Source organism: Nocardia sp. NPDC056100, from assembly GCF_042266325.1.
Taxonomy (GTDB): Bacteria; Actinomycetota; Actinomycetes; order Mycobacteriales; family Mycobacteriaceae; genus Nocardia.
This window is the reverse complement of sequence record NZ_JBHJVY010000002.1, coordinates 286,492-401,834: the sequence shown is the minus strand read 5'-3', so window position 1 is coordinate 401,834 and position 115,343 is coordinate 286,492. Positions and strand designations below refer to the sequence as shown.

94 protein-coding genes (2 of these 94 only partly in view) are annotated in these 115,343 nt (G+C 65.9%); 48 read left to right on the top strand and 46 right to left on the bottom strand.

Features of this window, described 5'->3' with window-relative positions:
• On the top strand, positions 1-342 hold the 3' portion of the coding sequence (locus ACFC0O_RS13440) for a hypothetical protein (protein ID WP_375957160.1). 48 nt of this gene lie to the left of the window's left edge; only the last 342 of its 390 coding nucleotides appear in the window; its start codon lies off the left edge, out of view; the stop codon is at positions 340-342.
• A gap of 6 nt (positions 343-348) precedes the next feature.
• Here the strand turns inward: ACFC0O_RS13440 and ACFC0O_RS13435 are convergent, their stop codons facing one another.
• Entirely contained in the window at positions 349-1,377 is a 1,029-nt protein-coding gene (locus ACFC0O_RS13435; protein WP_375957157.1) for an aldo/keto reductase, read from the bottom strand.
• Between the two features lie 116 nt (positions 1,378-1,493).
• Between ACFC0O_RS13435 and ACFC0O_RS13430 the strand changes: the two genes are divergently transcribed.
• The 3 genes from ACFC0O_RS13430 to ACFC0O_RS13420 all read left to right on the top strand — a co-directional run bounded on the left by ACFC0O_RS13430 (position 1,494) and on the right by ACFC0O_RS13420 (position 3,192).
• Positions 1,494-2,060, top strand: coding sequence for a TetR/AcrR family transcriptional regulator (locus ACFC0O_RS13430; RefSeq protein ID WP_375957155.1), 567 nt, complete (start codon positions 1,494-1,496; stop codon positions 2,058-2,060).
• 48 nt (positions 2,061-2,108) lie between these two features.
• Entirely contained in the window at positions 2,109-2,450 is a 342-nt protein-coding gene (locus ACFC0O_RS13425; protein WP_375957152.1) for a DUF5713 family protein, read from the top strand.
• 85 nt (positions 2,451-2,535) lie between these two features.
• Positions 2,536-3,192 carry a TetR/AcrR family transcriptional regulator gene (locus ACFC0O_RS13420; RefSeq protein ID WP_375960710.1) on the top strand — a complete coding sequence of 219 codons (657 nt, stop codon included), beginning with the start codon at positions 2,536-2,538 and terminating at the stop codon, positions 3,190-3,192.
• Here the strand turns inward: ACFC0O_RS13420 and ACFC0O_RS13415 are convergent.
• Positions 3,185-4,120, bottom strand: coding sequence for an alpha/beta fold hydrolase (locus ACFC0O_RS13415; RefSeq protein WP_375957149.1), 936 nt, complete (start codon positions 4,118-4,120; stop codon positions 3,185-3,187). The two genes, ACFC0O_RS13420 and ACFC0O_RS13415, sit on opposite strands and share 8 nt — an antisense overlap.
• A gap of 239 nt (positions 4,121-4,359) precedes the next feature.
• Between ACFC0O_RS13415 and ACFC0O_RS13410 the strand changes: the two genes are divergently transcribed.
• From ACFC0O_RS13410 to ACFC0O_RS13350, 13 genes are all read left to right on the top strand, one after another.
• The gene (locus ACFC0O_RS13410; protein WP_375957146.1) at positions 4,360-5,184 is read left to right on the top strand and encodes an SDR family oxidoreductase; all 825 of its coding nucleotides are present in this window, start codon (positions 4,360-4,362) and stop codon (positions 5,182-5,184) included.
• Between the two features lie 245 nt (positions 5,185-5,429).
• A complete protein-coding gene (locus ACFC0O_RS13405) occupies positions 5,430-6,182 on the top strand; it encodes an SDR family oxidoreductase (protein WP_364647814.1) in 753 nt (250 codons plus the stop codon).
• 52 nt (positions 6,183-6,234) lie between these two features.
• Complete coding sequence (gene fabG / locus ACFC0O_RS13400) at positions 6,235-6,996, top strand: 3-oxoacyl-ACP reductase FabG (protein WP_375957143.1); 762 nt, start codon at positions 6,235-6,237, stop codon at positions 6,994-6,996.
• A gap of 20 nt (positions 6,997-7,016) precedes the next feature.
• A complete protein-coding gene (locus ACFC0O_RS13395; protein WP_375957140.1) occupies positions 7,017-7,469 on the top strand; it encodes a MaoC family dehydratase in 453 nt (150 codons plus the stop codon).
• The gene (locus ACFC0O_RS13390; protein ID WP_375957137.1) at positions 7,469-8,500 is read left to right on the top strand and encodes a phosphotransferase family protein; all 1,032 of its coding nucleotides are present in this window, start codon (positions 7,469-7,471) and stop codon (positions 8,498-8,500) included. The genes ACFC0O_RS13395 and ACFC0O_RS13390 overlap by 1 nt, the downstream gene beginning before the upstream one ends.
• Entirely contained in the window at positions 8,497-9,690 is a 1,194-nt protein-coding gene (locus tag ACFC0O_RS13385; protein WP_375957134.1) for an acyl-CoA dehydrogenase family protein, read from the top strand. Before ACFC0O_RS13390 ends, ACFC0O_RS13385 begins: the two co-directional genes overlap by 4 nt.
• On the top strand, positions 9,687-10,796 hold the full coding sequence (locus ACFC0O_RS13380) for an acyl-CoA dehydrogenase family protein (protein ID WP_375957131.1): 1,110 nt from the start codon (positions 9,687-9,689) through the stop codon (positions 10,794-10,796). Before ACFC0O_RS13385 ends, ACFC0O_RS13380 begins: the two co-directional genes overlap by 4 nt.
• Before the next feature lie 41 nt (positions 10,797-10,837).
• Positions 10,838-12,061, top strand: coding sequence for an acyl-CoA dehydrogenase family protein (locus tag ACFC0O_RS13375; protein ID WP_375957128.1), 1,224 nt, complete (start codon positions 10,838-10,840; stop codon positions 12,059-12,061).
• 41 nt (positions 12,062-12,102) lie between these two features.
• Positions 12,103-13,104 (top strand): NADP-dependent oxidoreductase, encoded by a 1,002-nt coding sequence (locus ACFC0O_RS13370; RefSeq protein ID WP_375957125.1) that lies wholly within the window; start codon positions 12,103-12,105, stop codon positions 13,102-13,104.
• Positions 13,105-13,196: 92 nt separating this feature from the next.
• The gene (locus ACFC0O_RS13365) at positions 13,197-13,808 is read left to right on the top strand and encodes a TetR/AcrR family transcriptional regulator (protein ID WP_375957122.1); all 612 of its coding nucleotides are present in this window, start codon (positions 13,197-13,199) and stop codon (positions 13,806-13,808) included.
• Positions 13,809-14,073: 265 nt separating this feature from the next.
• Positions 14,074-19,473 (top strand): DUF6531 domain-containing protein, encoded by a 5,400-nt coding sequence (locus ACFC0O_RS13360; protein ID WP_375957119.1) that lies wholly within the window; start codon positions 14,074-14,076, stop codon positions 19,471-19,473.
• A gap of 15 nt (positions 19,474-19,488) precedes the next feature.
• A complete protein-coding gene (locus ACFC0O_RS13355; RefSeq protein WP_375957116.1) occupies positions 19,489-20,136 on the top strand; it encodes a hypothetical protein in 648 nt (215 codons plus the stop codon).
• A 212-nt stretch (positions 20,137-20,348) separates the two neighbouring features.
• On the top strand, positions 20,349-22,169 hold the full coding sequence (locus ACFC0O_RS13350; RefSeq protein ID WP_375960708.1) for an ABC transporter ATP-binding protein/permease: 1,821 nt from the start codon (positions 20,349-20,351) through the stop codon (positions 22,167-22,169).
• Positions 22,170-22,271: 102 nt separating this feature from the next.
• On the opposite strand, the gene ACFC0O_RS13345 is transcribed toward ACFC0O_RS13350, so the two are convergent.
• Positions 22,272-23,423 carry an epoxide hydrolase family protein gene (locus ACFC0O_RS13345; RefSeq protein ID WP_375957113.1) on the bottom strand — a complete coding sequence of 384 codons (1,152 nt, stop codon included), beginning with the start codon at positions 23,421-23,423 and terminating at the stop codon, positions 22,272-22,274.
• 115 nt (positions 23,424-23,538) lie between these two features.
• Positions 23,539-26,046 carry an arylsulfatase gene (locus tag ACFC0O_RS13340; protein ID WP_375960706.1) on the bottom strand — a complete coding sequence of 836 codons (2,508 nt, stop codon included), beginning with the start codon at positions 26,044-26,046 and terminating at the stop codon, positions 23,539-23,541.
• A 290-nt stretch (positions 26,047-26,336) separates the two neighbouring features.
• Here ACFC0O_RS13340 and ACFC0O_RS13335 point away from each other — a divergent pair, with 290 nt between their 5' ends.
• The 4 genes from ACFC0O_RS13335 (at position 26,337) to ACFC0O_RS13320 (ending at position 29,465) form a co-directional block, all read left to right on the top strand.
• Positions 26,337-26,804, top strand: a complete 468-nt coding sequence (locus tag ACFC0O_RS13335) for a hypothetical protein (RefSeq protein ID WP_375957110.1) — start codon at positions 26,337-26,339, stop codon at positions 26,802-26,804.
• A 90-nt stretch (positions 26,805-26,894) separates the two neighbouring features.
• On the top strand, positions 26,895-27,134 hold the full coding sequence (locus ACFC0O_RS13330) for a hypothetical protein (RefSeq protein WP_375957107.1): 240 nt from the start codon (positions 26,895-26,897) through the stop codon (positions 27,132-27,134).
• A 126-nt stretch (positions 27,135-27,260) separates the two neighbouring features.
• Positions 27,261-28,655, top strand: coding sequence for a DUF1254 domain-containing protein (locus ACFC0O_RS13325; protein WP_375957104.1), 1,395 nt, complete (start codon positions 27,261-27,263; stop codon positions 28,653-28,655).
• 126 nt (positions 28,656-28,781) lie between these two features.
• Positions 28,782-29,465: an MBL fold metallo-hydrolase gene (locus tag ACFC0O_RS13320; protein ID WP_375957101.1), complete on the top strand. Its 684-nt coding sequence runs from the start codon at positions 28,782-28,784 to the stop codon at positions 29,463-29,465.
• 31 nt (positions 29,466-29,496) lie between these two features.
• On the opposite strand, the gene ACFC0O_RS13315 is transcribed toward ACFC0O_RS13320, so the two are convergent.
• The 3 genes from ACFC0O_RS13315 to ACFC0O_RS13305 are packed head-to-tail and all read right to left on the bottom strand — an operon-like array spanning position 29,497 to position 31,185.
• Positions 29,497-30,345, bottom strand: a complete 849-nt coding sequence (locus tag ACFC0O_RS13315) for a helix-turn-helix domain-containing protein (RefSeq protein ID WP_375957098.1) — start codon at positions 30,343-30,345, stop codon at positions 29,497-29,499.
• Complete coding sequence (locus ACFC0O_RS13310; protein ID WP_375957095.1) at positions 30,342-30,872, bottom strand: DUF6879 family protein; 531 nt, start codon at positions 30,870-30,872, stop codon at positions 30,342-30,344. Before ACFC0O_RS13310 ends, ACFC0O_RS13315 begins: the two co-directional genes overlap by 4 nt.
• A complete protein-coding gene (locus tag ACFC0O_RS13305) occupies positions 30,859-31,185 on the bottom strand; it encodes a hypothetical protein (protein WP_375957093.1) in 327 nt (108 codons plus the stop codon). Before ACFC0O_RS13305 ends, ACFC0O_RS13310 begins: the two co-directional genes overlap by 14 nt.
• Before the next feature lie 218 nt (positions 31,186-31,403).
• On the opposite strand from ACFC0O_RS13305, the gene ACFC0O_RS13300 reads away from it, so the two are divergent.
• The 4 genes from ACFC0O_RS13300 to ACFC0O_RS13285 all read left to right on the top strand — a co-directional run bounded on the left by ACFC0O_RS13300 (position 31,404) and on the right by ACFC0O_RS13285 (position 34,334).
• Complete coding sequence (locus ACFC0O_RS13300) at positions 31,404-31,928, top strand: hypothetical protein (protein WP_375957090.1); 525 nt, start codon at positions 31,404-31,406, stop codon at positions 31,926-31,928.
• A 652-nt stretch (positions 31,929-32,580) separates the two neighbouring features.
• A complete protein-coding gene (locus tag ACFC0O_RS13295) occupies positions 32,581-32,895 on the top strand; it encodes an RNHCP domain-containing protein (protein ID WP_375957088.1) in 315 nt (104 codons plus the stop codon).
• Positions 32,896-32,904: 9 nt separating this feature from the next.
• Entirely contained in the window at positions 32,905-33,315 is a 411-nt protein-coding gene (locus ACFC0O_RS13290; protein WP_375957085.1) for an RNHCP domain-containing protein, read from the top strand.
• 425 nt (positions 33,316-33,740) lie between these two features.
• Positions 33,741-34,334, top strand: coding sequence for an SMI1/KNR4 family protein (locus ACFC0O_RS13285; RefSeq protein WP_375957082.1), 594 nt, complete (start codon positions 33,741-33,743; stop codon positions 34,332-34,334).
• Between the two features lie 144 nt (positions 34,335-34,478).
• Here ACFC0O_RS13285 and ACFC0O_RS13280 read toward each other — a convergent pair whose 3' ends face one another.
• From ACFC0O_RS13280 to ACFC0O_RS13260, 5 genes are all read right to left on the bottom strand, one after another.
• Positions 34,479-34,904 carry an NUDIX domain-containing protein gene (locus ACFC0O_RS13280; RefSeq protein ID WP_375957079.1) on the bottom strand — a complete coding sequence of 142 codons (426 nt, stop codon included), beginning with the start codon at positions 34,902-34,904 and terminating at the stop codon, positions 34,479-34,481.
• A gap of 458 nt (positions 34,905-35,362) precedes the next feature.
• Complete coding sequence (locus ACFC0O_RS13275) at positions 35,363-35,806, bottom strand: hypothetical protein (protein WP_375957076.1); 444 nt, start codon at positions 35,804-35,806, stop codon at positions 35,363-35,365.
• A gap of 240 nt (positions 35,807-36,046) precedes the next feature.
• Positions 36,047-37,081: a Gfo/Idh/MocA family oxidoreductase gene (locus ACFC0O_RS13270; protein WP_375957074.1), complete on the bottom strand. Its 1,035-nt coding sequence runs from the start codon at positions 37,079-37,081 to the stop codon at positions 36,047-36,049.
• A gap of 69 nt (positions 37,082-37,150) precedes the next feature.
• Positions 37,151-38,080 carry an inositol monophosphatase family protein gene (locus tag ACFC0O_RS13265; RefSeq protein WP_375957071.1) on the bottom strand — a complete coding sequence of 310 codons (930 nt, stop codon included), beginning with the start codon at positions 38,078-38,080 and terminating at the stop codon, positions 37,151-37,153.
• Positions 38,081-38,102: 22 nt separating this feature from the next.
• A complete protein-coding gene (locus ACFC0O_RS13260) occupies positions 38,103-39,266 on the bottom strand; it encodes a helix-turn-helix domain-containing protein (protein WP_375957069.1) in 1,164 nt (387 codons plus the stop codon).
• 290 nt (positions 39,267-39,556) lie between these two features.
• Between ACFC0O_RS13260 and ACFC0O_RS13255 the strand changes: the two genes are divergently transcribed.
• From ACFC0O_RS13255 to ACFC0O_RS13245, 3 genes are read left to right on the top strand one after another with little or no spacing between them, the layout of a single operon-like run.
• A complete protein-coding gene (locus ACFC0O_RS13255; RefSeq protein WP_375957067.1) occupies positions 39,557-39,796 on the top strand; it encodes a hypothetical protein in 240 nt (79 codons plus the stop codon).
• A gap of 49 nt (positions 39,797-39,845) precedes the next feature.
• Positions 39,846-40,106 (top strand): hypothetical protein, encoded by a 261-nt coding sequence (locus ACFC0O_RS13250; RefSeq protein ID WP_375957064.1) that lies wholly within the window; start codon positions 39,846-39,848, stop codon positions 40,104-40,106.
• A 59-nt stretch (positions 40,107-40,165) separates the two neighbouring features.
• Positions 40,166-40,600 carry an NUDIX domain-containing protein gene (locus ACFC0O_RS13245; RefSeq protein ID WP_375957061.1) on the top strand — a complete coding sequence of 145 codons (435 nt, stop codon included), beginning with the start codon at positions 40,166-40,168 and terminating at the stop codon, positions 40,598-40,600.
• Positions 40,601-40,653: 53 nt separating this feature from the next.
• Here the strand turns inward: ACFC0O_RS13245 and ACFC0O_RS13240 are convergent, their stop codons facing one another.
• From ACFC0O_RS13240 to ACFC0O_RS13205, 8 genes are all read right to left on the bottom strand, one after another.
• Positions 40,654-41,787: an MSMEG_0565 family glycosyltransferase gene (locus ACFC0O_RS13240; protein WP_375957059.1), complete on the bottom strand. Its 1,134-nt coding sequence runs from the start codon at positions 41,785-41,787 to the stop codon at positions 40,654-40,656.
• Positions 41,787-42,638, bottom strand: a complete 852-nt coding sequence (locus ACFC0O_RS13235; RefSeq protein WP_375957056.1) for a carbon-nitrogen hydrolase family protein — start codon at positions 42,636-42,638, stop codon at positions 41,787-41,789. The genes ACFC0O_RS13240 and ACFC0O_RS13235 overlap by 1 nt, the downstream gene beginning before the upstream one ends.
• Positions 42,639-42,641: 3 nt before the next feature.
• Positions 42,642-43,898 carry an MSMEG_0569 family flavin-dependent oxidoreductase gene (locus ACFC0O_RS13230; RefSeq protein WP_375957053.1) on the bottom strand — a complete coding sequence of 419 codons (1,257 nt, stop codon included), beginning with the start codon at positions 43,896-43,898 and terminating at the stop codon, positions 42,642-42,644.
• Positions 43,895-44,221, bottom strand: coding sequence for an MSMEG_0570 family nitrogen starvation response protein (locus ACFC0O_RS13225; RefSeq protein ID WP_375957050.1), 327 nt, complete (start codon positions 44,219-44,221; stop codon positions 43,895-43,897). The genes ACFC0O_RS13230 and ACFC0O_RS13225 overlap by 4 nt, the downstream gene beginning before the upstream one ends.
• Positions 44,214-45,137 (bottom strand): carbon-nitrogen hydrolase family protein, encoded by a 924-nt coding sequence (locus tag ACFC0O_RS13220; protein WP_375957047.1) that lies wholly within the window; start codon positions 45,135-45,137, stop codon positions 44,214-44,216. Before ACFC0O_RS13220 ends, ACFC0O_RS13225 begins: the two co-directional genes overlap by 8 nt.
• Positions 45,134-46,474, bottom strand: a complete 1,341-nt coding sequence (locus tag ACFC0O_RS13215) for an MSMEG_0567/sll0787 family protein (protein WP_375957044.1) — start codon at positions 46,472-46,474, stop codon at positions 45,134-45,136. Before ACFC0O_RS13215 ends, ACFC0O_RS13220 begins: the two co-directional genes overlap by 4 nt.
• Positions 46,475-46,751: 277 nt before the next feature.
• Positions 46,752-47,810: an MSMEG_0568 family radical SAM protein gene (locus ACFC0O_RS13210; protein WP_375957041.1), complete on the bottom strand. Its 1,059-nt coding sequence runs from the start codon at positions 47,808-47,810 to the stop codon at positions 46,752-46,754.
• Positions 47,811-47,817: 7 nt separating this feature from the next.
• Positions 47,818-48,363: an MSMEG_0572/Sll0783 family nitrogen starvation response protein gene (locus ACFC0O_RS13205; RefSeq protein ID WP_375957038.1), complete on the bottom strand. Its 546-nt coding sequence runs from the start codon at positions 48,361-48,363 to the stop codon at positions 47,818-47,820.
• A gap of 377 nt (positions 48,364-48,740) precedes the next feature.
• On the opposite strand from ACFC0O_RS13205, the gene ACFC0O_RS13200 reads away from it, so the two are divergent.
• Complete coding sequence (locus ACFC0O_RS13200; RefSeq protein WP_375957035.1) at positions 48,741-49,226, top strand: GNAT family N-acetyltransferase; 486 nt, start codon at positions 48,741-48,743, stop codon at positions 49,224-49,226.
• Between the two features lie 28 nt (positions 49,227-49,254).
• Here the strand turns inward: ACFC0O_RS13200 and ACFC0O_RS13195 are convergent, their stop codons facing one another.
• Entirely contained in the window at positions 49,255-50,142 is an 888-nt protein-coding gene (locus tag ACFC0O_RS13195; RefSeq protein ID WP_375957033.1) for a LysR family transcriptional regulator, read from the bottom strand.
• A 117-nt stretch (positions 50,143-50,259) separates the two neighbouring features.
• Between ACFC0O_RS13195 and ACFC0O_RS13190 the strand changes: the two genes are divergently transcribed.
• The 4 genes from ACFC0O_RS13190 (at position 50,260) to ACFC0O_RS13175 (ending at position 53,702) form a co-directional block, all read left to right on the top strand.
• Positions 50,260-50,469, top strand: coding sequence for a hypothetical protein (locus ACFC0O_RS13190; protein ID WP_375957030.1), 210 nt, complete (start codon positions 50,260-50,262; stop codon positions 50,467-50,469).
• A gap of 45 nt (positions 50,470-50,514) precedes the next feature.
• Positions 50,515-51,156 carry a DUF3558 family protein gene (locus ACFC0O_RS13185; RefSeq protein ID WP_375957027.1) on the top strand — a complete coding sequence of 214 codons (642 nt, stop codon included), beginning with the start codon at positions 50,515-50,517 and terminating at the stop codon, positions 51,154-51,156.
• A gap of 294 nt (positions 51,157-51,450) precedes the next feature.
• Positions 51,451-52,770, top strand: a complete 1,320-nt coding sequence (locus ACFC0O_RS13180; RefSeq protein WP_375957025.1) for a hypothetical protein — start codon at positions 51,451-51,453, stop codon at positions 52,768-52,770.
• Between the two features lie 182 nt (positions 52,771-52,952).
• Positions 52,953-53,702, top strand: coding sequence for a histidine phosphatase family protein (locus ACFC0O_RS13175; RefSeq protein ID WP_375957022.1), 750 nt, complete (start codon positions 52,953-52,955; stop codon positions 53,700-53,702).
• A 61-nt stretch (positions 53,703-53,763) separates the two neighbouring features.
• Here the strand turns inward: ACFC0O_RS13175 and ACFC0O_RS13170 are convergent, their stop codons facing one another.
• Positions 53,764-54,456: a sigma-70 family RNA polymerase sigma factor gene (locus ACFC0O_RS13170; protein WP_375957019.1), complete on the bottom strand. Its 693-nt coding sequence runs from the start codon at positions 54,454-54,456 to the stop codon at positions 53,764-53,766.
• Positions 54,457-54,622: 166 nt separating this feature from the next.
• Positions 54,623-55,186, bottom strand: coding sequence for a PadR family transcriptional regulator (locus ACFC0O_RS13165; RefSeq protein ID WP_375957017.1), 564 nt, complete (start codon positions 55,184-55,186; stop codon positions 54,623-54,625).
• Positions 55,187-55,238: 52 nt separating this feature from the next.
• Between ACFC0O_RS13165 and ACFC0O_RS13160 the strand changes: the two genes are divergently transcribed.
• Positions 55,239-55,826, top strand: a complete 588-nt coding sequence (locus ACFC0O_RS13160; RefSeq protein WP_375957014.1) for a glyoxalase — start codon at positions 55,239-55,241, stop codon at positions 55,824-55,826.
• Positions 55,827-55,964: 138 nt separating this feature from the next.
• Here the strand turns inward: ACFC0O_RS13160 and ACFC0O_RS13155 are convergent, their stop codons facing one another.
• The 10 genes from ACFC0O_RS13155 to ACFC0O_RS13110 all read right to left on the bottom strand — a co-directional run bounded on the left by ACFC0O_RS13155 (position 55,965) and on the right by ACFC0O_RS13110 (position 67,858).
• Positions 55,965-56,990: a ketopantoate reductase family protein gene (locus ACFC0O_RS13155; RefSeq protein ID WP_375957012.1), complete on the bottom strand. Its 1,026-nt coding sequence runs from the start codon at positions 56,988-56,990 to the stop codon at positions 55,965-55,967.
• On the bottom strand, positions 56,987-57,724 hold the full coding sequence (locus tag ACFC0O_RS13150; RefSeq protein WP_375957009.1) for a DUF1684 domain-containing protein: 738 nt from the start codon (positions 57,722-57,724) through the stop codon (positions 56,987-56,989). The genes ACFC0O_RS13155 and ACFC0O_RS13150 overlap by 4 nt, the downstream gene beginning before the upstream one ends.
• Positions 57,721-59,403 carry a dipeptide ABC transporter ATP-binding protein gene (locus ACFC0O_RS13145; protein ID WP_375957007.1) on the bottom strand — a complete coding sequence of 561 codons (1,683 nt, stop codon included), beginning with the start codon at positions 59,401-59,403 and terminating at the stop codon, positions 57,721-57,723. The genes ACFC0O_RS13150 and ACFC0O_RS13145 overlap by 4 nt, the downstream gene beginning before the upstream one ends.
• Positions 59,400-60,299, bottom strand: coding sequence for an ABC transporter permease (locus ACFC0O_RS13140; protein ID WP_375957004.1), 900 nt, complete (start codon positions 60,297-60,299; stop codon positions 59,400-59,402). Before ACFC0O_RS13140 ends, ACFC0O_RS13145 begins: the two co-directional genes overlap by 4 nt.
• A 1-nt stretch (position 60,300) precedes the next feature.
• Entirely contained in the window at positions 60,301-61,257 is a 957-nt protein-coding gene (locus ACFC0O_RS13135; protein WP_375957001.1) for an ABC transporter permease, read from the bottom strand.
• On the bottom strand, positions 61,254-62,945 hold the full coding sequence (locus ACFC0O_RS13130; protein ID WP_375956998.1) for an ABC transporter substrate-binding protein: 1,692 nt from the start codon (positions 62,943-62,945) through the stop codon (positions 61,254-61,256). Before ACFC0O_RS13130 ends, ACFC0O_RS13135 begins: the two co-directional genes overlap by 4 nt.
• A 74-nt stretch (positions 62,946-63,019) precedes the next feature.
• Entirely contained in the window at positions 63,020-64,192 is a 1,173-nt protein-coding gene (locus ACFC0O_RS13125; protein ID WP_375956995.1) for an acyl-CoA dehydrogenase family protein, read from the bottom strand.
• Entirely contained in the window at positions 64,189-65,376 is a 1,188-nt protein-coding gene (locus ACFC0O_RS13120) for an LLM class flavin-dependent oxidoreductase (RefSeq protein ID WP_375956992.1), read from the bottom strand. The genes ACFC0O_RS13125 and ACFC0O_RS13120 overlap by 4 nt, the downstream gene beginning before the upstream one ends.
• Positions 65,377-65,600: 224 nt before the next feature.
• Positions 65,601-66,968 (bottom strand): FAD-binding oxidoreductase, encoded by a 1,368-nt coding sequence (locus tag ACFC0O_RS13115; RefSeq protein WP_375956989.1) that lies wholly within the window; start codon positions 66,966-66,968, stop codon positions 65,601-65,603.
• Positions 66,965-67,858, bottom strand: a complete 894-nt coding sequence (locus ACFC0O_RS13110) for a sulfurtransferase (protein WP_375956987.1) — start codon at positions 67,856-67,858, stop codon at positions 66,965-66,967. The genes ACFC0O_RS13115 and ACFC0O_RS13110 overlap by 4 nt, the downstream gene beginning before the upstream one ends.
• 145 nt (positions 67,859-68,003) lie before the next feature.
• On the opposite strand from ACFC0O_RS13110, the gene ACFC0O_RS13105 reads away from it, so the two are divergent.
• The 7 genes from ACFC0O_RS13105 to ACFC0O_RS13075 all read left to right on the top strand — a co-directional run bounded on the left by ACFC0O_RS13105 (position 68,004) and on the right by ACFC0O_RS13075 (position 75,437).
• On the top strand, positions 68,004-68,498 hold the full coding sequence (locus ACFC0O_RS13105) for a cupin domain-containing protein (protein WP_375956984.1): 495 nt from the start codon (positions 68,004-68,006) through the stop codon (positions 68,496-68,498).
• A gap of 181 nt (positions 68,499-68,679) precedes the next feature.
• Complete coding sequence (locus ACFC0O_RS13100) at positions 68,680-70,362, top strand: ABC transporter substrate-binding protein (RefSeq protein WP_375956981.1); 1,683 nt, start codon at positions 68,680-68,682, stop codon at positions 70,360-70,362.
• 185 nt (positions 70,363-70,547) lie between these two features.
• The gene (locus ACFC0O_RS13095) at positions 70,548-71,474 is read left to right on the top strand and encodes an ABC transporter permease (RefSeq protein ID WP_375956978.1); all 927 of its coding nucleotides are present in this window, start codon (positions 70,548-70,550) and stop codon (positions 71,472-71,474) included.
• Positions 71,475-71,605: 131 nt separating this feature from the next.
• On the top strand, positions 71,606-72,373 hold the full coding sequence (locus ACFC0O_RS13090) for an ABC transporter permease (protein WP_375956975.1): 768 nt from the start codon (positions 71,606-71,608) through the stop codon (positions 72,371-72,373).
• Positions 72,370-74,196 carry a dipeptide ABC transporter ATP-binding protein gene (locus tag ACFC0O_RS13085; RefSeq protein WP_375956973.1) on the top strand — a complete coding sequence of 609 codons (1,827 nt, stop codon included), beginning with the start codon at positions 72,370-72,372 and terminating at the stop codon, positions 74,194-74,196. Before ACFC0O_RS13090 ends, ACFC0O_RS13085 begins: the two co-directional genes overlap by 4 nt.
• Positions 74,193-74,960 carry an SDR family oxidoreductase gene (locus ACFC0O_RS13080; protein WP_364645693.1) on the top strand — a complete coding sequence of 256 codons (768 nt, stop codon included), beginning with the start codon at positions 74,193-74,195 and terminating at the stop codon, positions 74,958-74,960. The genes ACFC0O_RS13085 and ACFC0O_RS13080 overlap by 4 nt, the downstream gene beginning before the upstream one ends.
• Positions 74,961-75,011: 51 nt before the next feature.
• On the top strand, positions 75,012-75,437 hold the full coding sequence (locus ACFC0O_RS13075) for an ester cyclase (protein WP_364645690.1): 426 nt from the start codon (positions 75,012-75,014) through the stop codon (positions 75,435-75,437).
• 69 nt (positions 75,438-75,506) lie between these two features.
• Here the strand turns inward: ACFC0O_RS13075 and ACFC0O_RS13070 are convergent, their stop codons facing one another.
• The 3 genes from ACFC0O_RS13070 to ACFC0O_RS13060 are packed head-to-tail and all read right to left on the bottom strand — an operon-like array spanning position 75,507 to position 98,758.
• Positions 75,507-81,881 carry a type I polyketide synthase gene (locus ACFC0O_RS13070; RefSeq protein ID WP_375956969.1) on the bottom strand — a complete coding sequence of 2,125 codons (6,375 nt, stop codon included), beginning with the start codon at positions 81,879-81,881 and terminating at the stop codon, positions 75,507-75,509.
• 6 nt (positions 81,882-81,887) lie between these two features.
• Complete coding sequence (locus tag ACFC0O_RS13065) at positions 81,888-90,542, bottom strand: SDR family NAD(P)-dependent oxidoreductase (RefSeq protein WP_375956966.1); 8,655 nt, start codon at positions 90,540-90,542, stop codon at positions 81,888-81,890.
• Positions 90,543-90,571: 29 nt separating this feature from the next.
• Positions 90,572-98,758, bottom strand: a complete 8,187-nt coding sequence (locus ACFC0O_RS13060) for an SDR family NAD(P)-dependent oxidoreductase (protein ID WP_375956963.1) — start codon at positions 98,756-98,758, stop codon at positions 90,572-90,574.
• 346 nt (positions 98,759-99,104) lie between these two features.
• On the opposite strand from ACFC0O_RS13060, the gene ACFC0O_RS13055 reads away from it, so the two are divergent.
• Genes ACFC0O_RS13055 through ACFC0O_RS13045 form a run of 3 tightly spaced genes read left to right on the top strand, consistent with a single transcriptional unit; the run spans position 99,105 to position 102,201 of the window.
• The gene (locus ACFC0O_RS13055) at positions 99,105-99,986 is read left to right on the top strand and encodes a LysR family transcriptional regulator (RefSeq protein ID WP_375956960.1); all 882 of its coding nucleotides are present in this window, start codon (positions 99,105-99,107) and stop codon (positions 99,984-99,986) included.
• Between the two features lie 54 nt (positions 99,987-100,040).
• Entirely contained in the window at positions 100,041-101,219 is a 1,179-nt protein-coding gene (locus ACFC0O_RS13050; protein ID WP_375956957.1) for an acyl-CoA dehydrogenase family protein, read from the top strand.
• 16 nt (positions 101,220-101,235) lie between these two features.
• Complete coding sequence (locus ACFC0O_RS13045; protein ID WP_375956955.1) at positions 101,236-102,201, top strand: TauD/TfdA dioxygenase family protein; 966 nt, start codon at positions 101,236-101,238, stop codon at positions 102,199-102,201.
• 72 nt (positions 102,202-102,273) lie between these two features.
• On the opposite strand, the gene ACFC0O_RS13040 is transcribed toward ACFC0O_RS13045, so the two are convergent.
• The 6 genes from ACFC0O_RS13040 to ACFC0O_RS13015 form a co-directional block, all read right to left on the bottom strand.
• On the bottom strand, positions 102,274-102,903 hold the full coding sequence (locus tag ACFC0O_RS13040) for an exonuclease domain-containing protein (protein ID WP_375956952.1): 630 nt from the start codon (positions 102,901-102,903) through the stop codon (positions 102,274-102,276).
• 54 nt (positions 102,904-102,957) lie between these two features.
• Positions 102,958-103,749 (bottom strand): murein transglycosylase, encoded by a 792-nt coding sequence (locus tag ACFC0O_RS13035; RefSeq protein ID WP_375956951.1) that lies wholly within the window; start codon positions 103,747-103,749, stop codon positions 102,958-102,960.
• A 46-nt stretch (positions 103,750-103,795) separates the two neighbouring features.
• Positions 103,796-104,992, bottom strand: a complete 1,197-nt coding sequence (locus ACFC0O_RS13030; RefSeq protein ID WP_375956949.1) for a hypothetical protein — start codon at positions 104,990-104,992, stop codon at positions 103,796-103,798.
• 146 nt (positions 104,993-105,138) lie between these two features.
• A complete protein-coding gene (tatA, locus tag ACFC0O_RS13025; RefSeq protein WP_375956946.1) occupies positions 105,139-105,402 on the bottom strand; it encodes a Sec-independent protein translocase subunit TatA in 264 nt (87 codons plus the stop codon).
• An 87-nt stretch (positions 105,403-105,489) separates the two neighbouring features.
• Positions 105,490-107,331: an FAD-dependent oxidoreductase gene (locus ACFC0O_RS13020; RefSeq protein ID WP_375956943.1), complete on the bottom strand. Its 1,842-nt coding sequence runs from the start codon at positions 107,329-107,331 to the stop codon at positions 105,490-105,492.
• Between the two features lie 103 nt (positions 107,332-107,434).
• On the bottom strand, positions 107,435-108,058 hold the full coding sequence (locus tag ACFC0O_RS13015) for a TetR/AcrR family transcriptional regulator (RefSeq protein ID WP_375956940.1): 624 nt from the start codon (positions 108,056-108,058) through the stop codon (positions 107,435-107,437).
• Positions 108,059-108,222: 164 nt separating this feature from the next.
• On the opposite strand from ACFC0O_RS13015, the gene ACFC0O_RS13010 reads away from it, so the two are divergent.
• On the top strand, positions 108,223-108,801 hold the full coding sequence (locus tag ACFC0O_RS13010; protein ID WP_375956937.1) for an SSI family serine proteinase inhibitor: 579 nt from the start codon (positions 108,223-108,225) through the stop codon (positions 108,799-108,801).
• A gap of 231 nt (positions 108,802-109,032) precedes the next feature.
• Here ACFC0O_RS13010 and ACFC0O_RS13005 read toward each other — a convergent pair whose 3' ends face one another.
• Entirely contained in the window at positions 109,033-110,391 is a 1,359-nt protein-coding gene (locus ACFC0O_RS13005; RefSeq protein WP_375956935.1) for an NAD(P)/FAD-dependent oxidoreductase, read from the bottom strand.
• A 194-nt stretch (positions 110,392-110,585) separates the two neighbouring features.
• On the opposite strand from ACFC0O_RS13005, the gene ACFC0O_RS13000 reads away from it, so the two are divergent.
• Positions 110,586-111,737, top strand: a complete 1,152-nt coding sequence (locus ACFC0O_RS13000) for an oxygenase MpaB family protein (protein WP_375956933.1) — start codon at positions 110,586-110,588, stop codon at positions 111,735-111,737.
• Positions 111,738-111,756: 19 nt separating this feature from the next.
• Here the strand turns inward: ACFC0O_RS13000 and ACFC0O_RS12995 are convergent, their stop codons facing one another.
• Entirely contained in the window at positions 111,757-112,518 is a 762-nt protein-coding gene (locus ACFC0O_RS12995) for a TetR/AcrR family transcriptional regulator (protein ID WP_375956930.1), read from the bottom strand.
• Positions 112,519-112,660: 142 nt separating this feature from the next.
• Positions 112,661-112,900: a hypothetical protein gene (locus ACFC0O_RS12990; protein WP_375956928.1), complete on the bottom strand. Its 240-nt coding sequence runs from the start codon at positions 112,898-112,900 to the stop codon at positions 112,661-112,663.
• A gap of 226 nt (positions 112,901-113,126) precedes the next feature.
• Here ACFC0O_RS12990 and tatB point away from each other — a divergent pair, with 226 nt between their 5' ends.
• Positions 113,127-113,552, top strand: a complete 426-nt coding sequence (gene tatB / locus ACFC0O_RS12985; RefSeq protein ID WP_375956925.1) for a Sec-independent protein translocase protein TatB — start codon at positions 113,127-113,129, stop codon at positions 113,550-113,552.
• Between the two features lie 458 nt (positions 113,553-114,010).
• A complete protein-coding gene (locus tag ACFC0O_RS12980) occupies positions 114,011-115,237 on the top strand; it encodes a PucR family transcriptional regulator (protein ID WP_375956922.1) in 1,227 nt (408 codons plus the stop codon).
• A 49-nt stretch (positions 115,238-115,286) separates the two neighbouring features.
• On the opposite strand, the gene ACFC0O_RS12975 is transcribed toward ACFC0O_RS12980, so the two are convergent.
• A protein-coding gene (locus ACFC0O_RS12975) for a TetR/AcrR family transcriptional regulator (RefSeq protein ID WP_375956919.1) crosses the window boundary here: on the bottom strand, positions 115,287-115,343 show its 3' portion. 570 nt of this gene lie beyond the right edge of the window; 57 of the gene's 627 nt are visible here — the last part of the coding sequence; its start codon lies off the right edge, out of view; the stop codon is at positions 115,287-115,289.

Sequence of the window (115,343 nt, the reverse complement as noted above, 5' to 3'; positions counted from 1 at the left end):
ACCGTCGTTTGCGTCGGTCTGTTCGTCGCCGGAACGGCCAGATTGTTGAGCACCGGCGATGTAGCCGACATGGCCGCGAAGGTGATGTGCGGCTTGGCGCTGTTCGGTGCTGTAGCAATGCTTTTCGTTTCGTTCGTGCGGGACGCGGGCGCACCGGCCGCCGTGCGCAAACCTGTGACGATGCGCAGCAGAGTCGGCGCGATCGCGACGCTGTGTCTCCTGGTCGTCCTCTTCATCGTCGCGTGGAGCGCACCCCTGGCCGATGCGCCCCGCCAGGTTCTGATGGAAACGGTGCTACTCGTGTCCACGCTCTCCAGTGGATGGAGTTCGACTCGGCAGTAAGCCCTGTCAGGCGGCCGCGCGGTCATCCGGGGAGCGGCGACGCAGGCCCGATGTGGTGAGAACGGACGGGACGTAACCCATTTGGAGTTTCCCGACCCCGGTTCCGGGCGCGACGACGGCGTCGATCCGGTCGAGGGTCTCATCGGTGAGTGTGACTTCCGCACCCGCGAGCAGGTCGTCGAGTTGTTCGAGGGTGCGTGGGCCCAGCAAGGCGGAGGTGACGCCGGGATGGGCGACCACGAATGCCATTGCCATGTGTGTCAATGAGATTCCGGCCTGGTCCGCGATCGGGATGAGCTGTTCGACGGCGTCGATGCGGCGCTCGTCGGCGAGGTGTTCGAAGTAGTGGCCGCTGCGGTTGAGGGTCGAGGGCTGTCCCTTGCGTACCCGGCCGGTGAGCAGGCCCTGAGCCAGCGGGCTCCACGCGATGGTGCCCATGCCGTAACGCTGGGTGGTGGGTAGCAGGTCGCGTTCGATCTCGCGGTTGAGGATCGAGTAGTGCGGTTGTTCACATCGAAAGCGCTCCAAGCCTTTTCGCTCCGAAGCCCACTGCGCTTCGACGATTCCGTGCGCGGGCTGTTTGGAGGTGCCGATCGTGCGGACCTTGCCACTGCGCACCAGATCGGTGAGCGCGGACAGGGTTTCCTCGATGTCGGTGGAGTCGTCGGGGTAGTGGTACTGGTACAGGTCGATGTAGTCGGTGTCCAAGCGGCGCAACGAGTTCTCCACCGCGGTGATGATCCAGCGTCGTGAACCGCCCCGCTGATTGGGGGCGTAGCTCATCGGGTTGGAGAACTTCGTGGCCAGCACGACCTCATCGCGCCGGCCCTTGATCGCTTTTCCGACAATCTCTTCCGATTCGCCAACCGAATAGACGTCCGCGGTGTCGATCAGATTGATTCCGGCATCGAGGGCCCGGTGGATGATCGCGGTCACCGCGTCGTGATCGGTGTTGCCCATGGCCCCGAAATTCATCGCGCCGAGCGCGTAAGGGCTCACGTGGATGCCGGAGCGGCCGAGCGGGCGGTAGTGCATGGCGATCTCCTTGTCGATCTCCCGGATAAGTGGGGAGAGTCCCCGTTTCTCCCTTGCTAATATATGGGGAGAGTCCCCGTTTAGCAACGACGGGGCCGCCAGCCGGGAGGAAACACGTGGTCGAGACGGCGAAGGGCCGACCGGTCCGCGCGGACGCACGGCGCAATTACGACCGGATCCTCGACGCCGCGCGGGACGCTTTCACCGAAGTCGGTCCGGATGTGCCGTTGGATGTCATCGCCCGCCGCGCCGGAATCGGCAACGCGACGCTGTATCGGCACTTCCCCACGCGGGAGCTGCTGATGGAAGCCACCTATCGCTCCGATGTCGCCGAACTGGCGATGAGCGCGCAGCGCCTGCTCGGGCAATTGCCGCCGCGCCAGGCCCTCGAATGCTGGGTGCGCGAACATTTCATCCCCGCCCAGCAGCACCACGGATTCGCGGTAATGCTCCGGGACGCGCTGATCAACGCCCCCGAGGTGTTCACCGACAGCAAGCAGCAACTCGACGATGCCGTGAACCAGCTCGTCGCCGCGGCACACGACAGCGGTGACATCCGGCGCGAGATCACACCGCGCGACATCCTGCGTATGGCATACGGCATCGCCATCGCTTTCGAATCGGCACCCGAAGCCTGTGACCGCATCCTCGCGGTCATGTTCGACGGACTGCGCCCCGCCTAAGCGCTACTGCATGATCAACGCACAGTCAGTTCTCGTGGATGGAGCGCCATGGCGATCACGAACCAACAGGTGATGGCTCGTACGTTTTTGCAGCCGCTGTATGCGGACCCGTACTTTCCCGATCATGTGCTCGATAAGGGCACGGCGATCCTGGTGCGGCTGTGCGAGCGGATCGAGGCCGACAAGCCCGCGGATCTGGCGGCTCTGTACGCCCTCACCTGGGCCGCGACCGAGGAGTTCAATCTCTTGGAGGCGGAGTTCGACGCGGCGGGCAGTGAGATCGAGACCGTCGCGCGGGAGGAGATCGCCGAGGATTTCTGCTTCGTCGCCGCCGCTTACGGGTTCGCCGATGCGGACGCGGAGGAATTGATCGCCCCTCGCGAGTGGTGAACGGCAGCCCGGGCGGGTCCGAATCACGGTGATACGGTTGCCACCTCGATGAATGTCCGTTGATTGACAGGTTGTGAGCTGATTGGTGGCCGAATCCGTTGCTGTCGAAAGCGAATCCGGGCGGGTGGGGCCGCGGACTCGGCGGGGAGTGCGGACTCGGGGGGCGTTGATCGCGGCGGCGCGGGAGGTGTTCGAGCGGGACGGGTATCTCGATGCCCGGATCTCGGATATTTCCAAGGCGGCGGGGATGGCGTCGGGGTCGTTCTATACCTACTTCGACAGTAAGGAAGAGATTTTCGCGGCGCTGGTGGAGCAGGTGCAGGATGAGATGCTGCATCCGCATTTGCGCGAGCGCAGCGGGGTCACCGATGCTCGGACGCTGATCGAGATGGCCAATCGCGATTATCTGTTGTCCTACAAGCGCAATGCCCGGTTGATGGCGTTGTTCGAACAGGTCGCGCATGTCGATGAGAATTTTCGGCGGATGCGGGTGGAGCGGGGCAAAGCCTTCGTGCAGCGCAACGCGCGGATGATTCGGGCGCTACAGGAGTCGGGGCAGGCCAGCGCCGAGCTCGATCCCACGATTACCGCGCATGCGCTCTCGGCGATGGTGAGCCGGATGGCGTACACGGTTTTCGTTCAGAATCAACGCATTTCGTTCGAGAAGCTGGTGGCGACGCTGACCCAGCTGTGGATCAACGGGCTGCAACTGACTGCGCCTTCGGACGACGCGGTCAGTTAGAGACTTCGCGGGCGAAATCGATCAGCGCCGCGTTCACTTCGGTCGGGCGCTGCTGCTGAATCCAGTGGCCCGCGCCCTCGAGAATGATCGAGCCACGCAGATCCGTCAGTACCGCAGACATTTTCGCCAACGGCGTGAATTGGATGACCGGATCGGCAGAGCCCGCGATGAACAGCGACGGCTGGGTGACTTTGGTATCGGCGAGATGCTCGGTGCGTTCCCAGCTGCGGTCGAGATTGCGATAGTAGTTGAGCCCGCCGGTGAACCCCGTCTTCGTGAAAGTCTCGACGTAGTAATCGAATTCGGCGGGAGTGAGCCACGGCGGCAGCGGCGGCTCGGCGGAGTCGGTATCGAGGAACGTGCGTGCGCTGAGCACCTCGTCTTGCAACAGGGCGCGCCGCACGTCCGACGCGAGGACCTTATCCGCGACACCGGGCTCTTGGAACCAGACCATGTAGAACTCGTCACCGAGCCGCGATCTCAGAATAGGCACCGGCGGCCCGGACGAGCGGGGTGTGGCCGGAACGCTCAAACCGGCGACCGCACGCACGCGATCGGGATACGCCCGCGCCAGCTGCCACACCACCGACGCGCCCCAATCGTGGCCGACGAAGATCGCGTCCTCGATACCGCGGGCATCGAGCAGCCCGACCAGATCCGCGCACACGGTCAGAAGGTCGTACTCCTCGATCCGCTCGGGCCGCGAACTCCCGCCGTAGCCGCGCATATCCGGGGTCAGCGTGCGAAATCCCGCGTCGGCGAGCGCGAAAACCTGGTGCCGCCAAGAGAATCCAAGTTCGGGGAACCCGTGGCAGAACACCACCGGCACACCGCCACCGTGCTCGACGACCCGCAGTTCGATGCCATTGGTCGCCACCTGGGCGCTGCCGAGCCCTTGCCAGTCCTGGAGTAGATCTCGTGCGGTCACGGTTGTCCTTCATCTCGCGTCTGAGCCAGGGGTCCGGAGTGGGACTCACGCTATGCAAAATTGACGCCGAGTTCAACTACGGGATGAATCCCTCTGTGTCACAAAGCTTTCGATCCCGATCCTTGCCACTCCCCCATCCCGGGACTCTTGAACGCGGACGCGCGGGCGAGTAGACAGACGAGATCATCGACTCGAATCCAGTACCGGATTCGAGCATCCGACTCGACAGAGGAGTACTCGTGCAGGTCGCGGGAAAGATCGCGGTGGTTACCGGTGGCGGCGGGGGAATCGGCGGTGCGCTGGCCGCACGGCTGGTACGCGAGGGGGCACGGGTCGTGATCGCCGATCTCGATGCCGACGCCGCGGCGAGCGTGGCCGCCGCCATCAACGAGAGCCATCCGAAATCGGCCATCGCCATGGGCTCCGACGTCTCCGATATCGCGCAGATCGAAGCACTGATCGCCCGCGCCGAAGCCGAATTCGGCCCGGTCGACTTCTACTTCGCCAACGCCGGTGTCGCCGGACCCGTCGGCATCGGTGACGACGACGCGGCCTGGGCGACCACGATCGATGTCAACCTCCAAGCCCATGTGCGCGCCGCGCGCCTGCTGCTGCCCGGCTGGCTCGACCGCGGCGAAGGCTACTTCGTCAGCACCGCCTCGGCGGCCGGTCTGCTCACCCAAATCGGTTCCGCCGCATACTCGGTCACCAAACACGCGGCCGTCGGCTTCGCCGAATGGCTGTCGGTGACCTACGGCGATCGCGGCATCCGGGTCAGCTGTCTGTGCCCGATGGGCGTGGAGACCGCGCTGCTGCGCGCGGGCGAGAATTCCGGCGACGCGCTCGGTGCGGCCGCGACCCGCGCGGTGACTTCGGCCGGTGCGGTGCTCACCCCGGACGAGGTCGCCGAGATCGTCCTCGCGGCGATCGATGACGAGCGATTCCTGATCCTGCCGCACCCCGAGGTGCTGGACATGTACCGCCGCAAGGGCGGCGACTACGACCGCTGGCTGTCCGGTATGCGCCAGTACCAGCAGCGCCTACTGGATAGCGCCACCTCCTGAAAACCTGAATCCGGATTCGATATACCGGATATCACCGCTGGTGGGCGCGCTACGCTGGCATCCATGTGTCGCGAGTCACAGCACGGACCGCACCGCACACCCTTGACCCGTGAGGCCTGCGTCACGCATGGTTTTCATGACTTACCAAGCGCTTAGTAATCGACTCCGAGTCGGTGGCGCTGACGACGCGCGGCGGGTGCACCACCACCCGGTCCGGATCGCCCGACCTCCGAAGGGACCACTCTGTGAACAGATTCGACGGCAAAACGGCGATCGTGACCGGCGCGAGCCGGGGCATCGGTCTGGGCATCGCTCAGCGCCTGGTGGACGAGGGTGCGAAGGTCGTGATCACCGCGCGCAAGCAGGAGGCGCTCGACGAGGCGGTCGCGAGCCTCGGCGGCCCGGCCCATGCGCTGGCCGTCGCGGGCAAGTCCGATGACATCGCCCATCAGGCCGATACCGTCGCGCGCGCCATCGAGACCTTCGGCAGCGCCGATCTGCTGGTCAACAACACCGGCATCAATCCGGTCTTCGGCCCGATGGTCGAACTCGATCTGGCCGCGGCCCGCAAGATCGTCGAGGTGAATTGCCTGGCCGCGCTGTCGTGGGTGCAGCAGATCTACAAGGGCTGGATGCATGAGCACGGCGGTGCGGTCGTGAACATCTCCTCGGTCGCGGGCACCAAGCCCGCCCCGGGCATCGGCTTCTACGGTGCCAGCAAGGCGATGCTCACCCACATCACCCAGGAGCTCGCGGTCGAGCTCGGTCCCGATATCCGGGTCAACGCCGTCGCCCCGGCCGTGGTCAAAACCAAATTCGCCAGCGCGCTCTACGAAGGCCACGAAGCCGAAGTGGCCGCGAACTATCCGCTCAAGCGACTCGGCGTCCCCGAGGATATCGGCGGCGTGGTGGCGTTCCTGCTGTCGCAGGACGCGAGCTGGCTCACCGGACAGCTGGTGGTCGTCGACGGCGGCGTCACGCTGACCGGCGGCGTCTGAATCCCCTGAACACTCCCTTTCCCCCTGCACACTCACTCGAGGAGAGAAAAGCATGAGCACACCGACCCAGCGGATCGCGATCGTCACCGGAGCCGCGCGCGGTATCGGCGCGGCCGTGGCCCGTCGCCTGGCCGATGACGGCCTGGCCGTGGCCGTCCTGGATCTGGACGAAAACGCTTGCAAGACAGTCGTGGACGAGATCGTCGCCGCCGGTGGCCGTGCGCTCGCCGTCGGCGCGGACGTCTCCGACGAGACCGCGGTCGCCCAGGCCGTCGAGCGCGTGGCCACCGAGCTGGGAGCGCCGACCGTTCTGGTCAACAACGCGGGCGTGCTGCGCGACAATCTGCTGTTCAAGATGTCCGTCGACGACTGGGACACCGTCATGAACGTGCACCTGCGGGGGTCGTTCCTGATGTCGCGCGCGGTGCAGTCCCACATGATCGATCAGAAGTGGGGACGCATCGTCAACCTGTCGAGCACCTCGGCGCTCGGTAACCGCGGTCAGGCGAATTACGCTGCGGCCAAAGCGGGTTTGCAGGGCTTCACCAAGACCCTCGCGTTCGAGCTGGGCAAGTTCGGTGTCACCGCGAACGCCATCGCCCCGGGTTTCATCGAAACCGATATGACCGCGGCCACCGCCGCACGCGTGGGCGTGCCGTTCGAGGACTTCAAAAAGGCTGTGGTGGCGACGATTCCGGTCGCACGCGCCGGACAGCCCGAGGATATCGCGCATACCGCCTCCTTCTTCGTGAGCGAGGGAGCGGGCTTCGTCTCCGGCCAGGTGATCTACGTGGCCGGCGGACCCAAGAACTGAATCGGGAAGGACCGCAAGCGATGAAGACTTTCGATGGCCTGGGCGAATTGGAGAAGGCGGTCGGCACCCATCTCGGGTACAGCGACTGGCACACCATCACCCAGGAGCGGATCAACCTCTTCGCCGATGCGACCGGGGATCACCAGTGGATCCACGTCGACCCCGAGCGAGCGGCCGCAGGGCCGTTCGGCACCACGGTGGCGCACGGATTCCTGACGCTATCGCTGCTGCCGATGCTGGCCGGGGAGGTCTACACCGTCGAGGGTCTGTCGATGGGAGTCAACTACGGCGCCAACAAGGTTCGCTTTCCCGCACCGGTCCCGGTGGGTTCGCGGGTGCGCGCGGGCGTCGAGCTGATCTCGCTCACCCCGGCGAGCCTGGGCTTCCAGGCGGTCAGCAAGGTGACCGTGGAGATCGAGGGCGTGAGCAAACCGGCCTGCGTGGTCGAGAGCGTCGCGGTCCTGGTGCCGTGATGAGTTCAGCCGAAACCTCGCTCCCCGGTTTGGATCTCGACCGGCTCACCGACTGGCTGGCCACCCATCGGCCGGATCTGGCCAAGGGGCCGTTGCAGGGTCATCTGATCGCGGGTGGTAAATCCAATCTCACCTATGCGATCACCGATGGCACAACATCATTCGTGCTGCGCCGCCCGCCACTGGGCCATGTGCTGGCGACCGCGCACGATATGACCCGCGAACACCGGGTGATCAGCGCGCTGGCCGAGACCGATGTGCCGGTGCCCGATACCTACGCACTGTGCGAGGACACCGAGATCATCGGTGCGCCTTTCTATTTGATGGAATTGGTGGCCGGGACGCCGTATCGCAGGGCACGCGAGCTGGAAGCGCTGGGCCCCGAGCGCACAGCCGTGATCTCGGCCGGTTTGATCGATACGCTCGCCGCATTGCATTCGGTCGATCCGGCCACGGTCGGCCTGACCGATTTCGGGCGACCCGAGGGCTTTCTGGAACGGCAGGTGCGGCGCTGGAAGAAGCAGCTCGACGCTTCGTACTCGCGGGAGCTGCCCTCAGCCGTCGAGCTCCATGAGCTGCTCGCCGCATCGCAACCGCCGCAATCACCCGCGCGGATCGTGCACGGGGACTACCGCCTGGACAATGTGCTGGTCGATGCGAGCGATCATGTTGCGGCAGTGCTCGATTGGGAGATGGCGACCCTGGGTGACCCGCTCACCGATATCGGGCTGCTGCTGGTCTATCAGCGGATGGGCACGCATCGCATTCCCGGCGTCACCGATGTCGCTGCGGCACCGGGGTTCCTGAGCGAATCGGACATGCTGGATCGCTACGCCCAGCGCGCGGGCCTGGACCTATCGCATATCGGGTTCTATGTCGCGCTGGCCTCGTTCAAGCTCGCGGTGATCGCCGAGGGCATTCACTACCGCTATATCCACGGTCAGACCGTGGGCGCGGGTTTCGACAATATGGGAGACATGGTGGACCCGCTGCTGCGTGCCGGGATCACCGCGCTCGGAGAGAACAGATGACCAATCCCGAAGCGGTACGCGAGGATCTGCGCCGGCGCGTAGCCGCCTTGCTCGCCGACAATGATCCGGCCACCACCGATCCGGTGACCTTCCACCGCGCCCGCTTCGATGCGGGGCTGGCGTGGGTGTACTACCCCGAAGGCGTGGGCGGGCTCGGCCTGGATCGCGAATTGCAGCCTTTCGTCGATGCCCTGTTCGAGCAGGCCGGTTCACCGGGCAACAATCCCGAACTCAATGGCATCGGCCTCGGTATGGCCGCACCGACCATCCTGGCCTACGGCACTCCCGAACAGCGGCAACGCTATCTGCGCCCGCTCTGGGCCGGGGAGGAGATCTGGTGCCAGCTGTTCAGCGAACCCGGTGCCGGATCTGATCTGGCGGCCGTGAGCACCCGCGCGGTGCGCGACGGCGATGACTGGATTGTCAACGGACAGAAGGTCTGGACCTCGGTCGCGCATAAGGCGCAGCGCGCGATCCTGGTGGCGCGCACCGATCCGAATCGCTCGAAACACGCTGGGCTGTCGTATTTCATCTGCGATATGACCGATCCGGGCGTGGACGTGCGGCCGCTGCGGCAACTCACCGGTGAGGCCGAATTCAATGAAGTCTTCCTCACCGATGTGCGCATTCCGGACGCGAACCGGCTCGGCCAGGAGGGTGAGGGCTGGCGGGTGGCCAACACCACCCTCAACAATGAGCGCGTGTCCATCGGCGGCCGCCCGGTGCCGCGCGAGAGCGGCATCCTCGGCGCGGTGACCCGCACCTGGCGCGCGCACGCGGAGAAGCACACCCCCGACCTGCATGATCGACTGCTGCGCCTGTGGGTGGAGTCCGAGGCCGCCCGTCTGGCCGCCACCCGGCTGCGCCAGCGCGTTGCGGGCGGGCAGCCGGGTCCGGAGACCTCGGCCCTGAAACTCTCGTTCGCTCGAATCAACCAGCAGCTCAGCGGATTAGAACTCGAACTGCTCGGCGAGGACGGCCTGCGCTACGAGGACTGGACCATGGTGCGCCCCGACCGCGTCGATTTCGCGGGCCGGGACGCGGGCTACCGCTATCTGCGGGCCAAAGGCAATTCGATCGAGGGCGGAACGTCGGAGATCATGCGCAATATCGTCTCCGAACGGGTGCTCGGGCTGCCCGGTGAAGCGCGCGCGGACAAGGACATCGCCTGGAAGGACCTGATCCGATGAGCGAGGACATCCTGCTGCTCGACACCGATGTCGAGACGGCGCTGCGCGGTGCGGTGCGGAGTCTGCTGAATGACCGGTGTGATTCGACGGCGGTGCTGGCGGCCTATGCCGGAGATCGATCGCTGTCGCGTTCGCTGTGGAAGACGATCACCGCGGAATTGGGGTTGGCCGGGTTGCTGATTCCCGAGAACCGTGGCGGCGCAGGCGGTTCGGCGCGCGATGCCGCAGTGGTGCTGGAGGAGTTGGGGCGTTATGTGGCTCCGGTGCCTTTCCTGACCAGCAGCGTGATCGCGGCGACCGTGCTGCTCGCGGGCGATTCCGAACTCGTGGGTCAACTCGCCTCGGGTGAACGCACCGCAGCGCTGCTGGCACCGTTCTCGGCGGCGACCGTCGAGCAGATTCCTGCCCTCGTCAAGGATGCCGAGGGCAGGCTGTCGGGGCGGGTGACAAGTGTGGCCGGAGCGCTCGATTCCGATGTGCTGCTGGCGGCGGTGCAGACACCGCAGGGCACCGAGGTGCATGCCATCGAAACCTCGCTGGCATCAGTCGAACCGGTGATCTCCCTCGACATGACTCGCCCCCTGGCCGATATCACCGTCGATTCCGCACCCGGGCAGGTCGTCGTTGCGGCCGGAGCCGGATTGCCCGCGCTGCGTGTGGGTTTGGCGACCGGTGCGGCACTGCTGGCGTCCGAGCAGGTCGGTCTCGCGGCCTGGTGCCTGGACACCACCGTGCAGTACCTGAAGGTGCGGCGGCAGTTCGGGCGCGTGGTCGGCGGCTTCCAGGCGCTCAAGCACCGGCTCGCCGATCTGTATGTCGAACTCGAATCCGCCAGTGCGGCAGCCCGATATGCCGCCGGGGCGCTGGCCGAGAATGATCCCGACGCCGCGATCGCCGGTGCTGTGGCGGCGGCGTACTGCGGTGAGATCGCGGTACATGCCGCCGAGGAAGCGGTGCAGCTGCACGGCGGGATCGGCATGACCTGGGAATATCCGGCTCATCTGTATCTCAAGCGCGCCAAGGCCGATCAGATCGGGCTGGGCAACCCCGCCTACCACCGATCGGTGCTGGCCGAGCTGATCGACCTGCCACTCGGACGGGACTGACACCGCATGTGCCGCAACGTAAACGACGATCAGGAGTAGCGATGTTCGAACTCTCGGGCAAGGCCCTGCGGTACCGGGACGATCTGCTCGCCTTCATGGATGAGCACGTCTATCCGGCCGAGCCGATCTTCGAAGCTCAGATGACCGAATCCGGTGACCCGCACTATCAACCGCCGATCCTCGAAGAGCTCAAGACCGAGGCGCGCAAGCGCGGGCTGTGGAATCTGTTCCATCCGCATCCCGAACTCGGTGCGGGGCTGACCAATTCCGAATACGCACCGCTGGCCGAGATCATGGGCCGCAGTGCGCATCTCGCGCCCGAGGCCACCAATTGCAGTGCGCCGGACACCGGCAATATGGAGGTGCTGACGCTGTTCGGCACCGAGGAGCACAAGCGCGAATGGCTCGCTCCCCTGCTCGCCGGGGATATCCGCTCGGCGTTCGCCATGACCGAACCCGCGGTCGCGAGCTCCGATGCCACCAACATCCAGTTGCGGATGGATCGTGACGGCGACGAGTACGTGCTCAATGGCCGTAAGTGGTGGACCTCCAACGCATTACACCGCAACTGCAAGGTGCTCATCGTGATGGGCAAGACCGATGTCGAGGCGGCAACCCATCGCCAGCAGTCCATGATGGTGGTCCCGATCGATACCCCCGGGGTGACTGTGGTGCGCGGGCTGACCGTATTCGGCTACCAGGACCGCGAAGGGCATGCCGAAGTCATCTTCGACAACGTCCGGGTGCCCACCACCGCGCTGCTGGCCGGGGAAGGCGACGGATTCATGATCAGCCAGGCCCGCCTGGGCCCGGGCCGCATCCACCACTGCATGCGGGCCATCGGCATGGCCGAGCGGGCGCTGGATCTGATGATCGATCGGGCGCAGTCCCGCACGACTTTCGGTGCGCCGGTGGCGGATCGGGCCAATATCCAAGACTGGATCGCCGAATCCCGTATCGAGATCGAGATGGTCCGGCTGCTCACACTCAAGGCCGCGTATCTGATGGACACCGTCGGAAACAAGAACGCGCGCACCGAGATCGCCGCCATCAAGGTCGCCGCGCCGGAGATGGCGCTCAAGGTGATCGACCGCGCCATTCAGGTGCACGGCGGCGGTGGCGTGTCCGGGGACTTCCCGCTGGCCGCCATGTACGCCCACGTGCGCACGCTGCGGCTGGCCGACGGGCCGGACGAGGTACACAAGCGCACCATCGCCCAGCGTGAACTGCGACGCCGCGATCCCTCCTGGGGCCGGAAAGGCTGACGCGCCCAAGTGAATTCGACCTATTCGAGAAGGAGTCCCGCATGACGAAAACCCAGCAGGTGCTGCTGGCCGAACGGCCGACCGGGCTGACCACCGCGGACACCTGGAACGTGGTGACGACCGAACTCCCCGCCCTGGAAGCGGGCCAGATTCTGGTGAAGATCAACTTCATCTCCCTGGATCCGGCCATGCGCGGCTGGCTCAACGATGTGCGCTCATACCTGCCGCCCGTCGGGATCGGTGAGGTGATGCGCGCGCTCGATATCGCCACCGTCATCGAGTCCACGCATCCGGACTATGCGGTCGGCGATACGGTCAGCGGCACCTTCGGTGTCACCGAGTACGCGGTCAGCGACGGCCGAGGCGTGCAGAAGGTCGACTTGAACGTGGCGTCGGGCCCCACCTGGCTGGGCACGCTCGGAATGCCCGGTATGACAGCGTATTTCGGCCTGCTCGAGGTCGGGAAGCTGAAAGAGGGCGACGTCGTACTGGTGTCGGCGGCCGCGGGTGCGGTCGGCAGCATCGCCGGGCAGATCGCGAAAGCCAAGGGCGCCACCGTGATCGGTATCGCGGGCGGTGCCGAGAAATGCCGAATGCTCACCGAGGAACTGGGTTTCGACGCCGCCATCGACTACCGCGCGGGAAATGTGCTGCGGCAGATACGCGAAGCCGCCCCCAAGGGCATCGACATCTACTTCGACAATGTCGGCGGTGAGATCCTCGATGCCGCACTGGCCAACCTGCGCCGCGGCGCACGCGTGGTGCTGTGCGGGGCGATCTCGGCCTACAACGAGGAGAAGCCGCCGCCGGGACCCTCGCGCTATATGTCTCTGCTGGTCTTCCGCGCGTCGATGATCGGATTCGTGGTCTTCGACTACGCCGACCGGTATGCCGAAGCCGGTGCGCAACTGGCGCAGTGGATCGCCGAGGGTCGCATCAAGAGCCGCGAACACGTCGTCGAGGGCGGTATCGCCCAGTTCGGTGACACCCTGAACATGCTGTTCAGCGGCGCGAACACCGGCAAGCTCGTCTTGGCGCTCTGAACGCGGAGCGTCCCCCGCCTACCATGCCGGGGGACGCTCCCCAGCACATGCCTGCTGACATGTCACGGTCCGACCGATGGGAGACTGGCCAGGTGACCGAACCAGCCGACCGCTCACGCGCGGACGACACTCGCGCCCGGCTGATCGATGCCGCCGTCATCGCCTTCGCCGAACGCGGCTTCCACGGCTCCACCACCCGAGACGTCACCTCCATCGCGGGCCTGAGCACCGCCGCCATCTACGTGCACCATCGCTCCAAAGAGGAACTCCTCTACCAGATTTCGCGCGTCGGCCACCAGGACACCCTCGAACGCGTCCAATCCGCCATCGCCTCCTCCCCCGACCCCACCGAACAACTCATCACCCTGATGCGCGACTTCGCCATCCACCACGCCCGCGCCCACACCGTCGCCCGCGTCATCAACTACGAACTCGCCGCCCTGTCCCCCGAGCATCAGCGCGAGATCAAAGACATCCGCCACACCATCGACACCGAAGTCCGCACCCTCATCGAACGCGGCGTCACCGACGGCTCCTTCGACAACCCCAACCCCCACATGGCCGCCGTAGCCATCCTGTCCCTCGGCATCGACATCGCCCGCTGGTACCACGACAACGGCCCCTGGACCCCCGAAGACCTCGGCGACTACTACGTCGACCTGGCCCTGCGCATCGTCGGCGCGCGCCATCCGGACAAGCGGTAGTACACCGTAGTCGCTGCCCGATCCCGGTTTGCGGGGCATGTTTAGGCACGCTAGGTTTTCAGAAGTTCCAAGTGCTGTGCCATGATCAGCCAGGCTCTTCGGGGGGTATGGGCCAGCAAGATGACGGCGTGCCTGAAAGCCCTTACGCGCCAATGCATTTGGCTAATCGCGGGCAGTGGTGAATGTGGGGGTTTGACAGATGTCAGCGATTACATCGACATGGGAGTGGATTCCGTCGTGGATTCTAACCTTGCTGAATTTCGGGATGTCCTATCCCGACGGTGATGAGGACGATCTATGGGCCCTAGGTGATGCGTGGAAGGCGGCGGCCAAGGAGCTCGAGGGTCTGATACCGGATGTGAAGGCGGCCACCGATTCGACCCAGCAGTTCTACTCTGGCGAAGGTTCGGAAAAGGCACTCGCGGAGTTCGCCAAACTCTTTGACAGCGGCGATCACTCGCTATACACCCTGGTCAAAGGTCTCGAGGACCTCGGCGAGCGGACCCGGGAGGCGGGTACCGAAGTCGAGTACACCAAGATCATGGAGGCTGGATTCGCTGCGCTCACCGCCTATAGCGTGTACGCGTTGATCGCAGCATGGCCGTGGGGATCGGCGGCGGTGCCGGCGGCAATCGCGGCCGGGCGTGAAGCTATCTCACTGGCGGCTGAGCAGGGTGCCCGCCAACTTGCGATGCAGATGGCCAAAGCCGGATTGCGCAACGCCGCAAAGGTATACCTGAAAGACATCGCCATCACCGGCCTCAAGGTCGGTGCGCAGGGCTTGGCCCTGGACCTGGGTATCCAGGGCTATCAGGTGCTGGCCGACCACCGCAACAGCATCGACCCCGCCCAAGCTGCCCGCACTGCGTTGGAGTGGGGCGTCGGCGGTGCGGTTGCCAGGGGTGTCGCTCCAGGCTTCACCAAGATTCTGGGCCATACTCCCCTTTCCCCTGCCAGCCGCGGTTTCCTCGGCGGCGGATTGTCTGGTCTGGCAGGTGGTTTCGGCATGTACGGCACCGATATCGCCTGGCAAGTAGGCGACCAATTGGTGCATGGCAACCTCGACTGGAGCAAAGTCAACACGACCCTGAATCCGGCGATGCTCGCCGCGGGTTTCGGGCTCGGCGCGGCGCATGGTGTGCGCGCGGCCGCCAAGCCCGGTGGTACGACGCATCTGCCCGAGGGCACTTCCCCACACCCCTCGGGGGGCAAGCCTGATGTGGTGACCCTCGATACCAGCCACAGTCCGGACACAGCTAAATCGACCGCGTCCGTCCATGGCGAGGGTGCCCCTGCCGAGGCTAGGGATACACCCGGTGGTTCCCACAGCAACGAGCCGACCAATATTCGCGAGGAGTCGCGGCCGTCGCATGTAGTCGACGGGCCGAAACAATCTGCAGCGACACCCGCATCCACCGAGACACGCTCAGGAGTACCTGATCCTCGAGCCGACGCTGCGGAGACCCACACTGGAGCTGCGAATTCACCAACGCGGGTCGACACCGCTACCGCCGACCACGGCAAGGCAGCGGTGTCGGGTGACCGAACCCAAAGCACGGCTCCGGCGGACAGCGCTGCACGGAGCGCACCGACAGGCGAGCGCAGCCCGTCCGTTACGCCCTCCGACCGGACGATGGCACCTCGCGATTCGGCTCCGACAGGCCAGCCTGCCCCTGGCGACCGAGCGCCTTCTCGCGCTGGCGCCCCCGCAACGCCAGGTGATCGTCCGTCGAATATCACAGCCGGACAACATGACCGACCTGCACCGAGCGAACGCCCCATGGCTGATACGCAAGCCTCGGCGCCGCCTGTGGAGCGTGTGTCCCCCAGTGCCGACAAGCCATCCACGACCGGTGAACCAGAGCCCGGACGCCAAGATGAGAAGGCCCCCAACGAGTCCGAGCATGATGTACGAGAGGCCGCTGACAACTCGCCGGGCGGGCACGACTCAGGGTCCATCGAAGGAGCGATCGATCCTTCGGCCAAAACCCACGACGGAGCCGCCTTCGATGCAGCGCACGAGAAGTCGGCAGAAAACGGTCGCACCCCCGAACACACCCAAGAATGCGGCGATCCCGTCGATGTGGCGACCGGCGAATTCTTGCTGCCGGAAACCGATCTCTCGCTGCCCGGTGTACTCGCGCTGGTACTGAAGCGCCGCCACCGCTCGAACTACCGCTTCGGCCGCTGGTTCGGCCCGTCGTGGTCGGCGACCCTGGATATGCGTCTGGTCGTGAGCGCCCAGGGAGTCAGCTTCATCGGGGAAGATGGTGTGCTGCTGGCCTACCCGCACCCGGTTACCAATGCGCCGGTAATTCCCCTCACCGGTCTACTGCGTTGGACTTTGACTCGGACCGACGCGGGGGTTTACAACGTGTGGGATCCCGAACAAGAACGGACCTGGTACTTCGCGCCTGCTACGGGGCATGCCGGGGTCGATAGCCAACTCGGTACATACGCAATTGCAGCAATCAGCGACCGACACGGCAACCACGTGCACTTCGACTATGACATCGATGGCAACCCTACGGAGATCACGCACAGCGGCGGATACCGAGTGCGTGTCGCCACTGCGGACGGTCGCGTCACCGGCTTGGCGGTCGCCGATGGTGAGTCTTTCGTCTTGGTCAAAGAGTTCGGTTATGCCGCAGGACAACTGGTGAGGGTCACCAATGCGGCGGGCGCAACCACCAGCTACGCCTACGACGACCATCGTATGGTGTCGTGGACCGACTCCAATGGCAATCATCTGGCCAACGGCTATGACGAGTCAGGTCAGGTAGTCCGCCAGCTCGGGCCATCGGGTGTGCTCAACGCCGAATTCGACTATCTGCCTGCCGAAGACGGGTCCGGAAGCGTCACCATCCATACCGATTCCCTCGGCGCTCGCACCACCTTTCGCTTCGACAGCACATTACGACTATGCGAGCTGGTGGATCCGCTTGGCTATCGCACCACCGTCGCCTACGGCGTAGATCGCCGGCCGGTTCGAGTCGTGGCGCCCGACGGTGCTACCACGCTTTATAGCTACACCGAGCACGGTGATATTGCCCGGATAACGCGTCCCGACGGACGGCACGTCGAAATGGAATACCACGCTGGCCACCGTCCCAGCCGGATCACCGACGCCGATGGCACAGTCCGAATTCGCGAATGGGACACCAACGGGAACCTCATCGCCGTTGTTGATCCGTCGGGAGCACGTACTGCCTACTCCTACCATCGGTGTGGAGCGATCGCGACGATCACCGAGCCGAATGGCGCGACCACCCAGATCACGGTCAACTCCGCTGGTCTGCCGATTCGGGCCATCGATCCTCTCGGGGCCGAAACCACAGTCGAACACGACGATTTCGGTCGCACCATCCGTGTAACCGATGCCATTGGCGAGCAAATCCACTACCGCTGGTCGTCCAATAGTCAACTCCTACAGCGCATCACCGCAGATGGCAAAGGTGACCGCTGGACCTATGACGGCGAAGGCAACGTCCTCACCCATACCAACCCGGCAGGCAGCACCACCCGATCCACCTATGGTGCGTTCGACCTCCTGGCCAGCCGCATCGACCCCAATGGTGCTGTCACGACTTACACCTGGGACACCGAGCGTCGCCTGTCCGCCGTCACCAACCCGAACGGCGAAACCTGGCACTACACATACGACTCCGCTGGCCGCCTTGCCTTGGAGACCGACTTCGCCGGCGCCACAACCTGCTACGAACGCGACTCGGCCGGGCGCACCATCTCGATAACCCCAGCCACGGGCGTTACCCGCTATCACGGCCATGACGTTCTCGGTCGCCTGACGACCATCACGACAGATGCGGGTGACTGGATCGAGTACACCCACGACACATCCGGCCGACTACTCAGGGCCACCAATGGCCACAGCGAAAATCTCTCCCATACACTCGAATTCACCTACACACTCACTGGGCAACTAGCGTCCCAGCAGCTCGACGACCAGCCCGCTATGAGGTTCGACCATGACGTCCTAGGCCGTCGTGTCCGCCGCACAACCCCATCTGGTGCCGAAACCCGTTGGTATTACGACTATTCAGGCCGGACCAGCGGTCTATCCGCAGATGGCCACGACATCAACTTCACCTACGACCCTACTGGTCGCCTCGCCCGATGGCAGTTGGGCGAAGTAGCCGTGGACAGCATTTACGACCACGTTGGTCGCGTAGTTCGTAAAGATGTTCTCGCCAACCCGGTGCGACTACTCAATCTGGGCTTCGACTCCGCCCCCCGCATTGCCCCGGAGCAGCTTCGTTCAGACGAATACACTTGGCGTTCAGACGGATATGTCACCCGTCATGCAACCCGGTACAGCAACACGGCGGCGATCCAGCGCGACTACGAGCTGGACTCGCTGGGCCGGGTGACTTCGCTCACCGGTACCGGTACCGACGCTGAACGATATACCTACGATGCGCTGGGCAACATCGTCGGCGACCAGAGTTCTGCCCTCGATTCGTCGGCCACTGCCGCAACTGTTGTTGCCGAGTTCGACGCGGCAAGAACGCCAGAAGCGCCCCGCCGCAACGAGTTCCGCGGAAACCTCCTGATCCGCGATGGGCGCACCCAGTACACCTACGATGCCTCGGGCCGCCTCATCCGCAAGGTCACGACTCGCATCTCCCGAAAGGCGGACGTCTGGCACTACCGGTACAACAGCCTCGACCAGCTCACAGATGTTTGGACACCTGGCCGTCAATGGTGGCACTACACCTACGATGCCTTCGGCCGTCGCATCAGCAGACAGCATCTCGCGACCGATGGAACCGTCCTCGAACAGGTCGACTACACCTGGGATGGCACCCATCTCACCGAACAGGTCACCAGCCAAACCACGACACGTTGGCACTATCAGCCGGGCACGTACACACCGCTGACCCAATCTGATCAAAGTGCGATCGACCGACAGTTCTATGCCATCGTCACCGACCTCGTCGGAAGTCCAGTCGAGCTGATCGACCCCACCACAGCCCAGTCGGTAGCACGGGCATCCACTCTCTTGTGGGGGCTGACCGTGTGGCGGGGCGAAGCCGCCACGCCCCTACGATTTCCTGGTCAGATCGAAGACCCTGAAACAGGTCTGCACTACAACTTCTTCCGCACCTACGACCCTGTCACCGGCCGATTTCTGACCCAGGATCCGCTGGGCCTTGCACCTGCTCCCAATCCGAACACCTACCCGCACAACCCTCTGACTTGGCTCGATCCACTTGGATTGACACCATGCAGTCCGGGTACGCAAGACGATGCGTTACTCGCGTTGAACCGTGCAGAAGAACTGCAGTCCACACGAAACGATTATTTTATGGCCGACCAAAAGGGCACCACAGCGGTTATAGGCGTGTTCGATACCGTAACCAGGCAATTTGTCGTACGCATCGGAATAAATGGCTCGGGATCCATGCCAGCGAATTGGGTTCTGAAGCCGGGAGAACAGTTTGTTCAAGCGCCCGGCCATGCCGAAGAGGGAATTATCAATTCCCTGGGGCCTAACGAGGTTGCCGTTTATGGTGCTGCCTCCAGAAATTTCTGTCTCGATATTTGCTTGCCGATGATCGATGGAAACGGCATAGAAATCGGCGGTGTCGGTATCCGCGGTCACTCGGCACAGAACTCGGCCTATACAATCTTCTGGACCAAGTAGGAGAGGAACAAGCGAATGGCTCGCAACGTCGAGGTTTATCGATCGCTGCAGTCTGCAGACGCGCAGGCGCTCAGCATCTTTGCGTTGGCGTGCGCGGAACGCGGAAGTGGGATCTTTCGCACAGTAGCTTCCAGCGCCGACCGCGAATGGTACTCACGTATCCTCGAACTGGCATGGAGAGCTGCTGTGGGCGAAGCGGCCGAGGACGAATTGGTCGAGGTAATCGACGAATTCGAAACGCGAGCAGGATCGTCCGAGGACGACGAAGGCGATGATCCTGACAGTCGGGAATTTTCGGCTTTGCAGTCCGCGATGCTGGCGGTGAACGCGATTGCGGTGTATCTCTCTCCGAGTCCAGCGCGCGCCGAATTGTCAGGACAAACTCTGGAAACGTTGCTGAGTAGCTTTGATTTCAAACTGGGCGGAAGCCGTGCAGTGATTGTCAGCGCTGGCGAATCGGGGCCACCTCCGGGGCCCCTTCAGCAAATGGAGCAGGATGCGCAGACCGCGATTATGCGGGAGATTGCCAACGGAGCTGAATTGTCGAGTGAGTTTCTCGACAGCCTTCGCACAACATGCCAGATTGCTCGCGATGATATCGCGGCCGCAACCTTAGCGGTGGCGGAGGTTTCCGGCTGGGACACGGTCGACACCGAAGACTGACCGTAGCAACGGGTCTCATCCCAAATCTCCTCACAAACACCCCCGACTTGAAGTCACATAGGTGACCACGTTCCGGGTTCGGCGGGATTTGCGCAGGTAGCGGCTATTGTTGGCTGTCGCTCACCTCAGCGAGCGGATTTTCGACTGCCTTGGGATATGCCCGGATGTGATCGGAGGCCGCTGTGAACGCGTCGCGCGACTGGAGCGACGAGATGGTCACGTCGGCGCAGTGGCTGTTGGTGACAGTCGCGATCACGGCGGTCGTATTCCTGGTGGTCGCGGTGTTGCTGCTGCGGATGACGCAGTGGGGCAGGCATTTTCGCGCGGTGACGGGTGCGTACTTCACCGGTCCCGAAGCGCTGCGCACTCTTCCGTTCATCGGGGTGCTGCTGTTGAGTGCGGTGTTGTCGGTGCGGGTGAAGGTGCTGTTGTCCTATCAGGGCAACGATATGTTCTCCTCGCTGCAGGACGCGGCGGCGGCGATCGGCGGCGGAGACGGCGGTGCGCTGGACGCCGCCGAACACGCGTTCTGGCATTCGCTGATGGTGTTCGCTGTCCTCGCGGTGATCGAGGTGATTCGTACTCAGCTGGATTTCTATCTCGGCCAGATCTTCGAGATCGGTTGGCGTGACTGGTTGACCGAGCGCATGAGTGGGGCGTGGATCGACCATCAGGCGTACTACCGGGGACGGTTTATCGACGCGCCCATCGATAACCCTGATCAGCGTATTCAGCAGGATGTCGGGGACATGATCTCCGGGGCGCGCTCACTCTCACTGGGAGCGGTCACCGCGGTGGTGTCAGTGGTGTCGTTCACCCGAATACTGTGGGACCTGTCCCAGCCGCTGAGCATCGCCGGACTCGAAATCCCCAGGGCCATGGTTTTTCTCGTCTTCGCGTACGTGATCGTCGCGACGACGATCGCCTTCCGCATCGGCCGCCCGTTGATCCAACTCGGGTTCGACTATCAAGCCGCGACAGCGAACTTCCGCTACGCGCTGGTCCGGCTGCGCGACAATGCCGAACGCGTCGCGTTCTATCGGGGAGAGGAGTCCGAAAGGCACTCCCTGCGCGCACTTTTCGCCGAGGTGCTGCGCGTCTATCGCCGTCTGGTGTACTTCACCACCCGCTTCATCGGCTGGAACCAGGCCGCCACCGAAACAGCCTCGGTACTGCCGTGGCTCCTACAGGCCTCCCAATTCTTCTCCGGCAAGCTGACTCTCGGCGATGTCCAGCAGACAGGTACGGCATTCGGGCAGATCCAGAGCTCACTATCGTTCTTCCGCAACAGCTACAGCAGCTTCGCGTCGTTCCGCGCGACACTGCTCCGGCTCGAGGGACTACTCGACGCGGATGCGCGATCGCGCGAGTTGCCCCGGATCGAAGCGCGAGCGCTGGAGCACTCGGTGGAACTGAGCGCGGTGCACGTCTACCGACCCGACGGCGAGATTCTGGTCCAGGATCTGAACCTGCTGCTGACCGCGGGCGACGCGGTGGTGGTGCGCGGACTCTCCGGCACCGGCAAGACCACCCTGTTGCGCGCACTGGCCGAAATGTGGCCTTACACAACCGGTATCGTCGGCAAACCGGAAACCCCCGGCACGCTGTTCATCTCCCAACTGCCCTATCTGCCGCTCGGTGATCTGCGCACGGCCATCACCTATCCCGCCCCACCGGACGGTGCCACGGACGCCGAGTTGCGCTCCGCACTGACCAAAGTGCAACTCGGCCATCTCACCGATCGCCTGGACGAAAGCGCCGACTGGGCAAACATTCTCTCGACCGGTGAACAACAGCGCCTGGCCTTCGCCCGCATCCTCCTGATCCGCCCGAGCGCGGCATTCCTGGACGAGGCGACCTCGGCGGTGGACGAGGGCCTGGAATTCGCCCTCTACGCGCTGATCCGCACCGAACTCCCCGACCTCATCCTGATCAGCACCGCCCACCGCCGCACCGTCGACCAACACCACACCGCCACCCTCGAACTCACCCGCGGCGGCGAATGGTCGTATCGGGCAACGTCCACGACATGATCCGCACCGGCCCCCGAGCCACACACCCGCTCGGAGGCCGCCGCAAATCACCGGTCCGGCACCAGCTTTCACCCCACCCACCCGTTCGGTTCAGCGGTGATGTCAGCTGCGGAGTTGCCGGAAGAACGCGCGAATGTCGTCGACGAACAGGTCGGTGACTTCGAAAGCCGGGAAGTGGCCGCCTTCGGCGTGGTCGCGGAAGAAGGCGACGCTGTCACCGGCACCCAGGACCTTGCGAACGAAAGCGTCGCTGTAGAACAGGGATTGGCCTTGCGGCACCGCCGAGGTATCGCCCCAACCCGGGTTGGCCGCGTGGGCGAGTTCCCAATAGAAGTCGGCTGCCGCGGGGCCGGTGCGGGTGAACCAGTAGAGACTGGCGGTGATCAGGACGTTGTCGCGGCTGATCGGGGTTGCGGGGTTGGCCCACTCGACGAATTTCTCCGCGATCCACGCCAATTGCAGGATCGGGGAGTCGGCCAGACCCGCCGACAGGGCGTTGGGTTCGGTCTGATGCAGGACCTTGTAGCCCTTCATCTGCGACCACGTGTATTGCGCGTGTTCGAGTTGTTTCTGTTCGTCGGGATCCAGACCGGATGGCACCGGCAAGTCCTCCCCGACCATGCCGACCTGCAACCGGTCACCGTGGGTGTGCGCACCGATCACCCGGTCCGGTAGCAGCGTTGCCACCCGGCCGGTCACCCCGGCACCGAGGTCGCCGCCCTCGACGCCGAATCGGTCGTAACCGAGCCGGGTCATCAGCTCGCCGAACGCGAGCGCGGTCCGTTCCATGTTCCAGCCGCGCGCTGAGAGCGGACTGGAGAAGGCGAACCCGGGCAGTGACGGTATGACGAGGTGGAACGCGTCGGCCGGGTCGCCGCCGTGAGCGCGCGGATCGGTCAACGGCCCGCTGGCGGCGAGGAATTCGACGAACGAGGTCGGATAGCTGTGGTTGAGCAGTAGCGGCGTCGCGTTCGGCTCGGGCGAGCGCAGATGCAGGAAGTGGATCCGCTGCCCGTCGATCTCGGTGAGAAAGTGCGGGTAGCGATTCAACTCGGATTCGTGCGCGCGCCAATCGAATCCGTCGGCCCAGTAGGCGGCCAACTCGCCCAGATAGTCCGGGGCGATGCCGTGGTCCCAGTCCGCGCCGGTGCCGGGCACGGGGTGTGGGGAGCGGGTGCGGGCCAGTCGGTCACGCAGATCATCGAGCTCAACCTGCGGAATATCGATCCGGAAGGGAATGATGTCAGCGTTCATGTGGATCAATCTAGAATTCGCGCAGGTCCGAATCTGTCCTAGTTCGCCGCACCGCGATCGTGTCGCCCACCACACCACCCGAGCCGAGGAACTCACCGATGGTGACGCAGGATGGTCACTCGGTGCTCAGTGCCGCGGCCGCTTCCTTCTGTAGATCGGCGTAGGACTCCTTACCGGTGTAGATGGTCACCTCGGCGATGGTGCCGCCGGTGAAGGTGCCCGGGTGCTGATACTGCTGGGAGACGTTGTCGCCGCTATCGCGTCCGACGCACAGGCCGTCACCGGCGAGGGTGAACTTGCCGACCTGCGCGCGCATCGGCCCGTTGCCGACGGGCTGGCCGTCGATGTATAGCGTGGTGCTACCGGTGGATTCGCCGTTGGCGCCTTTGCCTTGCAGGTTGAATTCCATGCCGACGACGTGTTTGCCCGGTGTCAGCGGTTGCGAGGAGACGAAATCCTGCTCCGGGGCGATGCCGAGGAAGTTGTAGACGTAGTGCAGCGCACCATCTTTGACGAACAGGGTGTGGCCGCCGAATCGTGAACCGTGGGCGAAGATCACCCCTTGCGCGTCGGGGCCGAGGTCGACGTCGGCGAGGATCTTGTAGGACTTGCCGCGGATGTTGACCGCGACACCTTCGGGCACGGCGGCGGTATCGGGGTAGTAGACGTATTTATCGCGCGGCGGCTCGGATTGCGGTCGCTCGATGCCGAGTAGTTCGACCGCGGTGCGGTCGTCCAGCGGCAGCACATAGTTATCGGCCGCCTCCGAGTTCCACAGCGCGATAAGCTCTTTGAGCTTGTCGGGATTGTCCTTGGCGAGATTCTTGGACTCGGAGCGGTCCTCGTCGACGTGGTAGAGCTCCCAGTTGTCATCGTTGAAATGACCCTTGTCCGAGAGCGCGGCGTGCACCGAGGAGGCTTTCCAGCCGTCCTGCCAGATGCCGCGGGTGCCGAGCATGGCGTAGTACTGGCGTTCCTTCTTGGTCGTCGCGTTCGGGTCGTCGAAGGTGTAGCGCATCGAAACACCGTTGAGCGGATACTGTTTGACGCCGCGGTACTCCTCGGGCATCGGCACGCCGGTGACGTCGTAGATGGTGGCCACGATATCGGTGCAGTGGTGATACTGGTGGCGCAGTTCGCCCTTGGCTTTGATGCCCTTGGGCCAGGAGATGATCAGCGGATCGCAAGTGCCGCCGGAGAATTGGGCGTAGCGCTTGAACATCTGGAACGGTGTGGAGAAGGCGGCGGCCCAGCCGGTCGGATAGTGATTGTAGGTCGCCGGTGTGCCCAGCACATCGATGTACTGCAGGTTCTCGTCGAGCGAATCGGGATAGCCGTTGAAGAATTTGTTCTCGTTGACCGATCCGTTCGGGGAGCCCTCACCGGAGGCGCCGTTGTCGGCGGCGTAGATGACGACGGTGTTGTCACGTTGCCCGGTTTGCTCGAGGAAGTCGATGATCCGCCCGACCTGGGCGTCGGTGTATTCGGAGAATCCGGCGAAAACCTCGGCCATGCGCGAGAACAATCGCTTCTGGTCGGGGCTGAGCGTATTCCAGGGCAGGACCTGATCGTCTTCTACCGCAACGTCTTTGGGTAGCGGGTTGAGCGGGGTGAGCTCGGTGCCCTTGGGCATGACGCCCTTGTCGATCATTCGCTGCAGAACCCAGGTGCGGTACGCCTCGTAGCCGTCGTCGAACTGACCCTTGTACTTCTCGGCGTACTCGGCGGGACTGTGATGCGGTGCGTGGTTGGCACCGGGGCAGAACCACATGTACCAGGGCTTGGACGGATTCGACGACCGTTGATCGCGGATCATCTTGATGGCGTTGTCCGCCAAGTCCTTCGACAGGTGGTAGCCCTGTTCGGGGGTCTGCGGCGGTTCGATGAACCGGTTGTCCTCCACCAGATCCGGATACCAGTTGTTGGTTTCGCCGCCGAGGAACCCGTAGAAGCGGTCGAAGCCTTTCGCCAGCGGCCATTCCGATTTCGCGCCGCCGGAGGAGACATCCTCCTCGGGCACATTGTGATTCTTGCCCACCCAGAACGTGGAGTAGCCGTTGTCCTGCAGGACCTGCCCTACCGTTGCGCACTGGGCGGGCAGGCGGCCGGCCGAACCGGGAAAACCGTTGGTGGCCTCGGTGATCGCGGCGAACCGGTTCACGTGATGGTTGCGCCCGGTGAGCATGGTGGAGCGGGTGGGCGAACACAGCGCGGTGGTGTGCCACTGGGTGTAGGTCAGGCCGTTGTCGGCCAGTTTCTGCAGGGTGGGCATATTGATTCGGCCGCCGTAGGGCGACCAGGAGGCCAATCCGGTGTCGTCGAAGAGTACGACCAGTACATTGGGCGCGCCCTCGGGTGCCTTCTTGACCTCGAACGGAGTCCAGTCCGGCTTCGAGTCTCGGACGTCCAGTTCGATATCGCCGTTGAAGCCGTCGTTGATGCCGGTGCCGTATCCGGGCGGACCGTCCTTCTTGTCACTGCCGCATGCCGCGGCCAGGGGGAGCGCGGCCATTCCGGCGCCCGCCGCGGCCAGACCGCTCAGAATCGAGCGCCGCGACAACCTCCCCTTCGATGTCGGCTGACTGGAATCGGATCCCGCGGGCGAAGTCTGCTCGTCATCCATCGGCTCCATAGGGTGCAGACTAAGCAGTTCGTTTTGGATTCGATCTTGAAATGGAGTGCACCGCGACTCAACCGTTTCCGAACCGTAGCAAATGATCAGAGAGCAAATTCTCTGCCTTTCGAGCTAGGCAAAGTAACAAAACAGCCACATGAAGCAACTTTATGGCTAATGCACTTTGGTGCCGATAGGGTGCCAGAGGTACCCGTTTCCGCGAAACAGCCCACGATTCGCTCGTCAGCGAATCGAGGACCTGCGATGTCGGTATCCCATCGCTCGACGCGAGGAGCACCATGAAGGCTTTCGTACGCATCGCCGTCGTCTCCGCTTCCGCACTGATTCCCCTGACGGCCGGGATGGCTACCGTGCACTCCGAGCCCGGTGACGCGCCACGAACGTGCGCGGTCCCGGCCGATATGAGTGGCAAGTTCATGATCATGTACGGCAGTACCCCGGCCATGCCCGGCACCCCGCCGGGCCATTCGATGACCATGGTGCGCTTCACTTCCGCAGATCAGTTGCAGTACCGGATCGCCAGCAGCACCACCTGGCAGGACACCAGTTACACCATGCGCAGTCCCGAGCCCGGCGTGGCGATCATCGACGGGACGCAGCCCGCCGAGGCCGGACCCATCAGCTACTCGGTCACCCTGCGTTGCCGCAGCGACGACGCCGGCGACTACAGCCTGTCGGCTCCGGGCGCACCCACGCCCGACTCGGACAGCGTCGCGTTCTATCGCTTCACCAATGGCCCGCAGTAGCCCTGCGTCAGGCACTCACCGATCACGAAACCTCCAGTGCCGCACCGTGATGGGCGCTGGCCACGGTGTTCGATTCGAAGGAGTTTCGAAATGTTCGCAGTCATCGCCCGCTCGGCAATTGTCGCCGCGATAGCCGTCCCGCTCGTCGCGCTCACCGCACCGACCGCGTTCGCCGACGAACCGGCCACGCCGACTCCGGACCAGACCTCCACCTCGACTGTGATCGACCCGCTGCGCAGGAATGCGGACGCGCCATACATCTGGATTTCCTTCTGCGTCCACATCCCGACACCGGGATCAGCCACCCTGGACTGGTGCTGGACGATCTGAGCCGCGCCGGCCGGTCGAGGCCCAGCCGATGAGCCTCACCCGTTACGGGTGAAGTGGGTGGAATGCGCTGGTCATAGGTTTGCGCTCGTTGCTGTCGACGATCACTGCGCGAGAGGCGGTCAGTAGATGAGCTACCCGAACCCGGCCCCGACGGACGCGACCGATGTTCCGGGGGTTCCTGCCGGAACGGTATTCACCCCCGAATTCGCGCGCCTGATCGCCGCCGATATCTACGTGTGGGGATGGCCGATCGTCAATGCCTTCCATCGGCGTGCGTCCTTCGCCGCGGCACCCGAGCCCGGGCTCATCGGCGGGGTGCTGCCGGCGGCGCCGACCGGATACGTATCGATGCTGAGCAGATACATCGACCCGTCTCAACGCTGGGTCGCGCACCCGAACCAGGATGTGGTGTACGGCTTCGGGTACGGCGCGGTCGATCAGGACCCGGTGGTGCTGCAGGTGCCGGATTTCGGTGAGCGGTTCTGGGTGTACTCGCTCTACGACGCCCGCAGCGACGAATTCTCCACGCTGGGACAGCAATACGGGACCGCGCCCGGTCGCTACCTGGTCATCGGCCCGAACTGGGATGGCCGTGTACCCGAGGGCATCACCGCGGTCCTGCGGTGCCCGACCGAACTCGTCGCCATGGGACCGCGGGTGTTCCTCGATGACACCGATGCCGACCGCGACGCCATCCAGGCCACCCTCGATCGGATCGTGATCTACCCGCTGTCGACCTACACCGGTGACGATCGGACCGTCGACTGGCGCAATACCCCGCACTTTCCCGCCGCCGCGTCCTCCCACGGTGAGACCAGGTGGGTCGATCCGGAGACATTCTTCGACGAACTGGGCGACATTCTGGACCGCGTGCCGCCACTGCCCGGCGAGGAGTCCCGCTACGCGATGATGCGCGCACTGCTGGCCGCTGCCGCCACTGACACGGAACTGGCCGCGGCGCTTAAAGACGCGGCGATCGACACCGAATCCCGCATCGTCGCACCGCTTTTCGACTTCCGCACCAATGGTCAACGCCTGCCGGGCAATTGGAATACCCCACCGCAGTGTGCCCGTTGGGGATTCGACTACCTGACCCGCACCGCCACCGCCAAATCCAACATGTACGTCAACCAGCCCGAGGAAACCCGCTACTTCTTCGGCGAAGAAGACAGCGCGAATCAGCGGCTACACGGCGACAACAACTACACCCTCACCTTCGCGCCCGGACAACAACCACCGGTCGACGGCTTCTGGTCCCTCACCCTCTACAACCCCGAACACTTCTTCGCACCCAACGACCTGGCCCGCTACTCACTGGGCACCAAGAACAAGACCATGCGCACCGACCCCGACGGCACCCTGACGCTGTACATCCAACACGATTCCCCCGGACCCGACCTCGAATCGAACTGGCTCCCCGCACCCCGCACCGAATTCGAGCTCACCATCCGCACCTACTGGCCCAAACCCGAAGTGAACAAAGGTGATTGGACCCCACCACCGGTCCACCGAACCAACTGACCCTGGGCCGCCAAACCACTGCGATCGACACCTGTGAACAACCCACCCTGAACCCGTGCGGTGACGTTTTCTGCCCACAGCAGCACGGCTGGGAACGTGCGGTCCATCCTCGGTAGTGTCCGCTACATGGAGATCGTTTCTATCTTGCCGCAGCTCACAGCATTCCGGTTTTCCCAGGTGAACGACCTCAATGTCTACGTGTGGAACGACAACGGCGCACTGACTTTGATCGACACCGGCCTGCCCGGATCGGCGAGCGACATCGAAAAAGGGCTTCGTTCTTTGGGATTCACTCCCGAGCAGGTCCGACGGGCGATCCTCACCCACGCCCACGACGATCACATCGGCTCCGCGGCCGATATCGCCGAATGGGGAGCCGAAATCTGGGTGCACCACGCCGACGCCGACATCGTGCGCGGCGAACGCCCCCAGCCCGCTCCGGTCCTGCGCGACTGGGAACTTCCGATCGCCGAGGCCCTCGAACCGGGCCCACAACCCCGCCCGGCCCCCGTACACCGCGAACTGCACGCAGGCGACGTACTCGATTTCGGCGGCGGCGCAGAGGTTCTCACCGTTCCCGGCCATACCGAGGGCAGCCTCGCCCTACACCTGCCCACCCACCGCACCCTCTTCACCGGCGACACAGTCGCCAATGTCCGCGGCATCAGCATGCCGGGCGTGTTCAACCTCGACAGCGCCGCCGTCGAAGCCGCCGCCCACCGGTTGGCCGAACTCGACGTCGACGTCGTCTGCGTGGGCCACGGCACCGAGCTCACCGGTGCGGCCCTGCGCACGTGGCAAGGCCGCTGACACACCTCGCTCTACGCCGTAGAGCCACGAGTCAGCCAATTGGCTCGCCGCGGGCGGTGATCGCCTTCCGAATCAGCGCGCGACCGGACTCGCCGTAGTGAGCCTGCTCTGACAGGAGTGCGAACAACTTTCCGTATAAGGCAATTTCGCGGGGCTGGTTGATGGTCAACTCAGCACTTACTGTCTCCACTCGTACGAGTCGATTGTCATACATGACGAAGCTGTTGATAGACGGTCCTTCGAGGGCGGCGCGCTCCGGCACGATCCCAACCACCAGGCGCGGCAACGACATCACGGCAAGCAGGTGTTCCAGTTGTCCGACCATGACCGAATCACTTCCGACCGTGGTTCGGAGGGTCTGCTCTGCTATCACGAACGAGAATTTGCGCTTGCCCTGATGGAGTATTTGCTGGCGTTCGATACGGGCCGCCACGCCTTCGTCGAGATCGTTAGGGATTCCGTAGAACCGGATCATCCGCGCGAGCACGACCTCGGCGTAAGCGGGCGTCTGCAGCAGTCCAGGGATAACCACCGGTTGATAGGAACGCAATTGGGAGGCAACGCGTTCGCTCCGGCTCAACGCCTTCTGCTTGCGCCGGGTACCGAGGCCGAGAGCCCGGCGCCACTCCATATACGCGGACTCAATGTTCCTGAGCGATGCGATCAGGTCGGGCAATTGGTCACTACGATTGGTGTAGTCACACCAGGATCGAAGATCCTCCTCCGTGGGTGTCTGTTTGCCGTACTCGAGCTTGCTGATTTTCGACTCCGGCCAGTTCGCGAGTTTGGCGAGTGCCCGACCGGTCAGACCGGCATCACGACGAAGCTCCCGGAGCCGTAGGCCGAGAGCTTGCCGCTGTTCATGTACTGCGCTGGTCACCGAGTGTGGTGACCTACATAGTCGGCATAGGGCACAGCCGACGCCCACACATAGTCTCGAACCTGCTGACAGTAGGCGACAATCCGCTGGTCCGCCGTGACGACCGAGCCAGCGATCTGCCCCGATGGGTTGAACACGGTGAAGGTGACCGTTTGATCGTCGAGTAGCCACCAATCGAATGTTGTGAGTCGATTCGCGTCAACCAGATGCCGTGGCACGTATCCGATCCGTTCGCCAGCCTCGGCGTTGAGGCGCGCCAGTTCCAACTCCCACCGAATGTAGTCGGTATGCGGAACCGTCACGACGCGGACGCGGCGCATCACCACCCCACGCGCGGTGAGGGCCCGGACGGTACTCAGCCAGCCCTCGAACCACTCGTAATCATCCTCGGGGCCGCCTTCGAGCCACCTTCGGAAGACGTCGTTCTCCTCCGGAGAGTCGTAGCTGTCCTGCAATTCGAGATGGAACGCCTCCCGCTCGCTGGCACCGATCAGCCGCGTATGAGCACGACTATCAAGAAGCTGCACCGTAGAACGTCCTTTCCCGCTTCGGCACCTTCACGACCGCCTCGTTCGGTTCAATATCCATCTGCGCCAGCACCTCTGGGTCGGTAATTGGCTCACCACTGACCAAGAAAGTACCCCGCCCGGTGTCGGTGAGCGGCGCACCGAGAAACGTATCGTGATCGGCGAAACCCAATAGCAGGTGCGGGATTTCGACTGTTCCGGCCTTGTCTGTACGCCACCCCTGCGTGACGAAATGATCCTCGGATTCGTACAGCGACGGACACGTGTCGCCAGGTGTGCCGCCCCTGCCTAAAAACCTCAACTTCTCGCTCATGGTCGTTCCTCCCGATTGGAGGCGTGGCGGGTCTTGTCACGCCTCAACAATCGTCTCGCTCGGTGTCGCATTCTGGAGCCGAACCGGGTTCAACAAGAAAACTCGAGAAAACTTCTGGAGTCCGTGTCTGACACCGACATAGCGTCGAACCAGGCGTTCGGGGCCGGTGCAGTCGACCCGTCCCCGGATTGCCTCACCAGCGACCTGAGGAGGCAGCCGTGACCGAAGAACCGGAGGTCGCACCTTGCACCAGGATGTACGAATTTCCGGGCGGCTTGTTCGAACTCCGAAGTGCTGGAGACGAATCCGACAACCACTCCGGGTTCTATCTGGAGCTTCTCGTCCGCGGTGCCCTCATCGGACTACATGAAAGCGAGGCTCGGATGACCTATAGGCCGACCGCCGTCGGCTACCTCCGTACCGACGTGTCTGGCATGGCAAGACTATGGGACCAGACCCAAATCCGCAGGCTTGCTACACGTCTCGGGTACGACTTCGCCGACCTCGTCATTTTCGATCCCCAATTCGATCGGCCACCGTTGGCTCGGCTGAAAGCCCAGGCCACCCGTCTGGATGCTGAAGCCGTCATAGTCCCTAGCTCCAAGCACTTCCCGGGCGGAGAGGTGCCAGACACACTCGTCCGGCAACTCGACGTGATCACAGTGGACCCGGAGGAAACCTACGCCCGACGCGCGATGCCATCGCTTCGAGACGTGCCCGCCGCCGAGGCGAACGGTTCCTAGACCATTCCGATGGCTCGGGAGCTAGAAGGGGGTGGTCTATAGGCCGACTTCAGGACAACCCGACGTGCGTTGTCTCGCGGCGACGTTCTCACGATGAACCCTCGGCCAACCGCAACCGCGCCGAGGGTTTCTCGGTTGCCTTACAACAGTTTTGGTTGCTTGACGCTGTCGTTCTTGGCATCGCGCCCGTCACGAGTATCCGTTCGATCCCTGGGGCTGTGCACGGGCCTACATTCCGGATGGTTCGTCTGCCCGGACGAAGCTGAGAGCGAACACGGCCGAATGAGCAGAACCAATCGCTGCGTAGTATCGCATCACACTCAGGTCGCGCCGCCGAGAAAATCAATGGCGGGCCCCGATGAGCCGCTGTTACCGTTGCCGCCGCGCCACTCGGGCGTGAACGGATCGACTGTGGAAGAGGGTGTTTTGATGACCCGGAATGCGCCGAGAGCGCCTCAGGGTGTGGTTCCCGCACGAAACATCGCTGCCCGCACCACATCTGGTCGATAGTCGCAAGCGTCATCGAGGCGCTCTCGGCCTGCTCCCGCTGCCAGCATTCACGCTCTAGGCATTGGAGTGAACCGAGTTGTCCGACAACACCTTTACCAACCATGAGCCCAGTCCAGCATTGCGGACCGGGACGTTTTCCTGCATGCGTTGCAGTCTCACCGTGGCTCTACTCGGGCCCGATGGCCAGCGGCGTAATCATTGCCCCAGCTGTTTGCATTCGCGGCATACCGTCGACCAGGCCGAGGGTGGTGTGTCCGAGTGTCAGGCGCGGATGGCTCCGCTGTCGATAGCGGTGTCGCGCAGTGGCGAATGGGGCATCGTGCATCGCTGCACACGGTGCCACGAGCTGGCGCTGCACGCGGTGTGCGGGGATGACAATCAGCTGATCCTCATGCGGCTGGCGGTACGTCCGCTGGCCGAACCACCGTTCCCGCTCGAAGTGTTCGGCGATCTGTAGGAGCCGGACATGCCACGAAAGAACAATGCGGTGACCGGCCGCCGCCAGCGCGGGAAGTCCGTATTGCACGGGCCCGGTGGGGAATCGGGTGAGTCGTTCCGGTGTGTGGGGTGTCGGCTCGACGTGCCGATCAGCGCACCGGGGACCGGGCATCGCAATCATTGCCCACATTGCCTGACCAGTCGTCATGTGGACCGAATACCCGGCGATCGGGCCGCGTCCTGTCGCGCCCGCATGCGGGCGGTCAGCATGACCGTCCGAGACAACGGCGAATGGTCACTGGTGCATCAGTGCCTGGCGTGCGGGACATTGAAGATGAATCGCATCGCCGGAGACGACAACGCCCTCGCGCTCATGCGAATCGCTGTGCGCCCCTTGACAGACCCGTGGATCGGGCGCAGAGCGCTGCGGTCATTGTGAGATCCGGGGCACCGAACTCTCATCGGTTCGGCGCCCCGGCATCGCCTCGATTCGGAGGTGCGCCGATACGGCAGGGACGTAATTGGCAATCGCAAACAACCGCCCGGACCGGCTCCAGCCGATGACACCGCACCGGGAGAATCTGCCGGAGCCACAACGGTCCAAAATCTAGAAGAACGCCCGCCCCGAAATATTCGACAACCCCGATCCTGCGCAGTTCCCGTCCGGGAAGGCCGAACCGGGGCACGTTCCCGACACCACATGGACAGGCCCGCCACCTACCAACCCAGTGCCAACCCCCGAATAATGTCCACACCACCTCCCTCGTCATTCGGAGGGTAGCGATGAGGGCCCGAGACAACCGGCACACCTGACGCGAAGGAGCAGCATTCGTGCGGTCCACACGATGGTCGTTGGTCGTGCTCATGGCTCTGGTCGCCTGCGCATGGTCGAACAAGACCTCCAAGCAGCCCAGCGACTGGGTTCCGCGGGTGATCTCATCGCTGAAGACACAGCAGAAAGCTTGGTACGACGAGAATCTCGCGGTCGGCCGGAAATCGGACTGGATGCTGACCGAACCCAACCCGGGCGCCTCGCCGGAGGATATTCGCGCCACGGAGGCCCGTCTCGGCGTTCGATTCGATGAGAAGTACAAACAGTGGCTCGCCCATGTCGACGGCTGGACGGCATTCTCCGGCGGCGGTGACCTCTACCAGCTGGCGAACATGTCGATGGATTCGCCCGAGCACAAGGTCATGATCGATACCTTCCGCGAATACTCGATCCAACCTCGCGACCTCGAGATGGACTCCTTCGACAACCTGATCATCGTCGGCGGCACCGCCGACGGCATCCAGTACGTCACTACCGGTTGTCCCGAACCGCAGTGTGCCTCCGCGCCGGTCTGGGAAATCCAGAACATCGAATACACGCGCTTCGACAGTGTCGAAGACTTCTTGAACAGAAAGGTCGCCTTAGCCAAAGCTGTGGTCGAACAGCTGAAGAACCAGAGCAAATGATGTCGAACGCTCCAAGCTGTACGCGGTGCCATGACACGCCGATGATCCGCCACTGCGGCGCAGCTGGCCTACCTACCTGGACGTCAACCAGCCGTCCCGCTTCACTCCGCAGGCTTGGCACCCGTGCCCATCCACGATCGCGGCTCAGACGTTTTCGGACGCTCGCAACTGCGCGAACCACGTCATGATCGACCGCTTGTAGCCGTCCGGCATGTTCAGGCCCGCGATCTTATCCTCACGGAACAACCCGACCTCTTTGTGTTCATGAGAGAGCACGGGTTCCGCGTCTGTGTCCGGGTAACACCCATAGGTCACGATGAACACTGTCCGTTCCACTTCGTTGATGTAGTACATCCATGAGTCCAGAATCGGCCCCGTCGTCACCGGCCACTGCGTCTCTTCGGTGATCTCACGGGCCACACACTCTTCGGGGGTTTCGTCCGGCTCGATTCGCCCGCCCGGCAACTCCCACTCTTCGCGCTCGTTCTTCAACAGCAGTACGTGACCGTCGCGGACGACGACGCCCTTTACCGAGATCGAGTACATGTGTGGCACGTAGTCGGCAGTCATGCCCGCGACGCTAACACCGTCATACCCGACCCGACCCGGCTCGCGTTGACGCTGACAATGTGTCAGTGGACGCCCGGCAACCACCAGCGGACGGCTATCGGCATGACTTTCGTTGATTTGCAGCAGGATTGGGCGTCCGGGTGGCAGCGCGATGGTCCGCCGATGGGTTCGCCCGGTTCGACAAGATCCGAACACGTGCCCAGTTGGTCACCCGCGGCCCATCGTTGGGCCGTATCGCCCCTCACCGGGACAGCGACACCGACGGGGTGACCACCCTCGAGTATCGGGGTGGATTCGGCAACCGCATCGGGTTCGAAGGATTCGGGCGCTCATGTGCGAGACGGCAGATCGAACGGCGTCAGTCAAAATAGGCATGAATCCGAAAACCGTTGCCCTGCAACCGCGAAAGCGCTCACCGATCACGGCATTGGGATCGATGTGAGCGTCGGGTTTTCGGTCTATTCGTGTCGTGCGCAGGCGAGTTCGGCCAATTGGCCGAGGGTGTTCTCGAGCTGCTCGTAGCCGTGCTGTTCCAGGGCCTTGGTCACCTGATTGGTAATCAACGGTCCGGAGAAGGTGAAGCCCGCGGTGATGTTGCTGCCTGAGTCCGTGCTCTGCAACCAGTAGGTCAGATCGTACTGAATGCCCGTTCTTCCCTTGCCACGCAAGGCAATTCGATTGGGCTTGTCGAGTCGGGTGACGGTCCACTCGACTTCCTCGAGCATGCCGTGCAGCAGTACCTCGGCGACCACGACGGACCCTTCGACCAGCCGCTCGGGTGGCGTGCCGATGAAATCGTGATGCATACCGAACCAGTGGTCCCAGGTGGTCGGCGCGACAATGGTGTTGAAAAGGGACTCGAGCGTCCCTGGAACGTCCCTGCTGAGAAGTAGCGCTCCCATGGCGGCTCCTTGAAATTTGTTGGCGGCGAGTCAAAACGGGTGCGCAACGCGGATTGCCGACTACCTCCGATGAACTTCCCCCCGAAGCCGGTGCCGACGATCTTGACACACCGGAAACCAGAGCACAACATAGGCATTCAGCCTGGTTAACACCGAACTTGCAAATGAAATCGCATTCGCGGCAAACCAAATGACCTGTGGGTCAACGACATCACCCGCATCCCTCACAAAGGGGAAGTTCTACCGCTGCGCGCTGATGACTCCCCGTTCCAGAACCCTGATCGTCTCGAGTGCGTCGTGCGGATCAACCGGGACTGGCGTGCCGTCGATCAAGGCATCGGCCATCGCTCGGTAGAACGCGGGGTAATCACCGGGCTCAGTGGGGATTGGACCAGTATCGCCCTCGGTTCCCAACTGACCCCACGAGTCGGGTTCAACTGTGCCCCATAGGCTTCCATCGCCCGGGCGACGACCGGCGCGCAGATCCGCTTCCTGAGGATCGAGACCGTGTATGACGAAGGCACTTTCGGATCCCAGAACACGGAACCGCGGGCCTATTTGTGCCGATACCGCGCTCATCCACAAATGAGACCGGACGCCCGACTCATGGGTGAGAGCAAGGAACGCGTCATCGTCAGCGTTAACTCCGGCACGGCGGCGGTCGCGTTCGCAATAGACATCGGTGACCGGACCGAACAGCACCAGCGCCTGATCGACAAGATGGCTGCCGAGGTCATACAGATATCCCGCCCCATCGGCTGCCCCGCCGAGCTCACGCCAGCCGCCCTTGCCTTCCGGCCGCCACCGTTCCATCCGCGACTCGAACCGCTGCACCTCTCCCAACTGACCCTTAGCGATCAGGTTTCGGACAGTGAGGAAATCGCCGTCCCATCGGCGGTTCTGGAACACCGACAAAACCACTCCACGCCGGTCGGCGGCGGCGATCACCTGCTCGGCCTCGGCCGAGGTGACTGCGAACGGCTTATCCACCACAACCGGAATCCCGGCCTCGATCGCCTGCAGGGCGAGCGAGGCGTGACTGCGATTTGGTGTGGCGATCACGACCAGATCGATTCCGGATGGATCAGCGAACAGCTCCTCGACTGTTGAGATGACCCGTACCCCGGGATGTTCCCGCCGCGCCTGCTCGGCGCGTTCGGCCGACGAGGTGACCACCACGTCCAAGCGCATGCGTGGTTCGGCGGCGATCAGTGGTGCGTGAAACACCGATCCGGCAAGCCCGAAGCCCACCAGCGCCACTCGAATTTCCGGCATCGCGCCTCTCCCTTGTGTCGATGACCCGCTTTCCGCGCAGCCGCGGTCCGGACGCGCCGGAGCCATGCATCACCTTTGCAACGTGGACTGGATTTCGTTAGCCAAAGTGTAGTTCCCGGCGGCGATGAATCTCTGACGCGTGTTCATGGCCTTGTTGATATCGGACATCGAGTTCAAGCCGTAGTCCAGTGGGAGATCTCTGCCGTTGAGATCAGTAACAACCCCTCCTGCGGCATGCAGGATGTAATGCCCTGGCGACAGGTCCCAGATCGCGAACCCTTTGGCGAACTCGATCATGGCATCGGAGAATCCAGCCGCGACGTGGCACAGGCCGATCGATCCGAAGTCGACACCGATGCGCCCGTTCGATTTTCCGTTCTCGTTCGGCGAACTCAAGGCTCTCAGAAACTCTCCTTGTTGAGCCAATGGTTCGAACCGTTGAGCAGGTCGCATGAGGTAATTGGTGACCAACGCGTCCGACAGCGCAGCCTGCGATGGTCGGTCGAGAGCGTGTCGCGCACCGTCGGCGGTCATCATGAGCGCGCGGTCGTTTCCGGCGTCATCCGTCGCGGCGAGGTAGATCTGGATGTGGTGAAAAATGTCCCCGACCACTGCGGCAACGGGCCGAGCAAGAGCGCGCGAGTAGATCAGAACGTGGGTGTAGCCGTACAGGCCACGTACGGCGAGCTCGCTGGTGTCCAGCGGGTCGACCAGCACACACAGGTCGGGATCCGAATCCCGGCCGATGATCTCGGGGTCGGCTTCCTCGGAGGCGTAAACAAATGACGGAATCTTCTGTGCCAGTAGCTCTTTGTACCTTTGATGCATCCACAGGTCGTAGCTGGAGAGGAAGTTGTCGCTGTGGCGTAAGTTCTCGGTCTCTGCCCGACGACCGGTCAAGGCAGCGTCTATCAGCCGCGGACGAATTTCAGTGATCATCTGGCGCACCAAGTCGGCAATATGGTGTGCGAGTTCGGTGTTCGTTGCCGGAGTGATCATTCCGGGCCACCTTTCAACTGTGTCATCGCAGCTCCATAGGCGGTTCGATTCCCGGCGGATTCATAGTGGCGGCGATGAAGATGGCCTCGAAACCGGCGGCGCGCATGATTTTCGCGCCCGTCAGATCGTCGAAGTCTTTCACCGTCAGACCGCGACTCTTGGTCATTGCGCCGAATACCGCAAAGTACAGCTCGGCTTTGGGGTATCTGACACGGAGCTGTCGGGCGAGGTAGCCGACAACGTCAGCATGTTTGACCTCGAAATCGCAGATGACGATCGTCGGGGTGTCTGGAGCATCCGGAAAGAAGGAAGCACCATCCAAGGTGATGCCGTCACGAATCTTGTTGCAACGCAGGTAACCGATCTTGCAGCGCGAGAACCGCGAGGAAGCCATGAAGGTCGCCATGACAAGGCCGGCCTCATTGACGCCGAAGCACACATCCACGTCAAGTCGTCGCCCGACATTCTTGATCTGGACTGAAAGTTGTTCCAGGCCATACCCGAACGACTCCCAGGTCAGGTCCAACAGGTGACCGGGACGTGGATTGGGCAGGGTCAAAACACAGATATCGGGGTTGCCATGTTCGACGGTGGGGACCGACAGCACGAACTCCTCCCCGACCTGATCGGGCAGCGAGCCCGGCGTGGCCACAAGCGGTTCGTTGGACGATTCGGCTGTTCTTGACCGCCAGTCCGGAGACTCCGGCTGGGAGCTGAGGGTGAACTGTTTGAGAGAAAGCTGGTCCTCGATCGGAAGGCGTTCGTAGGCTTCCGCGATCAACTGGGTTGGCGAAATCTCTTCCTCGGCCACACCGAAGGGGCCGCGTCCGTACGCCGCGCACAGGATCAAGATGCTCGACAACGACGGCGGCGAACCGCGGCCACGGCCTCGAGCCCACGTCTCCCAGGCATTGATCGAGGTGCCGCCGAGGCTGGTCTGGTTACCGGTGACATCGTTGTACCGCTCAGCGGCCTGATCTTGGGAAAGACCCGCGGCGTATCGGTATGCCTGCAGACTCGGCACATCCGGATACCGCGCCATCAACTCCGTCGCCGCTCGCGTCACCGACCCCAGGGTCGTCCAGAGCTTCTTTCCCACGGCGGCCATCTCCCGACCACGTGCCTGCGGAGTCGTCGGCTGGATCACCGGCGCGCCCGGATTCGACTGCCCCGATGGAATTTCCATCGCACCCAGTTCTCTACAGCTGGAACCTGCACAGCCTCAGGTTACCCATTGCGATGGGCAAGACCAGCGTTTACAGGAACTCAGCAGGCCAGTGTTGCCCAAGAATCAGGTGACCCCCGAACCGACGCGCAGGTGTCACGAACCGACACGAATGCGACTGTAGGGAACACCGAAACCACTCACACGAAAACGTATGCACGCCAAGACATCCCATTCGGAGGTGGAATGTGAATGACATAGGACGACGCCTATTTCCCCGCCGAGCACGCTCGGAGGACGAACATGTCGAGGTGGAGGCGATCCTGCGCGACGCCAGTCGCGCCGACCCTGACACTTTGGACGACATCGTCAACGAGCTACGAACACACGGTGGGAATGTGCGCACCCAAACCGAAATCGACAGTGTGATAGCCCGATTCCGGGCGACACACGCCGATCCGCACAGCGACAACGAACGCACCAGCACTGAAAGCACCGAAGTCAGCCACGAGGACGAGCAATCACACGACCGGGGGCAGTCCCACCGTTGAACGGCCCCGACGCCGCTCTGTGCTTCCTCCAGGACCAAAAGGAATTGTGATGGCGTTGACCGAGCGCGAGGCCATCGTGCTGGGCAGACTCAGTGCATTGAAACCCACCGGGGCACTGACGGTCCGGCAACTGTGTGAGAAAACCGGACTTACGCCCCGAGCGGCCCGCCGGGCTCTGCATCGGCTCACTGCTACCGGCCTCGCGCTGAGCACTGTGCACAACCCGGCCACGTGGCGAGCTACTGAACGCGGTCGGGTGACAGTGAACAATCGACGCTACCGGGACTACCTCGTCGCGCAGGCACAGTGACGACCCGCATATCAATCGGTCAACCTGCTCCCATCCTCTGAGGAAGGACCACTCGCCCAATGCCCGAAAAGGTCACCAAGGAAAAGGTTTTGGCCTACATCGTGCGTGACGGGAAGCTGCTCGTCTTCCGGCACAGCGATTACTCGTGGGAGGAAGTGGGCATCCAAGTACCTGCCGGAAGTGTGCAGGATGGGGAGATGCCCGAGGACGCTGTCCTACGGGAGGCACGGGAAGAGACTGGGTTCACCGAATTCACGATCGTGCGCAAGCTCGGGGAATACACCTACGACATCAGCCCTTACCGGTTCGAGATCCAGCATCGGCACGTCTTCGAACTCAAGCTCGGACAGGACACTCCGGAGCGGTGGAATAGCCGGGAAGAACACGGTGGCGAAGGTGAACCGACGCGATTCGAATGCTTCTGGATTCCGCTGGAAGCCGCACACGTTCTGCAATCGGGGCAGGGCGCGCTACTCGGCCGACTGTTCGATTGAGCGATCGATGTCCGATCCGGTTTGGCGAGCGGTGCTGTGAGCGAATGAATCGATCACACGGCGCCTTGGCCGGATACGGATGTCGGTCGACGATCTGCGGCAACTGCACCTGCGTAGAAGTCGAGGTGTGAGCGGGCGGCGCGGTCCCATCGAAATTGCGCGGCGAGGGTGCGGCCTGCATCGGCGCGTTGTGGGTTGTGGCGCAACGCTTCTCGGATGCCTGCGGCCATCTCGACTGGGGATCGGGCATAGTGCACGGCGTTCTGGAAGACTTCGCGCAGGACGGGTAGGTTGCGGGCTACGACGGGGGTGCCTGCTGCCAGGGCCTCCATGGCGGCGAGGCCGAAGCCTTCCTTGGTGGAGAAGAACGGCAGGACCTGTGCGGACGCGACCAGTGCGGGTAGGTCGGCGTGCTCGACCGCACCCAGTACGGTGACGTCGATGCCGAGTTCGGCTGCACGGGTGTCGAATTGAGTTCGGTAGTCGCGGTAGTCGAAGAGGGTTTCTCCGCCTGCGATGACCAGACGCAGGTCGGGGTGATCGCGGTGCACAAGAGTGAATGCCTCGAGCAGATCGAGGCTGCCTTTGCGGGGTTCGATGCCGCCTACCGCGAGCACGTAGCGGCCCAGGCGAGTGCGCCATGCGGATCGGCCTGCGATAGCGGCGGGGTCGTTGCTTGCGGCGGTGGCGAAGCGGTCGTATTCGACGCCGTTCGGGATGACCGTGGGGGTCAGGCCCCAGCCGGTGTGGACTTCTTCGGCGACGGCGGCCGAGACGCAGATGTGGGCGTAGGGGTTGGTGATGGCGGCTTCGTGGCAGCGGGCGAGTTCGGGGGTGGTGAAGTGGTCGAGGTGGTGGATGGTGCGGATGCAGGGGCCGACGGCGTTGGCGCTGATGCAGTCTTGGGCGTGCACGATGTCGAAATCGCTTGGGGTGAAGGCGGTTCGCAGGACCTCGATCGAGCGCATGATCCTGGCGCCGACGCTTTCACCGTCGAGAGCGGCGAAGGGGACAACGCGCACGCGCACTGCCGGGTCGACGGGGCGGAAGAATGCTTGGTCGCCGCCTCGGCCCAGGGTCCACACCGTGACCTCGGCTCCCTCGCGGACCAGCGCTTCGGCGAGGTTGAGGGTGTGTACGACGCCGCCACGCGGTTTGGTGGAGTAGGTCAGCAGGGCGATCCGCATCATTGAAATCCTTTGTCCTGCAGGAGGTTGACGTAGGTGTCGGTGCGGCGTTCGGTGAGGTGGTGCAGGACGCGGCGGGCGCGTTGGACTTCGGCGGCGATATCGATGTCGGCGACCGCGAGGCCGCCTTTGGTCCAGGTTTTGGCGAGGATGTCCCCGCCTGGCCCGACGATTTTGGCTTGGCCGAGGAAGCGGAGGCTGCCGGTGGTGCCGGTTTGGTTGGAGGAGGCGAGCACGATTTGGTTCTCAGCCGCGCGGGCCTGGTCGTAGAGGTCGAACAGGCGTGATTGGCGGTCGTTGGGCATGCGGGAGGCGCGGTCGGTGGTGCTGGCGGGCCACGCCGAGAGGGCCGCGATGGTGTGGGCGCCATCGAGGGCGAGTTCGCGGGCGGATTCGGGGAAGGTTTTGTCGTAGTCGATGAGCATGCCCATGCGGCCGAGTGGGGTGTCGAAGGCAGAGAAGCCTTGTCCCGCAGCGTAAGCGAGGTGCTCGCCCGCCGGTTGATGCACCTTGCGGTGGCGGCCCAGCACGCCATCACCGCTGAGGCAGACCGCCGAGTTGTAGCGCAGACCATCCGCGTGTTCGGCGTAGCCGACGCAGAGAACCATGTCTCCGGCCAAGCGGCTCAGTAGCCGGATTTCGGGGCCGTCGCCGTCGATCGCTTCGGGACCGGTGGCCGGGTCGGGGTTGCGCAGATCGCCGATGTAGCCGCCCAGACTCGCATCGGGCAGCACCAGCAGCTGGACGCCGTCGGCGGCCAGGCGCTCGATGATCCCGGCGATCTTCTCCAGCGCCCGGCCGATATCGGCGCCGAAATGCGCTGCGACCGCGGCGATTCGCGTGACGGGCATCGCCTAGGCCACCGCTGAGGTGTGAGCGGCGACGGTGATGCGGTCGGCCAGGTACTCCGCGTCGCGGGCGATCGCGGCGAAGCGGCCCGAACCCCACGTGTGCAGCCACGGCAGGCCCAGGAAGTAGAGCCCGGATGTGGTTGTGACACCGCGGTTGTGGCAGGGGTGTCCTTCGCCGTCGAAGACTCCCGCGCGCAGCCATCGGTAGTCCGTGCGGAATCCGACCGACCACAGCACCGAGGTGATGCCGTGCGCGGCGAGATCGAGTTCGGTCGGCTCGGATTCGGGCCGCCACACCGGGGTGTAGCGCTCCTCGACCGGTGCGGTGAGGTGTTCGCGGGCGATGTAGGCGTCGATGGAATCTTTGATGCTCTCGGCTACGGCGTCGGCGTGATCGAGGGATTTCGCCAGCGACAAGTCGAAATATGCTGTGCCGCTGGTGATATCGATCAGACGTCCGTAGAGGCCCATCCCTTGGCGGGCGAATGCGCGCAGATCGATATCGCGACCGCCGCCACGGCCGGTGACGTAGTGGTTGGTGTTCTCCCGCTTGCCCAATCCGCCGGGCTGATCCTGAATCGGGATGTCGTAGTGGCCCATATCGTGCAGCCAGGCCACGCAATCGCGGCCGCGATAGAAGCGCGCGACACGGGGAGCATTGCCGACCGCCAGATGCACCTGCCGCCCTGCCAAATGCAGGTCCTCGGCGATCTGGGCACCCGATTGCCCGGTGCCCACGACCAGTACCGCGCCCTCGGGTAGGTCATCGGCGTTGCGGTACTGCGCAGAATGCAGTTGGGTGATCGAGGCCGGGAGCTTCTCGGCGAAGCGCGGGATGGTGGGGACGTGGTAGCCGCCGACGGCGACTACCACCTGATCGGCGTGCATCGGCCCGGCGCTGGTGCCGAGTGCGAATCCGCCTGCGGGCGCGACCGTCAGATCGTTCACCTGCACGCCTTCGCGCACGGGTGGGTCGAACGTCCGCACATAGCCCTGCAGCCAGGCGTAGACCTCATCGCGGGCCATGAACCCGTGCGGGTCGGGGCCGTCGTATCGGTAGCCGGGTAGGACGCACTGCCAGTTCGGGGTGACGAGAGTGAAGTTGTCCCAGCGGGTGTCGGACCATTCGTGGGCGATGGTGTCGCGTTCGAGTACGACATGGTCGATACCGTTTCGCGTGAGGTGCCAGCTGATCGACAGGCCCGCTTGGCCGCCGCCGATCACGATCACATCGTGATGTTCGGTGGAATAGGTTGTCATGACCGGCCTTTCGATGTCACGGCGGCCACCGACGGTGGAGTCATCGACAGCACTCGCACGGTGCCTGACTCTGTGGACGAGAGTGCCTGTGCAGCAGCGGTTTCGATCGTTTCGAGGGTGTGTGCCGCCGAGGTGCACGCGAATCCGTACTTGGCGCGCACCCGCTCGGAGGCGAGGGTGAGTGCGGTCCGGACGTGGGTGAGGAATTCCTCGATCGGGTAGTCGATGCCGACCGTGAGATGGTCGTGGATGACCAGCGAGGGTGAGTAGCAGTGCTGCACCGCGCCGTCGGGCCAGCGGACCTGGAAATGCATCTCAGGCATGTTCGACCACCAAACCCGTGGGCCGATCCGGTTGTCCGACAACGCCATAACGCTGGGTCACGCTGTGATACAGCTCGGGGCGACGATCACGCAGGTTGTACATGCCGCCGTCGCGGGCAAGCGCCAGAACATGATCGAGATCCACTGTGGCGGTGGCCAGTCCGGCGTTGGTACCGGTGGTGGCGAGCACGTCACCGCCGGGGCCGACGATCTTGGCGCTGCACACGAAGCGCAGCGATCCGAAGGTTCCGGCCTGGTTGGAGGCGACCCACACCACCTGGTTCTCCACCGCGCGGGCACGGTCGAAGATGTCGAAACGTTGTGTCCAGCGGTCGTCTTCGAGCCGCTCGGCGGCACCGGTGCGTGCGGTCGGCCAGGCCGAGAGTGAGGTGATGATCTGCGCGCCGTCCAGGGCCAGTGCCCGGGCGGCCTCGGGGAAGGCTTTGTCGTAGCAGATCTGCATGCCCATCCGGCCGACCGGAGTATCGAACGCTCGATACTCGAATCCCGCTTGGTAGCAGAGGTTTTCACCGAGCGGCTGATGAACCTTGCGGTATGAGCCCAGGATTCCGTCGCCGCTGAGGGTGACCGCGGCGTTGTAGCGGTCCTCGCCGTCGGCTTCGCAGAATCCGAGGGTCACCACCAGGTCCCCGGCCATGGCCGCGACGGTGCGCAGCTCGGGTCCGTCGAGGGTGAGAGCCGGTGGCAGACTGCGCAATCGGCGGGCTCGGGCTTCCTCGCTCTCCTCACCGCCACCCAGGCTCGGCAGGTAGCCGCCCAGGCATGCCTCGGGAAGCACCAGCAATCGGCTTCCCCGCGAGCGAGCGGTGTCGATGAGCGTGCCGATGGTGCGGTAGCAGGTCTCCATATCGCGGCCGAACTCGGCGGCCGCCACGGAGATGGTCAGGTCGTTCATGAGATCCCCAATCCGGTAACGGATCCCGTCACCGCGGTGGTCGTGATGCCGTCCGGCCAGCGCAGCCGGACGCCGGGGGTGGTGGTCAATTCGCCGCAGATCGCCGAGGTCGCCGGGCTCGACGCAGAGCTGACGGGAGTGCCGGGGCGGTCGGCGGTCAGCATGGCGAAACCGGGAAAGCAGGTGAGCCAGTCAGCCATTGCCGCGTTCTCGGGTTTGGGCAGGCGTGCCAGGTCGATCTCGACGCCGACGCCGCTGGATTCGGCGAGCATGCCCGCGGTGCCCGCGATCCCGGCCATGCTGACGTCCTTGGCGGCGCGCGGGCGGGACTCGGCGACGACGCGGCCCAAGGCGCGCAGGTCGTCGCCCGATCGATGCGACGACGAATCCCATTGCCGCCCGTGATATCCGGTGCGCCAGCCGCCGTCGAGATCGGTGGTGAGCGCGAGCTGGTCGCCTGCGCGGCCGCCCCCACTGGTGACCGGGCGATCGGTGCGGCCCAATGCGGTCACCGACAGCGCGGCCGGAACCCCGACCTGGGTGTGACCACCCAGGACCGGCACCTGCCATACCGCGCTCGCCTTACCCAGACCCCGCAGAATCCGGGTCAGGAGCGAGCGCGTGGGGGCGGCTACCGCGTCGAGCATCGCGACAGGTTCGGCACCCATCGCGGCCAGATCATTGAGATTGACCAGGACCGCGCACCAGCCCGCCCATTCCGGATCGCGTTCGACCATCGACGGCACGATGGCATCGCACGCCGCGAGCAGATCCCCGCCGGGTACCGGTGCGGCATCGTCGCCGCGAAAACCGCTCCCACCCAAGGACATCGGCAGAACATCCAATGCCGCGAGCGCCGGACCCAGCATGGATTTGGTGGCGTCGGCCAATCGCTGGATGCGTTCGATCGGCCATCGCATGCTCACATGTGGCACACCACCCAGGCTGCTCGGTCCAATCGCCGTCCAGCCCAGATCGGTGAATAGCGCGTCATGGCGGGCCTGCACGGTGGCGTCGAAGCGCAGCACGTTGTTGTTCTCGGCATACGCGCACGCCGCACGGACCAGAGCCTTGCCAAGCCGGTGTGTGCGCAGCGCGTGGTCGACCACCAGGCGACTGCCGGTCCACCAGCCGATATCCGTCGGTGTGGCCGGGGCCAGCCGCACACCCCCGAGCACCGTGCCGTCGGAGGCGGTCGCGACGAGCACCCGGGTACGCGGGTCATCGTCGAGGTCATCGATATCGCTGCCTACGAACAACCCCTGATCGAGGACGAAGTTCTCGCGGCGCAGTCGCCGGTAGGCCCGCAGTTCGATCAGCTCGGCCTCGCGAATCATGAAGTCGCTGTCGCGACCAGTGGGGGTTCCGGAGAGCACGCACGACCCGATGTCCTGGTTGTGCGGCCTGCGAGACAGCCGTGATCCGGCACTGGGATTCAATGCCCCGCTCGATAACCCGAAGCCGGAATTCGATGCTTCACCCGATAGCCACGATCCGATTCCGGGGCTTGACGGCTCCCCGGAGGACGCCTGGGGTCGCAGGTCCTGGCGCACCAACTCTGATGGCGCATCCAGCCGCGCACGAGATGTCACCACCCTTTGTTGAGTAGCCATCTCATCCCCCGGAGCTCTGCAGGACCGAGCACGCTCCGCACGCCGCGCATCCGGCTTTCTGTGCGGCACCGAGCATTCCGGCCTGCTGCAAGTCATGCGCGACGCGGCGAGTCACCAATTCGAGATACTCGGGTTCCGGTGCGCTCGCGTGATCGACATCGACCGCGAGCGTGCCCGCCAGCGGACGGAACGGAACGATGAACGGATACACGCCCATCGCGATGAGTTCGCGCGCCCCGGACACCAATTCGTCCGGGTCCTCGCCCAGTCCCGCGAGCAGATAGGTCGAGACCTGGTTGCGGCCGAACACGCGCACCGCCTCGGTCCAGGCCGCGCGGTATTCGTTCAGCGGCACAGTCGATTTGCCCGGCATCCATCGTGCGCGCACCCGATCGTCGAGTGACTCCACATGAATGCCGATCGAATCGGCTCCGGCCGCGCGCAACTCGCTCAGCGTCGACAGATCGCCCGGGGGCTCGCACTGCACCTGGATCGGCAGGTCCGGTACGGCTTGTTTGACCGCTCGGACGCAGCGCGCCAAATGCCGTGCGCCCCTGTCTTTTCCGGCAGAAGTGCCGGTGGTCATCACCATCTGCCGTACCCCGTCCAACCGCACCGCGGCCGCAGCGACCTCGGCGAGCTGTTCGGGCCGTTTCACCGCGATCGTGGACCCCGCCTCGAGCGAGGCTTCGATGGCACAGAAGCGGCACCGCTGGTCCTCGCCGTAGCGGATGCATGTCTGCACCACCGTGGTGGCAAGCACATCGGCCCCGTGCAGTTTGGCGATCTTCTCGTACGAAATCCCATCCGCGGTCACCAGATCGTAGAAGCGGGGCCGTTGCACCGGCTCGACCGTCACCCCCAGATCGGTGCCTTCGAACAGGAGCCGGTTCCCGCGCACGCTGTACGGACTCGCGCGCCGGATGGGGATGGCAGCGCCGGCACCCCCGATCAGGACATGACCGTCATCGCTGGGACCGGCACCGGATCGGCGCTGCACCGGCACATCGACGCGAATTCCGAGCAGCGCCAGGTCTACTCGAGTGGATACCTCGGTCATGGCAGGCCTACAGCTGGTAGGTCGAGTTGATGATGGCGCCCTTGCGGGCGTAGTGGATCAGCGCGTCCTGCACATCGAGCGGATGCGCGGGAATGACACCCTCGATCAGGTCCTCTTCGCGCGCACCGTGCAGCGCGAGCCCGAACCGGCACGCGAACACCTTGCCGCCCTCCTTGATGAAGGTCGAGAGCGCGTCGTTGATGTTCTGCTCGCCCGGGAATCCGCTGTCGCCGGTGGTCGGAAATCCGCGTGTGGCAATGGCATTGATAGCGCCGGGTCCGTAGAAGTAGATGGCGGACTCGAAGCCCTTGCGCAGCGCGCGAGTGGCTTGCAGGATCGCCACGAAGCTGACCGAGGACTCGTGCGCGATGCCGTGTACCAGCGTGAAATAGGTTTCCCCGACCTCGGCCCGATAGTCGGGAAAGATCTTGGTGGCACCGTAGATATTGGTGCCCTTCGGCAATGCCGGATGTGGAATCTCCGCCAGCGACGCGGCGATGTTCTCCTCGATCGCCTTGTCGATATCGACCGTGGACTGGGTCAGTTCGGACATGAGGTTCTCCCTGGAATTCGCGTGGACCGATGAGCGAGGCGAACCGGCGCGGTTCGGTGTGGGCACTTTCATCGGTGAAACCAGTTGACGTCCGGTCGATTTCGCAATGGTTACATCCGGAACATTTGCCGATGTCCAGAAACTCACTGAGACGCATTTGCCACGAATTACCAAACACGTTGTGTAGCAGTCTGTTTAGCGTCATCTCGCGATCTGTGAATGCGCAGGCACGTCGCATCGACCTGGTGCGGGGTAATCGCTGTCCTCGCGTTTTCCTCGACTGTGTTAACTCCCGCCATCGACTAAAACCGCCTGCCGTAACACACCGGAAACCGTCGGATCCGCAGTCGCGCACCGATCAGGGAAGACTGGAGCCCATGAGCGACGTGAGGATCCGCACGGCCATCACCGACGACGAGCCCGCACTATCTGAGCTCGTGCGGCGAACCTGGTCCCCGGCCACCGAGATCACGCCCCAGCCACCCGCTGGCGAACCGTTCTTCCATGAAGCCAGCCGCCCCGAGGACTACCTCATCGCCGAACTCGATGACCGTGCTGTCGCCTACCTGCGCCTGGTACAACCGATCCCGGTCGACAGCTGCGCCCACGTCCGCCAAATCCAGGGCCTCGCGGTCGACGACACCGCCCGGCACCGAGGGATTGCCACCGCACTGATCACTGCGGCGATCACCGAGTCCCGCCGTCAGCACGCCACCCGCCTGACCCTGCGTGTGCTATCCACCAACCTCGCCGCCCAACGCCTCTACGCCAGAACAGGTTTCACACTCGAAGGCACACTCCGGAACGAGTACTACCTCGAGGAGAAGTTCGTGGACGACCTGTTGATGGCGCAGCAGATCTGATCGCTCGCCATTGCTGTCCCTATCGTGCTCAAAGCGCACGGGTGCCCAGGTCGGTGACGACCCGCGCCAGCGCGCGGACCGGCTCGGTGTCACCGCCCGCGGCCCAGATCATCGCCCACTGCAAGCGCGGGGCATCCGAGACCGGGACGTACGCCAGGTCGGGGCGGGCGTGGAAGCGGGACGCGTGCTCGCCGAGCAGGTTCACCGAGCGGCCGAGGCCGATCAGGGTCGACAGCTCATCCATATTGGTGACCTGGCCATCACGCTCGACCCGGCGTCCGCGCGGTGTGGCGAACGGGTGAAAGGCGTCCTGCCAGTAGCCGGGTTGATCGGGACCGGTGGCCACGCTGAAATCGCCCAGCACCTCCAATGAGACCGAATCCCGCAGGGCCAGTGCGTGATCGGCCGCGACCGCGAGTACGCGGTCCTCGGTGAAGACAACCGGTCCGACGGTGAGATCGGGCTCCTCCACTGGGAGCCAGGAGATCAGCACGTCGATCTCGCCCCGGCGCAGTGGACCGAAGGCGTCCACGAACGGGTTGTGCCGCACATCGAGCCGCCAGTACTGATGCCGGGTGGTGAACATGTCGAAGTACGGCCGCAGATCGTGGGCGTTCGAGGCGATCACGCCCACGCGCAGCACCGCGTGTTCCTCGCGGGCGGCCCGCTTCGCCTCCGCCAGCACCTCGTTGAGGTTCCGGTAGACCGGCCGCAGGCCGTCGCGCAGCTGCTCGCCCGCGCGGGTCAAGCGCACCACCCGGCTCGTTCGCGTGAACAGCGCGGTGCCGATCGCGCGTTCCTGGGCTTTGATCGACTGACTGACTCGCGGTGAGGTCAGGTGCAATCGTTCGGCGGTGCGCCCGAAATGCAGCTCCTCGGCAAGGGTCAGGAAGATCTCGATGTCGCGGAGCTCCACACCCCATCCCTTCTACTGTTAAGCCGACCTTATCGTTCCATTCGAAAAGACCGCTTGATCGTTCTGACCAGCGAAATCACGATGAGATGTCACATTGTCGTCAGAAGAGGATTACCGATGAAGCAGCTCATCGTCATCTCCGCCCTCACCGCCGGTCTCATCGGCTCGGCGGGTTCCGCAGCGGCACAGCCTGTTTCAACGACTGCAGGCGTGGCGTCGGGGCCGGTCGCCACGCAGGTGGCCGGTTCGTCCGAGGACGCGTTCTGCGCCATCATCCGATTCCTGAAGGGTGGCTGGGCGGGTCGTGCCACCGACTGCTCGTTCTGAGCGCGGAAGTCAACGGAATACGCTCGACGATAAGGGATTTCGAGAATGATCAGCAGGAGCGCCGGGTCGGCGACTGCGGTATTGGCCGCCGCGGCACTACTCGCGGGGTGTGGGACCACGACCGTGAACACCCAGCCGACCTCCGGCACTACGGCGGCGACAGTCACGACGCTCGCCCCGACGACGGCCGGGACCGGCGGCGAGCCGACTGCGACGCCGCCCACCCGGGACGATCCCACGACCACCACCAGTCCGGTCGCCACGGCACCGGCCACGCCCGCGGGTTCGGACTGGGATCCGTGTGTGTTCTCCGAGTCCGAGCTCAGCGCAGCCGGTTTGAGCTCCACCGGTAAGCAGCGGGTCAGCACGTCGAAATACCCGGCGTGCAAGTGGATCGCCGCCGACGGTAGCTTCGATCTCGTCGCGGTGGCCTCGGCGGATTCGCTGGACACCGTGCTGGCACCGGGGACCTACACCGATCTGCGGCGCTCGTCGTACTACGGTCACGACTTCGCGCTGTTCCGCTCGGTACAGGACAGCAACAAGATCGGCTGCATTACCGCCTCCGTGGCGGCGTTCGGGACCGCCGTGCTCACCCTGCGGTATCTCGGCGCTCCCAGCGATCCGCGCGACCCCTGCCACGCGGTCCAGAAGGTCAGCGCCGCGCTGACCAAGAATCTCCCTTGATCGATCGGCGTCGACTCCGCAGCCGAAGTCGCTCGGTCAGGTGAGTTGCGGGAAAGCTCGCGTACCCCAGCACATTTCATCGCGATGTGGCTGGTGATCGTCTTGCCGAATCGCAGTGCGCGCAGGGTCGGATGGGTCAGAATCGAAGGGTGCTCTGTTGGGGCCCAAGCGATTTCGTATGACAACGGCGTCGCCGCTTGTCCCCGTCCGGCCCCGCCGCGTCGTTGCGCGTGGGCTCTCGATCGCGCGCGGGTTCTCCCCCGCGCCGACCCTCCGGCGCAAGGATGCGATCTCATGACTCTGTTGACCTACACCGTGCTCACCGACCCCGCGGCCTTGGAAGCGTCGAAGGCGGGGCAGCCCACGTCCTTCGGGACGGTGTATCTGATGGTCACCAATTCCAGCGGCACCGCGACACATTGGACCAAGAACGAGGTGAAGGTGCCCATCGGCAATGGCGCCGAACATCTGACACCGGATATCAGCCTCGTCACGGCCAGCGCCGAATTCCACGGGCTGCAGACGGGCGTGCAGTCGCTCGATGTCCAAATCCAGTCCGCCGCAGGGTCTTTCCAGGTCACGAAATCTTCCGGTGGCAAGGTCCGTTTCGCTCCCGGTGACTACCTGGTGCTGAAATTGGAGGATGTCCCGGTCGCCGAATCCGCCGGGCTTGCCGTGCTGAGCGTGCACGAGTCCGCCGGCAAAACGCAGACCGCGAAACCGAGCAACAGCGTGACCGCGGTTCCGCTGGTGAAGACCGCACCGAAGTTCGTGGCGCCCAGCAACTTCCGTCCCGATCAGGCCCTGGTGGACGATGGCGACGCGATCGTGTTGCGCTGGGATGGACCCGATGATCTCGCCTACACGATCGGATTGCCGGACAGCACCCTGGTCTCGGTCACCGCCACGGGCGAATGGCGGCCCGACCCCAAGACCGGCCCGAAACGCGACGCCACCTACACCCTGATCGCCACCGATCCCGCCACCACGCGGCAATACTTCCTGTCCACCACCGTCCAAGTGGTCGAACCCACCTTCGACAAAGGGATCCGAGCCGCCCGAGTCCATGGGCTCTCGGGAACGGGGAGACTCGAGTTCACCCCGGCCGGGGTGCGGGTCACCGATCCGGTCGGGTCCGATGGCGAGGTCGCGGCCGCCAAGGTCGGAGCGAACCTGGTGACCACCCAAAAGGTCACCGGGCCTTGGGCATCCACTGGCGCACTCGCCTTCGGAGCGAACGGCATACTGGTCTCGAACAACTCCGGCAGCGAGTCAACCGTCACCGCTGACAAGGTCGAGGCGAACGGGGTCGCGACCGAGCTGGTGAACGCCGCGCGGGTGCAGGGGCCGGGCAGTCACGACGGATCGATCACTTTCCCCCAGAGCGGCATTCAGGTCTGCAATGGCGCGTTCGACAACACTCCTCGGTACGGCTACGTCTTCGCCGAGTCGGGCATCTATCAGAACCAATCCTTCACGGCGGGAAGCGAAAACCGCTGGATCGATCTGACCGACGGCGGCGAGGTGTCGGTGAAACAACGGCACGCCGATGGGACGACGACCTACGGAACCATCAAGGTATCCAGGGTGGACACCGATTACGCCCGCTGGTGAGCAGATGCCTCTGCTACCGACGGTAGCGACCGCGCATGGGCCGGATTGCGAAGGATCCCGATGAATGGGATCTCCGGTATTTGATTCGGGCAAGAGCTGCTTCTGTGAGACGCGACACCCCAAATGTCCGGTTTTCGGCAGAACTGAAGTGGCTTCCGCCACGATGAAAGGCCTTCCCACCCATGCGCATCCGATCTCTTCGATTGTCCCTCGCGGTGATGGCGACCGCGGTCGCGGCCGCCACCGCCACCACCGGCATCGCAACCGCCGGCCCCGACTTCGGCAGCTCCGGCAGTAGCTCCGGCAGCGGCGGCGCCAACGAAATGACCATCACCCTGGTGCGCCACGCCGAATCCCTCGGCAACACCTCGGGCCTGATCGACACCAAGGTGCCCGGACCCGACCTGTCCCCGCGCGGCCGGACCCAGGCGGACAACCTGGCCACCCTGCTGAACGACAAGAAGTTCGACTGCGCCTTCGCGTCCAACATGGTGCGCACCGAGCAGACCGCGGCACCGACCGTCGCCAAGAAGCACCTGAGCGTCAACGTGCAGCCCGGCTTCCGCGAGATCGAGGCGGGCCAGTACGAGGGCACCCCGGAGGCTCAGGCCATGGCCGGATACCTCCAGGCGCCGATCAAGTGGATCTCCGGCGACACCAGCGCACGGATCCCGGGCTCCATCGACGGCAAGGAGTTCGACGACCGCTTCGATCAGGCCCTGCTCGATGTACAGCGCCGCAACTGCGCCAACCCGGTGATCTTCTCGCACGGCGGCACCATCATGTTCTGGTCCATGATGAATGCCAGCAACGCCGATAAGAGCAAGCTCGGCACCGATCCGATGCGCAACGGCGGCCGCGTGGTCCTCAAGGGCAGCCCGCAGAAGGGCTGGACGATCGTCGAATGGGTCGGCAACCCCGACCTGGGCTGATCGATTCTTTCGCGCCCCGGATGTCATCGCACTGTCGATGGCGCCGGGGTGCACCCGTATCTCAGCTCAGGGTCCCCATGGCGAAAGCGGATCGAAGGCGGTTCAATCCATCGCGGATCCGGCTTTTCACGGTGGCGAGCGGAATATCGAGCCGGTCCGCCAGCTCGCTGTAGGTGAGCCCGCCGAAATACGCCAATTCGATACTCTCACGCTGTAATTCGGTAAGAAGGCCGAGGCCGCGCACCACCGTGCGGCGCTCGTCATGCTGCTGAACGGTTTCGAAGACGAAGTCGCGGTCGATACCTCGCGCCATCTCGCCATAGCGCACATCGCGTTCGAAAGCCGCACGGTCGCTTCGTATTCGGTCGATCGCACGCCTGCGGGTCAGCACGATCAGCCACCCGATCGGAGAGGCGAGCCGCGAGTCATACCGCGCCGGTGATGACCAGACTTGCAGGTACACCTCCTGCGTAACTTCCTCTGCGGCCGCGCGGTTGCGCAGCATCCGCAGCGCGACCCCGAACACTCGATGACTGGTCAGTCGGTAGAACCGGGTGAACGCGTCACGGTCCCGCGCGGCGATTCCGGCCAACAACTCAACACACATCTCGGCAAGGTCGGCGGAGGACGGCGGGTCGGCGGAAAACTCGTCATTGATCGACGCCACGGCATCGGGGGGATCAAGCAGTTGTAGGGCACTGGGACTGGTTTCATATGTCACGATCACCTGCGTTCCTCCCCAGCGGCAGGCCACAGGGGCTTCAGTAGGCCGCCACCGCCCTTTCAGCGCGGCAACCCTCGGTGCTCTCGGTCGTGTCTACAAGCGACTTCGACACCGCAGGATGCCCGGTTTGGTCGCAAAGCGAGTTCTTCGGCTGCTGATCGCCCGTCCCGAACCCAGCGTCGGTCACTACCGCTTTTCACACCGCTGGGCTGTCGTCGGCCATCTGGTACTCGCCATTGTCGAGCCGTTCCACGATGCCGTCCGTCCAGCGGGCGAGATGGTCGAAGGTACCGGCCCACAGTTCGAGCAGGTCGGCTGAGTGCGGTGCCTCGCCTCGCCGTGGATAGTCGGCTTTCATCGCGACCAGTTCATCTCGAACCTGCGTGCTGCGCTGACGCTGCTGCCGCAGCAGGTTGATGACGTGATCGCGCGGCAAGGTGTCCATCAGCGCGATACCGGCGCCGAGTTCCTCCATGTCGACACTGACCAGCGCGTCGTCCAGCAGTGTTCGGTATTCGGCCTCACCGGCTTCGGTCAGTTCGAACAAGGTCCGGCCCGGGCCGGTACTACTGCTTTCGGTCCCGATCGCACGCAATTTGCCCTCGTGGGTGAGCTGTTTGAGCGCGTGGTAGATCGAACCCGGCTTCACATTCGTCCAGGTGTCCGCTCGCCAGGTCAGTAGTTCGCGGCGGACCGCATAGCCGTATGTGGGCTGTTGCAGCCGGGTCACCCCGAGGACGAGTAGACGAATCGTGGACATCGAACGATGGTAACCTGCACTAGTCAAATTTGATTACCGAGTGGAGCCGATGATGCCCGAAGCCGCGGTGCCGATGTTGTGGAGCCGGAAGGCTCACCTGTCCGAACTACTCGACTTCTACCGCGCACTCGATTTCGAGGTCACATACGAGCAGAGCCGCCCGTATGTGTACGGCGCGGTCGCGCGCAACGGATACCAGTTGCACTTCACCGGACGACCCGAGGGCGTCGACGCGGAGCTCAGCTGCCTGGTCTTTGTCGACGATGTCGCCGCGTGTCACCAAGAATTCAGCGCCGCGCTACGGGTGCGATTCGGGCGCGTCCCAGCCAAGGGCGCACCGCGAATCACCCGCTTCAAACCAGGACAATCCCGATTCACCGTCGTGGACCCCGAGAGCAACCATGTGCTGGTGATCCAGCGAGATGAGCCGCTCGAGTTGGAATACGGCGGCTCGAAGGAGCTCGAGGGCCTCGCACGAGTGCTCGACAACGTACGCATCCTGCGCGATTTCAAGAACGACGACACGATGGCACTGAAGGTTCTGGACGTCGGCCTGCGCAGGTACGGCCCGTCCGCCGCACCCGAGGACCTACAGCGCGCGCATCAGGTGCGCGCGGAGTTGGCACCGGAGTCGACCTAGCGCCGCGTCGGAAGCTGGAGCGCCTGCCCAGGATCCGTATACGGCCAACTGCTGCACACCCACCGAACCGGGACGGCGGGGCGGTTTCATCGGGCGGAGCCGCCAAGTCGTCCCTGCCTGAGAAGCACTGAGACGTGACTAATCCTGTTCGACAGCAAGGAGTTCGGCGAGAGTGTCGATGCCCGGCAGGTCGAGTCCGCCACCCGCGTGGGTGGCTCGGCCCAGCAGCTGTTGCAGGCGAGTGTTGAGTGGGGCGGGGATGCCGTGCAGACGGGCGAGGAGGGAGATTTCGCCGTTGAGGTAGTCGACTTCGTTGGTGGGGGTGCCGCGGGCGAAGCTCTGCCAGGTGGATTGCCGTCCGGCGGTTACGCCGGATCGCTCACTGAAGTGACCCTGGGCCGGATCGAGGATCAAGGCGGCGGTGTCCGCAGGGTCGAATCCAGCGGCGGTGAGGACGAATCGGGCCTCTGCCGAGAGGGCTTGGCCGACAGCGTCTTTCGTTTTCCTGTCACCGGCCAGGACTTCGACCCCGTTTCGCACGCTGTGAACTATTTTCGCGGCCTTGTAGGAGTGGATGTCGGTGACCTGCTTGATGAGGAAGTTCGCGTCGTGCAGGTCCGTGGTGAAGGTTTTCAGGGCCTGCTCGGCGAATTCGGGTGTGAGCGTGCTGGCGATACCGGCGAGGGCACCGCCTACGTAGGGGTGTCCACCGACGCGGACCTCACCGGTGCGGGTGTGCTGGGCGGAGATGAGAAAGACCGCGCCCAGCACGGTGTCGAACCAGCGGGCCGTGGTGCGTTCGGCGTCCAAGCCGTTCTGCACGGTGACCACCGGGACCAGATTCGCGGCGATCCCCCGGACCGTGCCCTGTTCATCGGTCACGTCGCGCCATGCGAGGGCGGGTGCGACCGTCGGCAGGTCCTGGGATTTTACGGCCAGCACGACGATGTCACCGGTCCGAAGTCCCAGATCGGCGTCCAGCGCCACGGCCGGGAGCCGGATCTCCCGGTGCCCGGCATGCGAGTGGTACGACAGCGGTTGTGCCGCAAGATATTTCAGTGTCGCGCCGCGAGCCACCAGTAGTACGTCGTGGCCGCGATCTCCGAGTTCGACGGCCAGGGAGACTCCGACCGCGCCCGCACCGACGATGACATATCGGGTCATCGGTCCGCCCGGCGCAGGAAGGTCTCACCGGCGCGCACCGGGAAATCGAGGCTGTTCTCCGGCGGCGGCAGCGGGCACAGATAGTGGTCGGAGAAGGTGCACGGCGGCAGGTAGGCGCGATTGAAGTCCACGACAACACGGCCCTGACTGTCCGGGGCGGGGATGGTGAGAAATCGGAAGCGCTGGGTCTGGCTGCCGTTGGTGGTATCGGCGAAGGTGAGCTGAATATCTCCGTTCGGGGCACCCGCGCCCGACAGCACAAGCTCCCTGCCGTCGACGGTGATACGCACGCGCACACCGGTATTGGTGCTGACGAAGCCGTCGATGTGGTCGAGTAGCAATGGCGTGGAGCCGGTTTCGGCGACACCGTCGAACACCCACGCCTGATCCGGGGTGAATGCGTCGATCCCTGCCAGACCCGTGCGTGTCGACGCGTTCGGGTCGAATACCCGCAGGGCGATCTCACCGGCGCGAATCAGCGGTTGCAGCAGCAGATCTCCGCTGGGCGCCCGATCACCTGGTGTGAGTTCGAGATGAAAGCCCGAGCCATCGCCGACGGCCCGCCCGTCCGCCGCGACCCACTCGCCGGGAACGCCGTCGATGCGCAGCGGGATATCGCTGAGCCAATGGGTTCCGGTCGCGGCGGCCAAGCCGTGCGCGTCGGTGGAGAGCGTTTCGCGCTCGGCGTGCCAGCGCTGCCAGTCGGACACCCAGGTATTGGTTGCCGTTGTCATCGAGAATGCCTTTCGAGGGTGGATGGTTCCCGGCTGGACCGCGCTCGGCGTCCGGGAATCGCGGCGATGAGCCGCTCGGTACGGGAATCTTGCGGATTCCCGAAAACGTCTGCGATCGAACCGGATTCGACAACCGTGCCGCTGTCGAGCACCGATACCGTGTGCGCGATCTTGGCCACCACGGCGAGGTCGTGGGATACGAACAGGTAGGCCAGGCCGAATCGCTGTTGCAGGTCCAGCAGCAGATCGAGGATCTGCTCCTGGACCGATACGTCCAGTGCTGACACCGGTTCGTCCAGCAGCACCAGATCCGGCTGCAATGAGAGGGCCCGGGCGATGGCGACCCGCTGACGTTGTCCCCCGGAGAGTTCCTCGGGCAGGCGCTCCAGGGCGGTGCGAGGCAGTGCCACCGCGTCCAGGAGTTCACCGGCGCGGGCGTGGCGTTCGGCGCGGCTGCCGAGCCGGAACGACACCAGGGGTTCGATAATGCTCTCGCGCACCGTGAATCGCGGATCCAGTGCGGCATAGGGGTTCTGATGCACCAGTTGGAACCGGCGGCGCAGCGGGCGTTGCCGCCGCCAGGAGAGTCCGGACGTCTCGGTGCCATCGAAGCGCACCGTTCCGGCGCTCGGGGTATCGAGGCCCATCGCGATGCGCAGCAGCGTGGACTTTCCGGATCCGGATTCGCCGACCACCGCGTGGGTGCGACCGGCGGCGACCCGCACTGATACATCGTTCAGCGCGACCACCGCCCGGCCCTTCCGCCCCCGGAATTCCTTTGTCACAGCCTCTATTTCGAGAATGGCCGCATGGTCGGACCGGTCCTGACCGGTCTCCCGGAAGCGCGGTTCCAGTGCGCCGTCGTTCGCGAGTGCCGGTGCGGCCGCGATCAGCCGCCGGGTGTAGGTATCCGCGGGGGCGACGAGAATCTCTGCGGGCGTTCCGGATTCGACGATTCGGCCCTGCCGCATCACGATCACCCGATCGGCGCGGTCGGCCGCCACGGCGAGGTCGTGGGTGATGATGAGCAGAGCGATACCGCTCTCACGCACCAGCGTCTCGAGGTGATCGAGAATGCGGGCCTGCACGGTCACATCCAGTGCGCTGGTGGGTTCGTCGGCGATGATCAGCTCGGGCCGCCCGGCCAGGGCGATCGCGATCAGCACCCGCTGGCGTTGTCCGCCGGACAGCTCGTGCGGATAGCGGTGCACGTGCTGGTCGGCGGCGTCGAGCCCAGCGGTGCGCAGCACCTCGAGCACTTCGGCATGCACTGCGGGACCACGTATGCCGCGCAGCCGCACGGCCTCCGCGACCTGGGTTCCGATCTGCTGGGTCGGGTTCAACCCGACCATCGGGTCCTGTGGGATCAGGCCGACGGTCGATCCGCGCAGGGATCGGACCGTCTTCTCGCGGGCTCCGACGATCTCGACACCCCCGACTCGAATCGAGCCGCCGGTGATCCGCGCGTTGTCGGACAGCAACCCGATCACCGCGTGCGCGGTGGTGGACTTGCCGGAGCCGGATTCGCCGACCAGCGCCACGATTTCGCCGGGTCGCACCGCCAGCGAAACGTCATGCACGGCCGTCACCACGGTGCCACCGGTCAGGTAACCCGCTGAGAGACCGGTGATTTCGACGATCGGCGAGCCGGTGCGCGCGATGGCCGTTGACGCCGTCATCGACGTACCTCCCGCAGCGTATGCGCGATGTGGTTGAGCGCCAGCACCGTCAGCGCGACCATCGCGCCCGGCAGCAGCGACACCCAGGGCGCGGTCACCAGGAAATTGCGTCCGCTCGACACCAGCGACCCCCATTCGGCGCGCGGCGGTGCAGCCCCGAAACCGAGGAAACTCAAGGCCGCCACCGCGATGATCGCGGTCCCGAAATCCAGCACCGCCAGCGCCAGCACCGGACCCCACGAATTGGGCAGTACGTGCCGGATCAGCACGCGCGGCCACGATCCGCCGCCGGAGCGCGCGGCCTCCACATAGGGCAGCGTTTTGACCCGCAGCACCTCGGCGCGCGTGGTGCGCGCGAAGCCGGGAACGGTACCGACTCCGACCGCGATGGCGACGGGGATGGTGCCGAACCCGAGTGCGGTGACGATCGACAGGGCCAGCAGCAGACCCGGAATCGCCAGTTGCACATCGACCACCCGCATGATCAGCGCGTCCAGCACACCGCCCAGGAATCCGGACAGCACGCCCAGCACCAGGCCCGCGCCGAGCCCGATGGCGATGGCGATGAGGGCGGCCTTCACGGTGAGATCCGCACCGTAGAGAGTACGGGTCCACAGATCGCGCCCGACATCGTCGGTGCCGAATAGATGGGTGCCGCTGGGCGGGCGCAAGCGCTCGGCGGGTGCGGTGGCATACGGCGCGTAATCGGTGAACAGCGCGGGCGCGAAGGCCGCGACGATAACGAACACGACCAGCAGACTCGCCAGCACGAAGCCGGGTCGGCGAGTCAGTCGCACCAGCCGCGCACCTGTCCGGGTGCGGCGCGGACCCGTGTGCAGTTCGGGGCTGTCGTCGACCGGTGCGACGGCCTCGGGATTGGTCAGCGTCTGCACCATCTCACTTCACCTCCGCGCGCGCGGGGTGGGCGATGCGTGGATCCAGCAGCGGATACAGCAGATCGACGATCAGGTTGATCAGCACGAACCCCGCAGCCGCGATCACGACGATCGCCTGCACCACCGGAACATCCTTGGCGAGTACCGATTCCTGTGCGAGACGGCCGATTCCGTTGCGGTTGAACACGGTTTCGACGACGATCGCGCTGGTTACGGTGAGCCCCAACAGAACTCCGACAATGGTCAGCGCGGGCAGCGCCGCATTGCGGAAGGCGTGCCGCAACTGCACGGCCCCGCGCGAGAGGCCCTTGGCACGAGCGGTCACGATATACGGCTCGCGCAGGGTGTCGTGGAAGCTGCGGCTGAGCACCTGGGCGAGCTGGGACGCTCCCGGCAATGCCATGGTGATCACCGGCAAGACCAGGTACTTCCAGCCACCCGAGCCCGACGAGGGCAGCCAGCCCAGCTCGAACGAGAAATACTGAATGAGTCCGAGCCCCACCAGGAATGACAGGACCGCGACTCCCAGCGCCGGTGCGCGGTCCAGCAGAATTCGCAGTGGCCCGATGCGCACGAACGCGGCCAGATACGCGATACCGGCACCGAGGAGGATCGCGAGCACACCGGCGATCAGGCTCAATGTCAGTGTGCCGCCGAGCCTTTCGGCGAGCAGGTGGCTCACCGGTACCTGTTTGGCGATCGAGGTGCCGAAGTCGCCGTGCAGCGCGCCGGTCAGAGCGGAGAAGTACTGATCCGCGACCGGTCGGTCGAGCCCATATTTCGCCTTGGCGGCCGCCAGCTGCGCCGGTGTGAGGGAATCGGTTTCGATTCCGGCGGCGCTGAGCTGAATCGAAACTGGATCACTCGGCAGCAGGTAGAGCACGACGAAGGTGAGGGTGAACGCCGCCCAGAGCACACCTACCGCCTGCACCACGCGCCCGGCGATATAGCGGATCACGGCTGGATCCAGACATCGTGAAGGTCGACGAAGCTCTCTGCGGTGAAGCGGAAGCCATTGACCCGGTTACGGATTCCCGCGTATTGCACCCGCTCCGACAGCGGAAAGGTGATGCCATTGTCGATCAGCGTGCGCTGCAACTCGGTGTAGATCTGCTCGCGTGCCGTCGCATCGGTGGACTGCACCGCGCGGGTGAACAGGTCGGCGATCTGTGCGGCCGCCGCGGGCTTCTGGGCATTGCGCGCCAGCGCCTTCGAATTGGCCAGCGCTTCGACCAGAATGAATTGCAGTGCACCGGGATCCGCGCGGGTGAAGTATCCCTCGACGAGGTCGTACTGGCCGTTGGCGATCACCGCGGGGCGTTCGGCCGCGGTCACGGTCTTCAGTTGGAGCTCGATTCCGCTCTGGCGCAACTGATCCTGGATCAGCTCGGCTCCCACACTGGCGGCGCTCAGCGGCTGGACCAGCGTGAGCCGCTTACCGTCCTTGGAGCGGTATTGATCGCCCGGAGCGATCTTCCATCCGGCCGCGTCCAGAATGCGGGCGGCCTGCGCCGGGTCATAAGTAAGCTTGGCGCTCTGGGCGGCGTAATACGGGGTGGTGTTGTCGAACGGCCCGCCGACCACGGGATAGTCCGCCCCGAAGATGGTCGCCGCGAAGGTCTTCAGATCGATGGCGTGGTACAGCGCCTGGCGAATCTGGTCGTCCGCCAGCGGATGCCCGTCGGACACGTTCGGGTACAGCGTGTAGGACACGCCCGGCAGCGGACGCGACCGCAGATATGCGCCGGATCGGCCGATCAATGCCCGATCCTCGACGGTGAACGGGTTGCGCGGCCAGGCGATATCAATCTGCCCGCTGACCAGGTTGCCGGTGCGCACCCCGTCCTCGGCGACGTAACTCACCTTCACCTTGTCCAAGTAGGCGTCGCCCGGGTTCTTGTTCAACGCTGAGGGCCAGTGGTAGCCGGTGCGGCGACTCAGGCTCACCCCCTGGTTCGGGGTGTAGTTGTCGAGCGTGAACGGTCCGGACCCGACGACGTCGCCGAGGCAACGCTGCTGCGGGGTCTTCTGGAACGAGGCCGGTGACAGCAGCGCCAGATTGGTGGTCGAGGTCGCTTGCAGGAATGAGGAATTCGGCTTGGAGAAGTGGAACCGGACCGTCTTGGCGTCGACCACCTGCGTCGACTCGAGCCCAACGATGTAGCTCGCGCCGTAGGCGGTGCCGCCCGAGGTGCGCGCGAGATCGGCGAATCCATCGAAATTGGTCTTCACCGCCGCGGCGTCCAGTGGCGCGCCATCGGCGAAGGTGACACCGTCGCGCAGGGTGAAGGTGTAGTCCAGACCGTCGGGACTGATCTGCCACGCGGTCGCCAGCCACGGCACGACCGCGCCGGTCTCCGGGTTCTGATCGGTGAGCGAATCGGCGAAATTCCGTATGAGCGAACGGTGTTCAATCCAGTAGGTCTGGAATGGGTCGATGCAGGCGAAGGCCACATTGTCCGGGAAGAACGCCAGGTTCAGGGTGCCGCCTCGCACCGGTTCGCGACCTTCCCCGGACGGTCCGCTGGCCGCGTCGGTGGTGCCGCCGCAGGCACTGGTGAACACGGTCAGTGCCGCGACAGCCGCTGCGACACCGAACTTTCCGATTGTTCGCGGACTGCGCGCGAGCCGCGTGGTAGTGATCATGGCTGGGTTGTTCCTCGTGGGTAGGCCCCGGGCACAAGCCTCGGGGTTGCCGAAAGTAGTGGCGCGGTCGCGTATTACGTCTGCGGCCGCAACACCGAACGACCGCTGCTCAGCAGCACGGTGTCCTCCTGCGGGGGATGCACGCGCACGCAGAGCACATCGCGCAGATGACGTTCGAGCGGGTTGTGCCGCGTCAGCGCGGCATTGCCGAGGGCGGCGACCGCGGTCTGCACCGCGGCGATAACCGACCGCGCGATGAGCACTTTGACCACCGACAGGCTTTGTGCCACATCGGTTTCGCCGGCCGCGAGCCGGTGCAGCGTGCCGTACAGCAGCGTTTCGGCCTGCACGATCTGGGCCTCGATCTCACCGGCCACCGATTGAATGCGTTCGGTCTCGGCGATCGGCTTACCGAGCGCGGTCGGCACGCGAGTACGGGCGTACTCGGCGAAGGCCGTGCGGGCCGCCCGCGCCACACCGACGTACAACGCCGCATGGCCGAACGAGGCCGGACCCGACGCGGCCGCAGGATCTCGGTACACGCCGTCCTGGAAGGGGATCTCCGAGAAGTTCTCCAGGGGCACTCGAACATCGGTGTAGCTGACGTCGTGGGTGTTGGAGGCGCGCAGGCCCAGGTGATCCCAGGTGTGGTGCCAGGTAATGCCGTTGGCGTCGGCGGGGACGATCAGATGTCCCACTCGGGCCGGGGATTCATCGGTCACCACCCACACCAGGTGGTAGGACAGTGCGGTGCCGCCGGTGGCGAAGCTTTTGCGGCCGTTGAGGATCCAGCCATCGGCGGTGCGACTGGCGAGCGTCGCGGGCAGACCGCCGCGCGCGGGCGCACCCAATTCGGGCTCGGCACGTACCGCGTTGATCAGGATCGGCTGCTCGCCCGAGTGACCGAGAACCTCTCGGTACAGCTCCTCCGGCCAGTTCCCGACCGTGGCCTGTGCGAGGTGAGCCGCCAAGGTATTGGCGACGATCAGGGCCACCGACGGATCACCCTCGCCGATCGCCACCAGCACTCGCGCCACCTCGGCGTGATCCAGCTGCGGTCCGCCGTACCTCGCGGCCACCGTGGCCGTGAGATACCCGCCGCGATGCACCGCGAGCAGCCCGGCCTCGGGAATATCCCCGCTGCGATCGTATGACGCTGCGGTGGAAGCGATTTCCGAGGTCAAGGCGGCGAGCGCGGCGGATGAGGTGTCGGGCACGGTCAGCACGGGACCGGCGGTGGCGGTCATGAGCGGCCCACCGTGGCCAGTGCGCCCGGGTAGTCGGCTTGCAGCGTGCCGCGCTGACCGGTCGCGGCGCGGTGTTCGAGCTCCTGCCGGACCAGTGGCAGAACGTACCGCCCATAGTCGATGACGTCGTTGAGCGTGTCGTATCCGCGGATGGAGACCAGGCTCGCGCCGAGATCGATGTAGTCCAGGATCGCGGCGGCCACCGTCTCGGGGCTACCGACCAATGCCGTCGAGGCACCCGCACCATTCGTGGCCGCGGCCGTCCTGGTCCAGAGCGCGCGGTCGTAAACCTCTTGGCGGCGGGCGAATTCCAGCGCCCGCTGGGAGCCGACGTTCTGTGGTTCGGCCGCGCTGACTTTGCGGTACGCACCACGCTCGAAGGTCTGTGTGATGCGCTCGACATAGTCGTACGCCTTGGCCCAGGCCAGCTCATCGGTGCGGTCGACGATGGGGCGGAAGGTCACCCAGATGCGCGGGCGATCGGCGCGCCCCGCCGCGGCGGCGATGCCGTGCACCCGGTCGATCTGGGATGCAATGTCCGCCAACGGTTCTCCCCAGAACGAGAAGATGTCAGCCTTGGCGCCACCGATATCGAACGCGGCATCGGATTGGCCGCCGATCGAGATCGGAATCGACTCGGCGTACGGCGGGAAGCCCGGCCCGAAGTCGTCGAATCGATAGTGTTCGCCCGCGTGGGAGAACGGTTGCGTCTCGGTCCACGACCGGCGCAGCACATCGATGAATTCGCTGGTGCGCGCGTATCTTTCATCCTTGGTCGCGTAGTCGCCCTGCCGGGCCTGTTCGGCGTCATTGCCCCCGGAGATCAGATGCACCAGCGCGCGACCCTCGGTCAACTGATCCAGCGTCGCGAGCTGTTGCGCCGCGACCGTGGGGAACACCGTGTTCGGGCGGACCGCGACGATCGGCTTGATCCGTGTGCTCAGCTGGCCCACCGCCGAGGCCAGCACGAACGAATCCGCGCCCGCGGAGCCGTACGGCAGCAAGGTGGCATCGAATCCGCCGTCCTCCAGGGCTCGCACGTACCGCCGCACGAACGGCAGGTCGATCCCCCGGGACGGTATCGGCTCCAGTTCGGTCGAGGCATTGGTGTGCGTGAGGCTGATGAATTCCACCTCGGTCGCGGCGGTTGCGGGTACCGCGTTCGATTCCGGATCGGCAGTCATGTGATTCCTCTCGGCGAACAACACTCGATAATTCGTCATGCTAGGGAGACAACGTCGGCGGAAACAGAGTTCTCTTCAGCGAATTCAATTCGGATAGCCGATCACGACCGATAGTCGAAATGCGTTCGCCGCATTCGAATCTCGCGGATCGAAAAGCTATCCGAACTACCGAATAGACCGTTCGGCAGCGCGCGCCGAGTCGATCGCTCAGCGTGCCTGCCTGGTCAGTAGGCTTTGCCCGGGTTGAAGATTCCCGCCGGGTCCAGCGCCCGCCGGATGGCGTGCTGCACCCGCAGCGCATCGGCTCCCTGCTCACGCTCGAGCCACTTGCGTTTGAGCACCCCGACGCCGTGTTCGCCGGTGATGGTGCCACCCAATTCCAAGGCTGCGGCGAATATTTCGTCGGCGGCCGACTCGGCCCGGGCGCGTGCCGCGAAATCGCCGTCTGACACCACGATTATCGGGTGTAGATTTCCGTCTCCGGCATGGCCGAACGTATATATCCGGCTATCGAATTCGACGGCGATCGCGCTGATACGGCGCACCGCGTCGGCGATCCGCGAGCGGGGGACGGCGATATCCTCGATGAGCGCCCGACCGTGCCGCTCGAGTGCGGGCAGCGCCGCCCGGCGGACCGCGAGCAGTTGGCTCGCCGCGTCGGGATCGCCGCCGACCTCGATGCGAGAGGTGAACTGCCGCAGCACATCCACGATCAGATCGGCTTCCGCTCGGGAGCCGAATCCGTCGGTCTGCGCCACCAGGAAGGAACCGGCCGCGTGCCCTCGCACGCCGAGCAGGTCCTGCGCCTCGCGCAGCGACGCCGCGTCGAGCAGTTCCAGCATGGCGGGACGGACCCGTGCCGCCAGCACTCCCGCAGCGGCCGCGGCGGCCTGATCGACGTCGTCGAAATACGCGGCGATGGTGACGGTGTCGATCGGAATCGGTTGCAACCGCACCACCGCCTCGACAATGACGCCCAACGTTCCTTCGGAGCCGGTGAACAGGCCGGTAAGGTCCAGTCCCGCAACGCCTTTCGCCGTGCGACGGCCGGTCTGGACGAGCGTTCCGTCCGCCAGTACGACACTGAGCCCGAGCACCGCGTCTCGGGTCACGCCGTATTTGACACATCGCAGTCCACCGGCGTTCGTGGCGATGTTCCCCCCGATGGTCGAGATGGCCACGCTCGCCGGGTCGGGCGCGTATCGCAGCCCGTGCTTGGCGGCTTCGGCGTCGAGCGTGGCCGCGCTCACTCCGGCCTGCACCACGGCCAGCTCGTCGACCGGCGAAATCTCGAGAATCCGGCGCAGTGCGCTGACATCGAGCACCAGCGCACCCCGCCCCGCGCTCGCGCCACCGGCCAGTCCGGTGCCGGCACCCCGGACCACCACCGAAAGTCCCTGTTCGGCAGCGTAAGTGACCGCACGGCGCACATCGTCGACATCGGCGGCGATCACCACCAGCTCCGGCGTTCCCGAGGGCTCATACCCGGATCTGTCCACCCGGTAGGTGTCGGCGATGTCCGGCCCGGTCAGCACGGCTCCGGAGAACAGCGCCGCACCGGTAACCGACAGCGGCACCGGATCCGGACTCACCGCGTGGCTTCGGATTCGGTCGCGCCGGTGGCGACGGGCAAGGCAAGATCCGAACTCCATTGCGACCAGGAGCCCGGGAACAGCGCCGCGTCGATACCGAGAACGGCCAGCGCGGCGATATCGACGGCCGCGGTCACGCCGGATCCGCAGTACACCCCGACCACCGGGGCATTCGAGATACCCGCGACGGCGAACCGCTGCTCCAATTCCGCTGTCTCCCGGAAGAATCCACGCTCGTCGAGCAGCGATCCGCTGGGCACATTGCGCGCCCCCGGAATGTGACCGGCCACCGGGTCCAACGGCTCGGACTCACCGCGGAACCGCTCGGGAGCTCGCGCGTCGATCAGCACGCCGCGCTCGGGAACCTCTGCGGTCTCGGAGGCGGTCAGGGTGGCCAGCTCACCGTCGTAGAGATCCTCACGCTCGACGACGATATCGCCGGGAACCGGAACCACCGCACCGGTATCGAGTGCGCGCCCCGACTCGGTCCACGCGCTAAGTCCGCCGTCGAGAATGCGCACATCGTGGATTCCCGCCGCGCGCAGCACCCACCACGCGCGTGCCGAACCGGCGCGATTCCAGCTGTCGTACAGCACAATCGGAACCCCGGAGCGTACACCCCACGCGCGCGCGGCCGCCTGTAGCGCCGCGCCCGAAGGCAGCGGATGGCGGCCGCGTCCCGTGATCGAATGGTCGGTCAGCTCGCTCTCGAGATCGGCGTACACCGCGCCGGGAATGTGGCCGAGCGCGTAGTCCGCACGCCCGTCCGGGCGATCGAGCTGCCAGCGCACATCGAGCAGGGTGACCGGTTCCCCGGTCCGCACTCGCTCGGCCAGCTCGTCCGCGGTGATGAGAACGCTCGCGCGCAGTGCGCTACTTCGGATCGTCATGACAGAACTCCTCTCCGAGGACGAGCAAACCCGACCCCGGTGGCACGGTGAAGTCTTGGAATCAGGGCAATCCCAACGTCTGCGCGCCGTGCACGAGCGAGCGTACGATCGCCGACCACATCAGTCCGGGAGTGCGGGAGCGACCATGACAACAATTGGGCAGCAAGATAATTCGGATGCGACGTCCAGCCAATGGCGCGACCACGGAGTCCGGGTCATCCCATCCGGGCAGCTCGATCCCAATACCGCGCAGACCCCCGGGATGGATCGTGCGGCGGCGATCAACGCCGCCCGCGTGGGTGCACAGCAGATCTGGGCGGGCACGGTCACCATCCATCCGGACGCCAAAACCGGTGCTCACCACCATGGTGCGCTCGAGAGCGTCATCTATGTCGTGCGCGGGCGTGCTCGCATGCGGTGGGGAAATCAGCTGGAGTTCGTCGCGGAGGCCGGACCGGGCGACTTCATCTTCGTCCCACCGTATGTCCCACATCAGGAGATCAACGCCAGCACCGACGAACCGCTCGAGTGCGTGCTGGTCCGCAGCGACAGCGAGGCGGTGGTGGTGAACCTCGATATCGAGCCGGTCGAAGCACCCGAGACCGTGCACTGGGTGGATCCGATTCATCCGCACCCGTGAGCGGCGGCCGCTCACGCTGTCCGATCGGAAGTTCCGATCTCTTTCGATGATCGAATTCGATCGATCGAATTGAATTCACGTGATCGCAAATGATTGACCGAAATACATTCGGCGGGTTGAGTTTTCATCGGTCGGCGGGGTGTCGGTTCCGGCCGAACTCATACTTCGACGAACGGGTGACATGTCTACTCACGCAGAGGCCGATCGTCCGGCCGCACGACCCCGAATCCGTTCGCGCCGGCGGCGCACCCTCTGGATCGCGGCGGCCGTCGCGGCCGGGGTCGCGATCGCGGCAGGGGTTGTCGCGGGGCTCTCCGGTGGCGATAGCGAGAACGCGGGCCCGATCACCGAGAACGGCACGCTGGTCTACGCGGTGGCGGGCACCCAGGTCTCGCTCGATCCGGCGGTCGCGGCGACCGCGGTGACCAGCCTGGTCAATCGCAATATCTTCGATTCGCTGGTGGCGCAGACCGGTCCGGACTCCTTCGGTAAATGGCTGGCGGATTCGTGGACCATCTCACCGGACGGGCGCACCTATCGGTTCGCCTTGCGCGAAGGGGTCACCTTCCACGACGGCACGCCGTTCACCGCGGACGCGGTGCGAGCCAGCCTCGATCACATCGTCGATCCGAAGACCAAGTCCGCGTACGCGGCCTCGCTGATCAGCGCCTATCAGGAGACCCGGGTCATCGATCCGCTCACGGTGGAAGTCGTTCTCAAACAACCCTTCACACCGTTCCTGCAGGCGCTGTCGACACCGAGTCTGGGCATCCAGAGTCCGAAGGCGCTCGCGGATCAGACCTATCGTCCGGTGGGCACCGGTCCGTTCGCTTATGAGAGCTGGGAGCAGGGCAAGGCCGAAACGCTCACCCGGTTCGAGCCCTACCGCTGGCCCGCCCCGGGCAGTGCCCATTCCGGTGCGGCGCGCCTGGGCAAACTGGTATTCCAGTTCATCAACGAGGACGCCACCCGCTACGGCGCGCTGACCAGCGGTCAGGTGCAGGCCATCGGGGGTGTGCCGCCGGTCTCGGCGGATGATCTGGCCAAGCGCGAGAATTTCACTCTGCACTCGGACGAGACGCCCGGCCTGAACTACAACCTCTATCTCAACCAGTCACGCGGGCCGCTCGCCGATCCGCTGGTGCGCCGCGCGCTCACCGCGTCGGTGGATGTGGCCAAGCTGGTGAAGAACATCTACTTCGGCCACTATCCGGTGGCGGACAACGCGATCAGCGAGGTCACCGCCGGATACGACGCCTCAGCGCGCAAGGATCTGACCGCCTTCGACCCCGACAATGCCAAACGGCTACTCGACCAGGCCGGATGGAATCACACCGATTCCGAGGGCTTCCGGGTCAAAGACGGCGCGCGGCTGTCGCTGACCTGGCCGTACTGGCCCGACGGCACCCGGGAGCAGCGTGACGTGGTGGCCGATGGCATCCGGGCCCAGGCCCGCACGGTGGGCATCGATATCCAGCGGCCTACCGTGGACACCGGTACCTACGTCGACAAGTACCTCATCGGCGGCGGCTATGACCTGGTGGATGTCAGCTTCGCCCGGCCCACGCCCGATGTGCTGCGGTTCGCCTTCTTCTCCGCCAACACCTACGCCAAGGCGGGCGGCAATGTGGCACTGGTCAATTCACCGCAGCTGGACTCCTGGGTGACCGGTGCCGCGGCCACCACCGACCCCAAGCAAGCCGCCGGAAACTACTCCTCGGTCCAGCACGAAGTGCTCTCCCAGGCCTACATCATCCCGATCTACACCCCGGTCAGCCTGACCGGATACGCGAAGTCGGTGCGCGAGTTGACCTTCGACGCGCAGACTTACCCGCGGTTCTACGACGCCTGGCTCGCGACGTGAGGCAATCGCCCCGCACCCCTGGGCGACTACCCACATCGCTGCGGTGGCTGCCGAACGCCTCACGGCGGTTGCCCGATACCGCGCAGCAGCCGACCGCACCAGCGGGGGCGCAGCCCGACACCTCACGGCGGCGGACGCCACTACCGCAGTGGCCACTCGACGCGCTGCGTCGGTTGCCTCGGTCCGTGCGGTGGCTGCTCGGCCGCCTGGCGCTGGCGGTGCTGGTGATCTGGGCGGCCGCTACCCTGACTTTTGTTGGGCTGCAAGCTATTCCGGGCGATCCCGCGCGGGCTATCGCGGGCGGGGTGGCGGCGACCAGCTCACCGCAGGTGCTGGCACAGATTCGTTCGGAGTACGGACTGGATTCTCCGATCCATGTGCAGTACGCGCGATTCCTCGGGCGTCTTGCGCAGGGGGACCTGGGCACCTCGTACCAACAGCATCGCCCGGTGCGCGCTCTCATTGCCGAGCAGCTGTGGCCCACTGTCGAACTCGCGGTCGGCGGGCTGGTGCTGGGGCTGGCGGTTTCGGTGGCCGTTGCGGTGTTCACCGCGCAGCGGCCGCGCTCGCGGGCGGCGGCGCGGGCAGTCGAGTTCACCGCGCTGTCCATGCCCACCTATTGGGTGGGATTCGTACTGCTGGCACTGTTCTCATTCCATTGGCAGGTGTTCCCGGTGGTCGGCGCGACGGGTCTGCGCGGGCTGGTTCTGCCGTGGCTGGCCCTCGCGGTGGCCGTGGCCGGGGTGCTGTCGCAGGTCACCCGGGACGGGCTGGAGCAGGCTCTCGAGCAGCCGTTCGCGGTCACCGTGCGAGCGCGCGGCGCGACCGAACTCCGGGTGCGGGCCGGGCACGCGCTGCGACATGCGGCCACTCCGGTGCTGACGCTCTCGGGCTGGATGCTGGGGAATCTGCTCGGTGGTGTGGTCGTGGTCGAAACGGTGTTCGCGCGACGGGGTTTGGGTCAGTTGCTGGTGACCGCGGTACGCGGCCGCGACTATCCGGTGGTGACCGGCACGGTGGTGCTGACCGCGGCGGCGTTCGCGGTGATCTCGATCGTGCTCGACCAGCTTTACCGGCTCGTGGATCCCCGGATTCGGGAGGTGGCTCGGTGAACGCGCCATCGATACAGACGCTGGCAACACCGGATCGGCCTCGGCCGTTGCGGTATTGGTTTCGGACGACGCTGAATCGTCTGCGGAACCGACGTTACTGGCCGCGACCGGGGAGAGCGGGCGCTGCGATCGTGCTGGCGCTGGCCGCAATCGCGGTTATCGCACCTCACCTGTTGGCGGGTCCCCCGGAGGCCATCGACCCCGGTATCGCGCTCCAAGTGCCGAGTGGTGCACATCTTTTCGGCACCGACTGGCTGGGTCGCGATGAATACGCGCGGGTCGTCTACGGAGCGCGAGCCTCACTGCTGGTCGGGATCGGGTCGACGTTGCTCGCGACGGCTGCGGGCACGCTCTGGGGATTGGCCGCGGCGCTGGGCGGACCGGTCGCCGATCAGATCGGCATGCGGGTCGCCGATGTGCTGCTGGCGTTTCCGACCATTCTGATGGCGCTGCTCGTGGTGGCGGTTCTGGGTCCGGGAACCGGCAATGTGGTGCTGGCCATCACCATCGCGCTGACTCCCGGTTTCGCCCGGCTGGTGCGGATTCGCACTCATCAGGTACGCCGATTGGCCTATGTCCGTGCGGCATTGGATTTGGGGATTCCACCGTGGAGGGTCACCGTGCGTCACATCGTGCCCAATGTGCTGCTGCCGCTGAGCGTGCTGGTGGTGATCAATATCGGCACCGCGATCATTGTCGGCTCCTCGCTGAGTTTCCTGGGGCTTGGACCCGATACGGCGACACCGGAATGGGGCGCGATGCTCGCGCAGTCCCGGAACTATCTGAGCGCCGCGTGGACGCTGGCGTTGTTCCCCGGCCTGGCGGTCACCCTCACCGTGATGTCGATCAGTGTGGCCGGTCGCGCCCTGCGCGAACGCGTGGAGGGAGTCACCCGATGAACGAACGACTGTTGTCGGTGCGGGAGCTGTCGGTGTCGTTCGGCGACGCCGTCGCGGTGCGGTCGGTCGATCTCGACGTCGACCGGGGTCAATGTGTGGCGCTGGTAGGCGAATCCGGCTCCGGCAAGAGCGTGACCGCACGGGCATTGGTCGGGCTGGCCGGAGTCGATGCCCGGGTGCGCGCCGGCGAACTGACCCTCGGCACGGACGACCTGCGCGGCGCGAGCAACGCACGCTGGCGCCGAATCCGTGGCCGCCGTGTGGGTTTCGTCCTGCAGGACGCCCTCACCTCACTGGATCCGTTGCGCCGCATCGGCTACGAGGTTGCCGAACCGCTCGAGATCCACCGGCTCGCCGATGCCGAAAACCTCGACGACGCGGTGTTCGGGCTGCTCCGACGGGCGGGCATCGACGATCCGGAGCGCCGCTGGCGGCAGTATCCGCACGAGTTGTCCGGCGGTCTGCGTCAGCGGGCGCTGATCGCGTCGGCGCTGGCGGCGGGCCCGGAACTGCTGATCGCGGACGAGCCCACCACCGCGCTCGATGTCGTTGTGCAACAGCAGATTCTGGGGCTGTTACGCGATCTGCGGGCGGCCGGGACCGCGGTGCTGCTGATCAGCCACGATCTGGCGGTGGTCGCCGAATCGGCGGACACGGTCGCGGTCATGTACGCCGGAATCATCGTCGAACGAGGACCCGCCGAGGTGGTGCTGGGCGCGCCCGCGCATCCGTACACGATCGAATTGCTCTCCGCCGCACCGCGACTGGACGGACCGGTGCTGGCTTCGGCCGCACCGCGCTGGGCCGCACCGGCCGATGCCGGATGCCCGTTCGCTCCGCGCTGCCCACACGCCGACACCGACTGCCGCACAGCGCTTCCCGAGCCGGTCACGCTGTCCGACGAACGCACGGTCCGGTGTCTGCGCCCGGGCGTGGCCACGGCCCCGGTGATACCGGTGTCCGCGCCGCCCGAGCCGGTCGCGGCGGTGGATCAGGTTCCGCTGCTGGAGTTCCGGGGCGTGAGTCGGCGCTATCGATTACCCGGCGGCGGGCGAACCGTTGGCCTGGAACCGGTGTCGTTCACCCTGGCGCCAGGTCAGGCCTTGGGCGTGGTCGGCGAATCCGGTTCCGGCAAGAGCACATTGGCCCGGTTGGCGCTCGCGCATCTGACCCCCGACAGCGGTGAAGTACTGCTCGACGGCGCACCCTGGTCGCGGCTGCGCGAACGCGAACGCCGCTCGCACCGGCATCGGGTGCAGCTCATCGACCAGGATCCGGTGAGCGCCTTCGATCCCCGGCACTCGGTCGCGGCGATCATCGGCGAGGCGCTGTCGCGCATCGGATCACGGGCCGCTCGTGCCGAACGCGTCGACGAGCTGCTCGCCGATGTGGGGCTGTCGCGCGCGCTGCGCGATGCCCGCCCCGCGCTCCTGTCCGGCGGGCAGCGTCAGCGGGTGGCCATCGCGCGCGCCCTGGCCGCCGCACCCGATCTGATCGTCGCCGACGAACCGGTATCCGCGCTCGACATCACCATCCAGGCCCAGATCCTGGACCTGTTCGATCGGGTGCGGCGCGACAGCGGAGCCGCGCTGCTGCTCATCTCCCACGATCTGGCCGTGGTGCGCAGGCTGTGCCAGCGCGTCGCGGTCATCCAGCACGGCCGCATCGTCGAGATCGGCGATACGCCAGCGGTTTTCGCCGACCCGCAGCACGAGTACACCCGGCAACTGCTCGCGGCCGTCCCGCGACCGCCGGGCCCGGCGGTCGCGTCGGACCCGACTGCCACATCGCCCGAACACTCACTCTCGAAAGGAATCGCATGACATCGACCGATGACCCGCGGGTCGCGATCGTCACCGGTGCCGCGTCCGGCATCGGCCGCGCCACCGCGGAACTGTTCGCCGAGCGCGGACACCGGGTGGTGGCCGTGGACGTCGACGAGCGCGGCCTGGCCGGGCTGTCCGGCGATCCGGTGACCCTGACCGGAGACGTGTCCGCCGAAGCAGTGAATCTGGAGGCGGTGCGCACCGCCCTGGACCGGTTCGGCCGGATCGACACCGTGGTGCTCAACGCCGGGACCGGCGGCACTCCACCGCTGGAGACGCCCGGCGCCGTCGATGCGGCCGACCGCATCTTCGGGGTCAACCTGCGCGGTCCGATTCACGGTCTGCGAGCGGCGATCCCGGCGCTGCGCAACAGCGGCGGGTCGGCGATCTTCACCGCCTCGGTGGCGGGCCTGCGCGGGGATCCAGGCAACTGGGCCTATAACGCGTCCAAGGGCGCGCTGATCAATCTGGTGCGCGCGTTCGCGATCGACTACGCCGCACAGGGCGTGCGGATCAACGCACTCGCACCGGGCCTGACCCGCACCGGCATCACCGCCAATGTGCATCGAGATCCTGGGTTGCTGGCGGCCATCGAACGCCGGATTCCGTTGGGCCGCTTCGCCGAACCTGTCGAACAGGCCGAGGCCATCTGGTTCCTCGCCTCGCCCGCGGCGGGTTACATCACCGGCACAACCCTGGTCGTGGATGGCGGTCTCGACGCCAACCTCGGCATTCTGCCGCTGCCCGGCCAGGGCTTCTGATCTGCCAGACCGATTTCCGATAGATCCATCACCCTCACGAAGGAGCACATGATGACCACGATCTCTGCCATCGAGGCCAACAAGGCCGCCGCCCGGCGGTTCTACGACGAGGTGGTGTCCCAGGGCAAGCTCGAGGTGCTCGACGAGATCATCGCCGAGGACGGTCGCGACACCGCGGTCCCGGCCGGGAACATCAAGGGCCGGTCCGGATTCGTCGAGCACATCACCTGGCTGCGCGAGAATGTCGAAGGCGTGACCGCCACGGTCGACGATCTCATCGCCGAGGACGATCGGGTGGTCGTGTACTGGACCATCGACGGCGTACAGCGCGGTGAGATCTTCGGTGTGCCCGATAGCGGCGCGGGCCGCCGATTCACCGGGGTCAGCATCAGCACCATTCGCTTCCGGGACGGGCGCATCGTCGAATACGGGGTGCTGCCGGACCGGTACGGCATTGTCGCCCAGCTCGCCCGCTGAGCGAGCCCTCCGATACGACGAAGCCCGGCACGGATTTCCGTGCCGGGCTTCGCGTTCGAACGTGACGGATCAAATCCGCGGCTGCTCGAGAGTGTCGATCCAGGCGCGCAGTGCCCGCGCGGTCGTAGTGGCGTCCTCCTCGAGCACCGTGAAATGGTCACCCGGAATATCGTCGGTGCTGTGCGGTACCGGCCAGAACGCCCGCCAGTCCCGGGGTCCGTCGGTGCGGGTGCCCGGCAAGGGAGTTTCCGAGCGCAGCAGGTGAATCGGCGTGCGCACGGGGGTGGCCCGCCAATCCAGGAACACCCGGTTATAGGTGCCCATGGTGGTGAGCCGCTCGTCCTGCACCGCCAAATCGAACCGGTCGACGCGTGCGAGCATGCCGCCGATCATCGCCCCGGTCCACCACTCCATGCCGGGCTCCAGCGCCGCCTCGACCGGATAGCTGTCCACCAGTAACAGCCCGCGCGGCGCACGCCCCTCCGATTCGAGGGCGGCGGTGACCGCGTGCGCGACACACCCGCCCATGGAGCGGCCCAGCACCACGAACGGACGATCGCCGACCACCTCGATCAGCGCCTCGACGCCCAGTCGCACCAGGGTGTCGACCGAATCGGGCAGCTCATCGCTGCCCGCGGTGAATCCGGGCGCAGGCACCACGTACACATCGCGCTCACCGCGCAATTCCTGTGCCACACGGGAGTATTCGTGCGGCCCGGAGATCGCGCTCACCGCGGGGAACGCCACCACCACGGTCTCCCCCGGCCCTTCGGCGAGCCGGATCGGAGCCAGCGCGTGCCGTGCGCGGTCCGCAACGCCGAAGGTCGCGCGCGCGTGCGATGCGGCGATGAGCAATTGCGCGGCCTCGAAATGCTTTCCGGCATCGTGCATTGCGCGGTGGATCGCGGACAGGCCGGCGCTCGCGGCGGCCGCGACCGGAGCCGACTCCAGGCCGGTCCCGATCTGCCCACCGACGAATTCGACGATGGCCTGCGGAGTGGGATAGTCGAAGGTGAGGGTCGCGGGCAGCCGCAACCCCGTCACCCGCCCCAACCCATTGCGGAGTTCCACCGCACTGAGCGAATCGAGCCCGAGCTCGACCAGCGCCCGATCACCGGCGATCGACTCCGGAGACGGATGAGCCAGGGCCACACCGACTTCGGTGCGCACCAGATCCAGCAGTGCGCGCTCACGAGCCTCCCCGTCGAGCGCCGCGATCGCCCGCACCACCGATCCGGCATACGCCTCACGCGCCGCACTGCGCCGCCGCACCGGAACCAGCGACCGCAGCACCGGCGGCAGCACATCGGTCCGCCGCGCCAGCGCCCGCCCGTCGAACCCGGCCGCGACCACTAGAGCGGGGATGCGCGCAGCTCTGGCCGCAGCGTCGACCTCGGCTTCTCGGCTCCGGTTTTCTGCCGCATTTTCGGCAGGGCGGCCCGCCGCCGCGTCGAGCAGTGCCAGCGCGGTCGGGGTGGGCAGGGCGCGCAGCCCGTTTCTGGCGATCCGCGCGCGGTCGGCCGCCGAGAGCGCCGCGGTCGTACCGCTGGCGCGCTCCCACAGCCCCCAGGAGATGGAGACGGCGGGCAGTCCCAGCGAATGGCGTTGCACGGCAATCGCATCCAGTTCGGCATTGGCGGCGGTGTAGGCCGTCTGGCCGGGGCCACCCAGTTGTGCCGATACCGAGGAGAACAGCACGAACCGGGTCACGGTGGGGATTGTGCGGGTCAATGCGTCCAAGACGCGCGCACCGCCGCTCTTGGGGGCGGCGACCGCTGCGATTCGCTCGGGGGTGATGGTTTCGAAGAGTCCGTCGTCGATCAGGCCCGCCGCATGAATGACCGTGGTCAGTGGCCGATCATCCGGGATCGCCGCCACTGCCGTATCGAGTGCGGCGCGGTCGGACACGTCCAGGGCGGCGACTGTGACGGTGGCACCGGATGATTCGAGTTCGGCGACCAGTTCGGCCGCCTCCTCGGTGGCGGCGCCGCGACGGCCCACCAGCACCAGCGATCGCACCCCGTGCGCGCTGACCAGGTGGCGGGCGACCTCCCCACCGAGACCACCGAGACCACCGGTGATCAGCGTGGTACCCGTGGTGTCCCAGATCGAGATCCCCTCGGCGGCAGGCGGATCCCAGCGCCGCAGCCGGGGCACCGAGATGCGCCCGGCCCGGACCGCGGTCTGGGAATCCCCATCGCCCGCCACGGCCACGATCGCGGCAAGCGCGGACCAGGACTCGGGCGCCTCGTCGATATCGCTGAGCAGCAGTCGATCCGGATGTTCGGCCTGCACCGATCTGACCAGGCCCCACACCGCCGCAGCGGCAGGATCGGGTGCTTCGGTCTCGGCGACGGAAACCGCGCCATGAGTGAGCACGACCAGCGGAACCGCGACAGTGGCGGGATCGTCGAGCCACCGTCGCAGCACCGGTAGCAGTGCATCGACCTCGGCTACAGCGACTATCGCGGCACCGCCGGTGAAACCAGCTGCAACAGTGCCGGTCTCGGCCGCGGCGGGGTCACTTGCGGCGCTGTCGGCGAGTTCGGCCCGGTGGCCACCTGCGCGCAGGGCATCGAGCAGCTGTTGTGCACCGCCGCCGCCGTCGAGGATCAGCCAGCGGTCGGGTTCGGCGGAGGTCGTGAGTTCGGTCCAGGTGACCTCGAACAGGGCGTCACGCAATTCCGCACGGGCCGAGCGCAATTGGGTGGTCGATACCCTGCGCGCCACCAGGCTGTCGATACTGAGCACCGGCGCTCCGGCCGGGTCGGCGGCGTCGATGGCGACCGTGTCCGGGCCGGTCGAGGCGATGCGAACCCGCAGTGCCGCAGCGCCACCGGCGAATATCCGGACCCCGCTCCAGGCGAACGGGAGCCGGTTCTGACCGGGTGGCACGTCGGCCAACTCTCGTAGTGCGGGCAGGTGCACCGCAGCGTCCAGCAGTGCCGGGTGCACGGCGAAATCGTCCGCCGCCCCTGCCACCTCGGGTAGTTCCACCTCGACGAACAGCTCGCCCTCGCGCTCCCAGGCGCGCCGCAGTCCTTGGAAGGCAGGACCGTAGGCCAGACCGGTCTCCAACAGCGTGGGATAGATGCCCGACACGTCGACGGGATCGGCTCCCGGCGGCGGCCAGATACCGAGATCCGCTGTGCTCGTCGGATTCTCGGGACCGATCACCGCGCTCGCGTGCCTGGTCCAGGCATCGGCGGCACCGCCCGCAGGTCGCGAGTGGATCGTCACCGCGGAGGTGCCGTCGCCATTCGCGCTCACCGCTACCTGGAGGTCGACCACAGTGTCGCCGAGCACCAGTGGCGATTCCACGATCAGCTCCTCGATCGAAGGCAGCGCCGCTTCCTCACCGGCACGCGCCACCAGTTCGAGCAGTGCGGTGCCCGGCACGATGACCGTGCCCAGGACCGCGTGGTCGGCCAGCCACCGATGGGTGCGCAGGGACAACTGCCCGGTGAGCAGCAGCCGATCGCCGTCGGCCGCCGCGATCACCGCCGAGAGCAGCGGATGATCCAGCGCCGTCGCCCCGGCACCTGCGCCGGTACGCGCCCGAGTGACCGGTTCAGCCCAGAATCGCTGCGGTTGGAACGCGTAGGTGGGCAGCGCGATACGGGTGGCGGGCGGCACGATCTCGGCCCAGTCGACCCGGTGGCCGTGGGCGTACACGGTTCCGGCGGCGCTGAGCACAGTGGCGACCTCGGGGCGGCCGCCGCGCACCAGCGCCGTCACCGCCACCTGCTCCTCGGCCAGGGTCGCCGAGATCATCGGCGCGAGTACCGCATCGGCCCCGATCTCGAGGATGAGGCCGACACCCTGCGCGCGCATCGTGCGCACGGCGTCGGCGAAACGCACGGTGCCGCGCAGATGCCGGACCCAGTAGTCGGGATCGGCCAGCTCCGCCCGGCCGACCGGCGCACCGGTGCTGTCCGATACCAGCGTGACGCCATCGGGTTCGGCGAAGTCGAGTTCGGCTACCACACTGGCGAATTCGTCGAGGACGGGTTCCATGAGCGGTGAGTGGAAGGCGTGCGAGACCGCCAGCCGCTTGACCCGCCGCCCCGATCCGGTGAGCTCGGCGGCGACCGCCACCACCGCTTCCTCGGCCCCGGACACCACCACCGCGTTCGGCCCGTTGACCGCCGCGATCGACACCTGCGGCGAATCCTCCAGTGCCACAGCGGCACTGTCACCGGTGTGCACGACACAGCTCGCCCGCGCGGCAACCGTGTCGATGACCGCGCGCACCTGGGCTTCGGTGGCTTCGATCGCGACCATGGCGCCACCCGCGGGCAGCGCACCCATCAAGCGCGCACGGGCCGCGACCAGGCGTGCGGCGTCCTCGAGCGAGAGCGCTCCGGCTGCGTGCGCGGCCACGATTCCGCCGATGGAATGCCCTGCGACAGTGTCGATCTCGATGCCCCATGACACCAACAGCCGGTACAGCGCGGTCTCGAAGGCGAAGATCACCGGCTGGGTGTAGAGGGTCGAGTCAATGAGACCAGCGGTGCCCGGCGCGCCGAACGCGACCTCGCGCACCGAGTGCTCCACGGCCGCACCGAGATAGCGGTCCAGCGCAGCAGCTGCCGCGTCGAATGCCGCCGCGAACACCGGAAAACGTTCGTACAGCGCCGCTCCCGCACCGGCGCGCTGGCTGCCCTGCCCGGCGAACACGACGCCGACTCCCCCGCTCGCGTCCGTCGCGAGCACCGCTGCGGGGCTGACCCGTCCCTGCGCCACCGCATCCAGCGCCGCGACCAACTCGCCTCGTTCGATCGCGACGATGACCGCACGGGTGTCGTGCGCGACCCGATCCCGCACCAGAGCCGAAGCAATCGACGCGGGTTCGACGGTTGTGGCCGAGACGAATTCGGCGAGCCGCGCCGCCTGAGTACGCAGCCCGTCCACTCCATGGCCCGAGACCACGAACGGCAGCTGTCCGGCAGTCGCGGGCGCAGTCCCCGAATCAGGTGCGCTGACCTCCCCCAGCACGGTTCCCGCCTCCGGCACGGTTTCCGGTTCCGGCGCGATCCCAGCCGCCTCGTCCTGCGGCTCATCCACCGCTTGCTCGACGATCACGTGTGCGTTCGTGCCCGAGACCCCGAACGCGGAGACTCCCGCGCGCCGGGCGCGGCCGGTTTCGGGCCATTCGCGTGCCCGCGACAGCAGCTCGACGCTGCCTGATTCCCAATCCACGAGCGTGGACGGCGTTCCCAGATGCAAGGTTTCAGGCAGGTGCGCGTGCCGGAGGGCTTCGACGAGCTTGATCACGCCCGCTACTCCCGCCGCCGCTTGAGCGTGGCCGATATTGGATTTCAGGGAGCCCAACCACAAGGGTTCACCGGTGGTGCGTGATCCGTAGGTCGCCAGAATGGCCTGCGCCTCGATGGGGTCGCCGAGTACGGTGCCGGTGCCGTGCGCTTCGACCGCGTCGACATCGCCGACACCCAGACCGGCATCCGTGAGCGCCTCGCGGATCACCCGCTGTTGTGCGGGCCCATTGGGCGCGGTGAGTCCGTTGGACGCGCCGTCCTGATTGATCGCGGTGCCACGCACCACCGCCAGTACCTGATGGCCGTTGCGGCGGGCCTCGGAAAGTCGTTCCAGCAGCACGATTCCCACGCCTTCGGACCAGCCGGTGCCGTCCGCGTCATCGGAGAACGCCTTGCAACGGCCGTCCGGGGCCAGCCCGCGCTGGCGGGAGAACTCGGTGAACCCGATCGGGGTGGACATTACCGACGCGCCGCCCGCGACCGCGAGATCGATCTCGCCCGCCCGTAGCGCCCGCACCGCGAGGTGCAACGCCACCAGTGAGGACGAGCAGGCCGTATCGACGGTGACCGCCGGGCCCGCGAAACCGAAGGTGTAGGCGATCCGGCCCGACACCACGCTGCCGAGGTTGTTGATCGCGAGGTAGCCCTCGAGATCCTCGGGCACCGGATCCAGGCGCGAACCGTAGTCGTGACCGGCGAGTCCGGCGTATACACCGGTGCGACTGCCCTTGAACGCGTGCGGATCCAGGCCCGCGCGTTCGAACGCCTCCCAGGTCACGCGCAGTAACAGTCGCTGCTGCGGGTCCATCGACAGCGCCTCGCGGTGCGAGATGCCGAAGAAGTCCGGGTCGAATTCGGCTGCGCCGGTGAGGAATCCGCCCTGTCTGGCATAGGAGGTACCGGGCACGTCCGGATCCGGATCGTAGAGCGCCTCCAGATCCCAGCCACGATCGGCGGGGAAATCCCCGACCGCGTCACCGCCGCGCGTCACCAATTCCCAGAGTTCCTCGGGCGAGGACACCCCGCCCGGGAGCAGGCACGCGGTGCTCACGATGGCGATCGGTTCGCGCGAGCGGGCCTCGATCTCGTCGAGGCGCTGTTGCAGCCGCTGTTCCTTGGCGATGGAACGCTTGAGGTATTCACGGAGTTTGGCTTCGGTGGCCATCGTGCGTCAGTTCCTGTCTACCAGGTCGAATAGTTCGTCATCGGAGGCGGAGTCGAGGTCGAGCTCGGCCCCCGGTGCGGCGAGGCGATCGGCGAGCGCGCGCAGTCGGTCGGCAACGGCGTCGGTGTCGGCCGCGCCGTCGGTCAGTAGTTCCTCGAGCGCTCGCAGGGCATCATCGGCATCGATCGGCACGCCGCGATCCGCACCGCCCGCGCTGGGCAGGGCGGATGCGATGAAGTCGGCTACGGCCGCGGGCGCGGGGTGGTCGAAGATGAGCGTGGCGGGCAGTGCCAGTCCGGTCGCGGACCGCAATCGATTGCGAAGGTCGACCGCGGTCAACGAATCCAGGCCCAGTTCACGGAATGCGCGCGTGGCCGGAACATCCGCGGCACTACCGTGTTTGAGCACCGCAGCAGTCTCGGCACGCACCAGTTCCAGTACCGCACCGCGCCGCTCGGTCTCGTCGAGGCCGGAGAAACGATCCAGCACAACGGGACTCGTGGTCTCGGCGATCTCGCTCGGTGCACGACCGGGTCGGTCGCCACGGCGCGAGGCCGAACGGTCCGCGTCTATCCAGTACCTGCTGCGCTGGAAGGCATAGGTGGGCAGGTCGATTCGGCGGCCACGGCTGCGCAGCAGCGCCTCACCGTCAACGGCTAGGCCGCGGCTGACCGCCGTGGCCACCGAGAGCGCGACGCGCTGCGGACCGCCCTCATCGCGGCGCAGCGTGCCCACCACGACCGTGGCGGTCGTGTCCGTGTCGGCGATGGTCTCCTCGAGCACCGACGACAGCACCGGGTGCGGGCCGATTTCGACGAAGGCCCGGTACCCGTGTTCCAGAAGCAGTCGGGTGGCCTCCTCGAACCGCACTGTGCCGCGCAGGTTCTCGAACCAGTACTCCCCCGTCAACTCGGTACCGTCGAGCCACTCCGCCGACACCGTCGACAGGACAGGGACGGTCGCGGCCCTCGGCCGCACCGCCTCGAGTTCGGCGTTCAAGGTCGCGCGCAGGTCATCCATCTGCGCCGAGTGCGAGGCATAGTCGACCGCCACCCGTCGATTGCGCACTCCGTCGGCGTCCAGCCGGGCCAGCAGTTCCTCGATGGCATCCACCGCACCGGAGAGCACCACCGAGCTGGGGGAGTTCACCACGGCGACCGAAATCCGTCCGTCGTACTCCGCGACCAGTTCGGTGGCGGCTGTCGCGGACAACGAGACCGCCGCCATCGCACCCTGCCCAGCGTGCGCGGCGATCGCCCTACTGCGCAACGCGACCACCCGCGCGCCGTCCTCGAGCGAGAGTGCCCCCGCGATCACAGCCGCGGCGATCTCGCCCTGCGAGTGGCCGACCACCGCGTCCGGCCGCACACCGTGTGCGGCCCAGACCTCCGCGAGCGCGACCATGATCGCCCACAGCGCGGGCTGGACCACATCGACCCGATCGGTGTCGATATCGGCGCGCCCGAGCAGAACCTCGAGCACCGGCCAATCGACGAACGGCGTCAGCGCTCGCGCGCATTCCTCCAGCCGCTGCGCGAAAACCGGAGTGGTGCGGTACAACTCGTCCGCCATGCCCGGCCACTGACCACCTTGGCCGGGGAACACGAACACCGTCCGCCCGGTCACATCAGCGGTCCCGGTGACCACATGAGCGGGCAGCGCCGACCCCGAAGCGAGCGCCACGAGTCCTGCGCGCAGCTCGTCTGGGTCGCCCACGATCAACGCCCGCTCGGCAAGCGCCGTGCGCGAATCCCACAGCGTCCGTGCGATATCGACGTCGGTGAGTTCGTCCCTGGCCCGCAGATACGTCGCCAACGCAACCGCCTGCCCACGCAACGCGGCAGCGTCGTGCCCGGACAGCGCCCACACCACCGGTGGCTCCGATCCCGCAGCCTCGTAACCGGCTCCGAGCGCGGCGGACTTTCCTGCAGCCCCCGGACCGGAGCCGACGTCAGCCGCGGAAGGTTCGGCGATATCCACTGGTACCAAGTCGGATCCGAGCAACAGCGGTTGCGCGACATCCCGTGGTTCGGAGTCGGTTGCGAGTCCGGACGGCTCTTCGATGATGACGTGGGCGTTGGTGCCGCTCACGCCGAACGAGGAGATGCCCGCTCGGCGCGGGGTGGACTGCGGCTCCCAGGGCCGGGCCTCGGTCAGCAGGCGTACGGTGCCTGCGGTCCAGTCGACGTGCGGGGTGGGTTCGTCGATGTGCAGGGTTTGCGGTAGACGCCGATTGCGGAGCGCCAGAATCATTTTGATGATGCCCGCGCCACCGGCGGCGGCCTGGGTGTGGCCCACGTTCGATTTCAGCGAGCCCAGCCACAGTGGCTGATCCGGGTCGTGCTCGGCACCGTAGGTCGCGATGATCGCCTCGGCTTCGATCGGGTCGCCGAGCCTGGTGCCGGTTCCGTGCGCCTCCACCACGTCGACCTCGCTCGCACGCAGGCCCGCGTTGGCCAGTGCCTGTCGGATCACGCGCTGCTGGGCCGGACCGTTGGGTGCGGTAAGACCGCTGGACGCACCGTCCTGGTTGACCGCCGAGCCGCGCACCACGGCCAGCACCGGGTGGCCGGATCGCTGTGCGTCGGACAGTCTTTCGAGTACGAGCATGCTCACGCCTTCGGCCCAGCCGGTGCCGTCGGCGGCGGCCGCGAACGCCTTGCAACGGCCATCGGTGGCCAGTGCGCGCTGGCGCGAGAATTCCACGAAAGTGGCGGGGCTGGCCATGATCGCGACGCCGCCCGCCAGCGCCAGATCGCTCTCCCCCGAACGCAGTGACTGCGCCGCCAGATGCAGGGCCACCAGCGAGGATGAGCACGCGGTGTCGACGCTGAGCGCGGGCCCCTCGAATCCGAAGGTGTAGGCGATGCGACCGCTGGCGACGCTGCCCGCGCTGCCATTGACCAGGTAGCCCTCCAGATCGGCGGGGGCGTCCTGAATATGCGGGGCGTAATCGTGATACATGGTGCCCGCGAACACCCCGGTCCGACTGCCACGCAACGATGTCGGGTCGATGCCGGCGCGTTCCAGTGCCTCCCAACTCGTTTCGAGTAGCAACCGCTGCTGCGGGTCGGTGGCCAGAGCTTCGCGGGGCGAGATGCCGAACAGTCCCGCGTCGAAATCGGCCGCGCCCACGAGGAATCCACCGTGCCTGGTGTACGAGGTGCCCGGATGCTCGGGATCGGCGTCGTAGAGCGATTCCAGATCCCAGCCCCGGTCGCCCGGGAATTCGGCGATGGCGTCGCCACCGGTATCGAGCAATCGCCACAGCGCGTCGGGTGTTTCGATACCGCCGGGCAGGCGCAGTGCCATCCCCACGATCACGATCGGATCCGCCTCGGGGGTGTCCGCCGCCAGGGCTGCGGCAGGGGAGGTCTCGGTCGCCCCGGACAGCCGCGCGTGCAGCAGGTCCGCAATGGCCTGCGGCGTCGGGTGATCGAAGGTCAACGTGGCGGGCAGGCGCAACCCGGTCGCGGACGCGAGCCGGTTGCGCAATTCCACCGCGGTGAGCGAATCGAGTCCCAGCTCGGTCAGGGCGCGATCGCCGCGGATGCCGACGGGGTCCGGATGATCGAGTGCCACGGCGGCCTCACGGCGCACCACGTCCAGCAGCAGCGCCCGCTGGTCGTCGGCTGACCGCCCGGTCAACGCGGAGGACAGGCTCGAATCCGTCTCGCGCACGGTTGATTCCGCTCGACGGCGCTTCGTGCGCACCAAGCCCCGCAGCAGTGGCGGCACCTCGATACCGGGTCGATCGAACGCCGACAGGTCCAGAGGCGCGGGAACCAGCAGCGGGCTGTCGCGGTGGAACACGGCGGCGTCGAACAGATCCAATCCATGCTCGGCCGAGAGCGCGCGCACGCCCTGGCGGGCCAGTCGAGCCCGATCGGCGTCCGTGAGATGCGCTGTCACGCCGCTGGTTTCAGCCCACAGCCCCCAGGCCAGCGACACGGCGGGCAGCCCGTCCGCCTGCCTGCGGGCAGCGAGCGCGTCCAACCCGGTGTTGGCGGCAGCGTACGCTGCCTGCCCGGCCGTGCCCAGCAAGCCCGCGACCGAGGAGTACAACACGAACGCGGATAACTCGAGCTCCCGAGTCAGCTCATCGAGCAGTTGTGCCGCAGCCAGTTTCGGCGCGAGTACCGCATCGAACCGCTCATCGGAGAGGGTGTCGAGCACACCGTCGTCGACGATTCCCGCCGCATGCACCACGGCGGTGAGCGGATGCTCCGGAGTCACCGCGGCCAGCACCCGGGCAACGGTGTCACGGTCGGTGAGATCCGCCGACACCACCAATACCCGCGCGCCCAGCCCACGCAACTCTGCCGCCAGCTCCGAGGCACCGGGCGCACCGGCTCCCCTGCGACTGGCCAGAATCAGATGCCGAGCACCGTGGCGTTGGACCAGATGCCGTGCCAGCAGCGCGCCGAGACCACCGGTCCCACCGGTGATCAGCACGGTGCCTTCGGGATCCCACGTTCGAGATCCGACCTCGACAGGCTCGTCTACCAACCGAGATGCGGCGGCGACATGATCCGCGTGCACCGGCCGGGGCTCCGCGACGATGCTCGCGTGAGTCAACCGGGGAACGTAGGCGCGGCCCGCGCGGATCGCCAATTGCGGTTCGTCCCGGGTCGCGGTCAGCGCGCGTGGCAGGACGTGCCGGGATGCGGGGTCGTCGTCGGTGTCGACCACGGTGATCGTTCCGGCGCGTTCGGTGGCCGCGACGCGAGCCAAGCCCCAGATCGCGGCGGCATCGGGGTCGGGGCGGTCGCCGGGGGCAGCGGCGATGGCGTTGTGGGTGAGCAGGATTCGCTCGGCCGCGTCCGTCTCGCGCAGAACCGCCAGAGCGGCGTGTGCGGGGGCATCGAAGCCGTTGGAGTCCCATGCACGCTGCTCATCGAGTGGTGCCGCTTCCGGCAGTGGGTATTCGACCCATACCGTTTCGAAGAGGCCCTCGCGTGCCGGGGCGCGTTCGGCTTGGGCCGCGCGCAGGACCAGGGTGTCGACCGAGAGCACGGGTGCGCCGGTGGGGTCGGTGGCGAGTAAGTCGCTGAGCCCGTCGGCGGTGACGGTGAAGCTCACCCGCAGCGCGGTGGCTCCGGTGGAGTGCGCGCGGAATCCGTTCCACACGAAGGGGATTCGTGGTGCTTCTGCGTCGGGGGTGGTGATCGCGACCGGGTGCAGCGCGGCGTCGAACAGCGCGGGGTGCACGAGGTATCCCGCAGGGTCCGCGTGCCCGGATTCCGGTAGCGCTATCTCGGCGTAGCGGGTGTGCCCGCGCCGCCAGATGGCACGGACGCCTCGGAAGCTGGGGCCGTAGTCCAGACCTGCCGCCAACAGTCGCTGGTAGGCGTCGGTGAGGTCGACCGGTTCGGCATCGGCGGGCGGCCATGAATCGGGCACCGCCGCAACGAAACCCGTGTGAGAGCTGTTCAGTCTGCCGATCGCGTGCCTGGTCCACGGTGCGTCCGGGTCGGCGGGCGGGCGGGAGTGGATCTCGACGACGTGATGCTCCTCGACCCGCTGGGCGCTCACCTGGACCTCGACGCCGGACTCGGGGTTCAACACCAGCGGCGTCTCGATCACGAGTTCGTCGACCGCGTCGGCACCCACCGCGTCCGCGACATGCAATGCCAATTCCGCCAGCGCGGTCCCCGGTACGTAGATCCGCCCGGACACAACGTGGTCGGCCAGCCATGGCTGATCCACGATCGACAGCCGTCCGGTGGCGATGACTCCGTCACCGGAGGCGAGGCGCACGGTGGTCGCGAGCAGCGGATGTGCACCGTGGCTCGATTCGGTGACAGCGGTAGTGGTTGCCCAGAAGCGCTCGTATCGGAAAGCGTAGGTCGGCAAAGCAATTCGCCGCTGCTGCGGCACGATGGCGGTCCAGTCGACCCGGCGGCCGTTGGCGTGCACTGCCGCCGCCGCCGACAGCGCCGTGGCGCTCTCGTCGCGTCCGTTGCGGACCGCGGCGACCGCGACCCAGGGGTCGGGGTCATCGGCCAGGGTCGCGGACACCATCGGCGTGAGCACGGCGTCCGCGCCCAGCTCGACGATGATTCCGACACCCTCGGTCCGCAGCCCGGCGACCGCGTCCGCGAATCGCACGGTGCCGCGCAGATGCCGCACCCAGTAGGACGGCTCGGATAGCTCGGCGGCCGTGATCGGCGCACCGGTGACATCGGAAACCAGTGTGCGGACCAGTGGTTCGGTGACGGTCAGCCCCGCCACCACGTCGGCGAAGTCCGCGAGCACGGGATCCATTGCCGCGGAATGGAAGGCGTGCGACACCACCAGGCGCTTGACCCGGCTGCCCGATCCGGACAATCGCGCCGCGAGATCGAGCACCGGCGATTCGGCACCGGAGATCACCACAGCGCGCGGGCCATTCACAGCGGCGATCGAAACCGCCTCGCCCACACCGGCCTGCTCGATCGCCGTACGGATCTCAGCCTCGGTGGCCTCGACCGCCACCATCGCACCACCTCGGGGCAGCGCGCCCATCAACCGGCCCCGCGCGGCGACCAAGCGGGTGGCATCGGTCAGCGACAACGCGCCCGCCACATGCGCGGCCACCACACCGCCAATGGAATGCCCTGCGACCGTGGCGATCTCGATACCCCACGATTCCAGCAGCCGGAACAGTGCCACCTCGACGGCGAATATCACCGGCTGGGTGTAGGTGGTGTCGTCGATCAGCCCTTCGGTGCCCGGCGCGCCGAAGGCCACCTCTCTGATCGAGAACCGCACCGCCGCACCGAGCTGCTCATCGAGCAGGGCCACCGTCGCGTCGAAGGATTCCCGGAAGGCGGGAAACCGTTCGTAGAGTTGGCGTCCCACGCCCGCGCGCTGGCTGCCCTGCCCGCCGAACACCACACCCACCGCACCGGTAGCACCCCCGCTGACCGTGACCCCGGCCCCCGGTGTCCCGTTCGCCAGCGCGGACAAACCCGCGATCAGCCGGTCACGATCGGCGGCCGTGACCACGGCCCGAGCCCCGAAGGTGACGCGGTCGCGGATCAACGCCGACGCAATACGACCGAGATCCGCATCGCCGCTCTCTCCGAAATGACGTGCCAGCGTGTCAGCTTGCGCACGTAGGGCAGCCTCCGAGGTCCCCGAGATCAGGAACGGCAACACATGACCCGGCGACTTCGATTCCGGCGCTGCGATGTCGTCGGTCCGGTCGACTGGCGAGACCTGTTGTGACGCGACGGAATCGGTAGTACGACCACCTGTAGATTCGGTGGAGGCGTTGGAATCGATGGCCTGTTCGAGAATTACGTGGGCATTCGTGCCCGAGACTCCGAACGCCGAGACGCCCGCGCGCAGCGGCCTGCCCGGGGATGGCCAGGCACGCGACCGGGTTACCAGCTCGACCTGCCCGGCGGTCCAATCCACCAGGGTGGAGGGCTTTTCCGCGTGCAGGGTCGCGGGTAGTGACCTGTGGCGCAGTGCCAGGACCATCTTGATGACTCCGGCCACGCCCGCGGCGGCCTGGGTGTGGCCGATATTGGACTTCACCGCGCCCAGCAGGAGTGGCTCGGCGCGGTGGCGCCCGTAGGTCGCCAGGAGTGCCTGGGCCTCGATCGGATCGCCGAGTTCGGTTCCGGTGCCATGCGCTTCGACCGCGTCCACTTCGGACGCGCTCACTCCGGCGTCGGTGAGCGCTTCGCGAATCACCTGCTGCTGGGCGGGACCGTTGGGCGCGGTCAGGCCGTTGGACGCACCGTCCTGATTGACCGCGCTGCCCCGAATCACCGCGAGCACCTCATGGCCGAGCCTGCGGGCGTCCGAAAGCCGCTCCACCAGAAGCACTCCCGCGCCTTCGCCCCAGCCGGTACCGTCCGCGCCGTCGGCGAACGCCTTGCAGCGCCCGTCCACCGACAGTCCGCGTTGGCGGGAGAACTCGACGAAGATCGCCGGGGTCGACATGATCGTCGCGCCGCCCGCGACGGCGAAGTCCACCTCACCCGCCCGCAGCGCTCGCACCGCGAGGTGCAGCGCCACCAGGGACGACGAGCACGCCGTGTCGACGGTCAGGGCTGGGCCCTCGAACCCCAGTGTGTAGGCGATGCGCCCGGACAGCACGCTGGCCGCCGTGCCGGTGACCAGGTAGCCCTCCACACCGGCGGGCACCTTGCCACTGCCGGTCACGTAGTCCTGGCCGTTGGTGCCGACGTAGACACCTGTGCGGCTGCCGCGCAGCGAACGCGGATCGATGCCCGCACATTCGAAGGCCTCCCAGGTGGTGTGCAGGAGAAGTCGCTGCTGCGGATCCATCGCCAAGGCCTCGCGCCGGGAGATACCGAAGAACTCCGGATCGAAATCGGCTGCGCTGTCGATGAATCCACCGTGTCGGGTGTAGGCCGTGCCAGGATGGTCGGGATCGGCGTGATAGAGGTTCTCCAGATCCCACCCGCGATCGTCCGGGAACTCCGATAGCGCGTCCCGGCCCGCACTGAGCAGGTCCCAGAATCGTTCCGGGGTATCGGCCCCACCCGGGAATCGGCAGCCGAGCGCCACGATCGCGATCGGTTCCTGCTGTGCGGCGGTGACCTCCTGCAATTGCTGCCGGGTCTTGTACAGTTCCTCGCTCACCCGGCGCAGCAGGTGCCGGATCTTGTCGTCGCCCGTGGCGTCGTCAATAGCGTTCACAGCGGTGCCTTTCACTCTTCGCGGGGAGGTCAGGAGATGCCGAGTTCGGAACCGATGAAATCGATCAGATCGGCGTCGGTGGCGGACTCGGATAGGGCTGAGGTGTTCTCGGGTTCGGCCGTCCCGCTGCTGGATTCGTCGATGAGACGGCGCAGACGGTCGAGCGCTACGGTCCGTTCGGCGGCGGATAGATCCTCGGCCGCCAGACCCGCCGCCACGCGTTCGAGATCGCCGAGCAGAATGTCCAGTCGCGGCGGCTGAGCCGGAACCAGCTCGGCGGCAATGAATGTGGTCAGCGCGGTGACCGTGGGATGGTCGAAGACCAGGGTGGCGGGCAGGTCCAGGCCGGTGCGCTGGCGCAACCGGTTTCGCAGTTCGACCGAGGACAGGGACGTGAATCCCTGATCGCGCAGTCCGCGGTCGTCATCGACCGCGTTCGAGTCGACGTGGCCCAGAGCGGCGGAGGTCTCCTCCCGCACGAGGGCGTGGATTCGGCGATGCCGCTCGGCGGCGTCGAGGGCAGCGAACTCGTGCGCGGGTTCGGGGGCGCTCGAGGAATCAGCTACCGGCAGCACCTCGGCGAGCAGTCGGGCGTGAATGGGATCGCCAGCGGCCCAGTCGATATCGGCAACGATCACGTCGCCTGCACCACCCACCACCGCATATTCGAGTGCGGTCAGAGCCTGTGCCGGACTCATCGCCCGCAGTCCCCCGCGGCGCAGTTGCCCGGCCGCCGAACCGGCGATCCCCGCACCCGCCCAATGCCCCCAGGCAACCGCCGTCGCGGGCAGCCCGAGTTCACGGCGATGCTCCGCCAGTGCGTCCAGCACCGCGTTACCCGGCGCGTAATTCGCCTGCCCCGGAGCCGGAACGACACCGGTGACCGAGGAGAACAGCACGAACGAGGACAGCTCCAGGTCCCGGGTGAGTTCGTGCAGGTGCAGCGCCGCTGCCACTTTGGCCCGATGTACGCGCTCGAGGCGTTCGCGGTCCAGGCTCTCCACGAGTGAGTCGTCGAGCACGGCGGCGGTGTGCACCACATCGGTGAGCGGACGGTCGGCCGGAATGCCCGCGATCAGGTCAGCCAGTGCGTCGCGGTCGCCGACATCGCAGGCCGCGATGACCGGATGCGCTCCGGCGGCTGACAATTCGGCGATCAGTTCGGCCGCGCCGGGAGCCTCCGGTCCGCGTCTGCTGACCAGTAGCAGATCGGTCGCCCCGTTCCGCGCGAGGCGTCTCGCGACATGTGCGCCGAGTGCTCCGGTGCCGCCGGTGATCAGGACGGTTCCGGTCGGACGCCAGCGGCCGGTGGGACGTAGGGTGTCCCCGCGCACTCGCTTCACCCAGGTTTGATCACCGCGTATCGCGAACTCGCGTTCACCGCTCGGGTTTCGGAGTGCGGCGACTACCAGTTCGGCGGCTTTGTCGTCCGGTGCGACCGGTACGTCGATAACCGTGCCCCTACCGAGCCCGCCCTCCGTGGCGGCGGCGGCGATGAACCCGGCATGCCAGGCACCGGAGGGATCTGACACGATTCCGGCCCCCGCTGCGCGCGCTACACGATCGACCTCGGCGGAGGTCACCGCCGCGCCGGTCAAGACTGCGAAGGTACTGACTCGTGCTGTAGCGGCGGCGGATTGAGTCAGGGCCGCCGTGGCGGCGGCGAGATCGAGGTCGAACGCGGAGCCCGTGGAGCGCGTGGCCAGCGGCAGCAGCGACACCACCGCCAGGGTCTCGCCCTGCACCTCGGCCAGCCCAGCCTCGAGCACGGATCTCGTAGCGGTGGAGGGGTTCACACACAGCTCGGTGACGCGCGCCGTGCCGAGAGCCACGCGCAGGGCTCGCGCCCACTCATCGGTGACACCGCTGTCCAAGGTCACCAGTACCCAGGTCGGTTCCCGTCCGGGTGTTGCGCTTGTCGGAATGAATCGCTCCCACCCCGTGCGGTGAATCCATTCACCGGGTACCTGATCAGTCGCACCACCCGGGGTGTCGATCCAGTAGCGCTCGCGCTGGAAGGCATAGGTGGGCAGGGCAACCCGGCCGGACTCGGGCACGATGGCGGTCCAGTCCACGGGGTGGCCATGGGTGAACACGGTCGCGGCGGCGGTCAGCACGCCGGTGACCTCGTCCCGATCGCGGCGCAGCGCCGGGACCACGGTGACACCGTCGAGCACGCTCGACAGGGCCGCCGCCAGCACGGAATCCGCGCCCAACTCGACCACCACCCCGATGCCTATGGTGGCCAGAGTGCTTGCGGCATCGGCAAATCGAACTGTGCCGCGCAGGTGACGGACCCAATAGGAGGGGTCGGCGAGTTCCGCACCGGTCACCTCGCGGCCGGTGTGGTCGGACACGACGCGCGGGCCGCTGACCTCGGAGAAGGTCAGTTCGGACACTACAGCACGGAACTCGTCGAGGACCGGATCCATTGCCGCGGAATGGAACGCGTGCGACACGGCCAGGCGCTTGACCCGGCGACCCGCTGCCGACAGCTCGGCCGCGACGCGCAGCACCGCCTCCTCCGCCCCTGAAATCACAACCGCACGTGGACCATTCACCGCGGCTACCGCGACTGCGGCGGTAGCGTCATGGGCGGAAGGATCAACGGTGGCACCGTCGGTGACCGCGGTTGCATCGGCGAAGACAGCGTCGGGCCCGACGTCGGTGACGGCACGATCGGAGTCGACAGCAGCGGCGGAGCCGACTTCAATGCCAGCGGCGATGGCTGCGTCAGCGTCGACAGCGAGGGTCGTGATGACGCTATGGGCGGCAGCGCCGGTGGCGGCAGCGGCCACGATCGCGGCGAGCACTTCGGCTTCGGTGCCTTCGACCGCCACCATCGCGCCGCCGGACGGCAGGCCATCCATCAATCGCGCACGGGCGGCTACCAGCCGGGCCGCGTCGTCGAGCGAGAGCACCCCCGCCACGTGTGCGGCGACCACACCGCCGATCGAATGCCCGGCAACAGCGGCCACTTCCACACCCCAGGACTCCCACAGCCGATAGAGCGCGACCTCCACGGCGAACACCACCGACTGGGTGTAGACGGTCCGGTCGATGAGGCCGTCGGTGCCGGGTGCGCCGAAGGCCACGTCGCGCACCGAGAGGTCGACCGCCGTACCGAGATATCGGTCCAGCAGTTCCACCGCGGCGTCGAAAGCATTGCCGAACACCGGGAACCGTTCGGCCAATTGGCGTCCGGTTCCGGTCCGTTGGCTGCCCTGCCCGCCGAATACCACTCCCACCGTGCCGGGAGAGGTGCCCGGACCGGTAATGACGTTCGCCGGGACCAGTCCGTCCGCGAGCGCTCGCACGCCCGAACGCAACGCCAGGTCGCCCTCGGCGATCACAACCGCACGCGTGGAGAATTCGGCGCGGTGGCGGATCAGCGAAGACGCCAACGCGGCGGTCGCGACCGGCTCGGGTCCGGATATGTGTGGGCCGAGGCGATCCGCCTGCGCCCGCAGGGCGGCCGGAGTGCGTCCCGACAGCACAAACGGCAAAGGCCCCGCCGCAATCGAAGCCGACTCGTCGGCCGCGACGGCGGGCGCTTCCTCGATGATCACGTGCGCGTTGGTGCCGCTGATCCCGAACGATGACACCGCCGCGCGCCGGGGCCGTGAACCCCGGGGCCAGGGTCGCGGCTCGAGCACGGGCCGCAACGATCCGTCCAGCCAGTCGACGAAGGGGGAAGCCGGTTCGGCGTGCAAGGTCGCGGGGATCAGTTGATGGCGCAGTGCCAGAACGGTTTTCGCGACTCCGGCGGTACCGGCGGCAGCCTGTGTATGGCCGATGTTCGACTTGAGCGAACCGAGCCATACCGGCGTGGGCCGGTCTCGGCCATAGGTTTCCTGTAGTGCCTGGGCCTCGATGGGGTCGCCCAGCGCGGTACCGGTGCCGTGCGCCTCGATCACATCGACATCGCTGGGTTCCAGACCCGCGTCGGCCAGCGCCGCACGGATCACCTGCCGTTGCGCGGGGCCGTTGGGCGCGGTCAGGCCGTTGGACGCTCCGTCCTGGTTCACGGCAGTGCCGCGCACCACGGCCAGCACCTCGTGTCCGAGCCTGCGCGCGTCCGAAAGACGTTCCACCAATACAACACTCACCGCTTCGGACCAGCCGGTCCCATCAGCCGCGGCTCCGAATGCCTTGCAACGACCGTCAGCTGCCAACCCACCCTGCCGAGCGAACTCGGTGAACATGCCCGGCCCTGCCATCACGGTCACGCCACCGGCGATCGCGAGATCGGCCTCGCCCGCACGCAGCGCACGCACCGCCAGATGCAGGGCCACCAGCGACGAGGAGCACGCCGTATCCACGGTCAAAGCGGGCCCGGCGAGTCCGAATGTGTACGCCACCCGACCCGACAGCACACTCGGCGAGGTGCCGGTCAATCCGAATCCGGCTGCCGCACCGCTGATCTCATGCAGGCGTGGACCATACTCCGAAGGACTCGCACCCAGGTAGACGGCGGTGCGGGTGCCTCTCAGCGACTGCGCGACGATGCCCGCGTGCTCGAACAGCTCCCAGACCGATTCCAACACCAGCCGTTGCTGCGGATCCATCGCGACGGCCTCGCGTGGTGAGATCCCGAAGAACTCGGCATCGAAATCGGCTGCCTCACCGAGGAATCCGCCACGGGCGCCCCCGTCGCCGAGCACATCCGCGAGCGCGGCCAGATCCCAGCCACGGTCGGCGGGCAGGTCGGCGATGGCCTCGCCGCCGGTCGCGAGCAGGTCCCAAAGAGCTTCGGGAGACGCGTGCCCGCCGGGAAACCGTCCGCTCACCGCGACGATGGCAATGGGATCAGTGTCAGTGCCTCGCGTGTCACCGTCTCGAGCGTCATTGCCCCGAACGTCGATGCGCTGAGCGCCATCACCCGCAGCGCCGTCAACCAGATCCGCGGCGCGAGCGGCCTCATTGTCTCTACCACTGGCGCCCGGTGCTTCCGAAAGTGTATCGCTACCAACCGAATTGGTGCCGCTGGCAGTGAGTGAGTCGTGTGCGGACCGCCCACGAAGCCGGCCGGCGAGGTGCGTGGTCAGCGCGTCGGGAGTCGGGTAGTCGTAGACGGCGGTCGGCGCCACCGTGAGGCCGAGCTCCCGGGTCAGCAAGACCGCCAACTCTCGTGCCCCGAGCGAGTCCAGGCCCAGGTTCTGATAGGTGACCTCGGTTGCGACCTGCCCCGGGTCGGTGTAGCCCAGCACCGAGGCGGTCACCTCGCGAACGGTGGCAGCGAGGTCCAGTTGCGGCAGCGCGGGGGTAGTTGAATCCTGCTCGCTTGGCACGGCAGTCGATCGCGGGGCGGAGTTCTGCCGCACACCCTCCTCCCCCCGGTCGTTGTCGGTGCCGACGACCCCCGTCTGCGCGATACGATCCGGTCGCACAGCAGCCGCCTGTGCAGCCAGACCTGATGGCACGGCCCCCGCATACACGGTGGAGCCCGGAGCCTCGTGCGCCGCCTTCGGAAGTCGACCCGGTCCCGCCGCACCTGTCTCCGGAGCGCGGTCCAATTGCGCCTCGTCTGTCTCCAGGGCGCGGTCCGGTGGCCCGTCCAGCCAAAACCGCTCACGCTGAAACGCATAGGTGGGCAGGTCGATCCGAGTCGCGGGATCTACCAGCGCGGCCCAGTCCACCCGGTTTCCATTGGTGTGGATCACGGCGGCGGCGGTCAGCAGCCCGGTGACCTCGTCGCGGCCACGACGCAGAGATGCGGTGGCGACGGACTCGTCGGGATCGGACAGGGCCGCGATCACCAGTGGCGTCAGGACCGCGTCCGCGCCGAGTTCGAGGAAGGTGCCCACGCCCTCGGATCGAAGGGTGCGCACCGCGTCGGCGAAACGGACGGTGCCGCGCAGATGGCGGGACCAATACGCCGGGCCGAGTTCTTGGGCGGAGCCGATCGGCGCGCCCGTCGCATCGGACACGAAGATGAGTTCCGGTTCAGACCACTGCAATTCGGCAATCGCCGCCTCGAGATCGGTGAGCACCGGATCCATCGCGGCCGAGTGGAAGGCATGCGAGACCGCCAAGCGCTTGACTCGCCGACCGGACCCGGACAGCGCGTCCGCGACGACCGAGACATCGCTGTCGGAACCCGAGATCACGACTGCCCGCGGCCCGTTCACCGCGGCTACTGCCACGGCTCGCGACAGTCCGGCGGCCTCGATCGCGGCCAGCACCTCCGGCTCATCCGCCTCGACGGCCACCATGGCGCCACCGACGGGCAACGCACCCATCAGGCGCGCACGGACCGCCACCAGCCGTGCCGCGTCCGGCAGGGAAACCGCACCGGCCACATGCGCGGCGACCACACCGCCGATCGAATGCCCGGCCACCGCCGCGACCTCGATCCCCCAGGACTCGAGCAGCCGGTACAGCGCGACCTCGACCGCGAAGATCACCGGCTGGGTGTAGGTCGTCCGGTCGATCAGCCCCTCGGTTCCCGGTGAGCCGAACGCTACGTCGCGTATCGAGAAGTCCACCGCCGCACCGAGATACCGGTCGAGTAGCGCAACGGACTCGTCGAAGGACGCGCGGAACACCGGGAACCGCTCGTACAGCTGCCGTCCGGCCCCCGCACGCTGCGAGCCCTGGCCACCGAACACCACGCCCACGCTGCCGCGTCCGCCGGACCCCGTGATCAGACCGGCCGCCGTACGCCTTTGCGACAGTGCGCGCAGGCCCGCCACCAGAGCATCGGTGTCCTGGGCCAAAACAACAGCGCGACTGTCGAATTCGACCCGATCACGGATCAGCCCTGACGACAGCTGCGCCAGATCAGGTGTTCGATCCGCCACGAAATCGGCCAGCCGGTCGCCCTGCGCACGCAGTGCCCGGCTCGACCGGGCCGAGACCATGAACGGCCACACCGCGTCCGCGTCGGCGTGCTGGCTGATAGTGCCGCGTCCGCGCCACTCACCGGTCCCCGCGGGGGCTTCTTCGATAATCGCGTGGGCATTGGTTCCGCCCATTCCGAAGGAACTGACCCCGGCTACCAGGCTGCGCTCGGGACGCGGCCACGGCTGCCCAGCGGCCACCACGCGCAGCTGTGAGCCCTCGAGATCCAGTGCGGGATCAGGGTTTTCGTGTCCGAGAGTCGCGGGCAGTTCGCGATGGCGCAGGCTGAGCACCGTTTTCAACACCCCCGCCAGCCCCGCAGCGCCCTCGAGGTGGCCGATGCTGGACTTGACCGACCCGACCAGCAGCGGTTCGCCAGCCGTCCGGGTGCGCCCGATCGTGTCGGCCAGTGCCGCCGCCTCGATCGGATCCCCGGCACGGGTCCCGGTGCCGTGCAATTCCACGTACTGCACATCCTCGGGGGCGATACCGGCACGCTCGAGCGCCTGAGCGATGACCGCAGATTGCCCGGCAGCGGTGGGCACCGTGAACGATTGCCCGCCACCGTCATTGGCGACGGCGGTGGAGCGGATCACCGCATGGATCCGATCCCGTTCCGCGACAGCGCGATCCAGCGGTTTGAGCAGCAGCACCACCGCGCCCTCACCGCGCACGTACCCGTCGCGATCGGCATCGAACACCGAGGCGCGCCCCGATGCGGAGACGCCTCCGAACCGTTCGGCGACCCGCGCTCCGTCGCGGGTCAGGTTCAGGTTCACCGCAGCGACGAAGGCCGAATTCGTGTCCCCCGCAGCCAGACTCGTGCACGCAAGATGCAGCGCGGTCAGGCCGGACGACTGTCCGGAGTCAACCGTGAAACTCGCCCCACGCAGACCGAAGGCGTAGGAGAGCCGGTTGGCGAGCGCACCGCGACTCAGCCCGGTGAGCGTGTGGCGCGTGAGGCCCGCCGGACCGCTGTGGTGAACCAATCCCGCGTAGTCGGCGGCCATCGCGGCAGCGAATACGCCGGTGGCAGACTCGCGCAGATCGGTGATGGGAATGTTCGCGTCTTCGGCAGCCTCCCAAGCCAATTCGAGGAGCAGACGCTGCTGCGGGTCCATCAGCCGCGCCTCGGCCGGGGAGATACCGAAGAAGGCGGCGTCGAAGCGATCCACCTGCGGTAGGAAGCCGCCGACCAGGTCATCCACATCACCACCGGCGGCCGCGCGTGCGGCCGTCGGCGCGCCGAGCGCAATTCCCGCTGTTTTCAGGAGATTCCAGAATTCATCGGGATTGTTCGCTCCGGGAAGCCGGCAGGAGACGCCCACTATGGCAACCGCGCGGGACAATCCCCCATGCCGAAAATCGTTCACAAGATCTCCTTTTGATCCGGAGAAGAATTCGAGTACGACCCCCGCTCGAAAGCTCCGTGAAGTTATTGTGCGAGCCGGATTAACGAACCAACAACCGGAGGTGGCGGAGGTCACATCGAGTCGTACGCATCGAATTACACTGTGCACCAAGCAGTTTCACCGCCCGATCGGCATATCCGATATGGAGCCATCAATGAATCCGATCGATTCCCGCACCCGCGTGCGGCGTTATCGGAATTGTGGTCGCAATTCATTGCAATCTCGGAGATTCAAAGGGCGGCAGCCCGATTCGGTCTCCGGTTAGATGATGTTTCAGCGTCGACCAACCCGAAGGTGACTGTACGGTATGCCCGATCCGCTGGATTTGCTGCATTTGCGCACACTTGTGACCATCGCCGACACCGGCGGCTTCCGACGCGCGGCAGACGCGTTACACCTGAGCCAACCCACCGTGAGCCAGCACATCAGAATGCTGGAGCGCAGGCTCAAGTGCGTTCTCGTCGAAAAAAACGGTCGCACATCGCGTTTCACGCCCGAAGGCGAACGACTCGTGGTGGAGGCCCGACGCCTGCTCGCCGCGCAGGACCAGGTGCTGGCCCGCTTCTCCGAGTCACCGCGCCCGCAGATCAATATCGGCTCGACCGAACACGCGGCCGACGGTTTGCTGACCGATCTGATCGGCGTGCTGCGCACCACGTACCCGGAGGCGGGCCTGCACTTTCGCATCGACCGGTCCACCGCGTTGACCGACGCGGTGATCAAGGGCGTGCTGGACCTGGTGGTCGTACTGGGCGGCAACACCGCCGAACCGGTGGGCACCGAGGTCGGCGTGCTGGACCTGAAATGGTTCGCCGCGCAGAGCTGGCAGTTGCCACCCGCGCCCGGACCGATCTCGCTGGTCGCCTTCGCCGAACCCTGTGGCCTGCGCCGCCGCGCGGTGCAGGCGCTCGGCGAGCGCGGATATGAGGTCTCGGTAACCGCCGAGTCGGGCAACCTCGACGGCCTGCTGGCCGCGGCGAAAGCCGGCCTGGGCGTCGCCCTGCTGCCGTGTCTGTCCGCCGGGCCGTGTGATCTCAGCCCGATCGGCGGGCTGCCCGAAGTGGGCGCGATCGATGTCCGGCTGGTCACCCGGCGCGGACTCGAGGACCACATCGAGAACATCGCGGTCCAAGCCATCACGGCGCACTACCGCGCGATCTCCGGCGGCGGACTGCGCGGCGTCGCCTGAATCGGCTGTGCGACTAACTGATCCGAATACCGACTCATCGAAAGCAGTTGTCTCATGACAGATCTCGCCGTAGCACCGGTCGCCGAGGCACTGACGCCCGGCGTCCTGCCCGAATCCCTGCTGCACCGGTTTCACGGGCGCGCCCCCGAATACGATCGCGACAATCGTTTCTTCGCCGAGGATCTCGACGAGCTCCGCGACATCGGCTACCTGCGCGCGGCGATCCCGGTCAGCCACGGCGGCCTCGGGTGGACGCTCACCGAATTCAACCGTGCCCAACGCGCCCTCGCGTACTGGGCACCGGCCACCGCGCTCGGCGTGAACATGCACCTGTACTGGACCGGCCCGCTCGCCGACCGGATTGCCGCCGATGACGCCTCGCTCGACTGGCTCGCGCGAGAGGTCGTGGCGGGCAAGGTCATCGCGTCCGGGCACGGTGAGCGCGGAAACGACCTGGCCATCGACGATTCCACCACCAGCGCCGTGCCGGTCGAGGGCGGCTACCTGGTCAACGGGCACAAGATCTTCACCTCGCTCTCCCCCGCCTGGGACTGGCTGGGCATCCACGCCCGCGACGACAGCGACCCCGAGCATCCGCGCATCCTGCACGCGTTCGTGCCGCGCACCAGTGAAGGCGTGCGCACGGTGGAAACCTGGGACACCCTGGGCGTACGGGCAACGGCCAGTCACGACACGGTGCTCACCGATGTATTTCTCGCACAGGAACATGTGGTCGACAGTTATGAGCGCGGCGCGAACCCGGGACCGTTCATCTCCGCGATCCTGCCCTGGGCGATCCCCGCACTGGTCAACGTCTACCTCGGAATCGGCCGCCGCGCAGTCGATGTCGCGCTCGAGTCGGCGCGCACCCGGAATGTGCTGAGCCTGGGCGGGAAACCGGTCGCGGGCAAGCCGTTCGTGCAGTACCACGCGGCCGAAGCCGAATTGGCCCTGGAGGCGGCGACCGCCCACCTCGATCACATCACCGAAGTGCTCGCTCGCGGTGATGATCTCGGCGACCGGCTGCTGCTGGCGTTGTTCGCGGTGAAGGAGAACGGCACCCGGACTGCACGCCATGTCGTGGATCTCGCGCTCGAGATCGGTGGCGGCGGTTCGATCCACCGCCGCAACGAACTGGAGCGCCTGTACCGCGATGTCCGGGCGGGCAGTTTCCATCCGCCCAGCAGCGACAGCGTCCGCGAGTATATCGGCAATTTCCTGCTCGGCGAGTGAAAAAGGAGTTCGGACAATGACATTGGCACACATCGGCAATCGATCGGATCGCGAGTCCGAGGCTGCCGCGATCTTCCAGCGCGCCGGAATCACGGTCGAGCGGCTCGGCGAGCACATCGGCGCACGCGTCGGCGGGGTTCGGCTCGGCGGCGACCTTCCCGGCGAGCAGGTCGAAGCAATCCGGCTGGCCTTGGCGATCAACAAGGTGGTCGTCTTCACCGGCCAACACCAGCTCAGCGATGAATCGCAGTACGAGTTCGCCGAATTGCTCGGCACCCCAACCGAACCGCATCCCACCCTGACCTCGCTCGGCACCCGACTGCTCACCATCGACGGAGCCGCCAACAGCTGGCACACCGACGTCACCTTCATCGACCGCATCCCCAAGGTCTCGATCCTGCGCGCGGTCATCCTCCCCAGCTACGGCGGCGCGACCACCTGGGCATCCACGGTCGCCGCCTACGAACAACTACCACCCGCGCTACGCGCACTCACCGACCAACTCTGGGCCACACACAGCAACCTCTACGACTACGTCGGCCAGACCGGCCAGTCCAACGTCGGCAAACAGTACGAGGAATTCACCAGCACCGAATACCAAACCCTGCACCCCGTGGTCCGCGTACACCCCGAAACCGGCGAACGCTCGCTGCTCCTCGGCCATTTCGCCAAGAGCTTCCGCGGCCTGACCACCCCCGAATTCCACTCCCTCTACCAACTGCTTCAGGCACGAATCACCAAACTGGAGAACACTTTCCGCTGGAACTGGCACCTGGGCGACGTCGCGATCTGGGACAACCGCGCCACGCAACACTACGGAATCGCCGACTTCGGCGACCAAGAGCGCAAGCTACACCGCATCACCCTCGCCGGTGACGTCCCCGTGGGCATCACCGGAGCCCATAGCGAGGTCCTCCTGGGTGATGCCTCCCACTACAGCGCCATCGTCGACTCACCACGCCTGACGTTCTTCGCGGCCTGATGGCGCGTGGACCGCGGCGGCGCGGTTACCGAGGTTCACGCGAGAAGGTTCACCCTCCGTCGCTGTGGGCGGTCACCACCGCCCGGCCTCGGGTTCCTCCGGCCAGGCGAATTCAGGCAGTCCGGCCGTGTGAACGATTGCGGCCCAATCCAATTCAGCCGCGCGGACGAGTGTGCACAGCAGAAGCCACACCGCCCACGCGTCGTGCGCGGCGCGATGGTGGTGCATGCCTTCGAGTGGGGAGGTGTCGATCTCGGCATACTTGACCAGACTTGTGAGTGTGTAGCTCCTGATCCCGGGCCACACTGCCTCGGCCAAACGCATGGTATCGAGCACCAGGAGCGGGTTCCACTCGATCAGGTGCGCCGCGAGCACCTTTCGCTCGATGCCCTCGTTGTGCACCACAAGGACTCGACCGAACGTGAGGCGGCCGACTTTCGGTCCGACGTCCGACCATCGCGGGCAGCCCGCAACGTCCTCGTTGCTGACACCGTGGGCCTTGCGTGAGATGTGCGGGGTGATCGACTTTCGCGGACGTACAAGCCAGGAGTGCAATTCGGCTGGGCTGACCGCCGTGCCGACCACCGGCAGCATCGCGATCTCGACGATCTCGGGCGGTACTCGGCCGTTGCCTTCCACATCCAGTACCGTGATGCCCCTGCCGCGCAGCGTGGAGGGGACCTGTGTGTAGCCCGGTGTCACAAGGACCCTCCTCAGCAAAGTATGCGATAGCGCAGCCAATCCCGGAGAAGACCGTCACGAGTCGTAACCGAGCGCGGCGGCGCGGACCTGGCTGACGTACGCCGCGGAGTGGTTGTAGGAGAAGATCGCCCGTCGCCATCCGACCGGCGTGGACAGATCGCCGCCGGAGGCACACAGGTATCGACCGGCGGCCAGCGCCGCATCGTCGATATTGTCCGGACTTCCCGAAAGCTCTTTCGTGGCAACGGGTTCAGCACCCTCGAGCACCTTCGCGAGGGTTTGGTAGTCGGCTGATGCGCGGGCGCCCCAGCGTTTCCAGGTGTCGGGTATGAACTGGAAGGGGCCCATGGCGCGGGCATAGACGATATGGCCCGCGTCGGCGGTCGCGGCAGGGTCGAGAATGGTGGCGTTCCCGGCCGTGCCGTTGAGGGCTACACCTCGGATCGGCGGCTGGACAAGCCCGTTGGTGGTGATGGTGGCACCACCGAACCGGGCATGGTTGCTTTCCACGTGGGCGATGCCCGCCAGGGTCGTCCATCCGAGGTGACAGTTGGGCTGGGCTTTCGCCATGACCACCGTCGCGTATCCGTAGGCCTCGAGTGCGCGGGCGGGAATGCCGTGTTTCGCCGACCGCGTGCGTGCCCATTCGCCCAGCTGATCCAGTTTGCCCTCCACCGCGTCGAGTCGGATGGCCGGAACCTGCCCCCCGGACCCAGGAACGGCGGGTACGGGTGCCTGGCTGTCGTATCCGGCGGTTGTCATCCCGACCGCCGACAGCAGCACAACCAATCCGGCCACGATCACGGCTGAGCCGCGACCGGTGGTGGGGATCTGTGATCTGCTCATTCGTCCTCGCAATGGGCCACAACGGACGCCGTCCCACTCATCGGATTCAACTGCACGCACGGGTTGTCGTGGGCGCGGTCGAAGGCTTGGCCGAGGACGGTGGGGGCGACGTGGGCGTTGTCGTCGCCGACGGCTTCGACGTCGATGGTGACGAGGTGCGCGAAGGCGTTGTGGTGGGTGGGTGCGCGAGCGTCGGAGTCGTCGACGGCAGCGTGGTGGACGGCGGCGTAGTGGTGGTGGACGGCACCGCGGTCGGGCTGCATCGAGGCACGGTGGTGGTCGGGGGCACGGTGGTCCGCGGCACGGTCGTGGTCGGCGGCACGGTCGTGCGTGGTGGCACAGTCGTGGTCGGCGGCGTTGTCGTCGACGGTACGGTCGTCGGCGGCACGGTGGTGGGAACGACCGTGACGGTAATGGTCGTCGGGTCGACAGCCGGATCACGGGTCGGCGTAATCGGCTGTGTGACAGTCTGTCCCGGACCGGGCATCGGACCCACGGACACGGTCGCACTCGCACTCGCGGTCATCGTGAGGGAGAACACCGGCGCGGGGGTCGCGGCCGGGGTATCCGTCGTCGTGCCGGGTTCGGCGGTTGTCGTGTCGGGTGTGGTCGTCGTGTCCGGTGTCGTGGTCTCGGTAGCGACTGGCGGGGTGGTATCGACGGTGACCGGTGAGTCCGCGGCGATGGGACCGGCGGTGGCGATCGCGGTGTCGGGGACGGTATCGGACACCGAGGCGTCGGCCGGGACCGGCACATCGCTGGGAATCCCCGAGTTCTCGGTCGCTCCGGCGAGGGGGTCGGTCGTCCCCGGCTGGGTCGTCATCGGATCGCCCGAGTTCAGCGGGTCCGGCGTGAGAGAGGCTTCGGTCGCAACGGATTTCGCACTTTGCTGGTCGGTGTCCCGGGATTCGGCGGCTGCCACAACTCCGACAACGAGGCTCAGCACGGCCGCACCGGCCGCCACCCGCGGGACATTGCGGCGGAGGTTCGTCGCTCCGGCGAAATTACCGAAGCGCTGCCAACTCGGTGAATCGTCGAGTCGCCACAACAGCGAATCCCACAGCCGCGTGGGAGACCACGCGGGCCTGCGGCGCAGGTCGTCGTCGGTGACGTCGTCAACCGCGAGTACCTCGTCATCGAAAGGGTCACGGTCCGAGGCGATCTGGAGCACCTCGGTCTTGTCCGGGTCCCCGGTCCCGAGGGGCTCACGCGGGATATCGGGTTGCTGTTCACGTCTGTCCATGTGGCCTTCCACTGCGACTTGTCCTCCTACTATTGGGATTTCGTTCTGTTGTGGCCTCGCTCCGGCGCACACGCGGCCGCCGTCGCGGCATAGGCGACGGGCGGCCGGAGTGGTGTCGATGGGGTGCGGATAATCCGCGGTTCAGCTCAGGACGCCCGCGATTGCCGCAATTCTGTCGCCGATCCAACGGTGGGATCAGGCTGCGCGATCTGCGCCGGGGACGGATGCGACACCGGCTCCGCAGCCGAATGTGCTTGCTCGCCTTCGGCATTCATCTCGTGCATCTCGCTCTTGAGGATCCGTAGCGACCGGCCCATGCTGCGGGCGGCATCGGGCAGCCGCTTCGCTCCGAAGAGCACGATGAACAGCATCGCGATGACGAACCAGTGGGTGGGGCTGAGTGTTCCCATGTCTGTCCTTTGGTGATTGGTCCTCTTCGGGTGACCGCCGATCGAGTCGGCGACCCGGCACACGATCGGCCGGGCCGCCGGTCGGTATCAGACGTCGAGGATGTTCCGCATGCCCGCCTTGTAGCGGACCGCGTCCAGCGCTCGGGCGCCGTCGAACTCCTTGATGGTCTGGTGCGGCCACAGCGTGGCCTTGGTCGCATCGGAGCCCGAGGCGTCGAGGATGGCGTTGGCGGCGTTTCGGCCGCCTTCGTTGGCGCCCTCCATCGTCGCCAGGTCGATGTTGTTGCGCAGGTAGTCACCGGCCAGGAAGAAGTTCGGGATGGCGGTCTTGGCCACGGGGCGGTTGTCCCACGAACCGGCGGTGTTGATCATCAGCGGATCGTCGTTGGTGTTGACCCCGGCACTGGCGTCCCAGCGGATGGCCGGATCGAGATACCAGGCCACCAGGTTCTTGTCGCCGATGGTGTTGCCCAGGGTCGGCACGTTGCCCTGGGTCATCGTGATCTGATGCCAGACCTCCTTGGCGATCTCGTCGGGGCTGCACTTCTTAGCCGTCTTCTTGACCAGGACACCGGGGGTGTCCCAGTCCGAGATATCCACGGACAGAATGTCTTTCACATTCCCGTCGCCGTAGGTGGTGGCAACCTTGTTCTTCCAGAACTGGTTCTGTTCGATGCCGGTCAACCGCCACGGCGACTGGATGAAGCCGATGTGGCCGGCCGCGATGGGCTTATCGGTGTTGAGGAAGAACTGGATGCCGGTCATCCAGTCGACGAAGATCTTCTGGACCTTCGCCAGGTTCGGATCCAGGTTGAGGATGTCGTTGTTGAAGTACTTCACCGCCTGTTCCGGCGCCAGCGCGTGGACGTACCAGTCGGCCTGCACGGTGCCGGTGGCACCGGACGCGTCCTTGATCACCGCCCCCGAGATCTGGCCGTTGGCGACCGACAGTGACTGCAGTTCGGCACCGAGCTGGAACTTGACGCCCTTGCCCTGCAGGTAGTTCAGCCACGGAGTGATCCACACATCGGAGGTCGGACCGTTGAGCACCTGGTCGGGGAAGCGCCCGCTATTGCCTCGGTTGATGATGTTGAGCAGGAATGCCTCGCCCATGTTGCAGATGGTGCGAGCACTGGCCTTGTCCTCCTTGGCCGCGACCAGCGTGCGGGTGACCGTGGAGATGATCAGCTCGTAGTTGGCGTTCTTGCCGTCCATCTTCACGAAGTCCTTGAAGGACGTGTGCTCCCACTGGTCCAACCGGCGGGCGTCGCAGCTGGTGAAGAATACGAGCAGGCGCTGAGCCAGCTTGAGCATGTCGGGCACCGGGATCTTCGGGATCCAGGTCATGCCGCCGAGCAAGGTGTTGATGACCTTGAGCGGGTTGGCGGCCAAGCCGATCGCGTCGTTGTTGATCGCGAAGGGCAGGGTGATCGGCGCGCCGGTGGTCTGTTCCGCGGTGGCGGTCAGCGCCGCCACCAGGTTGTCGGCCACACCATTGGCGTTGCCCGGGAAGGGAATACGCTTCATGGTGTCCGGAATCGCCTGGTAGAAACCAGGAAAGAACCGGAAGCCGTGCTCACCCGGCAGTGGCTTGCGACCACCGGTCGGGGGAATGGGCGTTTCGATGCTGCGGGCTTTACCGCCCCACGCCCGCCGCTCGTAGATGGTGACATCGAAGCCACGCTCGACGAGCTCGTGCGCCGCGGTCAGGCCAGCGATACCGCCGCCGAGGATGGCGACTTTGTTCTTGGCCGGTGCCGCGTCGGCGGTGGTAAGTCCAACCAATCCGGCACTGGTGGCACTGGCTGCCGCGAGTGCAATCGAACCGGCTGCCGCGCCCTTGACGAAACTACGCCGGGAGACATCGGATTCAGTCATTGGATCACAGTCCTCATCGGGTTTCAGGCCTCCGATCAGGTCGTGAAGCAACGTATCGAGATCCGTTACATTGGGTCAACAGCGAATTAATCTTTGATGCTTGTTCACAGCCGCTCCACAGCGCTCCCCTATCGGATTCCACAAAACCGCTGATTCAGCGCTCACACGGTGCGGAGTGGGTCATATCGCCGGTTCCGATGCCGCGTACCAGCAAAGGCACGATGGTCCGGCGCACGAAACACCGCGCCTGTTCGACATCGTCGAAGTCGACTCCGCCGGACGGGGTCAACAGCAGCGAATGAGTGAGTCGCGCAATCAGTTCCGCGACCGGCGCGGGATCGTAGCGGTTCAGACACTCGAGTTCCTGACCCCGCTCGACGAATCGCAGGACATAGCTGATTGCGGTACGGACGAGCTGCTGCCCGCGCACCGTATAGAAGGCGAGGGCGTCTTCGGGCTCGGCGGCGGCCAACCGGGTGATGATCGGGTGGCTTCGTACGACCTCGAACAGGGTGAGCATCATCTGCTCGATTCGCGTCTCCAAGCCCACTGTCGCGATACCCACTTCGGTCGCGGATACCAAGGCACGCTCGGCTTCTCGCGCCAGCACCGTATCGACCAGGTTCTCCTTGGTGGCGAAATGGCGATAGATGGTGATGCGGTTGACCCGCGCGTGACGGGCGATGTCATCGAGGCTCGCGCGCCGGATTCCCACAAGCAGAATGCGCTCCAGCGCGGCGTCGAGGATCCTGTCCTCCAACGGGTTTCGGTCTGGCATGCACCGAAACTCCCCTACTCGCGCTCGAGCTCGACCGAGGCTGGACGATTGACGAGAGAATCGCCGCTCACGCTGTTCGGAGTCCAGACCGCGCCGTCGTGCACGAGCGGCCGGCGGTCATTTCGCTAGCCTGCGACTACCCCGGCCGGGACGGGAAGGCAATCATGACTTCACGAGCAACGCGAATCGCCGGAGCGGCCGTCCTCATCGGACCATGCTGGGCCGGAACAACATACGCACACGCGGATCCGACGACGACGCCACCGTCGAGCACCACCGTCGCACCGCCGACTACCACCGTGCCGGGCCCCTCGTCGGTCACGCCGAGCCCGGTACCGACGACCACCGACTCGGCACCGCCGACCACTTCGGCGCCACCGGTCACCGTGCTGCCGACAACTCCGGCGATCACACCTGATCCGGGACCCGCGGTGATCGTATCGGCGGTGACCCTCACCGCTGTCGAGGCGGGCTCACCACCGGAATTTCGGTTCGCGACCCTGATGTGCTCACCGAAGATCGACGGCACCCATCCCGACGCGAAAAGCACGTGCGACGAATTGAACGCGGTGAACGGCAATTTCGACAAGCTCACCGGCACCCCGGGGATCTGCCCGAACATCTGGCGGCCGGTGACGATTGTGGCCCAGGGGTTCTGGCAGGGAGCCCAACTGTCGTTCAAGCACAGCTTCCCCAACCGGTGTATCGCCGATCACGCGAGCAAGTACGTCTACAGATTCTGATCGGCGTAGGAACTCGAGTTCGAATACTGTGACCGAGCCGCACCCGCGGCTGGGCTGAGTCGGTAACTATCCAGAGCCGCACAGCGGTTCCTCGATCAGTTCACCGGTCGCCCTACCATCACTCGGGAGTCGGGTCGACGAGCCCGGCCCATCGCTCGCTCGGCGGCATCCATCAACCACTACCCCCGGCCGGGTCCGCCGAGCGAGCCGCACGGGGCAGCGGTGTCATCATCAGCCCTGCCCCACCCATCCGCGGGCGTGCCGCGCCGCGTTCGGGCGAGCCATCGATCGTTGTGCACGCTCGCTGATTTCATCGTGCGCGTCACGGACGATCGCTCGCCATGCGGCGCCGCGGTCACCGGCGCGTGCGAGCGCGCCGGCGGCGATCGCCAGTTTTCGTCCGGAACGCATCAGGTGCCGTGGCTCCCGAATCCGGCTCACGACTTCCATCATCGCCGCGCCCAGTGCGGGATCGGCGACGCCCGCGCGGTACAACTCGACCTCGATCGGGGTCATCTCCTCCCCTCGCGCCAATCGATTGGTGTACTGGTACATCTCGAGGCATTCGGCCTCGCGCCGCATCTCCCAGTCGGACACCTGACGATCCAGTGCCTGTGGATCGTCGAGCACCCGCGCGACCGATTCACCGAGCAGCCGCCCGTAGCGCAGCGCGTCCCTGATTCCCTGTGCGGTCACCGGATCCTTGAAATGTCCGGAGTCCCCGGGCAGCGCCCATCCCGGGCCGCCCGAACGCCGGAAGTAGGACTCCAAGTCCACCGCCGAGCGCACCCGGGTCCGAAGCGTGCACCCATCGAGACGATCCGACAATCCCGGGAGTTCGGCGATCATTCGGCGATACTGTCGCTCGATCTGTCCTGCCACCCGTACGGCTCGGTCGCGTGGCGGCTGGATCAGGCACAGCAGCAGACCGCCATCACAGGGAAAGGCGGTGCCCAGCAGGTCGCCGGAACGCCATTGCGCCGCAACCGATCTCCATTCGAGTGAAGTGTCGTGCCAGTACGCGAACACGCATGACCGGCCGCTGGGCTCGATCCGGTAGGGAGCGTGCGCGCCCACCAGGCGCGCGACCGTGCTGCGCCGACCGTCCGCGCCGATGACCAGCCGGGCATCGATCCGCCGCTCGTTCCCGTTCCGGTCGAGGTACCGCACACCGACAACGCGTCGTCCCGCCCAGACCAGAGCGACCACTCGTGAGCGTTCCCGAATCTGCGCCCCGCCCGCGCGGGCAGTGTCGACCAAGGCTGCATCGAGGCCGGCCCGGCGCACGCACATCGAGTACCCGATCGTGCCGTAGCGCCCGAACGGTGCGCGGACCGTGAATCCCGCGCCATCGGCGAGGCCGGTTGTCAATGGTGGGGCGCCCAGGGCAAGCACACGCGGCAGCGCCCCGAGCTCGGCGAGTTCGAACACGCCCGAGGGCCAGAGCAGATGGGTCGACAAGGTGTCCGAGGGGAACGCCGAACTGTCCAACCCGATGACGCTGCGCCCGGCTCCGGCAAGGGCGATGGCGGCCGCTGTTCCCGCACAACGGGTTCCGACTACGACCACATCGGCCTGTTCGGTGACCATGGTGACCCTCCGGGATTCAACGCCGAATCGGTGTAACTAAGCACCTTTTAGCGATACATTGTGTCACGATCGGCTGTCGACGTCATCGACAACGAGCCTCATCGATGTAACCCGCACGAAGGACGACCAGCATGAGTTGCGTAGTACCACAGCGACATCCAGAGCGTCCGCGGGCCGTTCCCGGGCTCGGGCCGATGGCGTGGCTGCTGGGCGTGGGCAAACCGACGGCCGATCAGTGGCGCGTACTCGGCGAATCGCTCCTTGCCGGTGACGAGCGGATGGACGCCCTCGTGGACTGGATGTTCTCCGAAGGCTTCGCCGAGACTCGCCTGATGTTCGAGTGCGCGGTCCGCGATGGAATCGACACCGTGGCCCGGGCGCCCGAGCCGCTGCGAGAGTTCTTCGCCCACTTAGAGAATCCGCCGGAGTGGCTGGATCGGGCCAAGGTCGCGCGTGGCGCCCGGGTTTTCCGGACCGGCGGCGCCGACGGCGTCTACATCGCGCGTGATGTCGCATTCCTGGGCGGCTATCTGGCCTCCGGGTTCAACAAGACTCTGATCCGAACCGGTGCCTTGGAGAAAGGGCCATCGGCGCGGTTCGCCGAAACACTGCAGTGGGCACTCGATGTCACCGCCGAGGGGGGTATGGACGACTTCGGGCCGGGCTACCGTTCAACGCTGCACGTGCGGTTGATTCACGCGCTCGTGCGCCGCCACGTCGGTGCCATGTCCGATTGGGATACCGCCGCGTGGGGCGTGCCGATCAACCAAACCGATATGGCCGCAACGCTGGTGGGTGCGCTGATGTCACCGTTCGCGGCCGCACCCGCCCTGGGCATCGTGCCGATACCTCGCGAACTCGATGACGCCGCGCATCTGACGAAGTATGTGGGGTGGCTGCTGGGCGTCGAGAATCAGTGGCTGCCACACGGTTTCCGCGATGCCATCCGCATCCTGTACCACTGTTTGTCGGCCATCACCGATCCGGACGACACAACCGTGCGATTGGCCCGACCGATGGCCGACGATCCGCTCACGTGGCAGTACCCGCGTTTCGCCGCTGTCCGACGCGAAATCGCACGCGCTCAACACCTTTCGATGGCCAGTGCATTTCTGGGTCCGAAGGCGATGCACGCGCTCGGCCTGAGCTACGCACTGCCGTGGTATCCCCTGCTGCGCATACCGATCAATCTGCTGCGGGTGCTGCGCGGACGCCTGCTCCCGGGCGGTCTCACACGCGCTGCCGCGCGCGGTCGCCGCGAACAGGAGGCGTTCCTCGCGCGGCTGATCGGGTCCGCTGTCCCGAACGTCGGTGCGACCGCGCACCACCTGCATCACGCGGCGTGACCAGGTCGTAGGGAAGACGTCACTTCTTCCGAGGGACGGACTTCTTCGTCGCCGATGTCTTCTTTGCGACAGCCGTCTTCTTCGCGGGGGCGGGCTTTTTCGCCGCCGCGGTCGACTTCGCGCTCGCCCGCTTCGCCGCCGGGGTCGTGCGAGGCGCGGGGGCCGCGCGCTTGCGCGGGGTCGCGACCGGCTCGGCACCGATGCCGCGAATGAGCAACGGCACCACGGCGGCCCGAACGAAGGCGCGGGTCTGCTGCTCGTCATCGAAGTCCACTCCGCCGACCGGTGTCAGCAGAATCGAATGCGCCATGCGCGCCAATAGTTCCGCGACCGGGCGCGCGTCGTAGGGCTGCAAAGTCCCCTGCGCCTGACCATATTCGGAGTAGGCGATGATGTAGGTGATACCCGCCTCGACCAGTTGGCGGGCCCGCACGGTATAGAACGTCAGCGCGTCGTCGGTGTCCACGTGGATCAACTGGGTGACCATAGGGTGGGTCCGGATCTGGCGGATCAACTCCACCATGGTCTCTTCGATCTGCGCTTCGACGCCGCTGACCGCGGACCCGGCGGCGGTGATGTCGGCGAGCGCGCGCTGGAGTTCTCGCGCCATCACCGCCTCCACCACGTTCTCCTTGGTGGTGAACCGGCGATAGATCGTGACCCGATTCATGCCCGCGCGGCGCGCGATGTCATCGAGCGTCGACCGCCGGATCCCCACCTGCAGGATCCGTGCCAGCGCCGCGTCGAGAATTTTTTCGTCGGTAGGGTCACGATCGGTCACGCAGCGAAGTTATCCGACTCGTTGCATTGAATCAACGACCACGGCGCTCTCCGCCGGGATGCGTCGTTGGAATGTCCCGGGGACGCAAGTGCTGTCGTCACCCGACCCCGGACGGGTGACGACCATGTTCACCGACGTGAGGTCAGCAACTGGGCAGGTAGTAGCCCGATCCGGTCAGCCCGGCGGCCGAGCCCGCGAACGCACACAGGAACGAGAGCGGGCCCGACCCCGAGGTGGGCGTCGACGAACCGGATGTGGACAGCTGTGACGACGAACCGGTCGTCGTCGGCGCGGTGGTGGTGTCGGCGGAGGCGATGGGCGCCGCCAGCACCAGCCCGCCCAGAATCGCGGACGCGATACAGGTTTTCGTTGTGGATCTCATTTCGACAAACTCCTACGCGATCGGAATCAATTGCGCCGCAAGGCTATCGGAGCACATCCAGGCGGAAGTGAGCCTCATGACGATGCACAGGGAACTCGCCCGATCATTCATGCGTGAGCCAGAGCGACCGAACCCCGCGATGACGAATCCGGCGCCATGACTGTGCAATGTCCGAAACACGAATATGCCTGGCGCGCAGCGTCATCGACCTCAGTAGCCTGAGACGATGTTTGGTATCGGCTGGGGTGAAATGATCATCTTGCTGGCGGCGGCCCTGTTGATTCTCGGGCCGGAACGACTCCCCGGAGCGGTCGTCTGGACACTGCGCTCGGTAAGGCAGGTTCGCGATTACGCTGTCGGTGCGGCCGAGCAGCTCAAACAGGAGCTGGGCCCCGAGGTGGAGGAGTTGCGAAAGCCGCTCGCGGAGTTGAACAGACTCCGCGGTTCCACCCCGCAGACATTGATCACCAAACATCTGCTCGACGGCGACGAATCGCTCTTGTCCGCCGAAACTACGAGCACGGGATCAGCCCCCACGACGTCACTCTTTCACCGGCCCGAGCCCACGACGAATTTCGGAATAATGAATGAGCCCGTCGTGGACTCGGAGGCCGGCACACCGGTGCCGAAAATCGACACCGACGCGACGTAGACAGGCCCATGATCCGGCAGGCTACGAACTGAATACTCGGGCGCTCGAATCCTCTCGGATTCGAGCGCCCGAGCGCTTTCCAGGAATTCTGTGCGCATCCGGCAACGCAAGGATCGGACCGGCGGTCGGCCGAACACCATTGGTCGCCCGACCGCCGCGATATCGCCATTGGCGTGGCCTCGGATCGGGGCATCACGCCGTCGATCGTGTGTAACACTGTATCGATATTGGCTTCATTGCGTCAATGATGTATCAGATGTTGATGCATTGTGACATTCGGGCTAACGTAGCTGCCAACCTCATAGCAGGAACAGGCAGGGGGCCAGCACCGAAGGCCGTATCAACGGACGCGTAGCCGCACCACCGATACGGCTCACGTGCACCCCGAGCGAATCGCTCGGCCCCGTCTGGAATTCACGCCGGCATCCCGGCACATTCGCGAGTGGAATGGAGCACTCATGCACGTCAACGCCGACGTTCGCCCCGATTTCTCGACTCCCATCCGCCAGTACCCCGAGGCCCGAGCCGGGAAGTACGCAGACAACCGGCCGGTGCGGCCGGCGGGACCACGCCCGTACACCGCCCAGCGCACCGCATCCGAGGACAATTCCGCACGGATCGCGATTGCCCGGCACTGCGACAAGATCATGTCGGACATGTTCGCGGCGCGCGATGTCACCGATGACGGGATCTATGTCGAGCGATTGCGGAACAGCACGAAAAACTGGCTCCGGCACGGGATTTCGATCGATACGGTGCATCGGGCGATCCGGGAGGCGGCGGACCGGGCGTTCGAGCGACTGGTGGGCGGATCCACCGTGCGCGACCCCGGGCATCTACTCGGCCACACTCGACGACTGTTCCGAATTCACGGCGTGGTCACCACGATCATGTCCTCGATCTTCGTCGAACAGATCCACCCCGGCGCGGAGCGGCCCGCGGCTCATCTGTACACGGTGGCCTCGGCCCTGGCCGAGGGCCGCACAGCGGCGTTGCCCGCTGATGTCGACATCGCCAACTCGTATGCGGTTCTGGCAGTGTCGATTCCACGTCATCGCGACGAGGAATCCGGTAGTCCGAGCGCGAGCCTGGTGGCTCAGCGAAAGCTCGGCAGGATGCAGATCGCCCTCGACGATCGGACCGGATCCACAGCGCTGTCGACCCTCGGAGTCCGAGGCGGCACCATCTTGATACCGTCCCTCGAGGCGACAAGCAACAGGCTCGATCAACTGGTGGGCGAGTTGTCGCATGCGGTCCAGGTTCCGATCACGGCTATCGTGCTCGACAGCACCCGTGACGGGGTCCGGGCCTCCGCCGACCTGGCGCACGATCTGCTCGATGTCGCCATCCGGCTGCGCTATCCGGGCGGGTTGTATCGCAGCGGCGATCTCGCCCTCGAATATCAGCTGACACGTCCGGGCCCCGCCCGCGACAAGCTCGGGTCGCTACTGGACCCACTGAGCATGCATCCGGACCTGCTGCACACGTTGCTGTTGCACATCCACACCAACCTCAGCCGACAGCACACCGCACGCCTGCTGCACCTGCACCGCAACACCATCGACTATCGCCTGCACCGGATTCAGGAGCTCACCGGCTACGACCCGGCCGACCAGACCGGTCTGTGGTACCTGCAGTCCGCCCTGGTGGTCCGCGCGTACTGCCGCAACCGGGCCGCGGTCTGACTCCGCCCGAATACGCGGATCCGACTGCGAGACAGACGGATCCGCGCGGCTAGGACTCCGCAGACTTGGCTGCCAAGCCGGTGTCGGGCTGCCCCATTCCATACTT

Excerpts from the sequence above, each read along its gene's own strand:
- ACFC0O_RS13435 (WP_375957157.1), bottom strand. The coding sequence starts at position 1,377 with ATGCACTACCGCCCGCTCGGCCGCTCCGGCATCCACGTGAGCCCTTAC.
- ACFC0O_RS13425 (WP_375957152.1), top strand. The coding sequence starts at position 2,109 with ATGGCGATCACGAACCAACAGGTGATGGCTCGTACGTTTTTGCAGCCG.
- fabG (WP_375957143.1), top strand. The coding sequence starts at position 6,235 with ATGAGCACACCGACCCAGCGGATCGCGATCGTCACCGGAGCCGCGCGC.
- ACFC0O_RS13395 (WP_375957140.1), top strand. The coding sequence starts at position 7,017 with ATGAAGACTTTCGATGGCCTGGGCGAATTGGAGAAGGCGGTCGGCACC.
- ACFC0O_RS13390 (WP_375957137.1), top strand. The coding sequence starts at position 7,469 with ATGAGTTCAGCCGAAACCTCGCTCCCCGGTTTGGATCTCGACCGGCTC.
- ACFC0O_RS13385 (WP_375957134.1), top strand. The coding sequence starts at position 8,497 with ATGACCAATCCCGAAGCGGTACGCGAGGATCTGCGCCGGCGCGTAGCC.
- ACFC0O_RS13380 (WP_375957131.1), top strand. The coding sequence starts at position 9,687 with ATGAGCGAGGACATCCTGCTGCTCGACACCGATGTCGAGACGGCGCTG.
- ACFC0O_RS13375 (WP_375957128.1), top strand. The coding sequence starts at position 10,838 with ATGTTCGAACTCTCGGGCAAGGCCCTGCGGTACCGGGACGATCTGCTC.
- ACFC0O_RS13370 (WP_375957125.1), top strand. The coding sequence starts at position 12,103 with ATGACGAAAACCCAGCAGGTGCTGCTGGCCGAACGGCCGACCGGGCTG.
- ACFC0O_RS13360 (WP_375957119.1), top strand. The coding sequence starts at position 14,074 with ATGTCCTATCCCGACGGTGATGAGGACGATCTATGGGCCCTAGGTGAT.
- ACFC0O_RS13355 (WP_375957116.1), top strand. The coding sequence starts at position 19,489 with ATGGCTCGCAACGTCGAGGTTTATCGATCGCTGCAGTCTGCAGACGCG.
- ACFC0O_RS13350 (WP_375960708.1), top strand. The coding sequence starts at position 20,349 with ATGGTCACGTCGGCGCAGTGGCTGTTGGTGACAGTCGCGATCACGGCG.
- ACFC0O_RS13345 (WP_375957113.1), bottom strand. The coding sequence starts at position 23,423 with ATGAACGCTGACATCATTCCCTTCCGGATCGATATTCCGCAGGTTGAG.
- ACFC0O_RS13340 (WP_375960706.1), bottom strand. The coding sequence starts at position 26,046 with ATGGATGACGAGCAGACTTCGCCCGCGGGATCCGATTCCAGTCAGCCG.
- ACFC0O_RS13335 (WP_375957110.1), top strand. The coding sequence starts at position 26,337 with ATGAAGGCTTTCGTACGCATCGCCGTCGTCTCCGCTTCCGCACTGATT.
- ACFC0O_RS13330 (WP_375957107.1), top strand. The coding sequence starts at position 26,895 with ATGTTCGCAGTCATCGCCCGCTCGGCAATTGTCGCCGCGATAGCCGTC.
- ACFC0O_RS13325 (WP_375957104.1), top strand. The coding sequence starts at position 27,261 with ATGAGCTACCCGAACCCGGCCCCGACGGACGCGACCGATGTTCCGGGG.
- ACFC0O_RS13320 (WP_375957101.1), top strand. The coding sequence starts at position 28,782 with ATGGAGATCGTTTCTATCTTGCCGCAGCTCACAGCATTCCGGTTTTCC.
- ACFC0O_RS13305 (WP_375957093.1), bottom strand. The coding sequence starts at position 31,185 with ATGAGCGAGAAGTTGAGGTTTTTAGGCAGGGGCGGCACACCTGGCGAC.
- ACFC0O_RS13295 (WP_375957088.1), top strand. The coding sequence starts at position 32,581 with ATGCGTTGCAGTCTCACCGTGGCTCTACTCGGGCCCGATGGCCAGCGG.
- ACFC0O_RS13290 (WP_375957085.1), top strand. The coding sequence starts at position 32,905 with ATGCCACGAAAGAACAATGCGGTGACCGGCCGCCGCCAGCGCGGGAAG.
- ACFC0O_RS13285 (WP_375957082.1), top strand. The coding sequence starts at position 33,741 with ATGGCTCTGGTCGCCTGCGCATGGTCGAACAAGACCTCCAAGCAGCCC.
- ACFC0O_RS13280 (WP_375957079.1), bottom strand. The coding sequence starts at position 34,904 with ATGACTGCCGACTACGTGCCACACATGTACTCGATCTCGGTAAAGGGC.
- ACFC0O_RS13275 (WP_375957076.1), bottom strand. The coding sequence starts at position 35,806 with ATGGGAGCGCTACTTCTCAGCAGGGACGTTCCAGGGACGCTCGAGTCC.
- ACFC0O_RS13270 (WP_375957074.1), bottom strand. The coding sequence starts at position 37,081 with ATGCCGGAAATTCGAGTGGCGCTGGTGGGCTTCGGGCTTGCCGGATCG.
- ACFC0O_RS13265 (WP_375957071.1), bottom strand. The coding sequence starts at position 38,080 with ATGATCACTCCGGCAACGAACACCGAACTCGCACACCATATTGCCGAC.
- ACFC0O_RS13260 (WP_375957069.1), bottom strand. The coding sequence starts at position 39,266 with ATGGAAATTCCATCGGGGCAGTCGAATCCGGGCGCGCCGGTGATCCAG.
- ACFC0O_RS13250 (WP_375957064.1), top strand. The coding sequence starts at position 39,846 with ATGGCGTTGACCGAGCGCGAGGCCATCGTGCTGGGCAGACTCAGTGCA.
- ACFC0O_RS13245 (WP_375957061.1), top strand. The coding sequence starts at position 40,166 with ATGCCCGAAAAGGTCACCAAGGAAAAGGTTTTGGCCTACATCGTGCGT.
- ACFC0O_RS13240 (WP_375957059.1), bottom strand. The coding sequence starts at position 41,787 with ATGCGGATCGCCCTGCTGACCTACTCCACCAAACCGCGTGGCGGCGTC.
- ACFC0O_RS13235 (WP_375957056.1), bottom strand. The coding sequence starts at position 42,638 with ATGCCCGTCACGCGAATCGCCGCGGTCGCAGCGCATTTCGGCGCCGAT.
- ACFC0O_RS13230 (WP_375957053.1), bottom strand. The coding sequence starts at position 43,898 with ATGACAACCTATTCCACCGAACATCACGATGTGATCGTGATCGGCGGC.
- ACFC0O_RS13225 (WP_375957050.1), bottom strand. The coding sequence starts at position 44,221 with ATGCCTGAGATGCATTTCCAGGTCCGCTGGCCCGACGGCGCGGTGCAG.
- ACFC0O_RS13220 (WP_375957047.1), bottom strand. The coding sequence starts at position 45,137 with ATGAACGACCTGACCATCTCCGTGGCGGCCGCCGAGTTCGGCCGCGAT.
- ACFC0O_RS13215 (WP_375957044.1), bottom strand. The coding sequence starts at position 46,474 with ATGATTCGCGAGGCCGAGCTGATCGAACTGCGGGCCTACCGGCGACTG.
- ACFC0O_RS13210 (WP_375957041.1), bottom strand. The coding sequence starts at position 47,810 with ATGACCGAGGTATCCACTCGAGTAGACCTGGCGCTGCTCGGAATTCGC.
- ACFC0O_RS13205 (WP_375957038.1), bottom strand. The coding sequence starts at position 48,363 with ATGTCCGAACTGACCCAGTCCACGGTCGATATCGACAAGGCGATCGAG.
- ACFC0O_RS13200 (WP_375957035.1), top strand. The coding sequence starts at position 48,741 with ATGAGCGACGTGAGGATCCGCACGGCCATCACCGACGACGAGCCCGCA.
- ACFC0O_RS13190 (WP_375957030.1), top strand. The coding sequence starts at position 50,260 with ATGAAGCAGCTCATCGTCATCTCCGCCCTCACCGCCGGTCTCATCGGC.
- ACFC0O_RS13185 (WP_375957027.1), top strand. The coding sequence starts at position 50,515 with ATGATCAGCAGGAGCGCCGGGTCGGCGACTGCGGTATTGGCCGCCGCG.
- ACFC0O_RS13180 (WP_375957025.1), top strand. The coding sequence starts at position 51,451 with ATGACTCTGTTGACCTACACCGTGCTCACCGACCCCGCGGCCTTGGAA.
- ACFC0O_RS13175 (WP_375957022.1), top strand. The coding sequence starts at position 52,953 with ATGCGCATCCGATCTCTTCGATTGTCCCTCGCGGTGATGGCGACCGCG.
- ACFC0O_RS13165 (WP_375957017.1), bottom strand. The coding sequence starts at position 55,186 with ATGTCCACGATTCGTCTACTCGTCCTCGGGGTGACCCGGCTGCAACAG.
- ACFC0O_RS13160 (WP_375957014.1), top strand. The coding sequence starts at position 55,239 with ATGCCCGAAGCCGCGGTGCCGATGTTGTGGAGCCGGAAGGCTCACCTG.
- ACFC0O_RS13155 (WP_375957012.1), bottom strand. The coding sequence starts at position 56,990 with ATGACCCGATATGTCATCGTCGGTGCGGGCGCGGTCGGAGTCTCCCTG.
- ACFC0O_RS13150 (WP_375957009.1), bottom strand. The coding sequence starts at position 57,724 with ATGACAACGGCAACCAATACCTGGGTGTCCGACTGGCAGCGCTGGCAC.
- ACFC0O_RS13145 (WP_375957007.1), bottom strand. The coding sequence starts at position 59,403 with ATGACGGCGTCAACGGCCATCGCGCGCACCGGCTCGCCGATCGTCGAA.
- ACFC0O_RS13140 (WP_375957004.1), bottom strand. The coding sequence starts at position 60,299 with ATGGTGCAGACGCTGACCAATCCCGAGGCCGTCGCACCGGTCGACGAC.
- ACFC0O_RS13130 (WP_375956998.1), bottom strand. The coding sequence starts at position 62,945 with ATGATCACTACCACGCGGCTCGCGCGCAGTCCGCGAACAATCGGAAAG.
- ACFC0O_RS13125 (WP_375956995.1), bottom strand. The coding sequence starts at position 64,192 with ATGACCGCCACCGCCGGTCCCGTGCTGACCGTGCCCGACACCTCATCC.
- ACFC0O_RS13120 (WP_375956992.1), bottom strand. The coding sequence starts at position 65,376 with ATGACTGCCGATCCGGAATCGAACGCGGTACCCGCAACCGCCGCGACC.
- ACFC0O_RS13110 (WP_375956987.1), bottom strand. The coding sequence starts at position 67,858 with ATGACGATCCGAAGTAGCGCACTGCGCGCGAGCGTTCTCATCACCGCG.
- ACFC0O_RS13105 (WP_375956984.1), top strand. The coding sequence starts at position 68,004 with ATGACAACAATTGGGCAGCAAGATAATTCGGATGCGACGTCCAGCCAA.
- ACFC0O_RS13100 (WP_375956981.1), top strand. The coding sequence starts at position 68,680 with ATGTCTACTCACGCAGAGGCCGATCGTCCGGCCGCACGACCCCGAATC.
- ACFC0O_RS13085 (WP_375956973.1), top strand. The coding sequence starts at position 72,370 with ATGAACGAACGACTGTTGTCGGTGCGGGAGCTGTCGGTGTCGTTCGGC.
- ACFC0O_RS13080 (WP_364645693.1), top strand. The coding sequence starts at position 74,193 with ATGACATCGACCGATGACCCGCGGGTCGCGATCGTCACCGGTGCCGCG.
- ACFC0O_RS13075 (WP_364645690.1), top strand. The coding sequence starts at position 75,012 with ATGACCACGATCTCTGCCATCGAGGCCAACAAGGCCGCCGCCCGGCGG.
- ACFC0O_RS13070 (WP_375956969.1), bottom strand. The coding sequence starts at position 81,881 with ATGGCCACCGAAGCCAAACTCCGTGAATACCTCAAGCGTTCCATCGCC.
- ACFC0O_RS13055 (WP_375956960.1), top strand. The coding sequence starts at position 99,105 with ATGCCCGATCCGCTGGATTTGCTGCATTTGCGCACACTTGTGACCATC.
- ACFC0O_RS13050 (WP_375956957.1), top strand. The coding sequence starts at position 100,041 with ATGACAGATCTCGCCGTAGCACCGGTCGCCGAGGCACTGACGCCCGGC.
- ACFC0O_RS13045 (WP_375956955.1), top strand. The coding sequence starts at position 101,236 with ATGACATTGGCACACATCGGCAATCGATCGGATCGCGAGTCCGAGGCT.
- ACFC0O_RS13035 (WP_375956951.1), bottom strand. The coding sequence starts at position 103,749 with ATGAGCAGATCACAGATCCCCACCACCGGTCGCGGCTCAGCCGTGATC.
- ACFC0O_RS13030 (WP_375956949.1), bottom strand. The coding sequence starts at position 104,992 with ATGGACAGACGTGAACAGCAACCCGATATCCCGCGTGAGCCCCTCGGG.
- tatA (WP_375956946.1), bottom strand. The coding sequence starts at position 105,402 with ATGGGAACACTCAGCCCCACCCACTGGTTCGTCATCGCGATGCTGTTC.
- ACFC0O_RS13015 (WP_375956940.1), bottom strand. The coding sequence starts at position 108,058 with ATGCCAGACCGAAACCCGTTGGAGGACAGGATCCTCGACGCCGCGCTG.
- ACFC0O_RS13010 (WP_375956937.1), top strand. The coding sequence starts at position 108,223 with ATGACTTCACGAGCAACGCGAATCGCCGGAGCGGCCGTCCTCATCGGA.
- ACFC0O_RS13005 (WP_375956935.1), bottom strand. The coding sequence starts at position 110,391 with ATGGTCACCGAACAGGCCGATGTGGTCGTAGTCGGAACCCGTTGTGCG.
- ACFC0O_RS13000 (WP_375956933.1), top strand. The coding sequence starts at position 110,586 with ATGGCGTGGCTGCTGGGCGTGGGCAAACCGACGGCCGATCAGTGGCGC.
- ACFC0O_RS12990 (WP_375956928.1), bottom strand. The coding sequence starts at position 112,900 with ATGAGATCCACAACGAAAACCTGTATCGCGTCCGCGATTCTGGGCGGG.
- tatB (WP_375956925.1), top strand. The coding sequence starts at position 113,127 with ATGTTTGGTATCGGCTGGGGTGAAATGATCATCTTGCTGGCGGCGGCC.
- ACFC0O_RS12980 (WP_375956922.1), top strand. The coding sequence starts at position 114,011 with ATGCACGTCAACGCCGACGTTCGCCCCGATTTCTCGACTCCCATCCGC.